This window comes from Pseudomonas sp. B35(2017) (genome assembly GCF_002113645.1).
Lineage (GTDB): Bacteria > Pseudomonadota > Gammaproteobacteria > Pseudomonadales > Pseudomonadaceae > Aquipseudomonas > Aquipseudomonas ekonensis.
In genome coordinates, this window is record NZ_NEIZ01000019.1 from 1 (window position 1) to 112,478 (window position 112,478).

A 112,478-nucleotide genomic window follows, 5' to 3' on the forward strand; every position below is an offset into this window, starting at 1 on the left:
CCTGATCCCATCCCGAACTCAGAAGTGAAACGATGCATCGCCGATGGTAGTGTGGGGTTTCCCCATGTGAGAGTAGGTCATCGTCAAGATTAAATTCCGAAACCCCAACTGCGAAAGCGGTTGGGGTTTTGTTTTGCCCGCAGGAAAGTTTTGTTAGCGTACGCAGAACAAATTTGCACAGTTATTTTCGAATAAGAACACTAAAATAGACCCCTCTTTTTCGGAGCCAGTGCCCTTATGTCTGATTCGGTTGACGCCCCCGGGCTGTCAGATTTACCGCTGGATGACTTGGTGGCCTGCCATGAGTGCGACTTGCTGATGCGCAAGCCGAAACTTGCCCATGGCGAGAAAGCCCTTTGCCCTCGCTGCGGCTACGAACTGTACGCCCATCGCCACAACGTGGTGCAGCGCAGCCTCGCCCTGGTTGTGGCGGCGCTATTGCTTTATGTGCCGGCGAACTTTCTGCCCATCATGCAGCTCAATGTACTCGGGCAATCATCGCAGGACACGGTCTGGAGCGGCGTCGTCGGTCTTTTCGACACCGACATGCGCGGCGTCTCGATCGTCGTGTTCCTGTGCAGCATGGCGATTCCGCTGCTCAAGCTGTTGTGCCAATTGATGGTGCTGCTGACGATCCGCTTCAATGTCGGACGCAGTTATGGCCTGCTGCTCTATCGGATCTATCACCACATGCGGGACTGGGGAATGCTGGAGGTGTACCTCATGGGCGTGCTGGTGGCGATCGTCAAGTTGGCGGACATGGCGGCGATCACCGTCGGTCTCGGCCTGATGTGCTTCATCGGTTTGCTGTTGGTTCAGGTCTGGCTGGAGGTGGTGATGTCACCGCATCAAATCTGGCAGGCGTTATCAGGAGAGGATGCCCATGCGGGCGATTGATGCAGGCATTCTGATCTGTGCCGAATGCCATGAACTGAACAGGCAGGAGGCCGGCACCGATGAGCAGACGTGCACGCGTTGCGGAGCGCAGGTTCACGCCCGGCGTCCGAACAGCCTCGTGCGTACTTGGGCGTTGTTGATCACGGCCGCCATCATCTACATCCCGGCCAACGTGTTGCCGATCATGACCGTCAGCGCGTTGGGCCAGGGCGAGCCCGCCACGATCATGTCCGGCGTGATCCAACTGGTGCAGCACGGGATGATCCCGATCGCGGCGGTGGTGTTCATCGCCAGCATCCTGGTGCCGACGTTCAAGCTGGTGGGCATCGCCCTGCTGCTGTTTTCCGTGCAGCGGCACCAGCCGTTGTCCGCACGTCAGCGGATCTGGATGTACCGCTTCATCGAGTTCATCGGCCGCTGGTCGATGCTCGACATTTTCGTGATCGCCATCCTGGTGGCGGTCGTCAACTTCGGCCGGCTCGCCAGCGTCGAAGCCAATCTCGGCGCCGTCGCCTTCGCCAGTGTGGTGATTCTGACGATGCTCGCCGCTGTCACTTTCGATCCCCGACTGATTTGGGACAACACGGAGTCGGATGCCGACCATGACTGATTTGCCTGTAGCGAAAACCCGACCGGCCTCGAACTGGTCCGCCATTTGGGTGCTGCCCCTGATCGCCCTGATCATCGGCGGTTGGCTCGGCTGGCGTGCCTACAACGAGACCGGCATCGAGATTCAGGTGCGCTTCGAAAGCGGCGAGGGCATTCAGGCCAACAAGACCGAAGTGTTTTACAAAGGCATGACGGTCGGCAAGGTGAAGGCCCTAAAGCTCGACGACGAAGGCAACTCCAAAGGCGTGATCGCCACGATCGAGATGAACAAGGATGTCGGGCAGTACCTCAAGACCAGCACCCGTTTCTGGCTGGTCAAGCCGAGCGTGAGCCTGGCCGGCATCACCGGTCTGGAAACCCTGGTGTCCGGCAACTACGTGGCCATCAGCCCGGGAGAAGGCGAGCCGACCCGCAAGTTCACGGCCCTGGCCGAAGAGCCGCCGCTGTCCGATTCCCAGCCGGGCCTGCACTTGACCATCAAGGCGGATCGCCTTGGCTCGCTGGACCGTGGCAGCCCGGTGTTCTACAAGCAGATCAAGGTCGGCCAGATCAAAAGCTACCTGCTGTCCGAAGACCAGAACACCGTCGAGCTCAAAGTGTTCATCGAACCGGCCTACGCCAAACTGGTGCGCAAGCACACGCGGTTCTGGAACGCCAGCGGCATCAGCATCGACGCCAACCTGTCAGGCGTGAAAGTGCGCAGCGAATCCCTGGCCAGCATCGTCGCCGGCGGCATCGCGTTCGCCACCCCGGAGAACCGCAAGGACAGCCCGCCCACCGACCCGAGCCTGCCGTTCCGCCTCTACGAGGACTTCGACGCCGCGGCCGCCGGGATCCGGGTGAAGGTCAAGCTCAGCGACTACGAAGGTTTGCAGGCCGGCCGTACGCCGGTGATGTACAAAGGCATCCAGGTCGGCAATCTCAAGGCGCTGAAGATCGATCCGGACCTGTCCACCGCCACCGCCGAGCTGACCCTCGACCCGCTGGCCGAAGACTATCTGGTGGCCGGCACCCAGTTCTGGGTGGTCAAACCGTCGATTTCCCTGGCCGGCATCACCGGCCTGGAAGCGTTGGTTAAAGGCAACTACATCGCTGTGCGACCGGGCGACAAGGGTGCGGCGCCGCAGCGCGAGTTCGAGGCCCGGCCGAAGGCGCCGCCGCTCGACCTGCGGGCGCCGGGCCTGCACCTGGTGCTGTTCACCGACAACCTGGGCTCGCTGGAGGTCGGCAGCCCGGTGCTCTACAAGCAAGTCAAGGTCGGTTCGGTGCAGAGCTATCAGTTCTCCAAGACCAAGAAGCAATTGGTCATCGGCGTGCACATCGAGAAGGAATACGAAAACCTGGTCAACGCCTCCACCCGTTTCTGGAACGCCAGCGGCGTCACGCTGACGGGCGGCTTGACCAGCGGCATCCAGGTCAAGAGCGAATCCCTGCAGAGCCTGATGGCCGGCGGCATCGCATTCGAGACGCCGCAGGCCAAGGCACCGCTGCAGAAGCGCATTCCGCGTTTCCGTCTGTTCGCCAACCATGACGAGGCGAACCAGAAAGGCGAGGTGGTGACGATCAAGGTCGACCGCGCCGACGGGTTACGCAGCGGCACGCCGATCCGCTTCAAGGGGCTGGATGTCGGCAAGGTCGAGAGCGTCGACCTGACGGACGACCTGCAGTCGGTGATCCTGACTGCCCGCATCACCGAAGTGCCGGAGCGCATCGCCCGGGTCGGCAGTCAGTTCTGGGTGGTCAAGCCGGAGCTGGGGCTGATCAAGACCTCCAACCTGGAGACCCTGGTCACCGGCCAATACCTGGAAGTGCAGCCGGCGGCGAAGAGCCTCGGGCCGCAGAAGAACTTCGTGGCGCTGGCCAGCCCGCCGGAAGCGGCGAAACAGGAGCCGGGGCTGAGCCTGGTGCTGAGCGCCGCCCGCCGGGGCTCGCTCAAGCCTGGCGTGCCGGTGACCTACCGCGAAATCACGGTGGGCAAAGTCACCGGTTACGAGCTGGGGCAGACGGCGGACCGGGTGCTGGTGCACATCCTGATCGAGCCGAAGTACGCGCCGTTGGTGCGCAGCGGCACGCGGTTCTGGAACACCAGCGGCCTGGGCTTCGATTACGGTCTGTTCAAGGGCGTGACGGTGCGCACCGAGTCGCTGGAGACCCTGATCCAGGGCGGCATCGCCTTCGCCACGCCGGACGGCGAGCGGATGGGCAGCCCGGCCCGTGCGGAGCAGACGTTCCCGCTGTTCGACAAGTTCGAGGACGAGTGGCTGACCTGGGCGCCGAAGATTCCGCTCGGCAAGTGACCTATGCGTAGGCGCCGGCACTGAAAATCCCAGGCCAAGAAAAAGGGCCGCGATCCATTGGATCGCGGCCCTTTGTTTTGCCTTCAGCCCACGCGGATCAGACCGCGTCCAGCTCCGGCTCGTCGGCTTGCGCGTTGAGGGTGGCCTTCACCACGTCGTGACGGCGGATGTACTTCCAGTCCGCCTCGTCGATGTAGATCCCCGCCGGGCCGCTGCCGCCTTCCAGGTCGATGGCGACACTGGCGCAGACCTGCGGCTTCACGCTCGCCAGGATCGGCACGAAGCCCAGCTGCAGGCTGGTCTCCAGCAGCGCGGCCTGGTTCTTCTCGTCGATGTCCGCCGCCTCGTCGAGGTAGTACGGCAGACGCACGCGGCCGGCCAGGTCGCGGTCCATCAAGTGCAGCAACAGGTACATGTTGGTCAGCGCCTTGATGGTCATGGTGGTGCCGTTGGACGCCGCACCGTCGATGTCGGTGTGGATCACCGGCTGGCCGTTGACCTTGGTGATCTCGAACGCCAGTTCGAACAAGTCCTTGAGGCCGAGCTGGTTGTGGTTGGCCGCCACCAGCCGCGCCAGGTATTCCTTGGCCTCTTCGTTCTTGTTGTCCTGCTCGGCGCTCTGGCTCAGGTCGAACACCGACAGGGTCTCGCCTTCCTCGTACTGGCCGGCGCTGTGGATGATCTGGTCGATGTGCTTGAGCGCTTCCTTGTTCGGTGCCAGCACGATGCGGAAGCTTTGCAGGTTGGACACCTGACGCTTGTTGATCTCGCGGTTGAACAGCGCCAACTGGTGTTCGAGGCTGTCGTAGTCGCTGCGGATGTTGCGCAGGGTACGGGCGATGTCGGTGACCGCCGCGCGCCGCGCCTTGCCCAGGGTGAGGGCTTCGTCGGTGCGGTGCGCGTAGGCGTTGATCAGCAGCTGCAGGCGGCGCTCCATGTCGTCTTCGCTGTCGAACTTGGCCACGCCCTTGAGGCGCACCTGGGCGTACAGCGCTTCGATCTGGCCGTCGCAGCGCAGCAGGCCCTGCCAGCTGTCCTGGTAGTCGTTGAGCAGCGGCAGCAGGTTGTCCATCGAATCGTCGACCGGATCCATGAACGGCGTGCCGAACGGCAGATCCGCCGGCAGCAACTGACGGCGGCGCAGGGCGTCGTCGAGGGTGCGTTGCTTGGCTTCCATGTCGGCGATCTGCCGGCCGACCAGCTGCAGCTTGGCCGACAGCTGCTGGACGCGTTCGGTGAACGCGTCGCTGGAGCGCTTGAGCTCGTCCTGGGCGGCTTCCATCTGCGCGAGCTGTTCGAGCTTGTCGCCTTCCTCGGCGCTCAGAGTCTGGGTGCGGCGGAAGTCTTCCAGCGCCTTCTGCGCGTCCAGCACCTGCTGGTACAGCGTTTCGGTCTGGGTCTTGCTCGCGGCGCGGTCGGCGGCCACGGCCTGCTGGGTCTTGAGTTGCTTGAGCTCTTTTTCCAGACGCTCCTTCTGGTCGCGCAGCGCGGCGCGGTCGGCCAGGGCCTGGAGGGCCGGCGGTTCGATGTGCGAGATGTCGATGGACAGGCCCGGCACCTCGAAGCGCTCGCCCTTGAAGCCGTCGAGGATCAGTTCCACGGACTTGACCCATTCTCCGGCGTCGTCCAGCGCGATGCCGTGTTCGCCCAGCGGCAGGCTGAACAGCGCGCTGTTGAACAGGCGCATCAGGCGTTCGACGTCCTGCTGGGAGAACTCTTCGCGCAGGCGGGCGTAGCTGTTGTTGTCGGCGTGGTCGAGTTGCTGCTTCACCGACTTCAGGCGCTTCTCCAGATCGCGCAGGCGCTCTTCCAGATCTTCGGCGCTGAACTGACGGGACTGCGCCAGGGCGCCGGCCAGTTCGTCGTGGGCGTCCTTGGCGGCCAGCAACTGCTGCTCCAGCACCTTGACGTCGTCGACCAACGCAAAGCGGTGCTTGAGCACCGACAGCTCACCGAGCCAGCGCTGGATGCCGGTGATTTCCCGCTCCAGGCGCATCAGTTCCTGGGTGCCGCCGCGCTGGTCGTTCTGCAGGTCGTCCTGCTCGCGGCGGTAGTGTTCGGCCTGGATCGTCAGCTCTTCCTTGCGCGCGTTGGCGTAGTCCGACCAGGTGCCGAGCAGCGAGTCGAGCAGCGGCGACAGGCGATGCAGCTTGCCGCGCAACACGTCGCGCTGCTTGACGCCGTTGGCCAGGGCCTCGACCAGCGGGCCGGCGGCCACCAGCGAGTTGTAGTCCTGTTCCATGCGGCGCACATCGCGGAAGGCTTCTTCGCAGGCGGCGATGTAGTCGACGCTGCCGGAGCGCAGGCTGTGCTCGAACGCGTCGAGGAACAGTTGCTTGAGCTTGGCTGCGGTGATTTCGCGCATGTGCAGCAGGTTGATGAACAGGGCGCGGAAGGTCTTCAGGCTTTGCTCGTTGGTGGAGCGCAGCGGGATCAGGGTCAGGTCGAGCGGGATCGACGTATGGCCGCCGACCAGCAGGCGACGCAGTTCGTCGGGCTTGAGCTCGTAGGCTTTGAGGCCTTCGCGCTCAAGGTTGCTGAACAGCTCCTTCTGGCGCAGGCAGGTGTCGTCTTTCTGGTAGTGGGCCAGGTCGAGCTTGCCGGCGTAGGCGAAGAACTGGTGGCCGAAGCCGCCGCCCGGGCCGCGACCGGCCACGCCGATCACGTGGGGGCCGTGGGGCAGGTTGACTTCGACGAGGATGTAGCTGGTGTCCGAGGCGAAGTAGAAGCGCCGCGACTGCTCCAGGCTGTACTTGCCGAAGCTCATGTCCGACATGCGCGCCAGGATCGGGAACTGCAAGGCGTTGATCGAGGCGGACTTGCCGAGGTTGTTCGCGCCGTAGACCGACAGCGGCTCTTCCAGCGGGAACAGGCCCAGGCTGTAGCCGGCGGTGTTCAAAAGGGCAAAGCGGCGGATGCCGTAGCGTTCCTGGCTCATTCGCCATACTCCTGTTCTTCGGCAATGGCCCGGGCCAGTGCGTCTTCTTCGCTTTCGTCCTCGAATTCGGACAGGTCAAGCGGGTCGTCGGTGGCCAGAAACTTCGCTTCGGCCGCGGCGTCGATCAGCACCGGCGCCGGCAGCGGCAGGACGCTGTGGACGCTGGCCGCCAGGTCGCGGTCCTGCTGCACCGACAGGCACACGTCGAGGAAACGGTGCATCGGCGGCAGGAAGCGGTACACGCCGTTCTCTTCGCTGGCGAAGCCGAGCTGGGTCATGCGGCGCATGATCTTCTCTTCGAGTTCGTCCTGGGTCTGCACTTCGGCCTGGATGAACAGGTCGCGGTACTTTTCCAGCAGCGACGGCAGTTCCTCGCGGCCGAGGCTGCCGCCGTCGAGCACGGCGATCGGGTCGCGGCCCTGGTCGGCCAGGTGCTCGACGAGGATGAAGGTGAACAGCGCCAGGCGCTGGGCGGTCTTGTTCACCGCGGCGGCGGCCATGTCCGGCACGAAGTAGTAGAAGCCGCGGGTGTCGCAGACCAGTTCGAAGCCCAGGGCCTTGAACAGCGTGCGGTACTGGTCCTGGAAGTTGGACAGTTGCGCGTACAGTTCCGGATCGCGGCGGCTGACGTGGTAGCCCTTGAACAGTTCGCGGAAGATCGGCGCGAGTTGGGACAGTTCGGATAGATCAAGATGCATGAGAAGTACCTGCAGAGAGGGGGCTCGCAGCATCCTCGGCGGCGGTGTCGCGGGCCGAGAGCAGGGCGAAGGAGCGCAGGCTGACCCGGTGCTCGTGAGTGTGGTATTCGCGGCGCTCCAGACGCTCGCGCTTGAAGCGTTTCTCCCGCGACAGGCGCGAGAACCAGTAGAGCAGTTCGTCGGTGGCGCCGTCCGGTTCCTGCTCCAGCAGCCAGTTCATCAGATCCGGCATCGGCAGGGCTTCTTCGCAGCGGTCGACCATTTCGCGCACGGTGCGCGGCGCCCGCGGGGCGTCGCCGCCCTTGGCGGTCTTGTGGGCCTTGGGGAAGCGCGCCGGTTTCGGCTCGAAGCGGGCGAGGGCGTACACGTAGGCCTCGACCTGGCTGGCGCTGCCCAGGAACGTGCTCTGCGGACGGGTGAACAGCGGCATCGCCGCCTGCGGTACGGCGTCGAGGCCCTTGCGCCGGATCGCCGCCAGGGCGAGGGCGGCGCCGCGGGTCACGGCGTTGTGCCGGCGGGCCTCTTCGCGCAGAGGCAGCAGCAGCTCCCGGGCGTGGCGCAGGGTGAGCTGGGCGCTGGTCTGCATTTCGAGGATGCGCGCGTGGGTGCGCAGCAGCATGTCGTCGTCGACCAGGTGGCCCAGGCGCTGCTGTTCGCTGAGCATCTTGAGCAGCACGGTCTCGACCTTGCGCACGCCCTGTTCGAAGGCGCCGTCGGCGTTGACCAGGTCGATCATCGGCTCGACGTACTCGTCCCAGGTCGCCAGCACTTCGGCGTAGCGCTGGCGCAGCGGGATCTGCCGGTCGCTGGTCTTGGCCCGTTCGGCCACGGCCACCAGGGCCTGCTCGTCGTTGTCGAGCTTCTTCAGGACGTCGCGCACGCGCATGTCGAGCAGGCGCAGCTGACGGGCGAGGTCGTTGCCGTCGCGGATCTCGAAGGCGTCCTGGATGTAGCCGGCCAGGCGTTCGAGGTGGCGCAGGTAGGCTTCGATCTCCAGGCACAGGCCCAGGCGGTGTTCACGGCGCAGGTAGGCGAGGAAGTCGTGGATCTGCGCGTTGAGCTCGAAACGGTTCGGGCTTTTGGCCACGGGCACCAGAATGTCGAGGCGGATCCACACGTCGAGCAGGTGGGTGATGTCCTGCGGCGTGCTTTCCAGTTGCTGGGCGGCCAGTTGCGTGCGCAGTTCGTTGAGGCTCAGGGTGCCTTGGTCGAAGTGCTCGCACAGTGGCTCCAGAAGTGCCCAGTGTTCAGCGAGGGCGCGCAAGACGCGCTTGGGTTCGATCATCGGAATGGCCGGCTGGTTGGCGGATAAAAGCCGCGATTGTACTGCATCGCGTGCGGTGCGATTCATTCTCGGGACGGGCTGTCGCATTCTTTGGTGAACGGACACCGGTCAAGGCTATCGATCAACAGCAAGCGATCTTGAGCGAAGGGCGGTAGAATCAGCGCACTTTAAGTTATCCACAAGTGGCCGACCCTTGCTTATCGAGTCCCGCCGCCGCGCCTATCTGAACGCCATGCAGGTGGTCAATTGGCTGCCGCGCACCGAATTGCCCTTTGCCGCGCCGTCGCGGCCCGAGTTGCTGGAGGCGCCTGAACCCGAGGCCGTCGTGCCGGATCTGCCGGCCGCTGCGGCCTCGGCCCCGGCGCAATCGGCCCCGCGTGCGGCCGAGCGGGTGAAGATCGAAGTGCCGCGCCCGACGCCGGCCGCCGGCCGTCCTGCCGCCAAACCGGTGGAGGACGCCGAGGAGGCGGCGCCGGTCGTGCGTCCCGCACCGGTGCCGCCGCCGCGTTTCGCCCTGCAGCTGCTGCGGGCCGGGCGGTGCTTCCTGCTGGTCGAGCTGCCCACCGGCGAGCCGTTCCAGTCCCGGGATCCGGCCTACCTGCTGCTCAAGGACATGCTGCGCGCCGCCGGCCTGCCGGACGCCCCGCAGATCGTCGGCGAGCCGGTGCGCTGGCCGCTGCTGGTGCGCAGTTCGATGGATCAGGGGCCGGAGGCTGCCCGGGATTTCGTCCAGGGGTTCCTGTCGGTGCGCATGGAAGAAGCGCCGTGTGCGTTTGTGTGGCTGATCGGTCTGCCGGCGGTGCGGTTTGCCGGCGAGGCGGACGCCGAGGCGTTCAACCGCGAACTGCAGATCGAAGGGCTCGGCCCGGCCTGGGCGTTGCCGGGCCTGGAACTGTTGATGGAAGAGCCGCAGCGCAAGGGCGCCGTGTGGCAAGCCATGCGCCGGCTGATGGCGCGCTGGAAAGAATCGAATGAGTGACGCTGTATCGTTCCGCCCGATGACCGAGGCGGACCTGGACGCTGTGCTGAAGATCGAATACGCGGCGTACAGCCACCCGTGGACCCGCGGGATCTTTCTCGACGGTCTGGGCAAGTACCAGATCTGGCTGATGTTCGAAGGCCAGCAGCAGGTCGGTCACGGCGTCGTCCAGATCATCCTGGACGAGGCGCACCTGCTGAACATCACGGTCAAGCCCGAGAACCAGGGCCGCGGCCTGGGGCTCAAACTGCTGGAGCACCTGATGTCCCGAGCCTACGCGGCCGAGGCGCGGGAGTGTTTCCTGGAGGTGCGCGACAGCAACACCGCGGCGTTTCGCCTGTACGAGCGCTACGGCTTCAACGAGGTCGGCCGGCGCCGGGACTACTACCCGGCGGTGGGCGGACGCGAGGACGCCGTGGTGATGGTCTGCACGCTGGTCGACTGATCCCCTCTGGCCGCACAAGGCCTGCACGGTCTCAGCGCTTGCGGTCCAGCGGGTCGCGCCTGGCCAGTTCCGCCTCGTCCGGCCCGTCGCCGGCGCCGATGTCCCGGCTGTCGACGATGCTCAAGTCCCAGTCCGCCGGATCGTCCCGACCGGCCTCATGGGCATCCCTGGCGCCGTCTTCGCGGATCAGGGTCTCCGGGCTCAGGTCATCGTCGGTGGGCTGATGGTCGCCGACGGAAGCACCGGTCATGCCCGCTTCACGCACCCGCTGGCGGGGCATCAGCTGTTCGCGCTCCCGGGGCGGCAGTTCGTCGCCGATCTTGGCGTCCGGCTGTTCGTCGTCGAAATCCAGCTCGTGCACCGACCCCATGCGGTCTTGGGTATCATCGATCGGCGCCGGCTGCGCTGCGTCGAAGGGGCGTCGTGAGTCGTTCATGGCAATTCCTCGTACTATGCTGTGGGCCTTATCTGGGTGGACTCACCGGGCACCCGAGAAATTCCGATGAAAACACTTGCCGCGCATCCGTGACCCCGACCGGCGGTCGACTGTCACACCCACGCATCTTTCTTGAGGCCTTACAGCATGCATGACTTACAAGACCTGATTGATAACAACGAGCGTTGGGCTGACGCGATCACCAAGGAAGACCCGGATTTCTTCGCCAAGCTGGCCCGCCAGCAGACGCCGGAGTATCTGTGGATCGGCTGCTCCGACGCACGGGTGCCGGCCAACGAGATCGTCGGCATGCTGCCGGGCGATCTGTTCGTGCACCGCAACGTCGCCAACGTGGTGCTGCACACCGACCTCAACTGCCTGTCGGTGATCCAGTACGCGGTGGACGTGCTCAAGGTCAAGCACATCCTGGTGACCGGCCACTACGGCTGCGGCGGTGTGCGGGCCTCGATGCAGGATCGCCAGTTCGGCCTGATCGACGGCTGGCTGCGTTCGATCCGCGACCTGTACTACGAGAAGCGCGAAGAGATCGCCAAGCTGGCGACCGAGGAAGAGCAGGTCGACCGCCTGTGCGAACTCAACGTGATCCAGCAGGTGGCCAACGTCGCCCACACCAGCATCGTGCAGAACGCCTGGCACCGCGGCCAGAGCCTGTCGGTGCACGGCTGCATCTACGGCATCAAGGACGGTCGTTGGAAAAGCCTGAACACCACCATCAGCGGTTTCGAGCAACTGCCGCCGCAATACCGCCTGCGTCCGGTCGGGGCGCCGTGACGGCGTGATCAGCGCCGGCGCCTCCAGTCCTGCAGGAAGCGCTGGCCTTGCGGGTTCGGCGGTTCGTCGAACCCGGTGATCCAGCCGCGGCAGCGCGGGGCGCCGCAGCCGCAGGCGAACTGGTGCAGCACCTTGCTTTCTGTGGCGGCCAGATCGACCGTGAGCCGCTCGCCCGGCGCGATGTCCCTGAGCGCCCACAGCCACAGTTCGCTCATGTCCAGGAACACGTTCGGGTCGCAGGCATGTCCGATCAACCCGCAGAATCTCGGGTCATACAGATGCACGTCCGGCAGCAACTGCCGGGTCTGCCGGCAGCGGTAGGGCAGCAGTTGCCCCGAGATCCGGCACATGCGGCTGATGCGCAGGAATCCCTTGCGCGCCACGACGGCCGAGGGCAGGCCTTGGGGATCGTGGACGATCTCGAAGTCGTGCCGGGAGGGAAAGCCTAGGCGGACCGGCAGCCCCGCGAACGGATAGATGCCTTCCGTGTCGCGCGGCACGGGTCGTTGGACGACGCAACGGTTCATAACTGTCCCTGTCGATGGTCGTGTTGATTCCTCAAAACCGACGTCCTGTCGGTACTGTTTCGCTGATTGGCTCAATGTTCTCGCGAGCGGCCCGGCAGGTCTACTGTCAGATCTGACAGGCGAAATGGACGCATCCTTGCGTCAGCCCTGGCTGACACAAGGGGCGTCGAGCGTGCCTTACAGGTGCGGGGCGGGTTGGGCGGTGGCCGGCAACGGTTCCTTCAGGGCCTTGAGCTGCGTCTTGACCGGCGCGGTGGTGCACTTGGCCGCCGCATGCTCCGGGGTGAGGTTGCGGATCGAGGTGTAGAACAGCTCGCAGGTCTTGACCTTCTGCGTGACTTGCCAGGTCTGGGTGCAGCTGTTGAGCAGGGTCTTCGGATCGCTGCCCGGCTTGCTGCCCATGCCCGCCTGCCAGCAGGCGGCGCTCAGGTCCTGGCCCATCACCTTCAGGCCGGCCGCGTCGGCCTTGGCCTGGGCGTCGTCGCCGGTGTAGGTTTCCGGATCCGCCGCGTACCAGATGTAGCTCGGGTGGTTGGAGCCCAGCACCGGCACCTTCACGCCGTCGCTCGGGCTGATGGTCGCCAGGCCCAGCACGTTCACGGTCTGGCCGTACTGCTGCTTGATCCAGTTACGCACCGGCGCGCCGAAGGCCACCATCGGCAACGCGGCGCCGTTGGCGCTGACGCTGACCTGCTTGACCATGGTGGTCTGGTAGTCCTTGAAGTAGTCGTAGACGCCTTCCAGGTCCTTGCCGGCGCTGGCCGGCGCGGCGATCGGGGCGATGTCGACGATGGTCTGGTAGGCCGGGGTCTGGTCGGCGGGGATGCCGTTGTCGGTCAGAAGCGCCGCCCAGCGGTCGGTGGTGTTGGAGCGCAGGTAGTCCTGGGCCTGGGTCAGCGAATAGTCCGGCGGGAAGTGCAGCAGCTCGACGCTCTTGCGGTTCTCCAGGGCCATGCCCAGCGGCAGGAACAGATACCAGCTGTACGCCCACTTGCCGTCGGCGTTGAGCTTGCTGGCGCCGGTGTAGGCCAGGTCGCCGGCGTCCAGCAGGGCGGACAGCGGCTTGTCGTAGCCCTGCGGCACGCCGCTGATCTCGGCGTAGAGCTGATCGTTGTCGGTCTTCACCAGCACCTTGGCGTTGGCGTACCCGTCGCGCTGCACGCTCTGGGTCAGGTAGTGCGACACGGTCTGTTCCAGCGTCCAGTTGCGGAAGCAGATCACGCTGCAGTTGTTGGGGTAGGCGAAGAGGCGGGTGACGCGTTCGGTGCTGCCCAGCTTCAGGTCGACATCGGCGTGGGCCGCCGCGCTGAGGGTCAGCGCGGCGAGAGTGAGTCCTGCGAGTTTGAACATGCTCAGATCCTTTTCAGCGTGGGTCCCGGAGATGGGATGCGTGCCATATTGGATCAGCCGTACGGCGCAGAGAAGCGCCCGCACGGAGTTTTTTTGCACGCCCGCAGGCGCTGTCCTCAGACCGGAAAACGCAGGGCGGCGGTCAGGTCGCCCAGCGGTTTCTGGCCCCGGGCGGCCATGGCCTCGTCGCGTTGCCTGAGCCCGTCGAGCTTCTCCAGCCGGAACACCCGGGTGATCAGGCGCAGGATCGAGGCGGTGTCGTACACCGTATGGTCCACCGTGCCCTTGCGGGCGAACGGCGACACCACCAGCGCCGGCACCCGGGAACCGGGGCCCCAGCGGTCGCCCTTGGGCGGCGCGACGTGGTCCCACCAGCCGCCGTTCTCGTCGACCGTGACGATCACCACCATGTTTTTCCATTGCGGACTTTCCTGCAGCACCTTCAAGGCCCTGGCGATGTGGCGGTCGCCGGAGGCCACGTCGGCGTAGCCGGCATGCATGTTCAGGTTGCCCTGGGGCTTGTAGAAGCTGACGGCTGGCAGCTTGCCGGCCTCGGCGTCGGCGAAGAAGCGGTTGCTGCCCGACTCGTCGCCCAGGCCCGCGTCACGCAGGCGCCGGGCGCGCTCTTCGGGGTTCTCGGGCCCCTGCTGGCGGAAGTAGTTGAACGGCTGGTGGTGGTACTGGAAGTTCGGGATCTTGGGGATGCCGCCCGAGTCCTTGAACTGATCCAGCGTCGCTTGCCAGGCGCCGGCGTACCAGGCCCAGTCGATGTTGCGCTTGGAGAGCTTGTCGCCGATGTGTTCGTGGGTCTGGGGCACCAGGACGTTGGGCAGATCCGGCTTGGAATAGGCCGGCCGCTCCGGGTCGCGGATCCAGGTGGGCCAGTACGGTGGCGCCAGGGTGTTCACCGCATAGCCGTCCGGCGTCAGCGCGCTCGGGCCGAACTGCGGCGGGCCGGTCATGGCGCTGGCCGGGGATTGCTCCAGCGGCTTGAGGCGCGGGTCGGCGGGGTCGTCGCTCTGCAGGGACGCGATCTGACCTTTGGCCACCGACTCGGCCGCGTGCGGATAGAAAGGCACGGTGGCGCTGATCAGGTACTGGTGATTGAGGAAGGAGCCGCCGAAAGCGCCCTGGAAGAAGTTGTCGCACAGCACGAATTCCCGGGCGACGTCCCACAGGCGCAGGGAATAGCGGCTCTGTGCGTAGTGGCCCATGGTCAGGCCGCCGGAGTCGGCCCAGGCCACGAAGCCGTCGTTCTTGCCGCCGTTGATCTGCATCTGGTTCTGGTAGAACACGTGCCACAGGTCGCGGGTCACCAGGCCCAGCGGCAAGTCTTCGGCGTTCGGCCCTTTGAGGGCGAACGGTGCGTTGGGCAGGTTTTCCTGAAACTGCACGGCGGTGGGGTACGTCACGCCGTCCAGGGTCTGCGGGCCGGTCTGCAGGATGCCGCCCCAGGCGGGAGGCAGGGCCGGCAGCAGGCTGCCGTCGCGGTCGCGCTGCTGGTAGTCGGCGGGCTTGAGGGCCGACAGCGGTCGCTCGACGCCCGGGAAGTCGCCGAACAGGTTGTTGAAGCTGCGGTTCTCGGCGTAGATCACCACCACGGTCTTCACGTGGGTTTGCAGGGCCTTGTCCAGTTCGGCCGCCGACAGCGGACGTTCGTCCGGCTTGCCCGGTCCGTCGCCGCGGTTGCCGCAGGCCGCCAGCGTCGCGCCGGCGCCGAGCACCGCCACACCGCCGAGGAAACGGCGTCGACTGGTGTCGGCAGGAAGGTCATGGTCGGGGGAGGGCGGGGCGCTGTCGTTTGTGTCGTCGTTCATCTAGAAGCCTGTGCCTGCTTAATTGTTTCAGTATGTTTCTGGCGGACGCTAGCAAGGGAATGTGACGGTTGGGTGACCGTCCGCAAGGCCAGGCCCGTCCCAGCGGGAGCGCGGCGTGTCCGCGCGCCCGTCAGGCCCGTATCCGCCAGCCGAGGCGGTTACGGCATCACCGGCGGCAGGTAGGCCAGCGTCGTCCCCAGTGCCCACAGCAACGCCAGCACCAACGGCGTGTGCACCAGCAACTGCACGAACGAGAAGCCGATCAAGTCCCGCGCCTTCAGCCCCAGCACGCCCAGCAACGGCAGCATGTAGAACGGGTTGATCAGGTTCGGCAGGGCCTCGGCGGCGTTGTAGATCTGCACCGCCCAGCCCAAGTGGTACTTGAGGTCGTTGGCCACCTGCATCACGTACGGCGCCTCGATGATCCACTTGCCGCCGCCGGACGGGATGAAGAAGCCGAGAATCGCCGAGTACACGCCCATCAGCAGCGCATAGGTGTCGTGGGAGGCGATGCTGACGAAGAACGTCGAGATGTGGTGGGCCAGGGTCTGGGCGTCGGCGCCCTTGACCGTGGTCATCAGCGCGGCGATGGAGCCGTACAGCGGGAACTGGATCAGCACTCCGGTGGTGGTCGGCACGGCGCGGGCGACCGCGTCGAGGAAACTGCGCGGACGCCAGTGCAGCAGCGCGCCGAGCATGATGAACAGGAAGTTGTAGGTGTTCAGCCCGGAGATCGCGGTGATCGCAGGCTTGGTCGAGAACTCGTGGAACAGCCACCCGGCCGCCAGCAGCACCAGCACGATGATCAGCAGCGGGCTGTGTTCCAGCCACTCGCCGGGGCGGGTGCGCGGTTGCAGCGGCGGCAGGTTGAAGCTCGGGTCGATGCCGCAGGCCTGGGCGTCGCGGGCGGAGTTCGGGCCGGGGGCGGTGGCGTAGGCGATGATGATCGACACCACGATCAGCGCCAGCAGCATCACGCCGGACTGCCAGAGGAAGATGGTCTGGGTGAACGGGATCACCCCGGTGATCGACAGGATCGACGGCGGCAGGCTGCCGGGGTTGGCCTGCAGTTGCGCGGCCGACGAGGACAGGCCCAGCGCCCATACCGCGCCGAGGCCCAGGTAGGCCGCGGCGCCGGCGGCGCGGTAGTCCATCTTCAGGTCGCTGCGCCGGGCGAGGGCGCGCACCAGCAAGCCGCCGAACACCAACGACAGGCCCCAGTTGAGCAGCGAGGCGACCATCGAGATCAGCGCGACCCAGGCCACGGCCGAACGGCCGTTCTTGGGCAGCCGCGCCAGGCGGTCGATCAGTTTCACGGCGGGCGGCGAGCTGGCGACCACATAGCCGCCGATCACCACGAAGGCCATCTGCATGGTGAACGGGATCAGGCTCCAGAACCCGTCGCCGAACGCCATGGCGGCGTCGGTGGGCTTGGCGCCCATGGCCAGGGTGGCCAGGGCCACGATGATCACGGCGAGCGCGGCGAACACCCAGGAATCGGGAAACCAGCGTTCGGCAAAGTTGGAGCAGCGCAGGGCAAAACGGGCGGAGCGGCTATCTTCGATGTCAACGGCCACGGGAATACCTCGGATTCTTATGTTTATTGTGATCCGTCAGAAGCGCCGCGCCCCCTGTGGCAGCGGGCTTGTCCGCGAAGGCGTCAGGCCGGTCGGCATCGGTGCCGGACGCAACGGCCTCTTCGGGGGCAAGCCCGCTGCCACGGTGTGTCTGGCGTGGTGTCTGCGGACAGGCCCCAACAGTAAATCAGGCGCCGGCCTTTCCGTGAGCAGGTTTTGCAAAACCGGGACTATGGTCTAACGGGTTGTCCCCCGGCCCGTTTGCGTAGACCATGGGCGCCCCGGTTTTTGCCGCTGCCCGAGCCCCTGTCATGACTGCCGACCCGCTTGCCCGACCGGCCCCTTTCAGCCGTTCCGACTACAAGACCTTAGGTCTTGCGGCGTTGGGCGGGGCGCTGGAGATCTACGACTTCATCATTTTCGTGTTCTTCGCCCTGACCCTCAGCCAGCTGTTCTTCCCGCCGGAAATGCCCGAATGGCTGCGCCTGCTGCAAAGCTTCGGGATCTTCGTCACCGGGTATCTGGCGCGGCCGCTGGGCGGGATCCTGATGGCGCATTTCGCCGACCGCCTGGGGCGCAAGAAGGTCTTCAGCCTGAGCATCCTGATGATGGCGCTGCCGTGCCTGCTGATCGGGCTGATGCCGACGTACGCGCAGATCGGCTACTTCGCGCCGCTGCTCCTGCTGGCGCTGCGCATCCTGCAAGGGGCGGCGGTGGGCGGCGAGGTGCCGAGCGCCTGGGTGTTCGTCGCCGAGCACGCGCCGCCGGGCCACCGTGGCTATGCCCTGGGCTTTCTGCAGGCCGGCCTGACCTTCGGTTACCTGATCGGCGCGCTGACCGCGACCTTCCTGGCGCAGATGTTCACCCCGGCGGAGGTGCTGGACTACGCCTGGCGCTACCCGTTCCTGCTCGGCGGCGTGTTCGGCGTGATCGGTGTGTGGCTGCGCCGCTGGCTCAGCGAGACGCCGGTGTTCATGGCGATGGAGGCGCAGCGCGACGCGCGGGTCGAACTGCCGCTGCGCACGGTGCTGCGCGAGCACCGCCTGGCGATGCTGCCGGCCATGCTGCTGACCTGCGTGCTGACGTCGGCGGTGGTGGTGTTCGTGGTCATCACCCCGACCATGATGCAGAAGACCTTCGGCATGACCGCCAGCCGCACCTTCGCCTTGAGCGCGCTGGGCATCGTGTTCCTGAACATCGGCTGCGTGATCGCCGGCAAACTGGTCGACCGCATCGGCGCCTGGCGCACGGTCATGCTCTACAGCCTGCTGCTGCCGCTGGGCATCGGCGTGCTGTACGCCTGCCTGATCGGCGGGGGCGGCTGGATCGGCCTCGCCTATGCCGTGGCCGGGCTCGCCTGCGGCGTGGTGGGGGCGGTGCCGTCGGTGATGGTCGGCCTGTTTCCGGCGCGGATCCGGGTGTCGGGGATCTCCTTCACCTACAACATCGCCTACGCGGCCTGGGCCAGCGTGACGCCGCTGCTGCTGGTCGGGCTGATGCCGTGGAGCCCGTGGGTCTGCGTGATCTTCTGCGCCGTGATGGGCCTGGCGGGCCTGGCCGGCGCGGCGTATTTCGGCTCGCGGATGCCGCATCCGGGACAGTGCCGGGTGGCGGGAACCGCCTGAGTGGCGGGGGCCGAACTATTTTTGTAGGACAGCCCTCAAGCGCACTTCAGAAAAGAATCCCGAGGCCGATGGTTAGGTGGCATACCCGCTTTCTACCCATCGGTGCTTTCCCATGTTCAATACACGCCTGAAGCAAGAGCTCGCGGCTCTTCGCGAAGAACTCTCCAGCCTTCTGCAAGTGAAGGAGAGTCTGGAAAGCGAGATGCTGGTGCTGACCCTTGAGCCCGACGGACGCATCCAGTCCGCCAACCAGAATTTCCTCAACGAGATGGGCTACCGGAGCCACGACCTGATCGGTCGTGCCCTGGAAGACATCGTGCCGGCCCATGTGAAGTCCGATGAGTTCCACCACCGTTTCCGCGCCGCGCTGACCCGCGGCGAACACTTCGCCGGGGCCGTGCGCCTGCTGCGCGGCAATGGCGAAGAGGCCTGGTTGCGTTCCATTTCGCAGCCGATCCGCTCCTCGGACGGGCGGATCAAGTATTTCGCGATCTACTCCAGCGACCTGACCCGCACCATCGAGGCCTCGCGCGAGCACGAGAACCTGATCGGGGCGCTGGTGCGTTCGACCGCCGTGATCGAGTTCGACCTCAACGGCAACGTGCTGAGCGCCAACGACCGCTTCCTCAATGGCATGGGCTACAGCCTGGCGCAGATCCAGGGCAAGCATCACCGCATGTTCTGCGACCCGATGGAAGCCGGCAGCGCCGACTACCAGAACTTCTGGCGCCGCCTGAACAACGGCGAGTTCGTGGCCGGCCGCTTCAAGCGGGTGGACAGCCATGGCCGCACCGTGTGGCTGGAGGCTTCCTACAACCCGGTGGTCGACGCCAACGACAAGCTCTACAAAGTGGTGAAGTTCGCCACGGTGATCACCGATCAGGTCAACCAGGAGCAGGCGGTCGCCGAAGCCGCCAACATCGCTTACAGCACCTCGCTGCAGACCGACAGCACCGCCCAGCGCGGCACCGCGGTGGTGACCGAAGCGGTCAATGTGATGCGCGACCTGTCACGGCACATGCAGACCGCCGGCGAAGGCATCGAGGCGCTGAACGAGCAGTCGCTGGTGATCGGCACCATCGTCAAGACTATCAGCGGCATCGCCGAACAGACCAACCTGCTGGCGCTCAACGCCGCCATCGAAGCGGCCCGCGCCGGCGAGCAGGGGCGGGGCTTTGCGGTGGTGGCCGACGAAGTGCGGCAACTGGCCTCGCGCACCAGCCAGGCCACCGAAGAGATCGTCGGCGTGGTGCGCCAGAACCAAGACATGGCGCGCAACGCCGTGGCCTTGATGACCGACGGCAAGCTCCAGGCCGAACAGGGCCTGGCGCTGGCGGCGGAGGCGGGCACCGTGATCGTCGAGATCCAGGACGGTGCGCAGAAGGTGGTGAACGCGGTCGGCCAGTTCGCCAACCAGCTGTCCAACTGATTCAAGGCTTCTCCCTGTGGGAGCGAGCTTGCTCGCGATGGCGTCCGATCACTCACGTTCCAGGTGACTGACGGGGCGCCCTCGCACGCAGGCTCGCTCCCACAGTCATTGGGGCTGAGGCTACAATCGGTTCCTTTTCCCGGAGCAGATGCCCATGAGCGTTTCCCACCGCCGCCCGGTTCCCCTGAACAAAGCCTACCGCCTGCTCAACCACGGCCCGACCGTGCTGGTCAGCGCCGCCCACGACGGCCAGCGCAACATCATGGCCGCCGCCTGGGCCATGCCGCTGGACTTCGAACCGCCGAAGGTGGCGGTGGTGCTCGACAAGTCCACCTGGACGCGGCAACTGCTGGAAGCCAGCGGCACCTTCGTGCTCAACGTCCCTTGTGCGCTTCAGGCCGACGTCGTGCAGACCGTCGGTTCGACCTCCGGGCTTGAGATCAGCCAGGCCCAGGGCCGGGACAAGTTCCAGGCCTTTGGCTTGCAGACGTTCGAAGGCGAACAGGTGCAGGCGCCGATGCTCGACGGCTGCGTGGCCTGGCTGGAATGCCGGCTGCTGCCGGAGCCGCACAACCATGACCGGTACGACCTGTTTCTCGCCGAGGTGATCGCCGCCCAGGCGGACGAACGTGTGTTCAGCGACGGCCGCTGGCACTTCGACGGTCAGGACGGTTTGCGCACGCTGCACCATGTGGCCGGCGGGCACTTCCTGAAGATCGGCGACCCGGTGGACGGCAAGGCGCTCAAGGCCTAAAGGCGGATATGGTTCTTCACGTGGGCACGGCTCGGCTGCGGCAGCAGAAAGTCGTGCAGCAGTGACACCCAGGCCGACAGCACCAGGGTCATGATGCCCAGCACGGCGTTGGCTAGCCACTGCTTGAGGGCCACGGGCTCCACTTCGATGAACGGTGCGATGATCAGGAAGCCGACGATGGCCCCCAGTCCGGTGCGCAGCAGCGTGAGGAAGCTGGTGCCGACCTCGGCGGTCACCTGGTAGATCGACTCGAAGCGCTCCCGCATGCGGTCTGTCTTGAGCCGGTACAGTTTCTTGTGCAGGCACACCAAGCTGTAGATCAGCAGCAGGCACACGGCGTGGTCGATCACCGGGGTGCTGGCCAGCAGGGCCTGGAGCATGGCATGCAGCTCCGAGGGACGGGTCGAGTGCATCAGCAGCGGCACCGTCCCCAGCAGGAAACCGACGATCAGCTCGGTTCTGAAACGCCGCAGAAACCTTCCGAAATCCGCGTATGAATTGCTCTGCCAGCGGTTGCTCATGGAATGCCGTGCCTTGTGCAGTTGAAGATGTAACACCTTAAATCAACGGCTTCAGGGCGGATGTCTGACGCTTCTTCGGATGTTGCAGGGCATTTCTCCACGTGGTGTGAGCAGAGCGCCGGGAACGGCCCCTGACCGGTTCTTTTCCCGGACCCGTTGCCGTCATGTCCGGGGCTGGCGGGAGCGAACCGCTCCCGCTCGACGGCGCAGCAGTCGCCGTGAGGGAACCTCAGTCCTTGAGCGGAATGTACAGCTCGACCACGCTGCGCGGATCCATCGGGCCGAAGAAGCGCTCGCCGCAGTATTCGAACTCGATGCCTTCGGCCGGGGCCATGCCGGCGGCGGGCAGCCATTCGCTGTAGGCCGCACGGAAGGTCTCCGGCAGCGTGGTCACCGGACCGTGGTGCTCGACGCGGGCGTACGGGCGGGCGGGAATGTGCAGTTCCACCATCCCGTCGGGCAGGTGGGCGCCGCTGCCCACCGGGAGCCCGGCGACGTACCGCCACTGACCGTCCGCCAAAGGCTCGCACACGCCGAAGGTGCCGACCGGCTCGCGCAGGCGGTCGATCTCGGGCTCCCTGGGTTCAAAGCGATCCCACATTTGCGCGATCGAACCGTCCTCTCCTTGCTGCCAGCTCATGCCCATGATCCGCAGCGCGGGGTAGGCGACCCGTTCGGGCGCCTGCAGGGCCGGCAGTCCGCGATCCGGCTGTGCGAGGTAGCGAGTCAGCTGGCCCAGCACGTTTTCGCTGCGCTGCAGTTCCGCGCGCAAGTGCCGGGCATGGGCTTCGAGGGTCTCGCGCATCGCGCCGACGCTGTCGAGCCCGCCGCCTGCGGCCAGCGAGCGGATGTCCTCCAGCGCCAGGCCAAGGCCCTTGAGCCAGAGGATCCGGCCGAGGATGACGATCTGCTCCGGGCGATAGTAGCGGTAGCCGTTGTCGCGCCCGGTGAGCGCCGGGCTGAACAGCCCGATGCTGTCGTAGTGGCGCAGGGTCTTGGTGGTGAGCCCGTGGCAGCGGGCCATTTGTCCGATGGTCAGCATGAATCTCTCCTGTTTGGCTGCTCGGGACTCACGCTAAAGCCTGCCCCAAGGGCAAGCTCAATCCCCCAACGCCTCGCCTTCACGGCGCGGATCCGCCCCGCCCTCGAAAGACACCTTTCCTTGCGCATCTTTGACCCGCACGATGGCCTGGGTGCCGCTGGTCATGTCGATCTCGTTCACCGCGTGCCCCTGGGCCTTGAGCGCCTGGATCAGGGCCGGGCTGAACTGGCCTTGCTCCAGTTCGGTGGGCCCGTTGCGGCTGCCGAAGTTGGGCAGGCTGATGGCGTCTTGGGCGTCGAGGTTCCAGTCGAGCAGGCCGACGGTGGTCTTGGCCACGTACTCGATGATCTGCGAGCCGCCCGGGGAGCCGACCGTGGCGACGAGCCCGCCGCTGGCGCGGTCGAAGATCAGGGTCGGCGCCATCGACGAGCGCGGGCGCTTGCCGGGCTCGACGCGGTTGGCGACTTTCTGCCCGTTCTCCTCGGGGATGAACGAGAAGTCGGTCATCTGGTTGTTCAGCAAGAAGCCTTGGACCATCAGGTGCGAGCCGAAGGCGGCCTCGATGGTGGTGGTCATGGAGATCGCACCGCCGAAGTCATCCACCGCCACCACTTGCGAGGTGGAGATGCGCAGCGGCGAACGGTCCGGCGCATAGGCCACCTGTACCCCTGGCGGGTTGCCCGGCCGGGCGCTGCCCATGCTGCGCTCACCGATCAGGCCGGCACGTGTGGCCAGGTAGCCCGGATCCACCAGGCCCTTGACCGGCACCGGCACAAAGTCGGTGTCGGCCACGTATTGCGCACGGTCGGCGTAGGCCAGGCGTTCGGCCTCGGCGATCAGGTGCACGGCTTCAGGCGCAGGCTCAATGCCTGCGGGCAGGTCGGTCTTGCGGGGCTTGAGCGGCGTCAGCGCCAGGCGCGGGTCGTGGGTCTCGAGGGCCTGCAAGGTGCCGAGGATCTGCGCCACGGCAATCCCGCCCGAGGACGGCGGCGGCATGCCGCAGACCTGCCAACGCTTGTAGTCGGTGCACAGCGGCGCGCGCTCCTTGGCCTGATAGCGGGCGAGGTCGTTCAGCGACAGGCTGCCGGGGTTGGCGTGGCCCTGGACCTTGGCGACGATCTCTTCGGCGATCGGGCCCTTGTACAGGGCGTCGGCGCCTTCGTGGGCGATGCGCTTGAGCACGGCGGCCAGTTCGGGATTGCGCAGGCGTGTGCCGACGGCCTTGACGCTGCCGTCGGCGTTGAGGAAGTACCTGGCCATGTCCGGCGACTGGCCGATCGCCGGGTCAGACGCCAGCAGCGAATGCAGTCGGGGGGACAGGGCGAAGCCGTCCTCGGCCAGCTTGATCGCCGGTTCGAAGAGCGTCGCCCACGGCAGGCGACCGTGCTGCCGGTGCGCCAGCTCCAGCGCCCGCATCACCCCGGGCGTGCCGACCGAGCGCCCGCCGATCTGCGCCTGGGGGAACGGCATCGGTTTGCCGTCCGCTTGCAGGAACAGCTTCTCGGTGGCGCCGGCCGGCGCGGTTTCACGCCCGTCGTAGGTGCGCACCTGCTTGCCGTCCCACAGCACGATCATCGCACCGCCGCCGATGCCCGAGGATTGCGGCTCGACCAACGTCAGCACCGCCTGCATCGCGATTGCCGCGTCGACGGCCGAACCGCCCTTGCGCAGCATCTCCCGGCCGGCTTCGGCGGCCAGCGGGTTGGCGGCGGCCGCCATATGCCGGCTGGCGTGGCTGGCCTGCAGGCCGGTGCGGTAGCCGGAGGCGGCTTCCGGTGCCTGGGGCAAGGTCGAGGCGGGCGGGGCGTTGCAGGCGGCGAGGGTGAGGGCGCTGACGATCAGGCTCAGGGCAGGCAGGCGAAAACGGCTCAGGGGCAGGGCTGGAAACACGCGGGCTTCTCCGTCCGTGGGGTGAAAAGACTGACGGACTGTATCGGCCGACCGTACGGGACGCAAACCGCCGGGTACTTTCTCCTTCAAGCCCCGGTGGATTTTCTGTAGGGTCGAAGGCACACGAGACGCCAGAAAACCTACAAGAGGCCTCCATGGACAACGCATTTGCCACCCACACCGGCTACCGCCTTCAGCGCGAACGCTTTCTCGCCGCCGCGAACATCGCCGGGGCGACCCTCTTCTCTTACGCGCATCCGCTCAACGGGCCGTTCGGCGAGCCGTTGAGCACCGATGTCGCGGTGCTGGGCGATCCCCAGTCCAAGCGGCGTCTGGTGGCCATCAGCGGCACGCACGGGGTGGAGGGCTACTACGGCTCCGACTGCCAGATCGACTGGCTGAAGCGGTTCACGCCCGACCAGTTGCCCAGGGACGTCGCCGTGGTGATGGTGCACCTGATCAACCCGTGGGGCACGGCGTGGCTGCGCAGGGTCAACGAGGACAACATTGACCTCAACCGCAACCACCTGGACTTCTCCCGGCCGTTGCCGGACAACCGGGCCTATGCGGTGCTGCACGGGATCTATGCCTGCACGCAGCTCGACGGCCCTGAGCGGCAGCGGGCCGATGCCCTGCTTGACGCGCAGATCGCCGAACACGGCTGGCCGGCGGTGATGTCGATCGTCGAGGGCGGCCAGCACAGCCACCCCGACGGATTGTTCTATGGCGGGCGGGAACCGGCCTGGTCGAACCGTACGTTGCACCGCATCGTCCAGCAGCACCTGGCGGGTGCCGAAACCGTGATGTGTTTCGACCTGCACACCGGCGCGGGCGAGTACGGCCACCCGATGCTGCTGACCATCACCCAAGGCCCTTACCCTGCGCTGGCCCAGGCTCAATCGGTTTACGGTCCGTGGCTGTACACCCTGCACACCGGCGCCGATACCCTGAGCGAAACCGGCGTCGCGGCGACGGCCACCGGCTACACCTCCCAGGCGCTGTTCGATGCGCTGACGGGCGTGCGGATGATGCCGTTCGTGATCGAGTGCGGCACCTACCCGGGGGCGCAGGTGCACCGGCATCTGCGCGACGACCACTGGCTGCACCTGCACGGCGATCCGCTCAGTGCGCAGGGGCGCAAGATCAAGCTCAACCTGCTGGAGCAGTTCTACCCGGCGGATCCGGACTGGCGGGCGATGGTGGGATTGCGCACCCGGCAGATCTGGGCGAAGGGGTTGGCGGCGCTGGGCGAGTGATGCCCGGCACTTTTCTCGGGGCATGAAAAACGGCCTGCCTTTCGATAGGCCGTTCGGAGAGGGAGAACGGTGCAGGATGTAGGTGAGTCGGGTCGGCCAGGTGTTTATTGCTTGAAGCCCGGCAAACTGTTCGCCTGACGCCAGTGCTTCACTGTCTGCGCAATACCTTCGGCAGAACTGTCCTCTCCAGGTTCCGGGTAAAAAATGAGGTCGGTGCCTTCCGGGTGTTCGGTAAGCGTTCTGAATTGCGCCAGCAACTCGCCCAGTTCCGCATCTGAGCCGCGTTTGTTTGTGGCTCGTATCCTTTCGATGAAACCAATGAATTCAGCTTCGGTGTAGTCAGATATGTTTGTCATGACATGCTCATTGGATTCTGTGTTGATTGATGTGATTCCTGGGGGTGTTGACTCGAAGGTTGTCTACGTCATAGACAGCGCCGCCATCTGCGACCCGTTCGAGATGATGTAACTCAAACACTCCTCGTATACCTACAGCCTCTCTGTTTCGAACTGCGGGGGCATTGCCTGACATCAAGCGATCCTGGGCATCTTTGTTGAACTGATTGAAGAGATCCGGATCATCCCTAACGGCTTGCCAAAATGCCTTGCGAAATGCATCGAAACTCGAAAACTCCCGTCCCCTGAGTTTATCCGCAATCCGTGTCGGAACCGGCGCGCCGATCCCCGTCCCCGCGCCCGCAAGCCACATTCCCGGCACATCCTCACCAATCCCCGTCACGGTGCCCGGCATCAGCCTGGCCGGCTTCGAATACACCACGTACAGCGATTTGAGTCCGGTCTCCGCCGGAAACACCAGGATGCAATCCTCAGCGGTGATGTCTTCACCGGGCAGGCCTTCTATCTGGCTGTCGGTGTTCTCGGGAATCGGGTGAACGAGGATTGTACCCAGTTGCTCCGCGTGTTCCGGATAGATCAGCGGCGGCAATGACCCCAGGGGCCCGCGCTGCGGCGTCCACAATACCGTGATGCCGTTGAGACTGGCCTCCATCGCTGTCTTGTCGCTGTTCCACCCGACCTTGACGGTGCGCACCGAGTCATCGCCCGAGGCGCCGGTATGGATGCCGTAGACCTGCATGACGCCTTCGGCATCGCGCCGGAACTGGAAACGCACGCGGGTAGTGGCGCGGGTCATGCGGCGCAACTGTTCATCGGTATGAAGAGTGCCGTCGCCCATCCTGGCCGGGAGCATTCCGAGGATGAACACACTCGCCGGGCCGCCTGCACCGCGTACCGCCCAGTTGAGGCGCTGCTGCAAGATGCCGCCGCCTGCCATGCGCCCCAATGCCAGATCAGCGCCGAGTGCCGTTGCTACCGCGCTGCTGGCGGACGGAAAGAGCATGGCGCCCGCCACCATGACCTTGCCGAAGTTGGAGGAGGGTTCCGCTGCCGTGCCGACATCCGTACGGCACCAGTTGTTCGCCGTGCAGGATTTGGCGAACACCTGATCTTCAGGGGACTTGGGCGTCGGCCATTCATCCTTTTCGATGTACACCGGCTCAGGCGGCGGTGGCGGGCTCCATGTGGCCCATGAGTAAACATCATTGCGACGTTTGCGAAGCCATTCATCATCGAAGAGAGGTTTGAATCGAGCCACGGCAACTCCCTGTATGGCCTGAATCGAGCCAAGGGAGCTTGTCGGTCAATGGGGGAGGCGGGCAAACCGACGGGGAGCGTTTCAGGCGCCTGATTTCACGAAAAATCCAGTTCGTACCAGGAGGGTGCTGGTTTCCCTACAGCGCTTTCCTGGACTGCGACTTTTCTCGAGGCATAAAAAAACGGCCTACCTTTCGGTAAGCCGTTTTTAGTACTTGGTGGCTACACAGGGACTTGAACCCCGGACCCCAGCATTATGAATGCTATGCTCTAACCAACTGAGCTATGTAGCCAAGTGGCGCGCATTATTCACCCGTAATGCAGATGCGTCAAGCGCGAATTCAAAATATTTCTTCTTATTTTCAACCGCTTAACCCGCCAGGCCCGAAAAACGGGGGGAGGAGGGGTCAGCGCAGCTGAAATCTCGCGGTGTTGGCGCTCAGCGCACGGCTGCCTTCGCTCAGGGTGTCGGCCGCCAGATTCACCGCCCGCGCCCCTTCGAGCAGGCGCAGCGCCGCCTGATCGACCTGCTGGATGTTGCCGCTGACCTCATCGGCGGTGCTCGCTTGCTCATCGACCGCCGTGGCGATCTGCGCCAGGGTGTCGGTGACGCTCTGCACGGCGCTGGCGATCTCACCCAGGCGTTCGCCCAGGCCGGTGACCGCCTGGGCGTCCGATTGCGCCTGGCCGCAGGCGGCTTCCATCAGGCTCACCGCTTCGTCGACAGTGGTGCGCAGGCTGTCGACCGTCCCCGCGATCTGCGCCGTGGACGACTGCGTGCGCTGCGACAGACTGCGCACCTCGTCGGCCACCACGGCGAAGCCGCGGCCCTGCTCGCCGGCGCGGGCCGCCTCGATGGCGGCGTTGAGCGCCAGCAGGTTGGTCTGTTCGGCCACGCCGCGGATGGTGTCGACCACCAACTGAATCTGCTGCCCCTGTTCGCTGACCCGGCCCAGCGCCGCCGCCGTTTCGTTCAGCCGCTGATTGAGCTGCTGGATGCTCGCGGTGGTGCGCTGGCTGTCGCGGCTGCTGTCGGCGGCGATGCGCCGGGTGTGCTGGGCGCTGCCGGACGCCTGCTCGCAGCTCTGCGCCACGCCCTGGGAGGTGGCGGCCAGTTGGGTGGCCGCTGCGGCGATCTGGCTGATCTGCGATTGCTGCGCCTCGACTTCGCTCAAGGCGCCGCTGGAGTGGTCGTTGAGGCTGCGCACGGCCTGGCTCAACTGCGCAGTCTCGTGATCGACGCCCAGCAGGCTGCCGCGCAGCTGCACCACCGCGACGTTGAGCGCGGTGCTGATCGACGCCAGTTCGTCGCGGCCCTGCACCGCCACTTGCAGGCTCAGGTTGCCGTCGCGCAGGGCTTCGGCGAGCAGGGTGATGCCGCTGGCGCTGCGGCGGATCGAGGCCTGCAGGCAGAGGAACAGGTACAGCGCCAGCAGCAACAGGCAGCCGAACACCGCCGCCACGACGATGAACTGGCGGATGGCCGAGCCGTGGTAGTCGTCCAGCCGCCCGTCCAGCGAGACCAGCGATTGCTGGCGCAGCGTCGCCAGGTTGCCGAGCAGGGCGTCGAGGCTGCGTTCGAAGTCGTCCGGCTTGAGGTTGATGCTGCCGCCGAACACGCCGTCGTCCAGCACCTTGAGGCCGGTGTCGAGCTGCTTGAGGCTGTCGTGGTACTGCGCGGCCCATCCTTGCAGGTCGCTCGGCAGACGCGCCTCCAGCAGGCTGGCGGTCTTCACCAGTTGCTCGCGGGCGTCGCCGATGCGGCTGCGCAGGTCACGCAACTGCAAGCGGCTCTGCAGGGTGAACTGACCGGACACCACCGAGGCCTGCCCGACCGCCGCCAGGCGCCCGACCCGTTCGATCAGGTCCGGCGCATGCTGGGTGGAAATCTGCGTCAGCAGGTAAGTCTCCAGCCACGGCGCCAGGGTCAGGCGGTTGTCCATGGCGATCTGTTCCCGCAATGCCTGAAGGGCGCTGAGGGCGTTGGTGAAGCGGTCGTAGCCGTCCGGCCACCAGCCGACGCTGCCCAGGCTTTTCGAGTCCAGGCCGCCCAGCGCGGTCTGCAGGGCCTGATAGCGGGCCAGGGTTTCGCCGCCGGCGCCTTCAGCCTGCAAGGCATTGCCCAGCTCGGTGGTGGCCTGTGCGACGGCAGGCTGCACGCCATCGAACGCGGCCATCGCAGCGAGGGTGGCGGGCGTCGGCTGGCGGTTGGTTTCCGTGGCGCGCCAGCGGGCGGCGCGGTCGCGTTGGGCGGTGAGCAGGTTGTCCAGCGCGTCGAGGGCCAGCAACTGGCGGACGCCGGCCCGTTCGCCGGCGATGAGGTTGAGCCTGTCGCGGTAGTCCTGGCCGATCATCAACAGGCTGCCGGCCAGCGGCAGGATGAACAGCAGAAACAACAGCTGGAATTTGCGGGCGAAACCAAAGCGCCCCAGCAAACCGATCCCCGGCGATAAAAAAGCCTGCATGCCCCATGACTCCTCTGGACACCGCGCACCATCGGCGTGCGTCGCGGTCGTCGCGACCTCGACCGGTGCCCTGCTAAAAGGCCTCGAAAGTTCACTCTCGCCCGCTCTGTGGGCCGGCTCTGTAGCGAAACTTCCCATTCTCGGTCCCCTTTGTAAGGGGCCGCGTTCAAGGGGACAGACAAGGCAAGATTCAGACCATGGCGTTGAGCTATCACCGTTGCGGCGATGAACGATTAGTTCGTTAGCTGGCTAAGGGGATGGCGCTTGCGCACCGAAAAATGGCACATTGGCGCACCTGCCTGCGTGCACCCATCCGCTGTCCGGAAATTCCCATGGCCATCAGCAACGTCCAGCCCGCCGCTTCGGCGCCGGCGTCTCCCCAAAGCAGCCCACTGGTGATGCGCATCATCGGCGCCGTGGCGCTGGCGCATTTGATCAATGACCTGATCCAGTCGGTGTTGCCGTCGATCTACCCGATGCTCAAGGCCAACTACGGCTTGAGCTTCACTCAGGTCGGCCTGATCACCCTGACCTTCCAGTTGACCGCCTCGCTGCTGCAGCCGTGGGTCGGTTACCACACCGACCGCCATCCGAAACCGTGGCTGCTGCCGGCCGGTTCCGTGTGCACGCTGGTCGGCATCGTGATGATGTCGATGGTCGGCAGTTTCCCGTTGATCCTGCTGGCGGCGGCGCTGATCGGCATCGGCTCTTCGACCTTTCACCCTGAAGCCTCTCGTATCGCACGGCTGGCCTCGGGCGGGCGCTTCGGATTGGCGCAGTCCACTTTTCAGGTCGGCGGCAACGCAGGTTCGGCATTCGGTCCGTTGCTGGCGGCTGCGATCATCATTCCCTTTGGCCAAGGCAACGTGGCGTGGTTCGGGCTGTTCGCCGTGTTTGCGCTGTTCGTGCTGTACCGCATCAGCCGCTGGTACGCCGATCACCTGAACCTGTTCAAGCTCAAGGCCGGCCAGGCGGCGACGCACGGATTGTCGAAGGGCAGGGTGACCGGTGCGCTGGTGGTGCTCGGGCTTTTGGTGTTCTCCAAGTATTTCTACATGGCGAGCCTGACCAGTTACTTCACCTTCTACCTGATCGAGAAGTTTGACCTGTCGGTGGCCAGCTCACAGCTGCATCTGTTCCTGTTTCTCGGCGCGGTGGCGGCGGGGACGTTCTTCGGCGGCCCCATCGGCGACAAGATCGGGCGCAAGGCCGTGATCTGGTTCTCGATCCTCGGCGTGGCGCCGTTCACCTTGCTGATGCCCCATGTCGACCTGTTTTGGACCAGCGTCTTGAGCGTGGTGATCGGCTTCATCCTCGCCTCGGCGTTCTCGGCGATCGTGGTGTACGCCCAGGAGCTGGTGCCGGGCAACGTCGGGATGATCGCTGGGGTGTTCTTCGGGCTGATGTTCGGTTTCGGCGGGATCGGCGCGGCGCTGCTGGGGCACCTGGCGGACCTCTACGGCATCGAGCAGGTGTACCTGCTGTGCTCGTTCCTGCCGTTGCTCGGGGTGCTGGCGATCTTCCTGCCGCGCACGAAGAAGGCCTGATTCCGGGCCAGCAGGAATCGCGGGTGTCGGCAGAGTGGGCGGCCGCCACCCATCCTGTGGGAGCTGGCTTGCCAGCGATAGGGCCGGCACTGCTGGCATCTCTGTCGCCTGACCTGCCGCCATCGCTGGCAAGCCAGTTCCCACAGGGTTCCTTGGCGAGTGACAGGCACAAAAAAGCCGCGTATCGAACGCGGCTTTTTCATGGGCGCTGTGTGTTACACGTTGAAGCGGAAGTGCATCACGTCGCCGTCTTTGACGATGTAGTCCTTGCCTTCCAGGCGCCATTTGCCGGCTTCCTTGGTGCCGGCTTCGCCCTTGTACTGGATGAAGTCGTTGTAGGCGATGACTTCGGCGCGGATGAAGCCTTTCTCGAAGTCGGTGTGGATCACGCCGGCGGCCTGCGGCGCGGTGGCGCCCACGCGTACGGTCCAGGCGCGGACTTCTTCGACACCGGCGGTGAAGTAGGTCTGCAGGTGCAGCATTTCGTAGCCGGCGCGGATCACGCGGTTCAGGCCAGGCTCTTCCAGGCCCAGGGCCTCGAGGAACATGTCCTTCTCTTCGCCGTCGTCCAGCTCGGCGATTTCCGCCTCGATCTTGTTGCACACCGGAACCACCACGGCGCCTTCTTCTTCGGCGATGGCCTTGACCACGTCCAGGTGCGGGTTGTTCTCGAAGCCGTCTTCAGCGACGTTGGCGATGTACATGACCGGTTTGGTGGTCAGCAGGTGGAAGCCCTTGATGATCGCCTTTTCCTCGGCGCTCATGTTCTTCATCAGGCTGCGCGCAGGCTTGCCTTCGGTGAAGTGCGGGATCAGCTGTTCCAGCAGGGCTTTCTGCGCCACGGCGTCCTTGTCACCGCCCTTGGCGTTGCGGGCGACCTTCTGCAGTTGCTTCTCGCAGCTGTCGAGGTCGGCGAAGATCAGTTCCAGGTCGATGATCTCGATGTCGCGTTTCGGATCGACGCTGTTGGAGACGTGGATCACGTTCTCGTCTTCGAAGCAGCGCACCACGTGGGCGATGGCGTCGGTCTCGCGGATGTTGGCCAGGAACTTGTTGCCCAGGCCTTCACCTTTCGATGCGCCGGCCACCAGGCCTGCGATGTCGACGAATTCCATGGTGGTCGGCAGGATGCGCTTCGGATTGACGATTTCCGCCAGCGCGTTCAGGCGCGGATCCGGCATCGGCACGATGCCGCTGTTCGGCTCGATGGTGCAGAAGGGGAAGTTCTCGGCCGCGATCCCGGACTTGGTCAGGGCGTTGAACAGGGTGGACTTGCCGACGTTAGGCAGGCCGACGATGCCGCAATTGAATCCCATGGTGTTTCCCCTCGGATAAGAGTCAGGCCTTCTGGCTGTGCAGGTTTTTCATCGCGCGGTTCCATTCTCCGGCGAGGATATCCGGCAGCACGCCGAGGGCGAAGTCGATGCTGGCGTCGAGCTTTTCCTGTTCGGCGCGCGGCGCACGACCCAGGACGAAATTCGACACCATGCTGGCCACGCCCGGGTGGCCGATGCCGAGCCGCAGGCGATGGAACGTGTTCTGATTGCCCAGTTGCGCAATGATGTCGCGCAACCCGTTGTGACCGCCATGGCCGCCGCCCTGCTTGAGCTTGGCGACGCCCGGAGGCAGGTCGAGTTCGTCGTGTGCCACCAGGATCTCTTCTGGCTTGATGCGGAAGAAACCGGCGAGTGCCGCCACGGCCTGGCCGCTGCGGTTCATGTAGGTGGTGGGAATCAGCAGACGAACGTCCTGACCTTGATGCGAATAGCGTGCGGTCAGGCCGAAATACTTGCGGTCGGCCACGAGGCTGACGCCTTGTGCGTGGGCGATGCGCTCAACAAAAAGGGCCCCTGCGTTATGCCGGGTCTGTTCGTATTCGGCGCCTGGATTACCCAGGCCGACGATCAGTTTGATGGCAGTCACGATAGGGGCCCTTCTATGGAGTGGTGGATGTCATCGCCGCAGCTCGTGCATGCGGCGAAAACGGACGAAAGATGCGCATTTACCTGGGATGTAAACTCCGCGTTCTCGCCCGCTTTCTCGCTACGCTTAAGTCCGCGATGTTCCGCCCGCTCCGGCAAGCAGAGTGAAATTACTCTGCTGCGCCTTCTGCAGCTTCTGGAGCAACACGTGGAGCGTGAACGTTGGCGACAGCCAGGTCGTTGCCATGAGCCAGTGCCACGAACTCAACGCCTTTGATGGCCTTGATGTCGGACAGGTGGATGATGGTGCCGACTTCGGCCTTGGCCAGGTCAACTTCGATGAACTCAGGCAGGTCTTTGGCTTCGCACGAAACTTCGATTTCAGCCACGACGTGGGAGATCTCGCCGCCTTTCTTGACTGCGGCTTCTTCGTTGATGAAGTGAACCGGTACTTTGGCGGTCAGTTTCTGGCCGGCAACAACGCGCACGAAGTCAGCGTGCATGATGAACTGCTTGGCTGGGTGACGCTGCAGGGCCTTGACGATGACGTTCTGCTTGGTGCCGTCGACGTTCAGCTCGATCACGTGGCTGAAGGCAGCTTCGTTTTCGAACAGCTTGGTGATTTCCTTGGCCAGGATGGTCAGGGACTGAGCGTCCTTGTTGCCACCGTAGACAACGGCCGGGATGTTGGCGGCGTGACGCAGGCGGCGGCTCGCACCTTTCCCCAGGTCAGTACGCGCTTGTGCGTTCAGGGTGAAATCAGTCATTTCATATCTCCAAAATAGCCATCACCGAGTGGCGTTTGCGACCAGCGCCAAACACGGTATGGGCAAAAAAGCCCCGCCCCGGACAGGAATGCCGGGGCGGGGCGCTTTTCGTCAACAGGACATTTCGAGAAGGGCAGGGCCCTTAACGGAACATCGCGCTGATCGATTCTTCATTGCTGATGCGGCGAACCGCTTCGGCAACCACCGGTGCGATATCCAGTTGACGGATACGCGCACAGGCTTGTGCTGCAGCGGACAGCGGGATGGTGTTGGTCACCACCAGCTCGTCCAGCACGGAATTCTCGATGTTCTCGATGGCCCGGCCCGACAGCACAGGGTGTGTGCAGTAGGCGAAGACCTTGGCTGCGCCGTGCTCTTTCAGGGCCTTGGCCGCATGGCACAGGGTGCCGGCGGTATCGACCATGTCATCGACCAGGATGCAGGTGCGACCTTCGACATCGCCGATGATGTGCATCACTTCGGAGTGATTGGCTTTTTCACGGCGTTTGTCGATGATCCCGAGATCCACGCCCAGGGATTTGGCAACGGCCCGTGCACGCACGACGCCGCCAATGTCCGGGGACACGATCATCAGGTTCTCGAAGCGCTGGTCTTCGATGTCATCCACCAGAACCGGGGAGCCGTAGATGTTATCTACCGGAATATCGAAGAAACCCTGAATCTGGTCAGCGTGCAGGTCAACCGTGAGCACACGGTCGATGCCGACGACGGTGAGCATGTCAGCGACGACTTTCGCGCTGATGGCCACACGTGCGGAACGCGGACGGCGATCCTGACGGGCATAACCAAAGTAAGGGATAACAGCAGTGATACGAGTAGCCGAGGAGCGGCGGAAGGCATCAGCCATCACTACCAGTTCCATCAGGTTATCGTTGGTCGGAGCGCAAGTCGGCTGAATAATGAAGACGTCTTTACCGCGAACGTTTTCATTGATCTCGGCAGTGATTTCGCCGTCGGAAAACTTACCGACAGAAATGTCACCGAGAGGGATATGCAGCTGACGTACGACACGCCGAGCCAGATCGGGGTTAGCGTTCCCCGTAAAGACCATCATCTTGGACACGCGCAGTACCTGAAGGCTGAGGGTATACCTGGATGAGTATAGGAAAATGGCAGGGGCGGCTGGATTCGAACCAACGCATGGCAGGATCAAAACCTGCTGCCTTACCGCTTGGCGACGCCCCTGTATCTGTTGCTGCAAGTGCCGTGCACTTGGTTCCGTTAGAGCAGGCTCTGTAGCTTGCGATGCAACATCGAAACGTTGCTGCCTTTGGCTACAAACCCTGTAAGGGTCTCTGTCAGAAGGGCCGAGACTTTATCAGCTTCAGCTTTGCTTGGGAAGCCCCCAAACACACAACTTCCAGTTCCGGTGAGTTTTGCTTCGGTGAAATTACCTAGCAAATTCAATGCGTTACGTACTTCTGGATAACGCCTTGCAACCACCGGCAAGCAGTCATTTCGACTGTTTCCCTCGGGAACGGGGCGCACTTTAATGGGCGGTGTGTTACGTGTCAACAACGGATCGGAAAAAATTTCTGCCGTACTTACAGAGACTTGCGGAACCAGCACGACGTACCAGGGTTCTGCGGGTTCGACCGGGGTCAGTTTTTCGCCCACGCCTTCGGCGAAGGCGGCATGGCCGCGCACGAACACCGGGACGTCGGCGCCCAGCGACAGGCCGAGGCCGGCCAGGCGGTCTTCGTCCCAGCCCAACTGCCAGAGATGGTTGAGGCCCAGCAGGGTGGTGGCCGCGTTCGAGCTGCCGCCGCCGATGCCGCCGCCCATCGGCAGGATCTTGTCGATCCAGATGTCGATGCCCAGCGTGCAGCCGGACTGCTCCTGGAGTTTCTTCGCCGCGCGCACGATCAGGTTGCTGTCGTGGGGCACGCCGTCGAATTCGGTGTGCAGGCGGATCACGCCGTCGTCGCGCACGGCGAAGGTGATCTCGTCGCCGTAGTCGAGGAACTGAAAGATTGTCTGCAGTTCGTGGTAGCCGTCGTCGCGGCGGCCGAGAATGTGCAGCATCAGATTGAGCTTGGCCGGGGACGGCAGGGTCAGGCGGGGTGCGCTCATGTTCACAGCCCCAGCTTGCGCGGTTGCCAGGTCTTGATGACCAGGGTCACGTCCAGGTCGGTGCCGTGCAGCTTGATCCGCTCCGGCAGCCAGAAACCGTTCTGTTCGGCATAGCTCAGGTACTCGACCTGCCAGCCGTCCTGATCCAGGCTGGCCAGGCGGCTGTCGGCGTCGAGGGTCAGGCGGCTCTTGCTGTCCGGCGCCGGCAGGCCGCGCACCCACCAAGCCAGGTTCGACACCGGCAGTTTCCAGCCCAGTTGCTCTTCGAGCAGGGCTTCCGGCGACTGTGCGTCGTAGCGGCCCTGGTTGGCGACCTCCAGCGAAACCTTGCCCGGCCGCCCGGTCAGGCGCGCCGCGCCGCGGCCCAGCGGGCCGGACAGGCGGATGTCATAGTAGTCCTGGCGCTGCAGCCAGAACAGCGTGCCGCTGCCGGAGTCCTTCGGCGCGCGGATGCCGATCTTGCCGTCGATCTGCCAGCCGTCGAGCCCGGTCAGTTGCTGCTTGTGCTCGCGCCATTGGGCCGGGTTGCCGTGGCCTTCGACCGATTCACGGGCGCCGAAGCCTGCGCAACCGGCGAGCAGGGCGATGAAGCTGAAAACGATGAGGTGGCGCAAAAACATGGGTTATAGGGTCTCGGATCCGGTCAGGCGCTTGATGGTGCTGCGCAGGATGGTGCTGTCGGGCTGATCCTTGAGGAACTTGCCCCAGATCTGCTTGGCTTCGCGCTGGTTGCCCTTGGTCCACAGCACCTCGCCCAGGTGCGCGGCCACTTCGTGGTCGGGGAAACGCTCCAGCGCCTGGCGCAGGTAGCGCTCGGCTTCGTCGAGGTTGCCCAGGCGGAAGTTGACCCAGCCGAGGCTGTCGAGCACCGCCGGGTCTTCCGGGTTGAGCTGGTGCGCCTGTTCGATCAGGGTCTTGGCTTCGGCGTAGCGGGTGGTGCGGTCGGACAGGGTGTAGCCCAGGGCGTTGAGCGCCATGGCGTTGTCCGGGTCGCGCTTGATGATCAGGCGCAGGTCCTTTTCCATCTGCGCCAGGTCATTGCGCTTTTCCGCCTGCATGGCGCGGGTGTAAAGCAGATTGAGGTCGTCCGGATACTGCTGCAGGGCTTGCTGCAGGGTTTTCCAGGCCTTGTCGCCCTGGTTGTTGGCGGACAGGGTCTCGGCCTCGATCAGGTACAGCTGGATCGCGTAGTCCGGCTGTTCGTCGCGCTGGACGGCCAGTTTGCTCAGGGCTTCGGCGGTCTTGCCGTTGTTCATCAGGATGTCGGCCTGGCGCAGCTGCGCCGGCAGGTAGTCGTTGCCCGGGCCGACCTGGGCGTACTCGATCAGGGCGCCTTGCGGGTCGTTGCGTTCCTCGGCGATGCGGCCCAGGTTCAGGTGCGCCGAATCGACATGGCTTTCCCGGGCGATCAGGTCTTCCAGGTAGCCCTTGGCCTCTTCCCAGGCCTTGGCCTCCAGGCACACCAGCGCCAGTGAATAGCGCAGTTCGTCGTCTTCGGGGTATTGCTGCACGAGGGAGGAGAACTCGGCCTTGGCGTCGTCCATCCGGTCCTGCTCGACCAGCATCCGCGCGTAGGTCAGGCGCAGGCGCTTGTCGTCCGGGTATTTGCGAATGCTCTTCTGCAGCAGCGGCAGGGCCTCGTCGCCGCGGTTCATGCCTTGCAGCAGACGCGCGCGCAGCAGGATCGGGGCGATTTCGCCGTCCTCCGGCGGATTGTCCTCCAGCAGGGTCAGCGCGCCTTTGTTGTCGCCGTCCTGCTGCAGCAGCAAGGCCTTGCCGAAGATCAGCTGGTTGTTGTGCGGGTGACGCTGCAGCAGCCGGTCGAAGCTTTTCATCAGGCCGTTGCGGGTTTCCTGGTCGGTGTCGGCGGCCGACAGCGCCAGGAAGTCGAAATGGGTGTCGCCCTTGCCCTGCAGGACTTTCTCCATGTAGACCATCGAGTCGTCATAGCGCCCGGCCCGCGCCAGCTGCACGGCGGCGGCACGCTGCGCCTCAAGGTCGTCCGGGGCGTTCTTCGCCCAGATCAGGGCGGTGTCGAGGGCCGGCTGGTCCGCGCCCAGGTACTCGGCGATGCGGAACGCCCGCTCGGAGACGCCCGGATCCTGGGTGTTGATGGCCTGGGTCACGTAGTTGTCCAGGGCGATGTCGAACCGGTTGCGCTGGCCGGCGAGTTCGGCGCTCAACAGGCTGAAGACGGTTTCCTCGCTGAACGAGCTGTAGACCTTGGCCTTTTCGGGCGCCGGGGCCGTGTCTTCGACCGGCGGGGTGCCGTCCGTCGAAACGGGGGCCAGGGACTGGCAGCCGCTGAGGAAGGCAATAGCGAGGAACAACGCGGAAGATCTATTCATATGGGGGAAGTGGCGACTAACCTGCGGTCGGATCATCATGACACAAGCCTTCGGCCAAACATAACCGAGTCTCGATTGTGGCCATTATAGGGGCCGGCAATGGAGACAATAGTCGGCGGTAGTTGTTCTGGATCTTTCGAAGTAGGACAATTGCCGGCTTCACGTCACCATCAGCGACCTTGAATGGCCTTCCTCGCACTCGGTATCAACCACAAGACTGCTTCAGTAGACGTCCGCGAGCGCGTGGCCTTTACCCCTGAGCAGCTGGTCGAGGCCCTGCAGCAGCTCTGCCGGCTCACCGACAGCCGCGAAGCGGCGATCCTCTCCACCTGCAACCGCAGCGAACTCTATATAGAACAGGATCACCTGTCGGCGGAGATCGTGCTGCGCTGGTTGGCCGAATACCACCAATTGAGCTTCGACGAGCTGCGCGCCAGCGCCTACGTGCATGAAGACGATGCGGCCGTTCGTCACATGATGCGCGTCGCCTCCGGGCTCGACTCGCTGGTGCTGGGCGAGCCGCAGATCCTGGGCCAGATGAAGTCGGCCTACGCCGTGGCCCGCGAGGCCGGCACCATCGGCCCGTTGCTGGGGCGCCTGTTCCAGGCGACGTTCAATGCCGCCAAGCAGGTGCGCACCGACACCGCCATCGGTGAGAACCCGGTCTCCGTGGCCTTTGCCGCCGTCAGCCTGGCCAAGCAGATCTTCAGCGACCTGCAGCGCAGCCAGGCCTTGCTGATCGGCGCCGGCGAGACCATCACCCTGGTCGCCCGCCACCTGCACGAGCTGGGGGTCAAGCGCATCGTCGTGGCCAACCGCACCCTGGAGCGCGCCAGCCTGCTGGCCGAGCAGTTCGGCGCCCACGCGGTGCTGCTGTCGGACATCCCGGCGGAGCTGGTGCGCAGCGACATCGTCATCAGTTCCACCGCCAGCCAGTTGCCGATCCTGGGCAAGGGCGCGGTGGAAAGCGCGCTGAAGCAGCGCAAGCACAAGCCGATCTTCATGGTCGACATCGCCGTGCCCCGGGACATCGAGCCGGAAGTGGGCGAGCTGGACGACGTCTATCTCTACAGCGTCGACGACCTGCACGAAGTGGTCGCCGAGAACCTCAAGAGCCGCCAGGGCGCTGCCCAGGCCGCCGAGGAGATGGTCTCGGTCGGCGCCGACGATTTCATGGCGCGCCTGCGCGAACTGGCGGCGGTCGACGTGCTCAAGGCCTATCGTCAACAGAGCGAGCGCCTGCGCGACGAAGAGCTGCAGAAGGCCTTGCGCTCGCTGGCCAACGGCGGCAATGCCGAAGACGTGCTGGGCCAGCTGGCCCGGGGCCTGACCAACAAACTCCTGCACGCGCCGAGCGTGCAGTTGAAAAAGCTTTCTGCCGAAGGCCGCGTCGATGCGCTGGCCATGGCCCAGGAACTCTTTGCCCTTGAGGGCTCACCGGATAGCTTTTCGGATAAAAAACCGCAATGAAAGCGTCACTGCTCAATAAGTTGGAGACTCTCCAGGAACGTTTCGAGGAACTGACGGCGCTGCTGGGCGACGCCGAAGTCATTTCCGATCAGGCCAAGTTCCGCACCTATTCGAAGGAATACGCGGAAGTCGAGCCGGTCGTCGAGGCCTACAAGAAGCTGCTCAGCGTGCAAGGCGACCTCGAAGGCGCCCAGGCGCTGCTCAAGGACAGCGACCCGGACCTGCGCGAAATGGCCGTGGAAGAAGTCCGCGAAGCCAAGGAGCGACTGGTGGTTCTTGAGGCCGACCTGCAGCGCATGCTGCTGCCCAAGGATCCGAACGACGGACGCAACGTGTTCCTGGAGATCCGTGCCGGCACCGGCGGCGACGAAGCGGCGATCTTCTCCGGCGACCTGTTCCGCATGTACTCGCGCTATGCCGAGAAGCGCGGCTGGCGCGTGGAGATCCTCTCGGAGAACGAGGGCGAGCACGGCGGCTACAAAGAAGTCATTGCCCGGGTCGAAGGCGACAACGTCTACGGCAAGCTGAAGTTCGAGTCCGGCGCCCACCGCGTGCAGCGCGTGCCGGCCACCGAATCCCAGGGCCGCATCCACACCTCGGCCTGCACCGTGGCGGTGCTGCCGGAGCCGGACGAGCAGGAAGCGATCGAGATCAACCCGGCGGATCTGCGCGTGGACACCTACCGTTCCTCCGGGGCCGGCGGTCAGCACGTGAACAAGACCGACTCGGCGATCCGCATCACCCACTTGCCGACCGGCATTGTGGTCGAATGCCAGGAAGAACGCTCCCAGCACAAGAACCGCGCGCGGGCGATGGCCTGGCTGTCGGCCAAGCTCAACGACCAGCAGACCGCCGCCGCCGCCAGCGCCATCGCCAGCGAGCGCAAGCTGCTGGTGGGCTCCGGCGACCGTTCCGAGCGCATCCGCACCTACAACTTCGCCCAGGGCCGGGTCACCGACCACCGCGTCAACCTGACCCTGTATTCCCTCGACGAGATCCTCGCCGGCGGCGTCGAAGCGGTGATCGAACCGCTGTTGGCCGAATACCAGGCTGACCAGCTCGCAGCGATAGGTGAATAAATGACCATCATCGCCAGCCTGCTGCGCGCCGCCGAACTGCCCGACTCGCCCACCGCCCGCCTGGACGCCGAGCTGCTGCTGGCCGCCGCCCTGGGCAAGCCGCGCAGTTTCCTGCACACCTGGCCCGAGCGCATCGTGCCGAGCGAGGTGGTGCTGGTGTTCACCGAATACCTGCAACGCCGCCGCAGCGGCGAGCCGGTGGCCTACATCCTCGGTCAGCAAGGGTTCTGGAAACTCGACCTGGAAGTGGCGCCGCACACCCTGATCCCGCGCCCGGACACCGAGCTGCTGGTGGAGGCCGCCCTCGAATTGCTGCCGGCGACCCCGGCCAGCGTCCTCGACCTCGGCACCGGCACCGGCGCCATCGCCCTGGCCCTGGCCAGCGAGCGCCCGGCCTGGCAGGTCACCGCCGTGGACCGCGTGCCGGAGGCCGTGGCCCTGGCCGAGCGCAACCGCCAGCGCCTGAACCTGAGCAACGCCAAGGTGCTGAGCAGCCATTGGTTCAGTTCGCTGCAAGGCCAGCGCTTCGGGCTGATCATCAGCAACCCGCCGTACATCCGCGCCGCCGACCCGCACCTGGCCGAAGGCGATGTGCGCTTCGAGCCGGCCAGCGCGCTGGTGGCCGGCGCCGACGGGCTCGACGACCTGCGCCTGATCGTCGCCCAGGCGCCGCAGCATCTGGAGGCCGGTGGCTGGCTGATGCTCGAGCACGGCTATGATCAGGCCGAGGCCGTGCGCGACCTGCTGCTGACCCGCGGTTTCGAAGACGTCCACAGCCGCACCGACCTGGGCGGCCACCAACGGATCAGCCTGGGGCGCCTGCCGTGCTGAATGATCAGGAATTGTTGCGCTACAGCCGGCAGATCCTGCTGCAGCACGTCGACATCGACGGCCAGCTGCGGCTCAAGGACAGCCGGGCATTGATCGTCGGCCTCGGCGGGCTCGGCGCGCCGGTGGCCCTGTATCTGGCGGCGGCGGGTGTCGGCGAGCTGCACCTGGCGGACTTCGACACGGTCGACCTGACCAACCTGCAACGCCAGATCATCCACGACACCGACAGCGTCGGCATGACCAAGGTCGACTCGGCGCTCAAGCGGCTGGGGGCGATCAACCCCGAGATCCGCCTCGTGCCGCACCGCCAGGCCCTGGACGAGGATTCCCTCGCCGCAGCGGTGGCGGCGGTGGATCTGGTGCTCGACTGCTCCGACAACTTCTCCACCCGAGAGGCGGTCAACGCCGCTTGCGTGGCGGCCCGCAAGCCGCTGGTCAGCGGCGCGGCGATCCGCCTCGAAGGGCAGCTGTCGGTGTTCGACCCGCGCCGGGCCGAAAGCCCCTGCTACCACTGCCTCTACGGGCACGGCAGCGAAGCCGAACTGACCTGCAGCGAGGCCGGCGTGGTCGGGCCGCTGGTGGGCCTGGTCGGCAGCCTTCAGGCGCTGGAGGCCATGAAGCTGCTGGCGGGGTTCGGCGAACCGCTGGTGGGGCGGCTGCTGTTGATCGATGCGCTGGGTTCGCGGTTCCGTGAGCTGCGGGTCAAGCGCGATCCGGGCTGCAGCGTGTGCGGTGCGCCGCATGCGTGAGGCCCCGGTCGCGGTGTTCGACTCCGGCGTCGGCGGCTTGTCGGTGCTGGCGGAGATCCAGCGTCTGCTGCCCGGCGAATCGATCCTGTACTTCGCCGATTGCGGCCACATTCCCTACGGCGAGAAAACCCCGGAATTCATCCGTCAGCGTTGCGCCCTGATGGCCGCCTTCTTCCGCGAGCAGGGCGCCAAGGCGTTGGTGCTCGCCTGCAACACCGCCACCGTGGCCGCCGTGGCCGACCTGCGCCGGGACTTCCCCGACTGGCCGATCGTCGGCATGGAGCCCGCCGTCAAGCCGGCCGCCGCCGCCACCCGCAGCGGCGTGGTCGGTGTGCTGGCCACCACCGGCACCCTGGCCAGCGCCAAGTTCGCCGCACTGCTCGACCGCTTCGCCACGGACGTGAAGGTCATCACCCAGCCCTGCCCGGGCCTTGTGGAGCTGATCGAAGGCGGCGACCTGCACAGCGACGCGCTGCGCCGGATGCTGCACGGCTACGTCGAGCCACTGCTGGCCGCCGGCTGCGATACGATCATCCTCGGCTGCACCCATTATCCGTTCCTCAAGCCGATGCTCGCGACCTTGCTCCCCGCGGACATCAGCCTCATCGACACCGGCGCCGCCGTGGCCCGGCAACTCCAGCGGCTGTTGGCCGAACGCGGCGCGCTCGCCGAGGGGCCGAGCCGGCCGGCGCGGTTCTGGACCAGCGGCGATCCGCAGGCCTTCAGAACAGTCCTGCCATTGCTGGGGCAAACGTCTGACGATGTGCAAAGCTTGGGTTTGTAAGAAATTTGTGTAATAACCGAAAAATAAGCTGAACTTCAGTTTAAGCGCGGACTTCTATAGCGTTGAGTCACATAACAACCATACGACCGTTCGGAAAAGGATGTTTCAAGTGAAGCGACTATTCTGCTTGGCCGCGATTGCGGCTGCACTGATGGGGCACAGTTTTACCGCACAAGCCGCCGGCGTCGAGTTCGGGGTCGGGGCGACCAGCGATTCGACCATGACCTATCGCCTGGGCATGAACTTCGACTGGGACAAGAGTTGGCTGCAGAGCGATGTCGGTCGCCTGACCGGCTACTGGAGCGGCGCCTACACCTATTGGGAAGGCGACAAGACCTCCAGCAACAACAGCCTGTCGTTCTCGCCGGTGTTCGTCTATGAGTTCGCCGGCCAGTCGGTCAAGCCGTATGTCGAGGCGGGGATCGGCGTCGCGGTGTTCTCCAACACCAAGTACGAGGACAACAACATCGGCGGCGCCTTCCAGTTCGAGGATCGCTTCGGTTTCGGCCTGCGCTTCAACGGCGGGCATGAGGTCGGGATCCGCGCGACGCACTACTCCAACGCCGGCCTTGCCAGCAGCAACGACGGGGTAGAGAGCTACTCGCTGCATTACACGATGCCGCTGTAGGTTCCCGAGCACAGCAGCCGATCAGGGGGCGCCGGCGCCGTCAAGGCGCCGGGCCATTCCGTGCAGCAGCGGGAACAGCAGCGCCCACAGCAGGCCGATGCCGATCAGGGTCGGCCATTGCCCATAGGCGAACCCTACGCCGGACAGTTGCCCGCCGGCGCCATACGACAACGCACCGCCCGCCGCGCCGAGCAGGCTCGCCCGCCACCACGGCCGGGCGCTCCATCGCAGGCAATGGCGCAGCGTGGTGCCCAGCAGCGCCCACAGCAGCATCAGCCACAGCGGGATCAGCGGCGACGGATCCGGGAACTCGAACACCCCCGATCCCCGCAGCACGCTGTCCACGGCGGTGCCGACGATCACCACGCAGAGGATCAGCCGGCCTTCCGCCGCCCAGCTGCTGATCCAGCGCAGGTGGATCACCAGCACCGCCAGCGCCAGCAGCAGCCACAGGCTGTTGCCCCCGAGCACGCAGGCCAGCCAGCCGATCTGGAACAGGACGGCGTTGGCCAGGCGTTCAGGCATCGAAGCGTCCCAACAGCGGCGCCGGCATGGCCGCCGGTTTGGCCAGCAGCAACTGGGCGGTGCCGATGGTGCGCTCCAGGAAGCCGCCCTCGCAGTAGCACAGGTAGAACTCCCACATCCGCAGAAAGCCGTCGTCGTAGCCCAGTTCGGCCAGAGGCCCCCGGGCGCGGCGGAAGTTCTCGTGCCACAGGCGCAGCGTGCGGGCGTAGTGCAGGCCGAAGTCTTCCATGTGCAGCAGGTTCATGTCGGTGTCGCGGCTGACGATCTCGAGCATCTTCTGCACGCAGGGCAGGGCGCCGCCGGGAAAGATGTAGCGCTGGATGAAATCCACCCCGCGCCTGGCCTGCTCGTAGCGCTGTTCGCGGATGGTGATCGCCTGCAGCAGCATCAGGCCGTTGCTTTTGAGCAGGTGCGCGCACTGCTTGAAGTAAGTCGGCAGAAACCGGTGGCCGACCGCCTCGATCATCTCGATCGACACCAGCTTGTCGTACTGCCCTGTGAGGTCGCGGTAGTCCTTGAGCAGCAAGGTCACCCGATCCTGCAGGCCAAGGCGTTCGATGCGCGCGGCGGTGAACGCGTACTGCGCCTTGGACAGCGTCGTGGTGGTCACCCGGCAGCCGTAGCGCTGCGCGGCATACAGCGCCATGCTGCCCCAGCCGGTGCCGATCTCCAGCAGATGGTCGCCGGGCGTGAGCGCGAGCTTCTGGCAGATCCGCTCCAGCTTGTTCAGTTGCGCCTGCTCCAGGCTGTCGTCGGGGTGCAGGAACTGCGCCGCCGAATACATCATGGTCGGATCAAGGAATTGCTCGAACAGGTCGTTGCCCAGGTCGTAGTGGGCGGCGATGTTCCTTTGCGATCCCTTGTGCGTGTTGCGGTTGAGCCAGTGCAGGGTGCGGATGAACGGGCGTCCGAGCAGCGCCATTCCGCGCTCCATGCCGTCGAGCACGTCGAGGTTGCTGACGAACACCCTCACCACGGCCGTCAGGTCGGGCGAGCTCCAGTAACCTTGAATGTAGGCCTCGCCGGAACCGATCGAGCCGTTGGCCGCGACCATGCCCCAGACCGCTGCATCGTGCACGTGGATCTCGCCGGTCGGCCCGCTGCCGGCGACGCCGAAGGTCTGGTGACGACCGTCCTCGACCAGCACCAGTTGCCCGTGCCTGATCCGCGCCAGCTGGCGCAGCACGCCTCGGCGCAGCAGGGAACCGCTCAGCCCATGGACGCAGAGCAGGCCGGCCCTGGCCGAAACGCTAGGGGACTTCATGGCGGTGTTCCTCGGCAGGGAGGGTGGCCGTGCGCATATGACCGTCGGCGGCGTGATGGGTGAACAGCGGCGCACGCTTGAGCAGCAGGCGCAGGGCCTGCCAGTAGATCGTCACGGCGGTCTTGCCGGTCATCCACGGGAACCGCCGCAGGTGGCGGTGCAGGCTGTGGCGGTCGAGCGTTTCGCGGTGCAGGTCGAGGGTGGCGTCGAACAGCTTGCGGCCGTCCTGCCAGTCGGCCATGTGCACACCGAGGGCCTCGCCGACGGGGCTGAAGCTCATGCGGTACTCAAGGTCCGGCGGCAGGAACGGCGACACATGGAACGCCTTGGCCACCGTGAAATGCCGGTGACTGTCCGGCGGGTCGTCCGACCGGGCCGGCAGCACGTAGTGGTAGCGCTCGCGCCACGGCGTATTGCTGACCTCACAGAGAATCGCCGCCAACCGGCCGCAGGGTTCGTGGCAATAGAAGAAACTCACCGGGTTGAACGCCAGGCCGAAGCTTCGGGGCTGGGTCAGCAAGTGGATCGCGCCTTGAGGCTCATGGCCGATGGCGAGGCCGACCTGGCGGCGCACGGCGTCGCTCAGGCGTTCGCCGGGCTGGGAAAACGCCTTGAGGTAATCGCGCTCGCGGAACGAGAACGGGGCGAAACGGCTGCGCCCCGCCAGCGGCGAGAGCCCGAGCACGGTCTCTTGCTCGGTCAGATCCAAGTACAGCAAGCCGATCCGGTAGCGGAACGCATGGCGGCAGGGGGCGAACCGCCGGTGCGTGATCCAGCCGCTGTACAGGGCGCTGTTCACAGCCGTTCCCCGAACGCGGCCGCCACCCGCAAGGCACTGGCCACGCCGTCTTCATGAAAGCCGTTGGCCCAGTAGGCGCCGCAGTAGTGGGTGTGTTGCCGGCCATCGAGTTCGGTCCAGCGTGCCTGGGCCGCCACCGCCGCCAGGCTGAACTGCGGATGCGCATAGAGGTAGCGGCCGAGGATGCTGGCGGGCGTGATGCCGGCACTCTGGTTGAGGCTGACGCAAAACGTGGTGTCGCTCTGGATGCCCTGCAGGATGTTCATGTCGTAGGTGACCGCCGGCAAGGCATCGCCGGCGCCGCCCAGGCGCACGTTCCAGCTGGCCCGGGCCCGTTTGCGGGTGGGCAGCAGTCGGATGTCGGTGTGCAGCACCACTTCGTTGTCGGCGTAGGGCAGGGCGCCGAGCACTGCCTGTTCGGCGGAACTGGGGCGGTCGAGCAGGCTCAGCGCCTGGTCGCTGTGGCAGGCCAGCACCACTTTGTCGAAGCGTTCGCGGCCGGCGGGGCTGTGGATATCGACGCCGCGCCCGTCGCGGACCACCCGCTCGACCGGGCAGCCCAGGCGGATCCTGTCCCGGAATGCAGCGCTCAGCGGTGCAAGGTAGGCGCTTGAGCCGCCTTCGATCACCTGCCATTGCGGGCGGTCGCTGACGGACAACAAGCCGTGGTTCTCGAAGAACCGCACGAAGAACCGCAACGGAAACCTGAGCATCCCGGCCATGGGCATCGACCAGATCGCCGCCCCCATCGGCACGATGTAATGCAGGATGAAGCGTTCGCCGTAGCCGCCGGCCTTCAGGTAGTCGTCCAGGGTGGTGTCGGCGGCGATCCGTCGTTCGGCCAGGTCGCGCCGGGCGCTCCGGTTGAAGCGCAGGATGTCGCGCAGCATGCCCCAGAACCCCGGCGACAATAGGTTGCGGCGCTGGGCGAACAGGCTGTCGAGGTTGTTGCCGTTGTATTCGAGGCCGGTGTCCGGGTCGGTCACCGAAAAGCTCATTTCGGTGGGCCGGAAGCGCACCCCCAGTTGCCCGAGGATGTGCATGAAGTTCGGGTACGTCCTGTCGTTGAACACGATGAAGCCGGTGTCCACCGCGTACTCGCGCCCTCCGACCGTCACCTGGGCCGTGTGCGTGTGGCCGCCGATGCGGTCGGCGGCCTCGAACAGGGTGACGTCGTGCCGTCGCGCAAGCAGGTAAGCGCAGGTCAGGCCCGCGATGCCGCTGCCGACGACGGCGATGTTCACGTGGCGTCCTTGAGCGGCGGCGTGCTGCGCACCATGCGCTTGCCGATCGCCAGTTGCGCCCGCGCCGGCAGCTTCGACAGCGGCCACAGCGCCGCCATGAACAGCGCCGGGAACGCGATCTCCAGCGGGCGGTTCCGCAGGCTGGCGAAGATGTGCCGGGCGGCCTTGTCCGCCGGCCAGCTCAACGGCATCGGAAAGTCGTTTTGTGCAGTCAGGGGCGTATCGACGAAGCCCGGGCTGACGACAGTGACTTCGATGCCTTCGTCCGCCAGGTCGATGCGCAGCGATTCGAACAGGTAGCGCAGGCCGGCCTTCGAGGCGCCATAGGCCTCCGCCCTGGGCAGCGGCAGGTAGGTGACCGAGCTGGCCATGCCGACCAGGTGCGGCGCCCTGCCCTTGCGCAGCAGGGGCAGGGCGGCTTCGATGCAGTAACTGGTGGCGAGCAGGTTGGTGCGCACCACGTGTTCGACGATCGAGGCGTCGAACTGATGGGCATCGACGTATTCGCAGGTGCCGGCGTTGAGGATCACCGTGTCCAGCGAGCCCCATTCTCCGGCGATCCGCTCGCCGATTTCCCGCACGGTCTGGCTGTTCGTCAGATCGCCCGGCACCACCAGCACCTGGCCCGGATAGCGTTGCGCCAACACCTTGAGCGGTGCGGTCTGGCGGGCGCTGACCGCCACATGCGCCCCGGTCTTAAGAATCTCCTCGGCCAATGCCGCACCGATGCCGCTGCTGGCACCGGTCAGCCAATACCGCCGCTGAAGCGTGCGACGATTCATCCCATTCTCCTTTTCAGCCAGGCGATCGCCCGGCCCAATACGGGTAGATGTTCATAAAGTAGCGCCCCGGCATCGAAATAGTCGCGGTGGCGGTAAACCTTGTCGCGCCAGAGCAAGTGCGAGCAGCCGCCGACCCGGATCGGCCGCCCGCGGGCCAGGCGCGGATGGCGGTAGGTCATGACCCAGCGCAGATAGCCCTCGCAGTCGCCGATCTGGTCGAAGCCGTGAAAGTCGAAGCGCAGTTCGCTGACATTGGCATACATTTCGCCGAACAATTCACGCAATTGCGCCAGTCCCTGCACTTCGTGCAGCGGATCGGTGAAATGGATGTCGTCACTGTACAGCTCGCCGAGGCGGTGCAGGTTGTCCTTGTCCAGTTCGGCGAACCGATGGGCGAAGCGGCGCAGGAACTCACTCATGGCCCTCTCCTGTAGACGAACGGGACGGCAGGTTCTTGAAGGCCGCCAACGCCCGTTCCCGTGAGGTGCCCAGGTTGACGATCGGCGCCGGGTAGTCCGCCACGCCGAACAGGCCGCCGAGGGCCGCCGGGTTGTGCACGTCCTTTTTGTTCAGCCCGGCCAATTGCGGCAGCCAGTGTTTGATGAACACGCCTTCGCCGTCGAATTTCTCCGACTGGCTCAGCGGATTGAAAATGCGGAAGTAGGGCGCCGCATCGGTGCCGGTCGAGGCGCTCCACTGCCAGCCGCCGTTGTTCGCCGCCAGGTCGCCGTCGATGAGGTGGCGCATGAAAAAGCGCTCGCCCTCGCGCCAGTCGATCAGCAGGTTCTTGGTCAGGAACATCGCCACCACCATGCGCAGGCGGTTGTGCATCCAGCCGGTCTCCAGCAATTGGCGCATGGCCGCGTCGATGATCGGCAGGCCCGTGCGCGCCTCTTGCCAGGCCGCCAGGTCCTCTGGCGCATCGCGCCACGGCAGGGCTTCGGTTTCCGGGCGGAAGGCGCGATGGCGGGAGACCCGTGGGTAGCCCACCAGGATGTGCTTGTAGAACTCGCGCCAAAGCAGCTCGTTGATCCAGGTGACGGCGCCGGCCTTGCCGCTTTCGAACTCGCCCTGGTTGCTTTGCAGCGCGGCGTGCAGGCATTGGCGCGGCGACAGGACGCCGGCGGCGAGGTAAGCGGACAGCTGGCTGGTGCCCGGCTTGGCGGGGAAGTCGCGTTCGCTCTGGTAATAGTCGATCTGCGCGTCGGCAAAGGTGTCGAGGCGCCGCTGGGCTTCGGCCTCGCCGGCCGGCCAGAGGGCGCGCAGGGATGGGCTGGGGGGCGCAAACCCTGCGACGGCTTCGGGCACCGGATCGCTTTCGATCTCCAGCGGCGCCTGCTTGCCCGGCGCTCTCACCAACGACGGCATCGAACGGTGCAAGCGCTCGTGGCAGACCTTGCGGAACTGGCTGAACACCTGAAAGTAGCCGCCGGTTTTGGTCAGCACGCTGCCGGGCTTGAACAGCAGTTGGTCGAGATGGCTGGTGAACGTAATGCCTTCGTCGTGCAGGGCACGGGCGACGGCGGCGTCCCGGCGGCTTTCGTGGAGGCCGTACTCTTCGTTCACGTGCACGGCCTCGATCCGCAACTGCCGGCACAGGTCGAGCAGCACCTCGGGCACCTGATCCCAGCGAGGTGCGGTGCGGATCAGCAGGGGAATGTTCAGCTCGCCCAGGGCCGCGCTCAATTCATGCAGGTTGCGCAGCCAGAAATCGACCTTGCAGGCGGCATCGTCATGGATCTGCCATTGCTCGGGGCTCAACAGGTACACGGCCACGGTCGGGCCCCGGCCGGCGGCTGCGGCGAGGGCGGTGTTGTCGTGTCGGCGCAGGTCGCTGCGCAGCCAGATCAATTGCATGGTGCCTTGTTCCAACCTCATCAGATCAATCCGCACTGAAGGAGCCCCTGGTGGGCCGACAAGGGATCTTCGGCCAGGGACAACTCAGTGTGTTCGCAAGCTTGGCCGGACAGCTCGGCGTGGTGGATGCGCACCGTCGCTCCGGCGATCATTGTCGGGCAGCCGACGCCGCTCAACAGTTTCGGCAACTGGGCCAGGTTCAGGGCCTTGCTGGAATACAGCAGGACGCCCCGCGCATGCAGCTGTTCGGCCGCCATCGCCAGCTCTGCCGGCGGCAACGGCCAGTCGAACACCTGAACCGGGCAGTCGCTGCCGCTGATCAGCCAGGCGCAGAGCCACAGGCGCGGCTCCAGCGCCAGGTCCGACTGATTGACCAGCAGCAGCGGCGCCGTGCGCAACTGGCGATTGTTATGGTAGATGCGCGCGCCGAATTTGCTGCGCAGCCAGGAATAAAAGAACACCCGCTCCATCTCGCTGCCGAACTGGCCCTGCCAGCGTTGTTCGAGCGCCGCCAGCAGCGGCATCAGCAGTTGGTCGCACAGGGTGCGCGGCGGGTACAGGGCCATGGCCTGGTTGAAACCGTCATCGAGGCTGCGTTCGTTCAATTGCGTGACGGCGGTCAACAGGTTCTGCAACTGCGGCTGCCAATCGCTGGTCGCCGTTTCGTTGAACGCCTGCGGGGTGTCGAGCAGCGGTTTGACCTGGCTGACCGCGACCCCGCGGTCGAGCCAGGTGAGGATCGCCCGGATGCGCTGCACGTGCTCGGCCGAGTACAGACGGTGCCCCTTGGGAGTGCGCTGGGGCACCACCAGGCCGTAGCGGCGCTCCCAGGCGCGCAGGGTGACGGCGTTGACCCCGGTCTGGCGCGCCACCTCGCGGATCGGCAGCCAGCCGTCGTCCAGGGCTTTCTTGAAATCCGCGCCCAGGTCTTCCCGGGCGCTGGTGTCGGGTGTGGCGTTCATCAAATGGCGTTTCGCAGGCTCAGGTCTTCGGGGTGCGGCTGCAGGTACACCTGCTGCGCGATGTAGGGATCCGGATGGCGCCGGAAGTGGTGCTTGAGCAGCGTCAGCGGCACCACCAGCGGCACGATGCCGTGGCGGTACTGGCCGATGACCTGCTGCATTTCCTGTTTGTCCGCCGCGCTGATCGCCTGCTTCAGGTAGCCGCTGATGTGCTGCAGCACATTGCTGTGGGTGCCGCGCGTGGCGCATTTCTTCAGGGCGGCCATCAGTTCGCTGAAATAGTGCGGGGCGACCGTGGCCGGATCGCTGTGGCCCATGCTGCCCAGCAGATGGCCGAGCGCCTTGTAGTGGACAGGGCTGTGGGCCATCAGCAGGTATTTGTAGCGCGAGTGGAATTCGGTGAGGGCCCGGCGGCTCAGGCCTTGTGCGGTCACGGTCTGCCAGTCGCGGTAGGCGAACACCCGGGTGATGAAGTTTTCCCGCAGCACCGGGTCGTTCAGGCGTCCGGCTTCCTCCACCGGCAAGTCCGGGCGCCCGGCGCAGAAGGCCTGGGCGTAGATCCCGCGTCCGCCGCCGACCGGCGCGCCGTTGGCGTGGTAGACCTTGACCCGCTCCAGCCCGCAGGACGGCGACTGCTGCATGAAGATGTAGCCGCAGATGTCATCCAGCCCGTCGGCCATGGCCCGTCCGTAATCGGCCAGGTCCCGGGTGACGTCGAGCCGGCGGTCGACGGTGCCGAGGGCTTGCGGGTGATCCGGATCGCCCACCAGGCGGATCGGCTGCCTGGGCGTGCCCAGGCCGATCGCCACTTCCGGGCACAGCGGCACGAACTCGAAGTAATCGCTGAGGGTGTCGGTGCACAGCCGCGAGGCCTTGTGCCCACCGTTGTAGCGCACTTCGGCGCCCATCAGGCAGGCGCTGACGGCGATTTTCGGGGGGGAGGGGCAATGGTCGGGCATGGCGACACCTTGAATCGAAGTCCTGTACAGATTTCAAATTCTGTACAACATTGCCTTCAGCATAGATTCAAAGGTGTACAAGTCAAACAGTTTGTATAGATTTTTGGGCGAGAAGGGCAGCCCGACGGGAGCGAGCCTGCCCGCGGTTGCGGGCAGATCGGCTTACTGCAAATGCGCGTGCAGCCTGCGTGCCGCTTCCTGGCCGCTGAGCCAGGCGCCTTCGACGCGTCCGGACAGGCACCAGTCGCCGCAGGCGTACAGGCCCAGGTCGGCATCGGCCAGGGTGCCCCATTCATGGCTGCTCGCCGGGCGGGCATACAGCCAGCGGTGGGCGAGGCTGAAGGCCGGGGCGGGCATGGCGCTGTGCAGCAGTTCGGCGAACGCGCCGTGCAGGTGTTCGATCACCGCTTCCTTCGGCAGGTCGATGTGCTGGCGGCTCCAGGCGCTGCTGGCGTGCAGCACCCAGGTGTCGAGGGTGGTGTCGCGTCCCGGCTTGCTGCGGTTGCGCGCCAGCCAGTCGAGGGCGCTGTCCTGGACGAAGCAGCCTTCGATGGGGGTGTCCAGCGGTGTCTCGAAGGCCAGGGCCACGGCCCAGGTCGGTTCCATCTTCACCCCGGCGGCGGCCCCGGCGAGTTTCGGCGCGGCGGCCAGCAGCGCCGTGGCCTGCGGGGCTGGCGTGGCGATCACCACATGGCTGAACGGCCCGTGGGTGAAGCCTTCGGCATCCTGCAGGTGCCAGTGTTCTTCGCCGCGGTAGACCTCGGTGATGCGGCAGGCGAAATGCACCTCCAGGCCTTCGAGCAGGCCGCGGGTGATGGCGCTCATGCGCGGCGTGCCGACCCAGCGGGTCTGCTCGTCCGGCGACAGGTTCAGTTGCCCGCCGTGGAAGGTGTAGAGCTGCGGCGCCCATTCGGCGACCCAGCCGTTGCTCTGCCAGCGCTGCACTTCGGTGACGAAGCGCCGGTCGCGGGCGGTGAAGTATTGGGCCCCCATGTCCAGCGCGCCGGCATCGCTGCGCTTGCTCGACATGCGCCCGCCGCTGCCGCGGCTCTTGTCGAACAGCTGAACGCTGTGCCCGGCGTCGGTCAGGGCCTGGGCGGCGGAGAGTCCGGCGATGCCGGTGCCGATGATTGCGATAGGTACAGTCATAGGGGCCTCGTTTACCTTTCTGTACAGACTACGCCGTGATTGAAAGCTGTACAATTTTGTTTTCTGGTATAACTTCCAGCGATTTCGTTCTGACAGCTTGGCCTATTGTTAAACAATAGAGCCCGCCCGATAGAAAAGATCCCTGCCTATAAAAATAGACTAGTGATCCGGGATAAACGCCACGCGAGGAAGATGTCATGCACATATTGCTGACCGGCGGTACTGGTTTGATCGGGCGGCAGCTCTGTCGGCACTGGCTGCAGCAGGGACATCGGTTGACCGTATGGAGCCGCCGCCCGGAACAGGTCGCCAAGCTCTGCGGTGCACAGGTGCGCGGCATTGCGCGGTTGCAGGACCTGGATGACGGCCCGCTGGACGCCATCGTCAACCTCGCTGGCGCGCCCATTGCCGACCGGCCCTGGACGCACCGGCGCAAGGCCTTGCTGTGGAGCAGCCGCATCACGCTGACCGAATCCTTGCTGGCTTGGCTTGAGACCCGTGCGCAGAAACCGTCGCTGCTGATTTCGGGCTCGGCGGTGGGCTGGTACGGCGACGGCGGCGAGCGGGAACTGAACGAAACCGCTTCGCCGGTGATCGATGATTTCGCCAGTCAGTTGTGCGTCGCCTGGGAAGAGACCGCGCAACGGGCCGAGGGCCTGGGCATCCGGGTGGTGCTGGTGCGCACGGGGCTGGTGCTGTCGGCCGAGGGCGGCTTTTTGTCGCGCCTGCTGCTGCCGTTCAGGCTCGGGCTGGGCGGGCCGCTGGGCAACGGCCGGCAGTGGATGCCGTGGATTCATGTCGACGATCAAATCGCCCTGATTGATTTTCTTCTGCACCTCAACGGGGCCAACGGTCCTTATAATGCCTGCGCGCCGAAACCGGTGCGCAACCGCGAGTTCGCCAAGACCTTGGGCCAAGCGCTGCACCGCCCGGCGTTCATGCCGATGCCGGCCCTGGCGCTGAAGGTCGGCCTCGGCGAGCTGTCGCAACTGCTGCTCGGCGGCCAGAAAGCCATGCCGGCACGCTTGCTGGAAGCAGGATTCACTTTCCGGTTCACGGATTTACGCGCGGCCCTGGACGATATCGCCCGCCGCCTCTGAAATAGGATGTTGCATGACCGATCACGCCTTGCTTCTGGTCAACCTGGGTTCGCCGGCCTCCACCTCGGTGGCCGACGTGCGCCGCTACCTCAATCAGTTTCTGATGGATCCCTACGTGATCGACCTGCCTTGGCCGGTGCGGCGTCTGCTGGTGTCGCTGATCCTGGTCAAGCGCCCCGAGCAGTCGGCCCACGCCTATGCCTCGATCTGGTGGGACGAAGGCTCGCCGCTGGTGGTGCTCAGCCGCCGCCTGCAGCAGCAGATGACCCAGCAGTGGACCCATGGTCCGGTGGAGCTGGCGATGCGTTACGGCGAGCCGTCCATCGAGTCGGCGCTGGTCAGGCTGGTGGCCGCGGGGCACAAGCGCATCACATTGGCGCCGCTGTATCCGCAGTTCGCCGACAGCACCACCACCACGGTGATCGAAGAGGCCCGACGCGTGCTGCGCGAGAAGCGCCTCGACGTGCAGTTGTCGGTGCTGCAGCCGTTCTACGATCAGCCGGAATACCTCGACGCGCTGGTGGCCAGCGCCCGGCCGCACCTGCAGCAGGATTACGACCACTTGCTGCTGAGTTTCCATGGCTTGCCGGAACGGCACCTGAAGAAGCTCAACCCGGGCCACCGTTTCGAAGGCGGCGGCGACTGCTGCGCCGGGGCGCCGCCGGAGGTGGTCGCCACCTGTTACCGCGGCCAGTGCCTGCGCACCGCGGCCGAGTTCGCCAAGCGCATGGGCATCCCGGACGGCAAGTGGTCGGTCTCGTTCCAGTCGCGGCTGGGGCGCGCGAAGTGGATCGAACCCTACACCGAAGCGCGGCTGGACGAGCTGGCCAAGAACGGCGTGAAGAAGGTGCTGGTGATGTGCCCGGCGTTCGTGGCCGATTGCATCGAAACGCTGGAGGAGATCGGCGACCGCGGCAAGGAGCAGTTCCTTGAGGCGGGCGGGGAAGAGTTAGTGCTGGTGCCGTGCCTCAATGACGAGGAACAGTGGGCGAAGGCGCTGGCGACCCTCTGCGAACGGGCGCCGCTGGCGCTTTAAACGACATCGCCAGCAGGCTGGCTTCCACAGAGGTTCACTGAACACCTGCTGTGGGAGCCCGCCTGCTGGCGATGGTTTACTTTCAGGCCGAAGCCTTAGAGCAGCGGCTCATCCGCCTTCTTGTGCTTCCAGCTGTCGTTGCCCGGCAGGATCAGGTTCAGCGCAATCGCCACCACCGCGCACAGCGCGATGCCTTTGAGGCCGAAGTCGTCCGGGCCGTTGCCGGTGCCGATCAGTACGCCGCCGATGCCGAACACCAGGGTCACGGACACGATCACCAGGTTGCGCGCCTCGCCCAGGTCGATCTTGTGGCGGATCAGGGTGTTCATCCCCACCGCCGCGATCGAGCCGAACAGCAGGCACAGGATCCCGCCCATCACCGGCACCGGAATGCTCTGCAGCAACGCGCCGAACTTGCCGATGAACGCCAGGCTGATGGCGAAGATCGCCGCCCAGGTCATGATTTTCGGGTTGTAGTTCTTGGTCAGCATCACCGCGCCAGTGACTTCGGCGTAGGTGGTGTTGGGCGGGCCGCCGAACAGGCCGGCCGCCGTGGTGGCGATGCCGTCACCGAACAGGGTGCGGTGCAGGCCCGGCTTCTTCAGGTAGTCGCGGCCGGTCACGCTGCCCACCGCGATCACGCCGCCGATGTGCTCGATGGCCGGGGCCAGGGCCACCGGGACGATGAACAGGATCGCCTGCCAGTTGAACTCCGGTGCGGTGAAGTTCGGCAGGGCGAACCACGGGGCCGCGGCGATCTTCGCGGTGTCGACCACGCCGAACCAGAACGACAGCGCAAAGCCCACCAGCACGCCGGAGATGATCGGCACCAGGCGGAAAATGCCTTTGCCGAACACCGCCACGATCAGCGTGGTCAGCAGTGCCGGCATCGAGATCATCATTGCGGTCTGGTAGTGGATCAGTTCGGAGCCGTCGCCGGCCTTGCCCATCGCCATGTTCGCGGCGATAGGCGCCATGGCCAGGCCGATGGAGATGATCACGGGGCCGATCACCACCGGCGGCAGCAGACGGTCGATGAACCCGGTGCCCTTGATCTTCACGGCCAGGCCGAGGAAGGTGTAGACGAAACCGGCCGCCATCACGCCGCCCATGGTCGCGGCCAGGCCGAACTGGCCCTTGGCGAGAATGATCGGGGTGATGAAGGCGAAGCTCGAGGCCAGGAACACCGGCACCTGACGCCCGGTGACGATTTGGAAGAGGATGGTGCCGAGGCCTGCGGTGAACAGCGCCACGTTCGGGTCAAGCCCGGTGATCAGCGGCATCAGCACCAGGGCGCCGAAGGCCACGAACAGCATCTGCGCGCCGGACAGCACCTGGCGCCAGAGCGGATCGTTGAACTCGTCCTGCATGGTCACGCGTCCTTCTGCTTGGTGCCGAAGATCTTGTCACCGGCATCGCCAAGCCCTGGGATGATGTAACCGTGTTCGTTCAGTTTCTGGTCGATGGAAGCGGTATAGATGGTCACGTCCGGGTGAGCCTGCTCGACTGCGGCGATGCCTTCGGGCGCAGCCACCAGCACCATGGCGCGGATGTCCTTGCAGCCTGCTTTCTTCAGCAGGTCGATGGTGGCGACCATGGAGCTGCCGGTGGCGAGCATCGGGTCGATGATCATCGCCAGGCGCTCGTCGATCTCCGGGACGAGTTTCTCAAGGTAAGTGTGAGCCTGCAGCGTCTCTTCGTTGCGGGCCACGCCCACGGCGCTGACCTTGGCGCCCGGGATCAGGCTCAGTACGCCTTCGAGCATGCCGATGCCGGCGCGCAGGATCGGCACGACGGTGATCTTCTTGCCGGCGATCTTCTCGACCGACACGGTGCCGCACCAGCCTGGGATGTCATAGGTCTCCAGGGGCAGGTCTTTGGTGGCTTCATAGGTCAACAGGGCGCCGACTTCCTGAGCGAGCTCGCGGAAATTCTTGGTGCTGATGTCGGCGCGGCGCATGAGGCCGAGCTTGTGGCGGATCAGCGGATGGCGGATCTCGAGGATGGGCATGGGAAAGGCTCCGGCGGCGGGCAAAAAAACCGGCCTAGATTAATCTATCCGAGAGTGATGTCCTATAGGACATACAGTACGTTAGTCCACAAAAGCTTGATTCGGCCGTTCGGGATGCGTACCTTTGCCCGCTTTTCCAAACTAGCCCCCCCTATAAAGTCCCCCTGGAGAGCGCCATGTCCGCTGATCTCGAGCATATCCGTCAAATCATGCGAGAGGCTGACTGCCTGTACACCGAAGCTGAAGTCGAGGCGGCCATCGCCCGCGTCGGTGCGCAAATCAACGAGCAATTGGCAGACCGCAATCCGGTGGTGTTCTGTGTGATGAACGGCGGCCTGATCTTCTCCGGCAAGCTGCTGACCCACCTGCAGTTCCCGCTGGAGTCGTCCTACCTTCACGCGACCCGCTACCGCAACGAAACCACCGGCGGCGACCTGTTCTGGAAGGCCAAGCCGGAAGTCTCGTTCATCGACCGCGACGTGCTGATCATCGACGACATCCTCGACGAGGGCCACACCCTGGGCGCGATCATCGACTTCTGCAAGCACGCCGGCGCCCGTCAGGTGCACACTGCCGTGCTGATCGACAAGGATCACGACCGCAAGGCGCGGCCTGACCTGAAGGCCGACTTCGTGGGCCTGCCCTGCGTCGACCGCTACATCTTCGGCTACGGCATGGACTACAAGGGCTACTGGCGCAACGCCAACGGGATCTTCGCCGTCAAAGGCATGTAATCCCGCCGCAGCCTTACCCTGTGGGAGCGGGCAAGCCCGTTCCCACATCCCTGTGGGAGCCAGCCTGCTGGCGATGGCGTCAGTGAAGGCACCTGCTGATCCCCCCGCAAGCCCATGCTAGAGTGCTCGGCCCCGCCCCCGGAGCCTGTCATGAGCCTCTTGATCCGCAGCTGCGCCGCCTTGTTCCTGACCCTCAGCCTGCCCCTGGCCGCCGCGCCCCTGCACAGCCAGTTCTTGCCGCCGGACGACCTGACCCTGCGCGACGCCGAACCCGAGCAGCAGCAATTGCTGCAGGTCACCGACTATTCGGTGGTGGTGGGGGCCCAGCGTCAGTCCAACCAGCAGCCGATCCCGGTCACCTCGTCGCTGATGATCCGCCTCAAGGGCAAGTCCTTGAACAAGGGCGCGACGGTCACGCAGGTTCTGGTCAATTTCGACGGCGAAAGCAAAAGCCTGAAGAAACCGGCGTATGACGACAAGGCCAAGATCCTCACGCTGTTCTACCCGCTGGCCCAGTACCGGGTGGTGATCGATCTGCTGCGCAACGACACGGTGTATGTCCAGTTCCTCAGCTACGCCAACGGCCACATCTGGGCCGATTTGCACACCGGGGCCGTGCGCTCGCGTTGAGCGCCGAGCCTGCGCGGGGGTAAACTGCCCGCCCCGTGAAATGTCCGCGAGCTGGAGTCGGCAATGCGTAAAGATAAGAAGCAAGTGATTGGTGACGAGATCGGCGATGAGCAGATCAAACTGTTCCTGGACTTCGAGCCGGCCGATGCCACCTCGCCGTCGCTGCACAAACTGATCAAGGCCTATCGCGGTCTGCGCATCGACGACTTCGAGCGCTTCCTGACGTTTTTCGTGGCCGCCGGCCTGGATCTGGACGGCAAGGACGAGCAGGGCAAGACCTTCGTCGAGCTGGTCCGCGATCAGCGCAACGCGCCGGAGTACATCGAGCTGATCGAGAAGGCCCGCGGCTGACCGCCCTCGCCACAGGCATAAAAAAACGCCCCGCACTCACTGAGTGCGGGGCGTTTTTCATGGGGCGCGATCAAGCGAAGCTTGGGGTCTCGCTGCTTTCCTCGACCAGCTCCAGGGCGATGTTGTTCTGCGTGTTGATCTTGCGGTACAGCGCAGCATCGGTTTCCAGCGCCTTTTCACGGGCCGGGAAGATTTCCGCCAGTTTGGCGGCCCACTCGCCCTTGGCCTTGGCCGGGAAGCATTTCTCGATCAACTCGAGCATGATCGACACGGTCACGGAGGCGCCTGGCGAAGCGCCGAGCAGGGCGGCCAGAGAACCGTCCTTCGCCGCCACCAGTTCGGTGCCGAACTGCAGGATGCCGCCCTTTTTCGGGTCTTTCTTGATGATCTGCACCCGCTGGCCGGCCACTTCCAGGCGCCAGTCCTCGGCTTTCGCCTGCGGGTAGAAGCGGCGCAGGGACTCCAGGCGCTGCTCCATCGACTGCATCACTTCGCTGACCAGGTACTTGGTCAGGTCCATGTTGTTCTTCGCCACGGCCAGCATCGGGCCGATGTTGCCGGCGCGCACCGACATCGGCAGGTCCATGAACGAACCGTGCTTGAGGAACTTGGTGGTGAAGCCGGCGTACGGCCCGAACAGCAGGGATTTCTTGCCGTCGACCACGCGGGTGTCCAGGTGCGGCACGGACATCGGCGGCGAACCCACGGCGGCCTGGCTGTAGACCTTGGCCTGGTGGTGCTTGACCACTTCCGGGTTGTCGCAGCGCAGCCACTGGCCGCTGATCGGGAAGCCGCCGAAGCCTTTGCTCTCTTCGATGCCCGAAGCCTGCAGCAGCGGCAGGGCTGCGCCGCCGGCGCCGAGGAACACGAACTTGGCGTCGACTTCACGGCTGTTGCCGCTGTTGACGTCCTTGATGCTGACGGTCCAGCCGTTGCCGTTGCGCTTGAGGCCGGTCACGCGCTTGCAGTACTTGACCTGGGCATCGGGTGCGCTGGTCAGGTGCTTGAGCAACTGATTGGTGAGGGCGCCGAAGTTGACGTCGGTGCCATTGAGCACGCGGGTGGCGGCCAGCACCTGATCGGCCGGGCGGCCCGGCATCATCAGCGGCATCCACTCGGCCATCTTGGCCTTGTCTTCGGTGTATTCCATATCGGCGAACGCGTGGTGCTTGCTCAGCACCTTGAAGCGTTCCTTGAGGAACGACACGCCTTTGTCGCCTTCGACATAGCTCAGGTGCGGCACCGGGCTGATGAACGATTTGCACGAGCCGAACGTGCCCTTGCGGGTCAGGTAGGACCAGAACTGCTTCGACACCTCGAACTGGGTGTTGATGTGCACGGCCTTCTTGATGTCGACGGTGCCGTCGGCAGCCTGCGGCGTGTAGTTCAGCTCGCACAGGCCGGCGTGGCCGGTGCCCGCGTTGTTCCACGGGTTGGAACTCTCCGCGGCTCCGGAATCCATCAGCTCGACGACTTCCAGCTTGATCGCCGGGTCGAGCTCCTTGAGCAGCACCGCAAGGGTGGCGCTCATGATGCCGGCCCCTACCAGAACTACGTCGACTGCTTCGTTATGCGCCATTTAACGCGTCTCCAAAATCTGCAGCACCAAATTGTCGGCATGGCTGCCAGGTGTTCCGGGGCAGGTCAGTGGCGCCCCAGGTAACCCATGGCCAGGATCGCCATGTCCGAATCTTCGCAATTTTTCGCAACTTCGACGGATGCAGACGGCCCGGCCTCATGAGTTCCATGAACTCATTTCGGCGCGCGGCTGGCAATTCGACTTATGGTCGAGTCATCCGTTCGTGCAACCAAATCCGTAGCGGACAGGCATCAGGCTCCGGTGTTCGAGGCGTACGCGGTCCTGTGTCGTTGGGCTGTTGTAGACGCTAATGGTGCATGTTCAGACGCAAAACTATTCATTTGCTCGCCACACTCTTGTGAAGTTGTGAAAACCCGTTTTTTTCACGCTCTTTTGAAGACGTGAACCTCAAAAAGGGCTGCCCCGGCCGGGCACCGTGCCCGGATGGATGGCCGCCGGTGAACACGGGGCGGGCAACACGGGCAAACAACTCAGTGACCGAGCGTCATGACAGCTCTGCAGATTCGCGAAAAGCGGGTTTTTGCCTGGGAAACAGCAAGCGCGCCGGCTTCACTCGATCTGTGTGGGCGGCTCTCTGTGGGCGGTTTCGGATGCCAATGCCTGGGCATTGACGCTGTTGCGGGGCCCGATCAGGAGACGACCTTATAATCGGGGGGAGATTGTATCGAAGAAATGCGGGGATTTGCTCGTGTTTGATGACTTTTATTAGGCATCCGGTCAGATGCCGAAAACCGCTTGCGCCCGTGCGCGCGGCCGCGACGCTTCGACGCGGGCGCTGGCCGGCAGCGGCTTGTGCAGCCAGTTGAGGCGAATTTCCTCGATTTCCACCCAGCCTTCGCCCATCGGTTGCAGGCTGCATTGCTTGAACGCCTGGCAATGGCCGTTGCGGTCGAGCAGGGCGAAGCTGCGGTGCAGGGGGCGCGGCGCGAAGAGCGAGATCAGATGGCGCATGGCGAAATACCTTTTGGAGTACGTGCTGCGAAGGTTGCCGCCAGGCCATGACGTCATCGTGTAGGGGCGGTGAACAATCTGTGACAGGAACCGCCCAGGGCCGGGCCTGTCTGAGATTCCGTGCTGGTGAGCCGCAGTGGCCCACCGCTATACTGCCGGCCTGTCTGTGCCTGATTCTGGAGAGAAGAGCATGTTGCAACGCCTGTTGTTCGGTTTGATCACAGTGACCGGTTTGACCCTGGCCGGCTGCGCCCACAGCCCGCAACAGCTGAGCCCGGAACCGAAGCTGACCAGCCAACTGGCACCAGTCGGCCGCGGCCAGCCGGTGGTGGTGCGCGTGGTGGACGGCCGTCCGTCGCCGACCCTGGGCACCCGCGGGGGCCTGTACCCTGAGACCAGCGCCATCACCGTGCAGCGCGAACAGATCCTGCCCAAGCTGCAGGCCCAGGCCGAGGCGGCCGTGCGTCTGCTGGGCTTCACCCCGTCCAACGGCGCCATGAACGCGCCGCAGTTGACCGTGACCCTGACCGAGCTCAAGTACCAGTCGCCGAAGGAAGGCATGTACGTGACCGAGGCCACCATCGGCGCGACCTTCCGCTCCGACGTGCAGAGCGGCAACCGCCGCTACAGCGGCCGCTACGGCGCCTCGCTGGATCAGCGCTTCGGCATGGCGCCGAACCAGGAAACCAACACCAAACTGGTCAGCGACGTGCTGAGCGACGCCTTGACCCGTCTGTTCAAGGATCCGAGCATCGGCCAGATCCTCGCCGAGTAAGCGGTTCGCCTGATGCGCAAAAGCCCGGCGCCAGCGATGGCCCCGGGCTTTTTCATGTCCGCCGCCGGACGCTGCCCCCTCCAGGGAGCCTGTTCGTGATGAGGGTGTGTCAGGCGGCATGCGTATTGAATGTCAGTCCGCCATCGCCAGCAGGCTGGCTCCCACAGGTTAGGAGCCGGTCGACGGTCGTATACGCGACGCGGTCGTTATGGGAGCCAGCCTGCTGGCGATGGCTTCGACGGCGGCCGGGCGTCAGGCGGCCTGGGAGTAGAAGTCCAGCACGCTGACGCCCGTCAGCAGGTCGGTTTCCGGCAGATCGGCGTGCTGATGGCCGCCGAGGGCGCAATACACCAGCCAGCGGCGGTCCTGCACGTTGAACGCCAGGCTGCCGACGAGGGCCTGCTGTTCGTCGGTCGGGGTGATGAGGTAGAGGCGGTCCTGGTTTTCGGCGTGAAGCATGCTGCGTTCCGTGTCGGTTTCGAGGCGCGCATGGTGGCCGATGCAAATGACGAAGTCGTGACACAGGGCAACCATCGGTCGATTGCGCCGTTGTTTGTCGCAAAGGGTGGGGACGCAGGGGAGGGTTGCGCTAGAATCCGCGCCGCGGTCGTCGGTCTGGCGTTCGCCATACCGGTTCAGTTCGAGGCTCAAAGATGTCGCTGCACTTGATGACGTTGTTCACCGCCCATCCCGCCAAGTTGATCAACCTGCTGGCGCTGGCGTTCGCCTTCCCGGGCAGTTGGCTGCTGCACGCGACCCGCCGCCGTGAGCAGCGCGCGCTGGCGAACATCGCCGCCCAGCGCCGGATCCAGCCGGACCAGGAGCCGGTGCTCGACTGGGCGACCCTGCGCATGAACCGGTTCTTCTACCGTTTCGGCTTCGCTTGCCTGGGCCTGGCGCTGCTGGTGTCCTGGATCAGCACCCGCGTCTGAAGGCCGTGCAGGCCCCGTGGGGTGAACCCGCCCCATCACGAAGAACGGCGCCCGAGGGCGCCGTTGCTGTGTCTGCCTACAGCGGCAACCCCGCCTTGACCCGGTACTGATTGCGCACCGGCGTCGCATATTGCAGCACCAGGTACGGACGGTGCTCCTCGGGGCAGGCGTCCAGCCGGCGCTGCCACTCTTCCCGCGCCTTGGCCAGCTCATCGACGCCGAACACATCGGCGGCCTTGGGCACCTGCAGCTGCGGATCGGCGTCCGCCCACTGCGCGTACGCCAGGTAATGCACCGGGAACAGGCGGTAGCCGCCGAGGATCTGCCGGTCCATCTCCACCGCCAGTTGCTTGGTGTCTTCGTAGAACGCCGTGATCGGCGCGGCGAAGTTCACGTGCACCCGGCCCTTGTAGCCGGTGATGCCCTTGGCGATGCTCACGTCGTCTTCGCCCGGCGCCTTGCTGTAGGTGCCGGTGGTGGCGCGGATGTACAGCTCGCGGGCCTTGGCCTGGTCGCACGGGTCGTATTCGTAGCTGATCGACACCGGGGTCAGGTTCAGCGACTGGATGACCTCGCCGAACGGCTCGTCCTTGCGGCTCATGTGGAACATCTTGAGGATCGCCGACTCGGTGCGGTCGTCGCCGTCCTTGGCCCGGCCCTCGGCCTGGGCGATCCAGATCGAGGCGCAATCGTTGCGGATCGAATGGTTGATGTACGCCGACAACAGCTGGTACGCCGCCATCTTTTCCCGGCGCCCGGTGATCGAACGGTGCACGATGAAGCTCTTGTTCAGGCGCATCAGGTCGCTGACGAAGGGCTTTTGCAGCAGGTTGTCGCCGATCGCGATGCGCGGGGTCGGCAGGCCGGCGTGGTACACGGCGTAGTTGACGAAGGCCGGGTCCATCACGATGTCGCGGTGGTTGGCGATGAACAGGTAGGCGCTGCCGGACTTGAACTGCTCGACGCCGGTGTAGGTCACGCCGTCGGTGGCCCGCTCGATGGTGTGGTCGACGTAGAACTCGACCTTGTCCTGCAGGGTGGCCACCGAGGTCACGCCGGCGAACTCACGGCGCAGCCGATGGGCGATGAGGGGCTTGAGCATCCAGCCCAAGGCACCGGCGAAACGCGGGAAGCGGAAGTGGGTGAGGATATCTAGAAACGCCTTGTCGCCGAGCAGCCGCGCCAGTACCGCAGGTACTTCGCTGTCGTCGTAAGGTCGGATGGCATCGAATTCGCCCATCATGCTCTCTTGTTGGAAACGGCTAGGGTAAGTAAAGGTGTTGATCGAAAACCAACGGGGCACGGTCTGAAAAGGTAGCCAGACAAAAAAGGCCCTGCAAACAGACCGGCGATTATACGCACAAGTCACTCGGGAGACCGCGATGCTGGAAGCCGCAAGTTATGATTGCCCGTACTGCGGGGAAGAGGTCGAGACCACCGTGGACCTGTCCGGCGGCGACCAGGAATACATCGAAGACTGCCAAGTGTGCTGCAAGCCGATCCGGTTCGTGTTGCAGGTGCACGGCGAGGAGTGGTTGCTCGACGTGTACGGCGAAAACGACTGAGGGGCGCGCATGCAGCGGATCTACGAGCCGGAAAACCTGATGGAAGGCGAGATGCTCAAGGGCATGCTCGAAAGCGAGGGCATCGAGGCGCACCTGGTGGGCCGCGACCTGCTCGGCGGGGCGGGCGAGCTGCCGGTCTTCGGCCTGCTCGGGCTGTCGGTCGACAATGATCAGGCCGAGTACGCCAGCGAACTGATCCGGGCGTACAATGCCGCGCTGCCGCTGCCCGGCGATGAACCGGACAGCTACCCCGGTACGCTGGTCTGTTAGGCTGGCGTTCGATTTATTTGCGAGCCGTGTTGCCCCATGTGTGGACGTTATGCCCTGTTCCGCTGGAACCGTGATTTTGCGGCCCTGCCCGGTTTCCCGGCCGATCAGCAGGCGCAGTGGAACATTTCCCCCAACGATTCGGTGCTGATGCTGCGCGCCGAAGCCGACGGTCAGCGCACGCTGGCCCGTGCCCGCTGGGGCCTGACGCCGCCGTGGCTGACCGACCTGTCCCGCACCCCGGCCCATGCCCGGGCCGAGACCGTCGCCGAGCAACCGATGTTCCGCGAGGCCTTGCGCCAGCGCCGTTGCCTGCTGCCGGCCAACGGTTTCTACGAATGGCGCGGCAGCGCGCGCAAGCGGCCGTACTGGCTGACGCCGGGGGAGGGCGCTTCGCTGTTCTTCGCGGCGATCTGGGAAGCCTACCCGGTGCAGGAGCAGGTGTGGCTGAGCACGGCGGTCATCACCCAGCCGGCCATGAGCCAGCGCCGGCCGCTGATCCTGGATGAAGCGGGGCAGGCGGCATGGCTGGATCCGCAAACGCCGCTGCATGCCTTGCACGCGCTGCTGGCCGGCGAGCCCGTGGCGCTGCGCGAGCGGGTGCTGGCCAACCTGGTCAACGATCCCAAGCTCAACGGCCCGGAGTGCCTGACCCCGGCCTGACGCGGAACCCGAACCTCCACCATCGCCAGCAGGCTGGCTCCCACAGGGGATCGCGGGTGCCTGCGGAATCTGTGGTTCTCACCGAACCCTGCGGGAGCGAGCCTGCAAGCGATGAGGCCGGCTCATCCGACATCACCTGTGCCTGATCCACCGCCATCGCCAGCAGGGATCTGGTGGGCATGCGCAACTGTGTTCACTGCAAAAACCTGTGGGAGCGGGCTTGCCCGCGATGAGGCCGGCCCATTCGGCATCTATGCGTCAGGCTGCCTCCCACAGTTTTTCACCACCGTCCCCCTGTGGGAGCGAGCCTGCTCGCGATAAGGCCCGCAGGGCCTTCCCGCCGGTCAGACCTTGAACTGATTGATCAGCCGGCGCTGCTGCTCCGCAAGTTTGGTCAGGTCGGCGCTGGCCGAACTCGATTCGTCGGCGCCGCCCGCGACTTCGTTGGCCACCTGGCCGATGTTGATCACGTTGCGGTTGATGTCGTCGGCCACCGCGCTCTGTTCCTCGGCGGCGCTGGCGATCTGGGTGTTCATGTCGTTGATCACCGACACCGCCTGGGTGATGGTCTCCAGCGCTTCGGCGGCCTTGGCCGCGTGCTGCACGCTTTCGTCGGTGCGGCTCTGGCTGTCCTCCATGACCCGCACCACTTCGCGGGTGCCCTGCTGCAACTGCTGGATCATGCTCTGGATTTCTTCGGTGGCCTGCTGGGTCTTCTGCGCCAGGTTGCGCACCTCGTCGGCCACCACCGCGAAACCGCGGCCCTGCTCGCCGGCGCGGGCCGCTTCGATGGCCGCGTTCAGGGCCAGCAGGTTGGTCTGCTCGGCGATGGCGCGGATGGCGATGAGGATCGCGTTGATGTTCTCGCTGTCCTTGGCCAGTGCCTGCACCACTTCCACGGCCTTGCCGATCTCCACGGCCAGCACGCCGATCGACTTCGACGTGTCGCTGACGATCTGCATGCCTTGGCTCGCGGCCTGGTCGGCATGGCTGGCCGCCTGCGCGGCCTGGGTCGCGTTGCGCGCCACGTCCTGGGCGGTGGCGGTCATCTCCTGCACGGCGGTGGCCACCTGGTCGATCTCGGCCATCTGCTTCTGCACGCCGATGTTGGTGCGGATGGCGATGTCGGCGGTGTGCTCGGACGAATCGCTGACGCTCTGCACCGACGTCACCACTTGGGTGATCATCGCCTGCAACTTGGCCAGGAACGTGTTGAAGCCTTTGGCGATCGAGCCGAGCTCATCGCTGCGGTCGCTGCTCAGGCGGCGGGTCAGGTCGCCTTCGCCCTGGGCGATGTCGTCGAGCATGGTCACCATCTGCTTGAGCGGACGGGCGATGCCGTGGCCCACCAGCCAGATCACCAGCAGGCCGAGGCCGGCGATGATCAGGCCGACCATGGCCATGCCGAAAGTGTCGGATTTGCGCTGGGCGTCGAGGTCGCCCTGGAGTTTCTGCAGGTCGGCCATCACCGCGTTCAGCGGCAATTGCAGCATCAAGGTCCAGCGCGCGTCGGTCTGGCCGATGCCGAACGGCAGGTACAGCTCGATCCGCCCTTGTTCCTTGCTGACGGTGTAGGTGACTTCGCCGCGCTTGAGATTGGCCATGTTGGCGATCTGCTGGCTGTCGAGGATGTCGCTGACCTTCTCGCCGAACTTGCTCGGATCCTTGGTGTAGGCCACGATCCGGCCGTTGCCGCCGATCAGGGCCATCTGCCCGGCGCCGGCGTACAGTTTCTGGTTGGCGGCCAGGAGCATCTCCTGGATGAAGTTCACCGACAGGTCGGCGCCGACGATGCCCTGGAACGCGCCGTTGAGCATGATCGGCTCGATGAACGAGGCGAGCATCACGACCTTGTCGCCGACCTTGTACGGCGCCGGGTCGATCACGCAGGACTTCTTGGTTTCCTTCGAGCACAGGTAGTACTCGCTGGCGCGCACGCCGGTGGACAGGACTTTCTGGTCGTCCACATCCACCAGTTTGTCCAGGCCCAGGGTGCCGTCGTCATTGCGGAACCACCACGGCAGGAAGCGCCCGTTGGTGGCGTCGATGCCCACCACCTGGGTGCCGACGTAGGCGGCGTCGTTGTGGTCCAGGGCGTTCTTTTCCCAGCCGATGTAGGTGCCGAGGATTTTCGGGTTCTTCTCGACGTTTTCCTTGATCAGGCTGATCAGCTGCTCGCGGCTGACGGTCAGCCGGGGCTGGCCGTCGGCGCCCGGCGTGCCGAGCAGGGCGTTGACCCGCACCAGCCCGCCGGCGATCAGCAGCGGCGCTTCGAGCTCGCGCTGGATCTGGCTGACCTGGGTCTGCGCCAGGGACGTCAGACGCTGTTCAATGACCTGCTCGAACTGGGCCTGGGTGCGTTCCTGCACCATGTCTTGCGTCCGGGCGCCGGAGAACAGCGCATACAGCACCAGCGCGGCCACCACGCTGAGAACGATGGCGCCGGCCAGGGCCGCCACGGAAAACTGGATCGACTTGAATTTCATGGGAGCTCCGCACGCAGGAAGACGTCTGCGCTGATGTATCGGCAGCGGGCACGGAGCCATGAGCGGATTGCGCCGGAATAAAGGAAGGATGTCGCAAATGGATCGGTGCGCGACGCAGTGGCGGAAGGCATTGCGGCGGGTATGAATTTTTTCCTACAGGGGCGCGGAGGCTTTCTGAAAGTACGTGCAACACGTCTGTTGGATCTGGCGCGGCTACCGTTACCCGCCTAGGATACGCGCAGGTTTCCAGGGAGCTTTTGAATGAACAAGATTTGGGTTGCAGGTGCGCTGGGCGCAGCGCTGTCGCTGGCCGGTTGCCAGTCGGTCAACACCACCAGCGGCGGCGCCGTGGGTGTGGAACGCAAGCAGTACATGTTCAGCATGCTGTCCTCGCAGGAAGTCGACCAGATGTATGCCCAGTCCTATCAGAAGACGGTGGGCGAGGCGTCCGGCAAGGGCGTGCTGGACAAGACCAGCAACGACGCGAAACGCGTTCAGGCCATCGCGAACCGGCTGATTGCGCAGGCGCCGAACTTCCGTCCGGACGCTGCGCAGTGGAAGTGGGAGGTCAACCTGATCAAGAGCGATGAGCTCAACGCCAACTGCGGCCCCGGCGGCAAGATCATTTTCTACACCGGGCTGATCGACAGCCTGAAGCTGACCGACGACGAGATCGCCGCGGTCATGGGTCATGAGATCGCCCACGCCTTGCGCGAGCACGGTCGTGAGGCGATGTCCAAGGCCTACGGCATCGAAATGGCCAAGCAGGGGGCCGGTGCGCTGCTCGGCCTGGGTCAGGACAGCCTGGCCCTCGCCGACACGGTGGCCAACTACGGCATGACCCTGCCCAACAGCCGCGCCAACGAAAACGAAGCCGACCTGATCGGCCTCGAACTCGCCGCCCGGGCCAGCTACAACCCGAACGCCGCGATCACCCTGTGGAACAAGATGAGCAAGGCCTCGGAAGGCGCACCGCCGGAGTTCATGAGCACGCACCCGGCCTCGTCCAGCCGGATCGCCTCGTTGCAGGCGGCGATTCCGAAGGTGATGCCGTTGTACGAGAAAGCGCCGAAGTCCTGATGGACACCCTGCGCGGCTGGTGGCCCCTTCGCGGGCAAGCCCGCTCCCACAAGGACGGTTCAGCGCAGATTCCCGTGGGGGGCACCTGTCTTGTCTTGGTCCTGTGGTGCCCGGACTGACGCCATCGCCAGCAGGCTGGCTCCCACAAGGGATCTCGGGTGAATGCTGGGGCTGTGGTCACCGCAGAATCCTGTGGGAGCGGGCTTGCCCGCGATGAACGATAACGCGACATCGCAGGCTTGCCGCGTCAGACCCAGCCGCTGCTCTGCATCGCCTTGTACACCGCGACGATCGCCAGAATCATGAAGGCCGAAGCCGCCAGGCGACGGATCAGCGTCAGCGGCAGTTTCTCCGCCGCGAAATTCCCCGCCAGCACCACCGGCACGTTGGCGATCAGCATGCCTGCGGTGGTGCCGATGATCACCAGCCACAGCTCCGGGTACTGCGCCGCCAGCATCACCGTGGCGATCTGGGTCTTGTCACCGATTTCAGCCAGGAAGAACGCGATCAGCGTGGTCAGGAACGGCCCGAACTTGCGGGCCGTGCTGGCCTCGTCGTCGTCCATCTTGTCCGGCACCAAGGTCCACAGGGCCGTGGCGGCGAAGCTGGCCGCGAGGATCCAGTGCAGGACGGAGTCGGAGAAGAAACTGCCGAACCAGGCGCCGACCGCACCGGCGGCCGCATGGTTGGCCAGGGTCGCGGCGACGATGCCGGCGATGATCGGCCAGGGTTTGCGAAAGCGTGCGGCGAGAATGAGCGCGAGCAGTTGCGTCTTGTCGCCGATTTCGGCGAGGGCAACGATGGCGGTGGGAACGAGCAGCGAGTCCAGCATCAGGATTTCCTAAGGGGCGGGTCGACACGGCTATGACACGTACAGCCTTCCCGCCCCGGGTAAGGTGTGCGTGTCATAGGTCTTGTCAAACCCTGCGGTCCGTCTGGTGCGGACGCTGGGGTCGCATACGCCATGATCTGCGGATCAAGTGTGTTGACGTATGCCGGACGAGCTAGGCGCTCGTGGGAGACTACTCCCCTAGGACGGAGCGGATTCTGCCTAGGCAAATCCGATTGGGCAAGTACAAATTTTCAGCCGCGCTTGGCGCTGTAGATCCGGAACCCCTGGCCTTCGGCCCTCACCGAACAGGCGCCCAGATGCTCCTCGATCAACGGTTGGTACTTGAGGAAACTATTGGCCACCAACCGCAGTTCGCCACCATTTTTCAGATGTTGGGCTGCTTTTCGCAGCAGGTTTTCCGTTGCCTGGTAGTCGGTGTGCACCCCGGTGTGGAACGGCGGATTGGTCAGGATCGCGTTCAGGCCCAGCGGGGCGGCATCGATGCCGTCGCCGGTCAGCACGTCGCCTTCCAGACCGTTGGCCGCCAGGGTCAGACGGCTGCTGGCGGCGGCGAAGGCGTCGACGTCCAGCAAGGTCACCTGGGTGTCCGGGTAGCGACGCTTGACCGCAGCCCCCAGCACGCCGGCACCGCAGCCGAAGTCCAGCAGATGGCCGCTGGGCAGTTTGTCCAGGTGCTCCAGCAGCAGGGCGCTGCCGCGGTCCAGCCGGCCGTGGCTGAACACGCCCGGCAGGCTGATCACCTTGAGCGGCCCTTCGGCCAGCGGCAGTTCATAGGTCTGGGCCAGGCTTTCCAGCGGTTTGGCCGCCGGCGCGTCGGCCACCGTCACCTGCCAGAGCTGGCAATGGCGGGCGCTGTCGAGCTTGCGCGGCTTGCCGAACGGATTGAGCTGCTTGGCTGCGCCTTCGATGCCGCCGCGTTTCTCCCCCACCAGGTACACCTCGCGCCCGGCCAGGCGCGCGGCCACGGCGTTGAGCAGGTAGTCGGTCAGGTCCTTGGCCTTGGGCAGGAACACCACCGCGCTGTCGAACCCGCGCTCGGGGACGTTCACGCCGAAGTGGCTGCGCCCGGCGAAGCGCGCCTCCAGCATGGCCTGATCGCCGGCATGCCAGCACCAGCCGAACGCGTCGGGCAGGCGCCCGAGCAGATCGTCGGCGGGCAACCCGGCCAGCAGCACCGACCCTTGGAATAACTCGGCCTGACGAAGCAGTACTTCACTGCGCGGATCCATAACTGCTCCTTGGTAAAAAAGTGCCGCAGTCTATCAATTGACGACCCGCAGCGCCTCACCGCTGAAGAACGCGTGGGCGTTTTCGGTCAGTTGCCCGACGATGCGCTGCCGCGCCTCGCGGCTGCCCCAGGCGTTGTGCGGGGTGACGATCAGGCGCGGAATGTCGGCGGCCAGCAGCGGGTTGCCGTTGACCGGCGGCTCGGTGCTCAGCACGTCGGTGGCGGCGCCGCCGAGGTGGCCGCTGCGCAGGGCGTCGGCCAGCGCCTGCTCGTCGATCAGGCCGCCGCGGGCGGTGTTGACCACGAACGCGCCGGGTTTCATCGACGCCAGTTCCCGGGCACCGATGAAGTGGCGGGTGTGTTCGTTGAGCGGGCAGTGCAGGGTGAGGGCGTCGACCTGGGGCAGCAGTTCAGCCAGCGGCACGCGGTCCGGCCGCGGCGGCCGTCCCGGAATCTGCCCCGACAGCACGCGCATGCCGAACGCTTCGGCCAGGCGGGCCACCGCGCCGCCCAGTTCGCCGTGCCCGAGCAGGCCCAGGGTCTTGCCTTCCAGCTCGACGATCGGGTAGTCCAGCAGGCAGAACTGTTTGGCCTGTTGCCAGCGGCCTTCGCCGACGGCTTTTCGGTAGTCACCCAAACGGGTGGCGAGGTTGAGCAGCAGCATGATCGTGTGCTGCGCCACCGACGGCGTGCCGTAGGCCTGGCAGTTGCACACGGTGATGCCGCGGGCCTTTGCGGCGGCCAGGTCGACGTTGTTGGTGCCGGTGGCGGTGATCAGGATCAGCTTCAGGTCGGGGTTGGCCGCCATGGCGGCCGCGTCGATGACGATCTTGTTGGTGATCGCCACGGTGGCGCCGTGCAGGCGTTCGGCGACCTGCTCCGGCAGGGTCTGGGCGAACAGTTGCAGGTCGCTGAAGCACTCGCGCAAAGGGTTCAGGTCGAGATCGCCCAGGTCCAGGGAAGGGTGATCGAGGAATACGGCGCGGCGGGCGTTCGTCATCAACTGTACCTTTTGTGCGGTGAACGGAAGGCGTAATCTGCCGAGCCTACCAGATGAAACAAATTGATACGCAACGGCTGAAGCCCGCCCCGCTGGGGGCTCTGCTCTGCGGATCCGCCCGATTCGACCCAAAGGAGTCCCCATGTACTGGACCGAGTTCTTGACCGTTGCACTGATCCACCTGCTGGCCGTGGCCAGCCCCGGCCCGGATTTCGCCGTGGTGGTGCGCGAGAGCGTGACCCACGGCCGGCGCGCCGGCACCTGGACGGCGCTGGGCGTGGGCACGGCGATTTTCCTGCACGTGGGCTACTCGCTGCTGGGCATCGGCCTGATCGTGTCGCAGTCGATCGTGCTGTTCAACGCCCTGAAGTGGGCCGCCGCCGCGTACCTGCTGTACATCGGCTACAAGGCCTTGCGCGCGCAACCGGCGCCGGCCGTCACCGATGATCTGCACAAGGAGGCCGGCGAGCGCACCGCCCGCGGCGCGTTCACCTCAGGCTTCGTGACCAACGGGCTGAACCCCAAGGCCACGCTGTTTTTCCTGTCGCTGTTCACCGTGGTGATCAACCCGCACACGCCGCTGGCGGTGCAGGCCGGCTACGGCCTCTACCTGGCGGCGGCCACCGCGACCTGGTTCTGCCTGGTGGCGCTGCTGTTCAGCCAGCAGCGCGTGCGCGCCGGTTTCGCCCGCATGGGCCACTGGTTCGACCGCACCATGGGCGCGGTGCTGATCGCCATCGGCGTGAAGCTGGCCTTCACCGAGATGCACTGATCGACCCGAGCTGGTTGAGGGCGTTGAGGTACTCCCGGGGATTGTCCCCGAGCAAACGGCGGAACATCGCGCTGAACGCCCGCGCGCTGCCGTAACCCAGGTCCTGCGCCACGCGCTGCACGCTGTCCCCGGCGAGCAGGCGGGGCAGGGCTTCCATCAGGCGCAGTTGCTGGCGCCAGGCGTTGAAACTCATCTTCAGTTGCTGCTGGAACAGGCGCGCCAGCGTCCGTGAACTGGCCCCGGCCTGCTGCGCCCAGTCCTCCAGGGTGTTGGGGTGGTCGGGGGTCTGCAGCAGCGCCAGGCAGATGCCTTGCAGGCGCCGGTCGGCGGGCATCGGAATGTGCAGCGGCAGGTTCTCCAGGCCGGCGAGCTCCTGCAGCATCAGTTGCTGGATCAGCGGATTGTCCGCGTGGGGCGGGCCCTGCACGGCGCGCAGGATCAATTCGCGCAGCAACGGCGTGACCGCCAGCACACAGCACTGCTGGAGGCTGGCCGGCGACAGCTCCGGGGCGATGAACAGCGAACGCATCTGCACGTCGCCGGACATGAAGATCTCGTGCGCGACCTCGGGCGGGATCCACACCGCACGGGTCGGCGGCAGCACCCAGGCGCCTTGGGCCGTGACCACCCGCATCACCCCGCGCACCGCATACAGCAGCTGCGCCTCGCGATGCAGGTGCAAGGGCTGGTGGGCGCCGTCCAGGTAGTCCCGGGGGTAGGCGCTCACCGGGCCGTGTTCGAAATGGCTGATCAACATGTCTGGTTCGATGACTTGATTGGCAGGTCTGCGCTTTTTCGCCAACTTAGCATAGCCGCTCACAACAACATCAAGCGTGCCGCCATGAACCGATCCGCCACCGTCATCCGCTACATCAACGCAGCTCATGTGATCGATCACATGTTCATGCTGATCTTCCCCGCCGCCGTGCTCGGCATGACCCAAGCCTTCGGGCTCGACTACGCCGCGCTGATCGGCCTGTCGCTGGGCGGCTTCATCGCCTTCGGCGCCTGCTCGCTGCCGGCCGGGTGGCTCGGCGACCGTTGGAGCCGGCGCCACATGATGCTGGTGTTCTTTTTCGGCATCGGCGCCTCGGCGATGTTCACCGGCCTGAGCGCAAGCCCCGCGATGCTGGTGGCAGGCCTGACCCTGACCGGTGTCTTCGCCGCGATCTACCACCCGGTGGGCACGGCGATGCTGGTGGCCTATGCGCAGAACCGCGGGCGCGAGATCGGCATCAACGGCATGTGGGGCAACCTGGGGGTGGCGTTCTCGGCGCTGGTCACCGGGTTGCTGGTGGCGCAGTTCGGCTGGCGTGCGGCGTTCCTGGTGCCAGGTGCGGTGGCCATCGCCCTGGGCATCGGGTTTGCCCTCCATGTGCGTGACGAACCGATTCCGGTGCGTGCCCACGCTGCGCTCAAGGGCGCCGGGGGCCAGCGCATCTCCATGGCGATGGTGTTCGGCGTGCTGGCGCTGGCCACGGCCACCGGCGGAGTGGTGTTCAACGCCACCACCATGACCTACCCGAAGCTGTTCCAGGAGCGCTTGCATGAATGGGCCGCCTCGCCGCAGACCCTCGGGGTGGTGGTCAGCCTGGCCTACGCCTTCGGCGCGGTGGCGCAGTTGAGCATCGGCCGGGTGCTGCACCGGATCAGCCTGAAATGGCCGTTCGTGGTGTTGACCCTGTGCCAGGCACCGTTGTTGCTGGCCTTGGCCTGGGTCGATGGCTGGGCGGTGATCGCCGTCGGTGCGGCGTTCATGTTCGTGGTGTTCGGTCAGGTCACGGTGAACGATTCGATGGTGGCCAACTTCGTCGCGCCGCACTGGCAGGCCCGGGTGTTCGCTTTGCGCTACTGCCTGTCGTTCGGCGCCAGCGCGACGGCGATCCCGCTGATCGCCTATGTCGAACCGCGCCATGGCTTCGCGGGCCTTTACTTGATTCTCGCCGGTTTTGGCGCCTTGACCTTCCTTGCCGCAGCGGTTTTCCCACGCACGCCTTCGGAAGAGGCTGTCGGACAAATGGCTTGAGCCGGTTCGAACCATCGCAAATGCTGGCGCAAAGCTAGCATTTGCGCCGCTCTGCAAATCATTCCTTTGGCTGATTTGACTGTCACGCAACGGTTCTAGAGTAGAGCTCTAATGCCAACACCGTGCCGTCAGAAAAGGGATTCCTATGTTGCAGACCCGCGTCATCCCGCCCGCCGAAGGGGCGTACCAGTACCCGCTGCTGATCAAACGGCTGCTGATGTCCGGCGCCCGTTACGAGAAGACCCGCGAGATTGTCTACCGCGACCAGCTGCGCTACAGCTACCCGACCCTGATCGAACGGGTCGCGCGGCTGGCCAACGTGCTGACGGCGGCGGGCGTGAAGGCCGGCGACACCGTGGCGGTGATGGACTGGGACAGCCATCGCTACCTGGAATGCATGTTCGCCATCCCGATGATCGGCGCGGTGATCCACACCATCAACGTGCGCCTGTCGCCGGAGCAGATCCTCTACACGATGAACCACGCCGAGGACCGCTTCGTGCTGGTCAACAGCGAGTTCACCGGCCTGTACCGGGCCATCGCGCCGCACCTGACCACGGTGGAGAAGACCCTGCTGCTGACGGATCTGCCGGAGAAGACCGCCGACCTGCCCAACCTTGTCGGCGAGTACGAGCAACTCCTGGCTGCCGCCAGCCCGCGCTACGACTTCCAGGATTTCGACGAGAACTCGGTGGCCACCACCTTCTACACCACCGGCACCACCGGCAACCCGAAGGGCGTGTACTTCACCCACCGGCAACTGGTGCTGCACACCATGGGCGTGTCGACCATCATGGGCGCCATCGACAGCGTGCGGCTGCTGGGCACCAACGACGTGTACATGCCGATCACGCCGATGTTTCACGTGCATGCCTGGGGCCTGCCGTACGTGGCGACCATGCTCGGGCTCAAGCAGGTCTATCCGGGGCGCTACGATCCGGAGTTCCTGGTCGAGCTGTGGCGCAAGGAAAAGGTCACCTTCTCCCACTGCGTGCCGACCATCCTGCAGATGGTGCTCAACGCCAAGGGCGCCCAGGGCACCGATTTCGGCGGCTGGAAAATCGTCATCGGCGGCAGCGCGCTCAACCGTTCCCTGTATGAGACCGCCAAGGCCCGCGGCATTCAGCTGACCGCCGCCTACGGCATGTCGGAGACCGGGCCGCTGGTGTCCTGCGCGCACCTGAACGACGAACTGATGGCCGGCAGCGAAGACGAGCGCACCACCTACCGGATCAAGGCAGGGGTGCCGGGACCCCTGGTGGAGGCGGCCATCGTCGACGCCGAGGGCAATTTCCTCCCGGCGGACGGCGAGACCCAGGGCGAGCTGGTGCTGCGTGCGCCGTGGCTGACCGAGGGCTACTTCAACGAGCCGCAGAAGGGCGCCGAGCTGTGGGCCGGCGGCTGGCTGCACACCGGTGACGTCGCCACGCTGGACGGCATGGGCGTGATCGACATCCGCGACCGCATCAAGGACGTGATCAAGACCGGCGGCGAATGGATCTCCTCGCTGGACCTCGAAGACCTGATCAGCCGTCACGTCGCGGTACGCGAAGTAGCGGTGGTGGGCATTCCCGATCCGCAGTGGGGCGAGCGGCCGTTTGCCCTGCTGGTGGTCCGCGAGGGGCATGAGATCGGGGCGCGGGAGCTCAAGGAGCACCTCAAGCCGTTCGTCGAGCTGGGGCACCTGAGCAAATGGGCGATCCCGAGCCAGATCGCCCTTGTTACCGAAATTCCCAAGACCAGCGTCGGCAAGCTCGACAAGAAGCGCATCCGCCTCGACATCACCGAGTGGCAGACCAACAACAGCGCCTTCCTCTCCACGCTCTGAGCGTCCCCTGGCGCGCCGCAAACGGCGCGCCAGACACCCCCAAGCAAGCGCTTGGCTTGTGAAATCCGAATTTTCAGCCATCCTTGCCGTGCCGACATGGGTCGGCCTGGCGAAAGGACTGTTCCAGAGTGGCCGGCAGCTGCAAATCACACTTTAGAGGGATCAAGCGATACCCCCTGCTGGCTATAGTCCGCTCAAGGATTTTTAAGAACGGGGCACACGCGCACACATTTGGGGCGATGCAATTTGAAGCGAATTCGGGCAGCCCTGGCGTCCGGTCCTTCAGGCGTTTTTAAAAGTACTCACTGCCATAACAATAATGCACATGGAGTAGCGTCGATGAATTCAGCTAACCAGTTCTGGCGCCGGGCTAAACTGCCTCTGGCCGTCAGTCTCGCCTCCACGCTCGCCGGGCCTGCATTCGGCGTCAGCTTCAACGTCGGTGAAATCGAAGGCCAGTTCGACTCCTCCCTGTCGATCGGGGCCAGCTGGTCGACCCAGCAGCCGAACAAGAACCTCATCGGCGTCAACAACGGCGGCCACGGCCTCTCCCAGACCTCCGACGACGGCCACGCCAACTTCAAGAGCGGCGAGACCTTCTCCAAGATCTTCAAGGGCATCCATGACCTGGAGCTGAAATACGGCGACACCGGCGTGTTCGTCCGGGGCAAGTACTGGTACGACTTCGAGCTCAAGGACGAAAGCCGCGAGTTCAAGGACATCAGCGACAACAACCGCAAGGAAGGCGCCAAGTCCGCCGGCGGCCAGATCCTCGACGCCTTCGTCTACCACAACTACTCGATCGCCGATCAGCCGGGCTCCGTGCGCCTGGGCAAGCAGGTGGTGAGCTGGGGCGAAAGCACCTTCATCGGCGGCGGCATCAACTCGATCAACCCGATCGACGTCTCCGCGTTCCGCCGTCCGGGCGCCGAGATCAAGGAAGGCCTGATCCCGGTCAACATGTTCTACGTGTCCCAGAGTCTGACCGACAACCTGTCGGCCGATGCCTTCTACCAGATCGAATGGGACCAGACCGTCGTCGACAACTGCGGCACCTTCTTCTCCCAGCCGGACATCATCGCCGACGGCTGCGACAACAACCTGCGCGTGCTGAACAAGCGTTCGCAGATCCCGGCCATCGCCCTGGGGCCATTGGCGGCCAACGGCGTCGACGTCAACGAGGAAGGCGTGCTGGTGCGCCGCGGCGGCGACCGGGACGCCCGTGACGGCGGCCAGTGGGGCGCGTCCCTGAAGTACATGTTCGAGCCGCTGGACACCGAATTCGGCGCCTACTTCATGAACTACCACAGCCGTGCGCCGATCTTCAGCGCCACCGGCGCGCCGCAGTCGGTGTACAACACCGCGCGCGGGCTGCCGGGGCCGTTCGCCGCGCTCGGGCCGCTGCTGGTGGCGGGCAACTCGCAGTACTTCGTCGAATACCCTGAGGACATCCGCCTCTACGGGCTGAGCTTCTCCACCACCCTGCCCACCGGCACGGCGTGGAGCGGCGAGATCAGCTACCGGCCGAACGCGCCGGTGCAGCTGAACTCCACCGACATCCTGTTCGCCGGCGTGCGGCCGCTGGGCGGCGCCCTGACCAACGCTTCGCTGCTCAACGGCGTTCCGGGCCAGGACCTGCACGGCTACCGCCGCAAGGAAATCACCCAGTTCCAGACCACCCTGACGCACTTCTTCGATCAGGTGATGGGCGCCAGCCGCCTGACCCTGGTGGGCGAAGTGGGCGTGACCCACGTCGGCGGCCTGGAAAGCACCTCGGACGTGCGCTACGGCCGCGATCCGGTCTACGGCCCGGGCGAACTGCCGTTCACAGGTCCGGTGGACACCTGCGTGGCGCTCAACACCAGCACCATCAACGGCGCAGGCCCCGGCACCCCGACCAACAACCGTAGCCGCAACTGCACCAACGAGGGCTTCACCACCTCGACCTCGTGGGGCTACCGCGGCCGGGCGATCTGGGAATACAACGACGTGTTCGCCGGCGTGAACCTCAAGCCGAACGTGGCCTGGTCCCACGACGTGAGCGGCTACTCGCCAGGCCCTGGCGGCAACTTCGAGGAAGGCCGCAAGGCCATCAGCCTGGGCCTCGACGCCGAGTACCAGAACACCTACACCGCGAGCCTGGCCTACACCAACTTCTTCGACGGCAAGTACACCACCGTGGATGACCGCGACTTCGTGGCCCTCAGCTTCGGCGTGAACTTCTAAGCACTGCATCTTCAGGACGAACGAATTTATGAAAATAACAAAGAGTCTGTTCCACGCCGGTGTTCTGGGCCTGTCGCTGCTGGCGACCGGCGTCATGGCGGCGGTGCCCGCCGCCGAAGCGGACAAGCTGGGCAAGAGCCTGACCCCGATGGGCGCCGAAATGGCCGGCAACGCCGACGGTTCGATCCCGGCCTGGAAACCGATGCCGAAGAACGCCGGCACCGTCGACAGCAAGGGGTTCCTGTCCGACCCGTACGCCAGCGAGAAGCCGCTGTTCACCATCACCGCGCAGAACGTCGAGCAGTACAAGGACAAGCTCGCGCCGGGCCAGTACGCGATGTTCAAGCGCTACCCGGACACCTTCAAGATGCCGGTCTACCCGTCCCACCGCGGCGCCACCGTGCCGGACGCCGTGTTCGCCGCGATCAAGAAGAACGCCACCAGCACCAACCTGGTGTCCGGCGGCAACGGCCTGGAGAACTTCGACACCGCCGTGCCGTTCCCGATTCCGAAGAGCGGCGTGGAAGTCATCTGGAACCACATCACCCGCTACCGCGGCGGCAGCGTGACCCGTCTGGTGACCCAGGCCACGCCGCAGGCCAACGGCTCGTTCAGCCTGGTGTACTTCCAGGACCAGTTCGTGTTCCGCGACAAGATGAAGGACTACGATCCGGCCAACCCGGGCAACATCCTGTTCTACTTCAAGCAGAAAGTGACCGCGCCGGCGCGTCTGGCCGGTGGCGTGCTGCTGGTGCACGAGACCCTCGACCAGGTGAAGGAACCACGTTCGGCGTGGGTCTACAACGCCGGCCAGCGCCGCGTGCGCCGGGCGCCGCAGGTGTCCTATGACGGCCCGGGCACCGCGGCGGACGGTCTGCGCACCTCCGACAACCTGGACATGTACAACGGTGCGCCGGACCGCTACGACTGGAAGCTCGAAGGCAAGAAAGAGATGTACATCGCCTCCGACAGCTACAAGCTCGACGATCCGAAGCTCAAGTACGCCGACATCATCAAGGCCGGCCACATCAACCAGGACCTGGCCCGCTACGAGCTGCGCCGCGTCTGGCATGTGGTCGCGACCCTGAAGGAAGGCCAGCGCCACATCTACGCCAAACGTGACTTCTTCATCGACGAAGACACCTGGCAGGCGGCGGTGATCGACCACTACGACGGCCGCAACCAGCTGTGGCGCGTGGCCGAGGCCCATTCGCAGAACTACTACAACGTCCAGGTGCCGTGGTACACCCTGGAGACCCTCTACGACCTGCAGTCCGGCCGCTACCTGGCGCTGGGCATGAAGAACGAAGAGAAGTCGGCGTATGACTTCGGCTTCACCGCCACCACCGCCGACTTCACGCCGAACGCGCTGCGTCAGGACGGCATCCGCTAAACCGCTGCAAACGAGGCCGCATCCTCGTGGAAACGCCCCGACCGGTTCGGGGCGTTTTTTTTTGCCTGTGGCTTTTTCCGTAGCCTTTTTGTAGCCATTTGTAGCAACCGCCTTCAATCCCTCTTCGTTTACGGCTAGTCTGCGGACATCTGCCACGCCGCCAACAGCCATTCGAACAAGAGCCGGCCATGACTGATCTGTCCCCGCTACCGGGTCCTGCAAGCGTTGCCGTCGCGGCACTGGACGGCCGTTTCTTCCGTCCGCCGCTGCCTGACGGCCATGTGTTGCGCCCGCGCCTGTGCGAGCGCCTGCGCGCCGGCCTCGGCGGGCGGCTGTTGCTGGTCAGCGCCCCGGCCGGTTTCGGCAAGAGTTCGCTGGCGGTGGAGTTCTGCCAGAGCCTGCCGGCGCACTGGCAGAGCCTGTGGCTGGGCCTGAGCCCGCGGGACAGCGATCCGGGGCGTTTCCTCGAACGCCTGCTTGAAGGCCTGCAGGACTTTTTCCCGCAGTTGGGCAGCCGGGCGCTGGGGCTGCTGAAAATGCGTCAGCGTCATCAGCCGTTCGCCTTCGAAGAGTGGCTGGACGGCCTGCTCGACGAACTGGCGCTGCAGCTCGATCCTTCGGCGCCGCTGCTGCTGGTGCTCGACGATTACCACCTTGCCCAGGGGCCGGTGCTCGACCGTTGCCTGCAATTTTTCCTCAACCATTTGCCAGACGGCCTGCTGGTCATGGTCACCAGCCGCCAGCGGCCGGACTGGCACCTGGCGCGCCTGCGCCTGTCGCGGCAACTGCTGGAACTCAACGAGCAGGACCTGCGCCTGACCCGCGACGAGGCGCTGGCCTTGCTCGACCGCCACAGCAGCGCCTTGCGCGGCGAGGCGGTGGAGAACCTGATCCAGCGCAGCGAAGGGTGGGTCGCCGGCTTGCGTTTCTGGCTGCTGGCGGCGGCCGGGGCCGGCAACGAAGCGGCGCTGCCGCAGGCCTTGAACGGCGGGGAAGGGCTGATCCGCGACTACCTGCTGGAGGAGGTGATCGACTGCCTGCCGGCGGACGTGCAGGCTTTCCTCTTCGACACCGCGCCGCAGGAGCGCTTCTGCAGCGAGCTGTGCGATGCCGTGCGCGAAGCCCACGACAGCGCCGAGATCCTGCGCTACCTGCTGGCGCATCAGGTGTTCCTGGTGCCGCTGGATGAGCACGGCCACTGGTACCGTTACCATCACCTGTTTTCCGACCTGTTGCGCAGCCGGCCTGCCGCCCATGCCATGGTGCCGCCGGCCACCTTGCACCTGCGCGCCTGCCGCTGGTTCAACGCCCAGGGCCTCTTGGACGAGGCGGTGGAGCAGGCCCTGCGCGCCGGGCACCTGGACGTGGCGGCGAACCTGGTGCAGAACCTGTCCGAGGAGCAACTGCTGGCCGAGCAGAACGTCGGCATGCTGCTGCGCTGGAAGATGGACCTGCCCGACAGCCTGCTGATCAGCACGCCGCGGTTGATCGTGCTGTACAGCTGGGCCTTGGGCCTGGCTTGCCAGCTCGATGCCGCCGAGGAACTGGCCAGCCACCTCAGCCGCTTCCTGCCGGCACCGTCGGCCACCGCCCAGAAATCCATGCTGGCGCAATGGCTGGCGTTGAGCGGGATCATCGCCCGGGGCCGCGGCCGGCGCGAGCTGACCCGCCAATACTGCAGCGAAGCGTTGGAGAGCCTTCCTGAAAAGCGCTACGGGCAACGGCTGATGTGCCTCTCGACCCTGTCCAACCTGGCGATCGCCGACGGCGACCTCTGGCAGGCCCGGCGCCTGAACCGCGAGTCCCTGGAGCTGGCGCAGCGGGTCGGCAATCCGTTGTTCGAGGCCCTGACCCACTATGACCGGGCGCGGGTGCTGCAGGCCCGGGGGGAAATCCTGCGGGCGCTCGATGAAGTGCACCAGGGGCTTGAGCGCCTGCGCGGGCTGTCGACGCAGCGCCTGTACGCCGTGCGGGCCCGGCTGACGCTGTACGAAGGTTTTCTGTTGGCCATGCGCCTGCAACCCCGGGCGGCGCGGGTACGGCTGCAGGCCGGCCTGAGCGAGGCGCGGGCCTGCCGCGACATCAGCGTGCTGATCGGCCACTGTGTGATCGCCCGGCTGGAGGGCAGCGGCGGCGAATTCGCCAAGGCCTTCGCCGAGTTGGCCGAAGCCGAGCGGCTGATGCACATCTGGGACGTTCCGCCGATCTATTACCTGGCGATGATCACCCTGGTCAAATGCGAACTGTGGCTGGCGCAGGGGCGCACCGACCTGGCCGAGGCCTGGCTGGCGCGCCTGGGGCAGACCTACACAGGCGAACGCGCCGCGGCGCCGCCGGAGTTCCATCCGCAGTTGCCGTTGCATGTCGAATTGCAGCAGGCCTTGCTGGATGTGATTCAAGGGCAGCCGATGCTCGCCGAAGGCCGGCTGAACGTGTTGCTGGAAAACGGCCAGCAAACCGGGCGGCAGCTGCTCAGCGTGATGGCGTTGACGCAGAAGGTCGCCGTGCTGCTGGGCGGCGGGCGGGAGCCTGAAGCGCGCAAGGCCTTGAGCCAGGCCCTCGAAGCGGCCGCCGGCGGTGTGCTGCAGCCGTTCGGACAACTGTTCGACGAGCACCCGGACTGGTTGCGCAGCCAACTGACCGGAAGCCCGCTGGGCCGGCAATTGCTGGAGCTGTTCCCGCCGGCCCCTGCGCGTGCGGCGTTGGAGGCTCCGGCGGCCGAGCTGTTGAGTTCCCGCGAGTTGGCGGTGCTGCGGCTGATCGCCCAAGGTTGCTCGAACCAGGAAATCAGCGAACAGCTGTTCATTTCGCTGCACACGGTCAAGACCCATGCCAGCCACATCAACAGCAAGCTGGGCGTGGAGCGGCGCACCCAGGCCGTGGCGCGGGCCAAGGCGTTGGGTGTGCTGGCCTGAGCGGTCCAGCGCAGTCCCCCCAATGAAAAACGCCCCGAACCGGTCGGGGCGTTTTTCGTTCAGTCACCGCCGTCAGGCGATCAGGACACCAGATCGTTGGCGCTGAAGCTGTTGACGCCGACCAGCATGATCTCGAAATCGGCGCCGGCGTTGCCGCTGACGTTGCCCGACAGCACGTGATCGACGAAGCGCAGCTGACCGGCGCCGGTGAAGGCGTTGGCGCCGATGAACGTGAAGCCGTTCATGCCGCTCTGCAGCAGGTTGGCATCGAACTGGGTCAGGTCGATCTTGTCGCCTTGCAGGCTGCTGAAGTCGCTGATCACGTCGCGGTTGGCGCCGATCCCCATTTCATTGACGGCACGGAACACGAACGTGTCGGCCCCGGCATCGCCGAACAGGGTGTCTGCGCCTGCACCACCGTCCAGCACGTTGTTGCCGGCGTTGCCCCGCAGAACGTTGTTCAGCGAGTTGCCGGTGGCCTTGACGGCGGCGCCGACCAGGTTGAGGTTCTCCAGGTTGGCGCCCAGGGTGTAGTCGATGTAGGAGTACACCGAATCGACGTCGGTGGTCGAGGGGCCCTGCTCGATGATCACGTCGCCGACATTGTCGATGACGTAGCTGTCGCTGCCGGCGCCGCCGATCAGGGTGTCCGCGCCGGCGCCGCCGTTGAGGGTGTTGTTGCCGCTGTTGCCGATCAGGGTGTTGTTCAGGGCGTTGCCGTAGACGCTGAAGTCGCCGGCGCCGACGAGGGCGACGTCTTCGACGTTCTGCAGGTTGGCCAGGCCCAGGTCGATGGTGCTCTGGGCGCTCGCGTTGAACGAGATCTCCAGGCGGTCGGTGCCTTCGTTGGCCAGTTCCTGGACCAGGGCGAGCTCGCCGACCTGGTCGATACCGTAGGCGTCGTTGCCCTTGCCGCCGATCAGGGTGTCCACGCCCGCGCCGCCGACCAGCTGGTTGTCGCCGTCGTTGCCGATGATGACGTTGTTCAGCTCGTTGCCGATGCCGTAGATGTTGCCGGTGCCGGTCAGGGTGAGGTTCTCGACGTTGGCGCTGAGGGTGTAGTTCACGGAGGCGCGGACGGTGTCGATCTCGCTGGCCAGGGTGCTGGTCTCGCTGACCACGTCGCCGACGTTGTCGACGATGTAGGTGTCGTTGCCCAGTCCGCCGATCATGATGTCGGCGCCGGCGCCGCCGTCCAGCACGTTGTTGCCGTCGGTGCCCCTGAGGGTGTTGTTCAGCGAGTTGCCGGTGGCGTTGAGGGCGCTGCCGACCAGGTTGAGATTCTCGAGGTTGGCGCCCAGGGTGTAGTCGATGTAGGAGTACACCGAGTCGACGTCGGTGGCCGACGGGCCCTGCTCGATGATCACGTCGCCGACGTTGTCGATGACGTAGCTGTCGCTGCCGGCGCCGCCGATCAGGGTGTCCGCGCCGGCGCCGCCGTTGAGGGTGTTGTTGCCGGCATTGCCGATCAGGGTGTTGCTCAGGGCGTTGCCGTAGAGGGAGAAGTCGCCGGCGCCGATGATGGCGACGTCTTCGAAATTCTGCAGGTTGCTCTGGTTCAGGTCGATGGTGCTCTGGGCGGTCGCGTTGAACGAGATCTCCAGGCGGTCGATGCCTTCGTTGGCCAGTTCCTGGACAAGGGCGAGCTCGCCGACCTGGTCGATGCCGTAGGCGTCGTTGCCCTTGCCGCCGATCAGGGTGTCCAGGCCCGCGCCGCCGACCAGTTGGTTGTCGCCGTCGTTGCCGATGATGACGTTGTTCAGCGCGTTGCCGATGCCGTAGATGTTGCCGGCGCCGGTCATGGTGAGGTTTTCCACGTTGGCGCTGAGGGCGTAGCTTACGGATGCGCGGACGGTGTCGATCTCGCTGGCCAGGGTGCTGGTCTCGCTGACCACGTCGCCGACGTTGTCGACGATGTAGGTGTCGTTGCCCAGGCCGCCGATCATCAGGTCGGCGCCGGCGCCGCCGTCCAGCACGTTGTTGCCGTCGGTGCCCCGGAGGATGTTGTTCAGCGAGTTGCCGGTGGCGTTGAGGGCGCCGCCGACCAGGTTGAGGTTCTCCAGGTTGGCGCCCAGGGTGTAGTCGATGTAGGAGTACACCGAATCGACGTCGCTGGCCGAAGGGCCCTGCTCGATGACCACATCGCCGACGTTGTCGACGACATAGCTGTCGTTGCCGGCGCCGCCTTCCATGATGTCCGCGCCGGCGCCGCCGTTGAGGGTGTTGTCCAGGGCATTGCCGGTCAGGGTGTCGTTGAATGCCGAGCCGGTGGCGTTTTCGATCTTCGCGCCGAAGGCAATGGCCAGCCCTTGGTTGAAGGTGTTGCCCGCCTGATCGGTGAAGGCCTTGCCGATCTTGCTGTACTGGCCTTCGTTGAGGTTGATGCTGACGGCCGCCAATTGGTTGCTGGCATCGATCGTGTCGATGCCGCCGGCGTCCCAGATGGTTTCGAACACGGACTGCGTCGGTGCCCAGGAGTAGACGTTGTTGCCGGTCGCCCATTGGGTATTGGCGCCGTACAGGCTCTGGATCGCCAGAATGTCGAGCACCATGGGGGTGGTCGGCAGATAGGAATAGTTGTTGTTGTAGCTCATGATCGTGAAGCCCGCGTCATCGAGCTGCGGATCAAGCGTGATGCTGTTGTAAACCGACGGGGCGAACGAATGCTTGAGGCCGATCGCATGGCCGATCTCATGGACGAACGTCATGAAATCGTAGGTGCCTTTGTCGGGCGATGGCTCATTGGTGTTCGGGCCGATCCAGACGTCGCCGGCGTTGGGGGTTTCGTACGGCGTGTAGGCCCAAGCTGCGGAGCCGCTGTCCAGCAGCGTGTAGCCGCCGAAGCGCAGGTCGCCCACGCTTGTCGACGATTCGCCCGTCAATTGGAACGTGATGTTGGCCACGGCGGACCAGGCGCCCAGCGCCGCGGTCACCGCCGTCTTTTGCGCGTCGGTCAGCGCATAGGCGGCCTTGGGCTCGTTGTCGGGGCTGTAGTTGGGGGCGAAGACGGAAGTGCCCGGCACAATGAAACTGTACGTCAGACTGGTTACGGCTGTTGGCGACCACCACTTGGTGCTTTCCCATTTGTAGCCGGAAATGAGACTGTCGACGGGTTTGACGCCAGTCAGCGAGGCGAACGTAGCATCGGTGTAACCAGTAGGGCGGGGCATGCGGATTTCCTGAGTAGGCTGCGGCCCTTCCTGAAAATGTGGCCGCTACAAAGTGCAATTTTGCATTAGAAACCGGGCGACTGGCATCAATTGGCCACTATTTTTTTATTCATGGCGCCAAAAATCTGACCGGAGGTTCTCTATCGGCCGGTGGCGTAGAATCCTGAGCGCCATTGCCGACCGTGCGTCGCGCCCGGCAGGCCCACGAACACACAGGACTTCCCATGACCGCCATCAAGCCCCAACTCATCCGCGAAACCTTTCCTGTCGGCCCGCTGCAATGCAACTGCACGATCATCGGCGATCCGATCACGAAAAAGGCCATCGTCGTCGACCCCGGCGGCAATCCGGACCGGATCATGGCGCGCCTCGACGCCTTGGGGCTGAAGGTGGTCAGCATCATCCACACCCATGCCCATCTCGATCACTTCCTGGCGTCCGGCCAGATGAAGGAAAAGACCGGCGCCACCCTGCACCTGCACAAGGACGACCAGTTCCTGTGGGACAACCTGGAGATGCAATGCCAGATGTTCGGCGTGCCGTACACCCCGGTGCCGTCGCCGGACCGCTGGCTCGAGGACGACGAAGAGCTGGCCTGCGGCTGCGGCGTCGCGCTGCACACGCCGGGGCATACGCCAGGTTCCATGAGCTTCTGGTTTTCCGAGGCTAAGCTGTTGATTGCCGGCGACACGCTGTTCCGTCGCGGAGTGGGACGCACGGACTTGTGGGGCGGCGATCAGGCGACCATCGTGCGATCGATCAAGCAGCGGCTGTACACCCTGGACGAAGACGCCACCGTGGTGGCGGGACATGGCCCGGACACCCGGCTGGGCGACGAGATGCGTGAAAACCCCTTCGTGCGCGCCTAAACATTTTGTCATGAGTGCACGGCGGAATTTTTGCCCATTGCCATGATCCAACGCCCGCACGGGTCTTTTGCCAATGGCCGCTGCACAACAGAATGCAAATGTAGGAGCACTCCATGTTCACCACCCGTCGTTTGATCATTGTCGCCACCGCCGTGGCCGTTTTGTCCGGCTGCGCCTCGCCCAACCCGTACGACAACCAGGGCCAGGCCGACGGCGGCTCCCAGGGCATGAGCAAGACCGCCAAGTACGGCGGCCTCGGTGCCCTGGCCGGCGCCCTGGCCGGTGCGGCGATCGACCACAACAACCGCGGCAAGGGTGCCCTGATCGGCGCCGCCGTGGTCGGCGCCTCGGCGGCCGGTTACGGCTACTACGCCGACCAGCAAGAGAAGAAACTGCGCGCCAGCATGGCCAACACCGGCGTCGAGGTGCAGCGCCAGGGCGATCAGATCAAGCTGATCATGCCGGGCAACATCACCTTCGCCACCGATTCGGCGAACATCGCCTCCAGCTTCTATCAGCCGCTCAACAACCTGGCCAGCTCCCTGAAGGAGTTCAACCAGAACCAGATCGAGATCGTCGGCTACACCGACAGCACCGGCAGCCGCCAGCACAACATGGACCTGTCCCAGCGCCGTGCGCAGAGCGTGGCGACCTACCTGACGTCGCAAGGCGTCAGCGGCGCCAACCTGTCGGCCCGGGGCGCCGGCCCGGACAACCCGATCGCCAGCAACGGCGACGTCAACGGCCGGGCGCAGAACCGCCGGGTCGAGGTCAACCTGAAGGCGATTCCGGGTCAGCAGTACGGTGGTCAGCAGCAGCCGGGCACGGTTCAGCAGTATCCGTAACCCGACGGCCGAATGAAAAATGCCCGATCCTGGTGATCGGGCATTTTTTTGTGTGGCCGGCGATGGGGTCGTGACCGACACCGAAGACGCCGGACACAAAAAAGCCCCCGGACACTCGCATGTCCGGGGGCTTTTCGCTTGGAGCGGAGGCCGCTTACTTCTTCAGGCCGTAATGCTCGTCGAGCATGCCCGGCGAGTTCGGCGCCTTCGGCGCGTAGTCCCGCGGCGGCTCCTGGTCCCGTGGCGGGGTCAGGCGTTCCCGTGGCGCCTGGCTCGCTTCGGCGTGCAGCGAAGCCAGCAGGCGTTGGCGGGTCTGTTCGTCCAGGGCCAGGCGGTTGGCGCCTTCGGCCAGGTGATCCTGCACTTCCTGGTAGCTTTGGGTCAGCTTCTTGACCAGGTTCGCGGTGCTGTTGAAGTGGGTCACCACTTCGTTCTGATAACTGTCGAAACGTTCCTGGATGTCATCCAGCTGACGCTGCGTGCGGCTCGGCGCGGCGTTCGGCGCAACGCGAGCGATCAGGAAACCGATGGCTACACCCACAACCAGGGCAAGAGTCGGCAACAACCAAACTAAGAGCGAGTGTTCCACGAGTCCTTCCTCTATAAACGGCTTTGCTTTACGTTAACGGCTCGAACCTGCGCTGTATACCGCGATTCACTCGCAATAGATCGGCACAGACAATTTGCTAGACGAGTCGACCCGATCCGAGGTCACGGAGTTCCTTCCTTGCTGATGCGTGAAACCCCTGTAGCGATTGCCGGCCCTGTCGGTCAACTTGAAGCCCTGTACCTGGACAACGAACAGCCGCGCGGCATCGCGCTGATCTGCCACCCGAACCCGGTGCAGGGCGGCACGATGCTCAACAAGGTCGTCTCGACCCTGCAGCGCACCGCGCGCGACGCCGGCCTGATCACCCTGCGCTTCAACTACCGTGGCGTCGGCGCCAGCGAAGGCAGCCACGACATGGGCAGCGGCGAGGTCGACGACGCCTGGGCCGCTGCCGCCTGGCTGCGGGCCAAGCACCCGCAGCTGCCGCTGACCCTGTTCGGCTTTTCCTTCGGCGGGTTCGTGGCGGCCAGCCTCGGCGGGCGCCTTGAGGCCCAGGGCGTGACGCTCAAGCACCTGTTCATGGTCGCGCCGGCGGTGATGCGCCTGGGCGAGCAGGATCAGCTGCCGCATCAAGGCGAACTGACGGTGATTCAGCCGGAAACCGACGAAGTGATCGATCCGCAGCTGGTCTACGAATGGTCCGGCAAACTCCAGCGCCCCCATGAGCTGCTGAAAGTGGCAGAATGCGGACACTTTTTTCATGGCAAGCTGACCGATCTCAAGGATCTGATCCTGCCGCGTCTCTCGAATTGATTGCAGTCTGACAAGCGATTACCCATGACGAACCGTACCCGCATCCTCACCGGCATCACCACCACCGGCACGCCGCACCTGGGCAACTATGCCGGCGCCATCCGCCCGGCGATCGTCGCCAGCCGTGACACGAACGCCGATTCGTTCTACTTCCTGGCCGACTATCACGCCCTGATCAAGTGCGACGACCCGCTGCGCATCCAGCGTTCGCGCCTGGAGATCGCCGCGACCTGGCTGGCCGGCGGCCTGGATGTGGACCGCGTGACGTTCTATCGCCAGTCCGACATCCCGGAAATCCCCGAGCTGACCTGGCTGCTGACCTGCGTCGCCGCCAAGGGCCTGCTCAACCGCGCCCATGCCTACAAGGCGTCGGTGGACAAGAACGTCGAGGCCGGCGAAGACCCGGACGCCGGCGTCACCATGGGGCTGTACAGCTATCCGGTGCTGATGGCCGCCGACATCCTGATGTTCAACGCGCACAAGGTGCCGGTCGGACGCGACCAGATCCAGCACGTCGAAATGGCCCGTGACATCGGCCAGCGCTTCAACCACCTGTTCGGCCAGGGCAAGGAGTTCTTCACCCTGCCCGAGGCGCAGATCGAGGAAAGCGTCGCCACGCTGCCGGGCCTCGACGGCCGCAAGATGTCCAAGAGCTACGACAACACCATCCCGCTGTTCTCCAGCGCCAAGGACATGAAGGATGCGATCTCGCGGATCGTCACCGACTCCCGGGCGCCGGGCGAGGCGAAGGATCCGGACAACTCGCACCTGTTCACCCTGTTCCAGGCGTTCGCCACCCCGGCGCAGGCCGACGAGTTCCGCAGCGACCTGCTGCAGGGGTTGGGCTGGGGTGAGGCGAAGAGCCGCCTGTTCCAGTTGCTCGACGGCCAGTTGGGCGAGTCCCGCGAGCGCTATCACCAGTTGATCGAGCGTCCGGCGGACCTGGAAGACATCCTGCAGCACGGCGCGAAAAAGGCCCGTGCGGTGGCCACGCCGTTCCTCAACGAACTGCGCGAGGCCGTCGGCCTGCGTTCGTTCGTCAATCAGGCGCAAGCGGCCGCGACCACCAAGAAGAAAGCCGCCAAAGCCGCACGGTTCGTCAGTTTTCGCGAGGACGACGGCAGCTTCCGCTTCCGTCTGCTGGCAGCGGACGGCGAGCAACTGCTGCTGTCGCGCAATTTCGCCGACGGCAAGGCGGCGGGCCAGGTGACCAAGCAACTGCAATCGGGTCAGGCGCTGGATGTGCGCAGCGAAGGCCTGGCGTTCAGCGTGTGGCTGGAAGGTGAGTGCGTCGGCGACAGCCCGGCGTTCGCCGACGCCGCTGCGCGGGATGCGGCGGTCGAGGCGCTGCGGATCGCGCTGACGCCGGTTCAGGAATAAACAACGGTTCGGCCCGACCAAGGGCCGATTGCCATTCCCCGGGGCCGTCGCTACAGTGTCGGCCCGTTTTTGTTGCCTTGCTAACGAATTATGACGCCCCTAGAACGATATCAAGCTGATCTGAAACGTCCGGACTTTTTCCATGACGCCGCCCAGGAAACCGCCGTGCGTCATCTGCAGCGGCTGTACGACGATCTGATCGCCGCCGAGCAGAACAAGCCGGGCCTGCTGGGCAAACTGTTCGGCAAGAAGGATCAGGCACCGGTCAAGGGGCTGTACTTCTGGGGCGGCGTGGGCCGCGGCAAGACGTACCTGGTGGACACCTTCTTCGAGGCGCTGCCGTTCAAGGAAAAGACCCGCACCCACTTCCACCGCTTCATGAAGCGCGTGCACGAAGAGATGAAGACCCTGGGCGGCGAGAAGAACCCGCTGACCATCATCGCCAAGCGCTTCGCCGCCGAATCGCGGGTGATCTGCTTCGATGAGTTCTTCGTCTCCGACATCACCGACGCCATGATCCTCGGCACCCTGATGGAAGAGCTGTTCAAGAACGGCGTGTCCCTGGTCGCCACCTCGAACATCGTGCCGGACGGCCTGTACAAGGACGGCCTGCAGCGCGCGCGCTTCCTGCCGGCCATCGCGCTGATCAAGCAGAACACCGAGATCGTCAACGTCGACAGCGGCGTCGACTACCGCCTGCGCCACCTCGAACAGGCGGAACTGTTCCACTACCCGCTGGACGAGGCCGCCCACGAAAGCCTGCGCAAGAGCTTCCGTGCGCTGACCCCGGAATGCACCGCCGCGGTGGAAAACGATGTGCTGATCATCGAAAACCGCGAAATCCGTGCGCTGCGCACCTGCGACGACGTGGCCTGGTTCGACTTCCGCGAACTGTGCGACGGCCCGCGCAGCCAGAACGACTACATCGAACTGGGCAAGATCTTCCATGCCGTGCTGCTCAGCGGCGTGGAGCAGATGAGCGTCACCACCGACGACATCGCCCGCCGCTTCATCAACATGGTCGACGAGTTCTACGACCGCAACGTCAAGCTGATCATCTCCGCCGAGGTGGAGCTGAAGGACCTGTACACCGGCGGGCGCCTGACGTTCGAGTTCCAGCGCACGCTGAGCCGTCTGCTGGAGATGCAGTCGCACGAATTCCTCGCGCGGGCGCACAAGCCGTAACGCGATCCGGAACATGAAAAGGGCCTGCAATCGCAGGCCCTTTTTTTACGCGAAATTTGCCTGCCGCCTTTGTGGGAGCGAGCCTGCCCGCGATTGCGGCCGAGCATTCAATGAAGAAGTCGACTGACAGATCGCTATCGCCAGCAGGCTGGCTCCCACAAGGGGAGTGGGTCGCCTGTCAGGTTACGCCGCCTGCTGGAACTGCTGCCGGTATTGGTTCGGCGACAGCTCGGTGTGCTGGCGGAACAACCTTGCGAAGAAACTCGCGTCGTCGTAGCCGACTTCGTAGCTGATGGTCTTGATGCTCTTGCGGCTGCCGGACAGCAGCCCCTTGGCGGTCTCGATTCGCAGCCGCTGCAGGTAATGCAGGGGCTTGTCGCCGGTGGCGGTCTGAAAGCGGCGCATGAAGTTGCGGATGCTCATGCCATGCTCGCGGGCCACGTCCTCGAAGCGGAATTTGTCGGCGAAATGCTCTTCGAGCCAGTGCTGGATCTGCAGGATGATCACGTCCTGGTGCAGCTTCTGGCCGCCGAAGCCGATGCGGCCCGGCGAGTAGCTGCGCTGCACTTCATAGAGGATGTCCCGGGCCACGGCCTGCGCCACGTTGGCGCCGCAGAAGCGCTCGATCAGGTAGATGTAGAGGTCGCAGGCCGAGGTGGTGCCGCCGGCGCAGTACAGGTTGTCGGCGTCGGTCAGGTGCTTGTCCTGGTTGAGGTAGACCTGCGGGAACCGCTCGGCGAACGCGTTGAAGAAACGCCAGTAGGTGGTCGCTTCCTTGCCGTTGAGCAAACCGGCCTCCGCCAGCCAGAACACCCCGGTCGCCTCGCCGCAGAGCACCGCGCCGCGGGCGTGCTGTTCGCGCAGCCACGGCAGCACCTGCGGGTAGCGTTTGCACAGGGTCTCGAAGTCGTCCCAGAACGCCGGGAGGATGATGACGTCGGTGTTCTCCAGGCCGCCGTCCACCGGCATGATCACGTCGCTGAAGCTGTTCACCGGTTTGCCGTCGGGGCTGACCAGGCGGGTTTCGAACGCCGGCGTCAGGCCGTGGCCCAGTTGTTTGCCGTAGCGCAGGCTGGCCAGGTGGAAGAAGTCCTTGGCTTGCATGAGGGTGGAGGCGAAAACCCGGTCGATCGCCAGGATGCTGACGCGCCGCAAGGGCGTGGAGACTTGCTTAGACATAATTCAACTTTTGTTTTTATAAGGGAAAGTGGTCATCAGACGGCTGGATCGTCTTATTTTTTGTCGGATGTGTCCAGTGTCCTGTATCGGGAGCGGGGCTTAGTCTCTGAAGGCTCGATCCTTTCAACAATAAAGAAAAAGGTGCCGCATGATCCCCAGAACCCTGTTCAGTCCCGAGCACGAACTGTTCCGCGACAGCGTGCGTACGTTCCTCCAGAAAGAGGCCGTGCCGTTCCATGGACAGTGGGAGAAGCAAGGCTACATCGACCGCAATCTGTGGAACAAGGCGGGGGAGGCGGGGATGCTGTGCTCGCACCTGCCGGAGGCGTACGGCGGGCTGGGGGCGGACTTCCTCTACAGTGCGGTGGTGATCGAAGAGGTCGGTCGGCTGGGGCTGACCGGCATCGGGTTCTCGTTGCATTCGGACATCGTCGCGCCCTACATCCTGCATTACGGCAGCGAGGCGCTGAAGCAGAAATACCTGCCGAAGCTGGTCTCCGGCGAAATGGTCAGCGCCATCGCCATGACCGAGCCGGGGGCGGGTTCCGACCTGCAAGGGGTCAAGACCACCGCGGTGCTGGACGGCGACGAGTACGTGATCAACGGCTCGAAGACCTTCATCACCAACGGCTATCTCGCGGATCTGGTGATCGTCGTCGCCAAGACCGACCCGAAGGCCGGGGCCAAGGGCACCAGCCTGTTTCTGGTGGAGGCCGGCACGCCGGGCTTCGACAAGGGCAAGCGCCTGGAGAAGGTCGGCATGAAGGCCCAGGACACCTCCGAACTGTTCTTCCAGGACGTGCGCGTGCCGAAGGAAAACCTGCTGGGGCAGGCGGGCGCCGGGTTCGCCTACCTGATGCAGGAGTTGCCGCAGGAACGCCTGACGGTGGCCATCGGCGGGCTGGCGTCGGCCGAGGCGGCGCTGCAATGGACGCTGGACTACACCCGTGACCGCAAGGCGTTCGGCAAGTCGATCGCCGACTTTCAGAACACCCGCTTCAAGCTGGCCGAGATGGCCACCGAGATCCAGATCGGCCGGGTGTTCGTCGACCGCTGCCTGGAACTGCACCTGCAGGGCAAGCTCGACGTGCCGACGGCGGCGATGGCCAAGTACTGGGGCACGGATCTGCAATGCAAGGTGCTCGACGAGTGCGTGCAGCTGCATGGCGGTTACGGCTTCATGTGGGAATACCCGGTGGCCCGGGCATGGGCGGACGCGCGGGTGCAGCGGATCTATGCCGGCACCAACGAAATCATGAAGGAGATCATTGCGCGTTCGCTTTGAATGTAAGGCGACTGCCGGATCGTCATCGCGGGCAAGCCCGCTCCCACAGTGGTCGGTGTTGCCCGCAACACTGTGGGAGCCAGCCTGCTGGCGATGGCGCCAGTTCAGGACAAGGCAGTTGCTCCCGCATTGGAATGCAGTTCCCTGTGGGAGCGGGCTTGCCCGCGATGGCGGTTCATCTGCCGGTCAAGGCGCCGGGTTCGGATGGTCCTTGTGGATTGCCTCGATCCCTTCCAGCACTTCGTCGGACAGCTTCAGGTCGAAGCTGGCGATGTTGCTGTCCAGTTGCTCCAGCGTCGTGGCGCCGATGATGTTGCTGGTGACGAACGGCTGCTGATTGACGAAGGCAAGGGCCATCTGCGCCGGATCCAGCCCGTGCTCGCGGGCCAGGGCCACGTAGCGGCTGCAGGCCGCTTCCGATTGCGGGTTGAAATAGCGGCTGAAGCGGCTGTAGAGGCTCAGGCGGCCCTTCGGCGGGCGTGCGCCGCCTTCGTACTTGCCCGACAGGAAGCCGAACGCCAGCGGCGAATAGGCCAGCAGGCCGCACTGTTCGCGGATGGCGATTTCCGCCAGGCCCACCTCGAAGCTGCGGTTGAGCAGGTTGTAGGGGTTCTGGATCGACACGGCGCGCGGCCAGCCCCGGGCTTCGGCCAGGGCCAGGAAACGCATGGTGCCCCACGGGGTTTCGTTGGACAGGCCGATGTGGCGGATCTTGCCGGCGCGCACCTGTTCGTCGAGCGCCTCCAGGGTGTCTTCCAGCGGCGTGAGGTTGGCTTCGGTCTTGTGCTTGTAGCCGAGCTGGCCGAAGAAGTTGGTGCTGCGCTCCGGCCAGTGCAGCTGGTAGAGGTCGATGTAGTCGGTCTGCAGGCGTTCGAGGCTGGCGTTCACCGCCTCGGTGATGTGCCGGCGGTTGTGGCGCAGGTTCTTGTCGCGGATGTAGTCGATGGTGTTGCCGGGGCCGGCGATCTTGCTCGCCAGGATCCAATCGGCGCGGTCGCCGCGCGTCTTGAAGTAATTGCCGATGTAGCGCTCGGTGGTGGCGTAGGTGTCGGCCTTGGGCGGCACCGGGTACATCTCGGCGGTGTCGATGAAATTGATCCCGGCGCACTTGGCCCGTTCGATCTGGGCGAAGGCTTCGGCTTCGGTGTTCTGCTCGCCCCAGGTCATGGTGCCGAGGCAGATTGCGCTCACGTTCAGGTCGGTGCGGCCTAGCTGGCGATAGTCCATCGGGTGCTCCTTGGGCAAAGGAGCCATAAAAGCAGGTTGAATTTTTTTTCGCAATCTGGATAATTGCCGACCTCTTTCTGCAGTGGAAGTGATGCGCCGCCGCCGAAGAATCTTGCCGTTGAACGGACGCGCCGACCCGAGCCCCCGAAAGCGTCTGTATCCGGCTGCCTTTGACTTGTCAAAGTACGCACTATTCAGTAAGATCCGCCGTCTTATTTACGGGCGGCCCCTGAGGCTATAAAGAATGAAAACTTTTACTGCTAAACCGGAAACAGTAAAGCGCGACTGGTTTGTCGTCGACGCTGCTGGTCAGACCCTGGGTCGTCTGGCCACCGAAATCGCGAGCCGCCTGCGTGGCAAGCACAAGCCTGAGTACACCCCTCACGTTGACACCGGCGACTACATCGTCGTGATCAACGCCGAGCAGGTTCGTGTGACTGGCGCCAAAACCAGCGACAAAATGTACTACTCCCACTCCGGTTTCCCGGGCGGCATCAAGTCGATCAACTTTGAAAAGCTGATCGCCAAGGCCCCTGAGCGCGTGATCGAGACCGCGGTAAAAGGCATGCTGCCTAAGAACCCGCTGGGTCGCGACATGTACCGTAAGCTGAAAGTCTATGCGGGCGCTGCTCACCCTCATACTGCTCAGCAGCCCCAAGAACTGAAGATTTAACGGAATAGTTCATTATGTCGGCGACTCAAAACTACGGCACTGGCCGTCGCAAGACCGCAACCGCACGCGTTTTCCTGCGTCCGGGCACTGGTAACATCTCCATCAACAACCGTTCGCTGGACACCTTCTTCGGCCGCGAAACTGCCCGCATGGTAGTTCGTCAGCCGCTGGAGCTGACCGAAACCGTCGAGAAATTCGACGTGTACGTCACCGTGATCGGCGGTGGTGTGAGTGGTCAAGCTGGCGCAATCCGCCACGGCATCACCCGCGCCCTGATGGACTACGACGAGTCTCTGCGCAGCGCCCTGCGCAAAGCCGGTTACGTCACTCGTGACGCCCGTGAAGTTGAACGTAAGAAAGTCGGTCTGCGTAAAGCGCGTAAGCGTCCGCAGTACTCGAAGCGTTAATTCCGCTTCCACGTTCAAAAAGAACGCCCGCTTCCTCATGGAACCGGGCGTTTTTTTATGCCTGCGATTTGTTGAAGAATTGCGCTGTGACAACTTGCCACATCCGTAGACCCCCTATACTACAAGGCTTGAGGGCCAGCCCTCCGGGTAATTACCTTGTCAGAATTGGGGGTTTTCATTACCATTCGGCAAAATTTTTATAAGTACATAGTTTTATTTAGTAGATGCCTGATTTAACAGGCCACAAAGCTGATGGGAGAGGACTGAATGAGCAATGACGGCGTGAATGCAGGCCGGCGTCGCTTCCTGGTTGCAGCCACATCCGTGGTGGGTGCTGCAGGGGCGGTGGGGGCTGCGGTCCCGTTCGTGGGGTCATGGTTTCCCAGTGCCAAGGCGAAAGCTGCCGGTGCACCGGTGAAAGTGAATGTCAGCAAGATCGAGCCAGGCCAGCAGATGATTGCTGAGTGGCGCGGCCAGCCGGTGTTCATTGTCCGCCGTACCGAGGAAATCCTGGGGAATCTGAAGAAGATCGAGGGCCAGCTCTCCGATCCGACCTCCAAAAACTCCACGCAACCCACTTATGTCGACCCGGAAGTGCGGTCGATCAAGCCGGAAATCCTGCTGCTGATCGGTATCTGCACGCACTTGGGTTGCTCCCCGACCTTCCGTCCCGAAGTGGCGCCCGCGGATCTGGGCAAGGACTGGGTAGGCGGCTATTTCTGCCCTTGCCACGGTTCCCACTACGATCTGGCTGGCCGCGTCTACAAGTCGCAACCTGCGCCTTTGAACCTGCCAGTGCCCCCGCATTCCTATGAGTCTGACGACGTCATCGTCATCGGCGTCGACAAGGAGAACGCGTGATGAGCAAGTTCATGGATTGGGTGGATGCGCGCTTCCCCGCCACCAAGATGTGGGAAGACCATCTCAGCAAGTATTACGCTCCGAAAAACTTCAACTTCTTCTACTTCTTCGGCTCCCTGGCGCTGCTCGTGCTGGTCAACCAGATCGTCACCGGCGTCTGGCTGACCATGAGCTACACCCCGTCGGCGGAAGAGGCGTTCGCCTCCGTCGAATACATCATGCGCGACGTCGAGTACGGCTCGATCCTGCGTCTGCTCCACTCCACCGGCGCTTCGGCGTTCTTCATCGTGGTCTATCTGCACATGTTCCGTGGCCTGCTCTACGGTTCGTACCAGAAGCCGCGCGAACTGGTGTGGGTGTTCGGCATGCTGATCTACCTGGCGCTGATGGCCGAGGCCTTCATGGGCTACCTGCTGCCGTGGGGCCAGATGTCCTACTGGGGCGCCCAGGTGATCATCTCGCTGTTCGGTGCGATTCCGGTCATCGGCAACGACCTGACCCAATGGATCCGCGGTGACTACCTGATCTCCGGCATCACCCTGAACCGCTTCTTCGCGCTGCACGTGGTGGCCCTGCCGATCGTCATCCTCGGTCTGGTGGTGCTGCACATCCTGGCGCTGCACGAAGTCGGCTCGAACAACCCGGACGGCGTGGACATCAAGAAGCACAAGGACGAGAACGGCGTACCGCTGGACGGCATCGCCTTCCACCCGTACTACACCGTGAAGGACATCGTCGGTGTGGTCGTGTTCCTGTTCATCTTCTGCTTCATCGTGTTCTTCTTCCCGGAAATGGGCGGCTACTTCCTCGAAAAACCGAACTTCGAGCAGGCCAACCCGTTCAAGACGCCTGAGCACATCGCCCCGGTCTGGTACTTCACGCCGTTCTACGCGATCCTGCGGGCGGTTCCCGACAAGCTCTTCGGCGTCATCGCCATGGGCGCGGCCATCGCGGTGCTGTTCGTCCTGCCGTGGCTCGACCGCAGCCCGGTCAAGTCGATGCGCTATAAAGGCTGGCTGAGCAAGATCTGGCTGGTGGTGTTCTGCATCGCCTTCGTGATCCTCGGCATCCTGGGGGTTCTGGCGCCGACGCCGGGCCGCACGTTGCTGTCGCAGGTCTGCACCTTCCTGTATTTCGCCTACTTCATTCTGATGCCGTTCTACACCAGGCTCGAGAAGACCAAACCGGTTCCGGAAAGGGTGACTGGCTGATGAAAAAGTTATTTGTTGCTCTGATTCTTGCTGCATTGCCTGTGCTGTCCTTCGCGGCCGAACACGGTGGCCCCGAGCTGGAAAAGGTCGACATCGACGTCTCCGACAAAGCGGCCCTTCAGGACGGCGCGCGCACCTTCGCCAACTATTGCATGGGCTGCCACAGCGCCAAGTTCCAGCGTTACGAGCGTGTGGCGGATGACTTGGGCATCCCTCACGAACTGATGCTGGAGAAGCTGGTGTTCACCGGCGCCAAGATCGGCGACCACATGAGCATCGGCATGCAGCCGGCCGACGCCAAGACCTGGTTCGGCGCAGCGCCGCCGGACCTGACCCTGGTGGCCCGTGTCCGCGGCACCGACTGGCTCTACGGTTACCTGAAGTCGTTCTACGAAGACCCGGCGCGTCCATGGGGCGTGAACAACAAGGTCTTCCCGAACGTCGGCATGCCTAACGTGCTGGTCGGCCTGCAAGGTCGCCAGGTCGTGGGCTGCAAACAGGTGCAGATCGTCGACGACGGCAAGAAGCAATACGACCCGTTGACCGGCACGCCGCTGACCCACGAAGCCTGCGACCAGCTGACCATCGTGCCGAAGACCGGCACGCTGAACGAAGAGCAGTTCGATGAGAAGGTGAAGAATCTGGTAACCTTCCTGGCTTACTCGGCTAACCCGGTCAAGCTGCAGCATCAGCGCATCGGTACCTACGTCTTGCTGTACCTGGCGTTCTTCTTTGTGTTCGCCTACCTGCTCAAGCGTGAATACTGGAAAGACGTGCACTGATAACGCTTCAAACCATTGCTGTCGATCGCGCGCGCCCAGGGGCGCCTCCGGTGACGCAAGGTCTGGTTGGCCAGGCTTTGCGGGAGGCGCCCTCTGGGCGCGCGTGCTTTTCCGGTTCCGATCAATTCAACAAGCGAGGAGGATCGCCATGGGCGTGACCAATCGGTTGGCCTGTTACTCCGACCCCGCCGACCACTATTCCCACCGAGTGCGCATCGTGCTTGCCGAGAAGGGTGTCAGCGCCGAAATCATTTACGTGGAGGCTGGCCGCCAGCCGCCTAAACTGATTGAGGTAAACCCTTACGGCAGCTTGCCCACCCTGGTCGACCGCGACCTGGCGTTGTGGGAGTCGACTGTGGTGATGGAGTACCTGGATGAGCGTTACCCGCACCCGCCGTTGATGCCGGTCTATCCGGTGGCGCGTGCCAACAGCCGTCTGCTGATGCACCGCATCCAGCGCGACTGGTGCGGTCAGGTGGATCTGATCCTGGATCCGCGCTCCAAGGAGGCGGCCCGCGTGGTGGCGCGCAAGGAGCTGCGCGAAAGCCTGACAGGCGTGTCGCCGCTGTTCGCCGACAAGCCGTTCTTCCTCAGTGAGGAACAAAGTCTGGTGGACTGCTGCCTATTGCCCATACTCTGGCGTTTGCCGGTCATGGGCATCGAACTGCCGCGGCCGGCCAAGCCGTTGCTTGATTACATGGAGCGCCAGTTTGCGCGTGAGGCTTTCCAGGCGAGTCTGTCTGGCGTCGAACGCGACATGCGCTAAGGCTTAAGGAGCCGCTATGAATTCCAGTCGACCTTATCTGGTCCGCGCGCTCTACGAGTGGATTGTGGACAACGACTGCACCCCGCACATGCTGGTCAATGCCGAATACCCGGCGGTGCAGGTGCCGCAGGGCTTCGCCAGCGACGGGCAGATCGTGCTGAACATTTCGCCCAATGCCGTTCGCCATCTGCACATGGACAACGACGTCGTGACCTTCGAAGGCCGCTTCGGTGGCGTCCCGCACAGCCTGTACGTGCCGATCGGCGCGATCCTCGGCATCTATGCCCGGGAAAACGGCCAGGGCATGGTGTTCGACCTCGAGTCGCCGATGGATGACGAAGAGGACATCGAGCCGGATGACGATGTGCCGCCGCCGGACAGCGAACCGCCGCGCCCGACCGGCCGGCCAAGCCTGAAAGTGGTGAAGTGACAAAAAAGGCGATCCAACCGGATCGCCTTTTTTTGTGCCCCGCAGAAGCGGGGGCTTTGAGCTTTGGTGCCTGACGGTCGTCAGTCGATGTACTCGAACAGCTTCACGATCTTCTGCACGCCGGAAACACCCTGGACCAGGTTGGTGGCCTGGGCGGCTTCCTGCTTGGTCAGCAGCCCCAGCAGGTAGACGATGCCGTTCTCGGTCACGACCTTGATGCGCGAGCCCGGAATGTTGGCGTCGGTGAGCATCTGGGTCTTGATCTTGGTGGTCAGCCAGGCGTCGTTCTGGCGGGCGAGCAGGGAAGAGGGCTGGATCACCTGCAGCTCGTTGTGCACGGTCTTCACGCGCTGCACGTTGGCGGCTGCCTGTTCTGCCTTGGCCTTGAGGTCTGCGCGCGGCGTCTGGCCGGCCAACAGCACCACGCCGTTGAAGCTGGTGACGACGATGTGCGAATCCTTGTCCAGGCCGACGTCGGCCTTGGCCACGTTGACGCCGACCTTGGTCTCGATCAGCGAATCGTCGATCTTGCTGCCGAAGGTGCGGGTGCCGCGGTCATCGTCGATGGGGGCTTCACGGCTGGCGTTCACCACCGAGGTGCAGCCGCTGATGCCGAGGCACAGGGTCAGGGCCAGGAGGCCGAGGCGATTAGGGGTCATTCTTCACTCCCGAACAGTTGGCTGTCGATCAGATCGCAAAGGCAATGGATCGCCAGCAAGTGGACTTCTTGAATACGTGCGGTGACGTTGGCCGGAACGCGGATCTCGACGTCTTCGGGCAGCAGCAGGGAAGCCATGCCGCCGCCGTCGCGTCCGGTCAATGCTACGACAATCATTTCGCGGTCATGTGCGGCCTGGATCGCCTGAATGATGTTCGCCGAGTTGCCGCTGGTCGAAATCGCCAGCAGCACGTCGCCCGGCTGGCCGAGGGCGCGGATCTGCTTGGAGAACACCTCGTTGTAGCTGTAGTCGTTGGCGATCGAGGTGATCGTCGAGCTGTCGGTGGTCAGGGCGATGGCCGGCAGGCTCGGGCGCTCGCGTTCGAAGCGGTTGAGCAGTTCCGAAGAGAAGTGCTGGGCGTCGCCGGCCGAGCCGCCGTTGCCGCAAGACAGCATTTTGCCTTCGTTGAGCAGGGCGTTGACCATCACCTGGCTGGCTTGCTCGATGTGCGGTGCAAGTACGTCCATCGCCTGTTGCTTGGTGTCGATGCTGGCTTGAAAGAGCTGGCGAATTCGGGATTGCATGTCCATCTGTGTGACCTTAATTGGCGCGGCTGTCCGGCACGTGAATGTGCTGCCCGCAAAGCAAAGAGCAAAAAAGAGTTGGGTGAAGATGTCCGGGGCGCCGTCGGCGGTCAACTGTCGAACGCATTCTGCAGCCAGTTCAGTTGATCGGGACGGTTGTCGATGGCCACCACGTCGAAGCGGCAGGGAGAATTGGCCCAGCGCGGTTCGCGCTGAAGAAAATACTGCGCGGCGAAAATCAGTTTTTGCCGTTTGCGCTCATCGACGCTGTCGAGTGCGCCGCCCCATTGGGTGTTCTTCCGGTAGCGGACTTCGACGAATACTACTGTATCGCCATCGAGCATGACCAGATCAAGCTCGCCGCGTTTGCACATCCAGTTCTGCGCCAGCAGGCGCAGACCCTGGTGCTGCAGATGCTCGAGCGCTTGGCGCTCGGCATCCTTGCCGCTTTGCTGGCGTGACCTGTCGGGCATCAGCGCGGGGTGTCCGGCAGGCGCTGGACCTGGCCGCTGACGAACTCGGCCCATGGCAGCTGACGAACGACGCGCTGGCTCTGGGTCATGCCCAGGCTGCCCGACTGGCCTTCGATGCGGCTGTCCGGCATGGCCTTGAGCTGGCCCAGGCGCGGCGCCAGGCGGTAGGCGTCGACGCCCATCGCATACAGGCGGCCGAGGCTGCCGGCGGCCTGCGGCCACTGCGCGGTCACCTGCTTGCGCAGCGGATCGTTGGCGTCCAGCAGCCATGGGGTTTCGCAGAAGCGAATGCCGTTCATGTCGTTGTACTGGTTCACGTCGCCGCTGGCGCTGAACACGTGGGAGGTGGCGTAGACCGGCACGTCGCCGGCGTACTGGAAGTTCAGGGTCGGCTTGATCTGCTGGGCCTGCTGCGGGGTGGCGGCCAGGAAGATGAACTCGATGTCCTGGCGGCGCGACGGCTGCGCGGCGACGTTGGTGCCGGCGGCGTTCTGCAGGCTCTTGGCGCGGGCCTCGCTCTGGCGCAGCTGGAACATGTCGGCGATCTGCTGGGCCAGTTGCACCGGCTGGTCGACGCGCTCGGTGGCGACGATGCTGCCGCCGTTGGCTTGCCAGTCCTGGCTGAACGCGCGCAGGACGCGGTCGCCCCATTCGCCGCGCGGCACCATGATCGCTGCGCGGTGCAGGCCGTCGGCGCGGGCGCGGCGGGACACTTCGCGGGCTTCGTCTTCAGCGGCCAGGCCGAACTGGAACAGTTGCGCCGGGCCTTGGTCGCCTTCGCTGTAGTTCAGGGCCAGGGTGGTGATCGGCAGTTGCGGACGGGTGCTCAGTTGTTTGACCAGCGGCTTCTCCAGCGGGCCGACGACCAGTTGCACGCCGTCGGCCTGGGCCTTGCGATAGAACTCATCGAGATTGGTCAGGCGCGAGCTGTCGTAGAACTCGATGGCCGGCGGCTTCTGGCCGGCCTGCTGGGCCTGGTAGTGGGCGGCCATGAAGCCGTCGCGCAGCGCTTTGCCGACCGAGGCCAGCGGGCCGTCCTGGGGCAGCAGCAGGGCGATCTTGCTCAGGGGCTGGCTGGCCAGTTCCTTGAGCTTGGTCAGCGGCAGCGGCAGGGTGATGGCAGCCGGGTGCTTGGGATGCTGCGAGCGCCAGGCGTCGATGGCGGCCTGTTGCTGTTCCAGGGTGCCGGCGGTCTTGACGGCCAGGGCCAGGCTCATCCAGCCGCCGAGGTCGTCGGTGGCGTTGGCCTGCAGTTGGTCGGTCGGCAGCGAGGCGACCAGTGTCCAGATCGCTTCGTGGTTCTTGGCGGCGGCTTCGCCTTCGAGCATCGGCGCGATGAAGATGCGCTCGCGTGCGGCGGCCAGGGTCTGGCCGTCGGCCTCCAGGGCGCGGGCGTGAACGGTGCCGGTGCGCACTTGCTGCGCCTCGGAAAGTTCACCCAGGCGTTGCAGGCTCGGATGGCTCAGGGCGGTCAGCGCGGCCTTCGGCTGGTTGCGGGTCATGGCCAGCTCCGCCGACAGGGTGGCGGCGAAGACCTGCTGGCCGGGCTTGAGCTGCTCCATCGGCACTTGCTGCAGGATCTGCGCGGACTGCCCGGCATTGCCTTGGCGATAGGCCAGGTCCGCGGCGCTCAGGCGCAGCAGGGCGGCCTTGTCCGGGGATTTGCTCTGGGCGGCCTGTTCGAGCAGTTGCTCGATGCTGGCGTCCGGAGTCCGTGGAAGTTCGCCAAGGCTGGAGGAAGGGGAGCTGGCGCAGGCCGCCAGCAAGGCAGCGAGGCAGAGGGCAGTGAGCAGCCGCAGACAAGCGATCATGTAAGTGTTCCTGAATACTCGATCAAATTAGCGTGGAATTGTACCCAAGCGCTGGCCGGGGCGCGATGTCGCCGGTACGAAACCGTTAATTTATCCGCAGCAAATGTTGCGGCGTCACGCCGGCCGGCGACGGGCCCTGTCGATCCAAAGCACGTCGCCCGTCGCCTGACGCGCTACAATGCCGGCTTTTACCGATCTTGAGGTGCGCGCTTTGACTGCTCCAGGTGCTTTGAATTCCGCTGCCGGCTCGCTTTATGTGGTGGCGACGCCCATCGGCAACCTGGACGACATCAGTGCCCGTGCGCTGAAGATCCTGCGCGAAGTGGCGCTGATCGCCGCCGAGGACACCCGGCACTCCCAGCGTCTGATGCAGCACTTCGGCATCAACACGCCGCTGGCGGCCTGCCACGAGCACAACGAGCGCGACGAAGGCAGCCGCTTCATCACCCGCCTGCTGGCGGGCGACAACGTGGCGCTGATCTCGGATGCCGGGACGCCGCTGATCTCCGACCCGGGCTATCACCTGGTGCGCCAGGCCCGGGCCGCCGGGATCAATGTGGTGCCGGTGCCGGGCGCCTGTGCACTGATCGCCGCGCTGTCGGCGGCGGGCCTGCCGTCCGACCGCTTCATCTTCGAAGGTTTCCTGCCGGCCAAGGCGGTGGGGCGCAAGGCGCGCCTGGAGGCCATCAAGGAAGAACCCCGCACGCTGATCTTCTATGAGGCGCCGCACCGCATCCTCGAATGCCTGCAGGACATGGAAGCGGTGTTCGGCGCCGAGCGTCCGGCGCTGCTGGCCCGTGAACTGACCAAGACCTTCGAGACGCTCAAGGGCTTGCCGCTGGCCGAGCTGCGCGCGTTCGTCGAGGCGGACAGCAACCAGCAGCGCGGCGAGTGCGTGGTGGTGGTCGCCGGCTGGACGGCGCCGGAGTCGGACGAGGCGGTCAGCGCCGAAGCCCTGCGCATCCTCGATCTGCTGCTTGAGGAAATGCCGCTCAAGCGTGCGGCGGCCCTGGCGGCGCAAATCACCGGCGAGCGCAAGAACGTGCTGTACCAGGTGGCGCTGGATCGGCAAAAAGGCGCGTAACCCGTCGCCCGGACGGCTCTGATGGCCATTAGCGCTTGTTCTTCGGGCGCTCTGCCGTTAACCTGCGCGGCGGAGAGTCGATCGGACAGTCGCTGCCCCCTATGAGAATTAGGGGGGGGAGGAAAGTCCGGGCTCCATAGGGCGAAGTGCCAGGTAACGCCTGGGAGGCGCGAGCCTACGGAAAGTGCCACAGAAAACAACCGCCTAAGCGCTTCGGCGCCGGTAAGGGTGAAAAGGTGCGGTAAGAGCGCACCGCACGACTGGCAACAGTTCGTGGCTAGGTAAACCCCACTTGGAGCAAGACCAAATAGGGTCCCAAGGCGTGGCCCGCGCTGGGACCGGGTAGGTTGCTAAAGGTGTCCAGTGATGGCCATCGTAGACGAATGACTGTTCAAGACAGAACCCGGCTTACAGATCGACTCTCCACCTTTTTTCTTTCCCTGCTTGAATTAAAGGCGACGGGGCTGTTTATTAGCAGCAGGCCTGCGCCGGAGATCCGGCAGCGGCCGATGCCGTAGTAGCCATTTCCCACCTTGCTTCATTCAACAGCAGAAGCGCTTTTGTAATACCGAAAAGATCTTACTCTTAACAAATCACTTTAACTTTCGAGCGCAGCTTTCAGTGCTGCTTCAGGTTATTGGTCGCAGGTGTCCGCCGGATTCTCGTTGTGCCTCCTTTTATGCTCCTAAATCTCCGTTCTGTAAGGGTTTTCCTTTAATCCGCGCCTTGACGGTGTGGTGGGCGCATTCCTATAGTGTGCGCAAGTGGCGGAAAGTGGCATGAAGTGGGTTTTCTGAGCTCAAAACGCTAAAAATTGGAGAAACGCAGCCGTGTTTCGCGGAGCCAACGCTATCAGTCTCGATGCAAAGGGCCGTCTCGCCATGCCGAGCCGGTACCGTGACGAGCTCGTTTCGCGTAGTTCCGGGCAGTTGATCGTCACGATCGACGCCATTGATCCGTGTCTGTGTGTCTACCCGCTCGATGAGTGGGAAATTATTGAAACCAAGTTGCGCGCGCTTCCTTCGCTCCGCGAAGAGAACCGTCGCCTGCAACGTTTGCTGATCGGCAACGCCGTCGACCTCGAACTCGACGGCAGCGGCCGTTTCCTGGTTCCGCCGCGCCTGCGCGAATACGCGAAGCTCGACAAGCGCGCCATGCTGGTGGGCCAACTGAACAAGTTCCAACTGTGGGACGAAGATGCCTGGAACGCGGTTTCCGCCGCCGACCTCGCTGCCATACAACAACCGGGCGCCATGCCCGACGAACTGCGTGATCTGATCCTGTGACTATTGATAGCGGCTTCAACCACATCACCGTACTGCTTGACGAAGCCGTCGAGGCTCTCGCCGTACGTCCTGATGGCTGCTATCTGGACGGCACGTTCGGGCGCGGCGGGCACAGCCGGCTGATCCTCAGCAAGCTGGGGCCTGACGGGCGGCTCCTCGGATTCGACAAGGATCCTCAGGCGATTGCCACCGGGCAAACGCTAGCGGCCGAAGACGGCCGCTTTGTCGTTGTGCAGCGCAGCTTTGCCGAGCTCGGCGCGGAAGTGGCCGAGCGCGGCCTGTCCGGCAAGGTCAGCGGCATCCTGCTCGACCTGGGCGTGTCTTCGCCGCAGCTAGACGACCCGGAGCGCGGGTTCAGTTTCCTCAACGACGGTCCGCTGGACATGCGCATGGATCCGTCCCGCGGCATCAGTGCGGCGGAGTTCGTCAACACCGCACCGGTCGAAGAGATCGCCCGGGTGTTCAAGGAATACGGCGAGGAGCGTTTCTCCGGTCGCATGGCCCGTGCCGTGGTCGAGCGCCGCGATGTCACGCCGTTCGAGCGCACCGGCGACCTGGCCGAAGTCCTCAAGGTCGCCAACCCGGCCTGGGAAAAGGGCAAGAACCCGGCGACCCGCGCGTTCCAGGGCCTGCGCATCCACGTCAACAATGAACTGGGCGACCTGGAGGCCGGCCTTGAAGCCGCGCTCGAGTGCCTGGAAGTCGGCGGCCGTCTGGTGGTCATCAGTTTCCATTCGCTGGAAGACCGCATCGTCAAGCTGTTCATGCGCAAGCTGGTGAAGGGCGAGGCCGACAACCTGCCGCGCAACCTGCCGGTCCGGCACGTGGCGTTCGAACCCAAGATCAAGGTCCACGGCAAGGCGCAGACAGCCTCCGACGCCGAGCTCAAGGCCAACCCGCGCTCGCGCAGCGCGGTCATGCGTGTGGCGGAGAAGCTGCGGTGAGCAAGCTATTCGCCAAGCCCCTGCCGGGCGGCAGCTTCTTCATGCTGCTGCTGTTCATCGGCGTGCTCGTGTCGGCCATCGGCGTGTCCTACAGCGCCCACTGGAACCGGCAGCTGCTCAACACCCTGTACAACGAGCTGAGCGTGCGCGACAAGGCGCAGGCCGAGTGGGGCCGGCTGATCCTGGAGCAGAGCACCTGGACCGCCCACAGCCGCATCGAAGTGCTGGCCACCGAACAACTGAAGATGCACATCCCCGGCGCGGCTGACGTGAAGATGGTGGCGCCATGATGAAGCTCGAAGGCGCACTCTTCCCATGGCGGTTCCGCCTGGTGGTGGGGCTGCTCGGCATCATGGTCGCGGCGATCTGCTGGCGCATCATCGACCTGCAGGTGGTGGACCGTGACTTCCTCAAAGGTCAGGGCGATGCGCGCAGCGTGCGTCACATTCCGATTCCGGCGCACCGTGGCCTGATCACCGACCGCAACGGCGAACCGCTCGCCGTGAGCACGCCGGTGACCACCCTGTGGGCCAACGCCAAGGAAATGCAACTGGCCAAAGAGAAGTGGCCGGCATTGGCGGCTGCGCTGGGGCAGGATCCCAAAGCCCTGGCCGAACGCCTCGAGGCGCAGGCGAACAAAGAATTCATCTACCTGGTGCGCGGGCTGACCCCCGAGCAGGGCCAGGCCGTGCTCGACCTGAAAGTGCCGGGCGTCTACGGCATCGAAGAGTTCCGCCGGTTCTACCCGGCCGGCGAAGTCACCGCGCACATGGTCGGCTTCACCGACATCGACGACCACGGTCGCGAAGGCGTCGAGCTCGCCTACGACGAATGGCTCGCCGGGGTGCCGGGCAAACGACAGGTCATCAAGGATCGGCGCGGTCGGCTGATCAAGGATGTCCAGGTCACCAAGAACGCCAAGGCCGGCAAGCCCTTGGCGTTGTCGATTGACCTGCGCCTGCAGTACCTGGCCAACCGCGAACTGCGCAACGCGATCATCGAGAACGGCGCCAAGGCCGGCAGCCTGGTGATCATGGACGTGAAGACCGGCGAGATCCTCGCCATGGTCAACCAGCCGACCTACAACCCGAACAACCGCCGCTACCTGCAGCCGGCCATGATGCGCAACCGGGCGATGATCGACGTGTTCGAGCCGGGTTCGACCATGAAGGCCATCTCCATGAGCGCCGCCATCGAGAGCGGGCGCTGGAAACCGAGCGACACCGTCGAGGTGTATCCGGGCAGCCTGCAGATCGGCAAGTACACCATCAAGGACGTGTCCAAGACCGAAGGCCCGGTGCTGGACATGACCGGCATCCTGATCAACTCCAGTAACGTCGGCATGAGCAAGGTCGCGTTCGACATCGGCGGCGAGACCATTTTCCGCCTGGCGCAGAAGCTGGGCCTCGGCCAGGACACCGGCCTGGGCTTCCCCGGCGAGCGCGTCGGCAACCTGCCGAACTACCGGGACTGGCGCAAGGCCGAAACGGCGACGCTGTCCTACGGCTACGGCGTGTCCGTCACCGCGATCCAGTTGGTGCACGCGTTCTCGGCGCTGGCCAACAACGGCCGCCTCGCGCCGCTGACCCTGATCAAGACCGACAAGGCCCCGCAGACCACCCAGGTGCTGCCGGAGGCCGTGGCGAAAACCATGCAAGGCATGCTGCAGCAGGTGATCGAGGCCCCGCGCGGCGTGTTCCGTGCTCAGGTGCCGGCGTACCACGTGGGCGGCAAGTCCGGTACGGCGCGCAAGACGTCGGTGGGCACCAAGGGCTACGCCGAAAACTCCTACCGTTCGTTGTTCGCCGGCTTCGGCCCGATGAGCGATCCGCGTTACGCCATCGTCGTGGTGATCGATGAACCGACCAAGGCCGGCTACTTCGGCGGTCTGGTGTCGGCGCCGGTGTTCAGCCGCGTGATGTCCGGCACCCTGCGCCTGATGAACGTCACCCCGGACAACCTGCCGACCACACAACAGGCCAACGCCACCCCGGCCGTTCCGCTGAAAGCCAATGGAGGGCGCGGCTGATGTCTCTGAGTCTGAACAAGATATTCCCCCACGCCGGCCACGATCTGCTGATCCGTGAACTGGCGCTGGACAGCCGCAACGTGCGCGCCGGCGACCTGTTCCTCGCGGTGCCGGGCGGCAAGTTCGACGGCCGTGCCCACATCGCCGACGCGCTGGAGCGCGGCGCGGCCGCCGTGGCCTATGAAGTGCAGGGCGCCACCGTGCTGCCGATCACCGATGTGCCGCTGATTCCGGTCAAGGGCCTGGCGGCGCAGCTGTCGGACATCGCCGGGCGCTTCTACGGCGAGCCCAGCCATCACCTGAACCTGATCGGCGTGACCGGCACCAACGGCAAGACCAGCGTGACCCAACTGGTGGCCCAGGCCCTGGACCTGCTCGGCCAGCACTGCGGCATCGTCGGCACCCTCGGTTCCGGTTTCTACGGCGCGCTGCAGAGCGGCCTGCACACCACGCCGAACCCGATCGCCATGCAGGCGACCCTGGGCGACCTGAAAAAGGCCGGCGCCAAGGCCGTGGCCATGGAAGTGTCGTCCCACGGCCTGGATCAGGGCCGGGTCACGGCGCTGGCCTTCGATGTGGCGGTGATGACCAACCTGTCCCGCGACCATCTCGACTATCACGGAACCATGGAAGCCTACGCGGCGGCCAAGGCCAGGCTGTTCGCCTGGAACGACCTGAAATGCCGGGTGGTCAACCTCGACGACGACTTCGGCCGGCAACTGGCCGCCGAACAGCGCGAGTCGCGGCTGATCACCTACAGCCTGCTCGACAGCGGCGCCTACCTCTATTGCCGCGAAGCGCAGTTCGACGACCACGGCGTGCGCGCCACGCTGGTCACGCCCCAGGGCGAACATCACCTGCGCAGCACGCTGCTGGGCCGCTTCAACCTGAGCAACGTGCTGGCGGCGGTCGGCGCGTTGCTCGGCCTCGACTACCCGCTGGACGAAATCCTCAAGGTGCTGCCGAAGCTTGAAGGCCCGGCCGGACGCATGCAGCGCCTGGGCGGCGGCAACCAGCCCCTGGTGGTGGTCGACTACGCCCACACGCCGGATGCGCTGGAAAAGGTTCTGACCGCGTTGCGCCCGCACGTCAAAGGCCAACTGCTGTGCCTGTTCGGCTGCGGCGGCGACCGTGACCGCGGCAAGCGTCCGCTGATGGCCGAAGTGGTGGAGCGTCTGGCCGACCGCGTGCTGGTCACCGACGACAACCCGCGCACGGAAGACCCGGCGCAGATCTTCGACGACATCCGCGCCGGTTTCGCGGCTGTGGATAACGTCACCTTCGTGGCCGGCCGCGGCCAGGCCATCGCTCAATTGATCGCCGGCGCTTCGGCCGACGACGTGATCGTCCTGGCCGGCAAGGGCCATGAGGACTATCAGGAAATCAACGGCCAGCGGCATGCCTTTTCCGATCTGGTGGAAGCCGATCATGCCCTGACCGCGTGGGAGGTGGCCCATGCTTAAGGCTCTGAAACTCAGCGAACTGACCAACGCCCTCGACGCACGGCTGATCGCCGGCGACGCGAGCTTCGACGGCGTCAGCATCGACAGCCGCGCGATCAAGCCCGGCCAACTGTTCATCGCCCTGACCGGCCCGCGTTTCGACGGTCACGACTACCTCAACGACGTCGCCGCCAAAGGCGCGGTCGCGGCGCTGGTCGAGCGCGAGATCGCCGACAGCACGCTGCCGCAACTGCTGGTCAAGGACACCCGTCAGGCCCTGGGCCAGTTGGGTGCGCTCAACCGTGCCGCGTTCACCCATCCGGTGGCGGCCGTGACCGGCTCCAGCGGCAAGACCACGGTCAAGGAGATGCTTGCGGGCATCCTGCGCACCCGTGGCTCGGTGCACGCGACCCGCGGCAACCTGAACAACGACCTCGGCGTCCCGCTGACCCTGCTCGAACTCGCGCCGGAACACAGCGCGGCGGTGATCGAGCTGGGGGCTTCGCGCCTGGGTGAGATCGCCTACACCGTCGGCCTGACCAAACCCCATGTGGCGATCCTCAACAACGCAGGCACCGCCCATGTCGGCGAGTTCGGCGGGCCGGAGAAGATCGTCGAGGCCAAGGGCGAGATCATCGAAGGGCTGGCCGCCGACGGCACCGCGGTGCTGAACCTCGACGACAAGGCTTTCGGCATCTGGAAGGCCCGGGCGGGCGGGCGCAAGGTGCTGACCTTCGCCCTGAACAACCCGCAGGCGAATTTCCGTGCCAGCGACCTGGCCATCGACGCGCGCGGCTGCCCGGCGTTCACCCTGCACGGGCCGGCAGGCTCCGAGCGGGTGCAGCTGAACCTGCTCGGCACCCACAACGTCGCCAACGCCCTGGCCGCCGCCGCTGCCGCCCATGCCCTGGGCGTGTCGCCGTTCGGCATCGCCACCGGGCTCGGCGCGGTGCAGCCGGTCAAGGGCCGCACCGTCGCGCAACTGGCCAAGAACGGCCAACGCGTGATCGACGACACCTACAACGCAAACCCCACCTCCATGTGCGCGGCCGTTGATATACTCGCCGGCTTTTCCGGCCGCACCGTTCTGGTGCTCGGGGACATCGGCG

At 64.9% G+C, this 112,478-nt stretch carries 102 protein-coding genes, 2 tRNA genes, 1 rRNA gene, 1 other RNA gene, 4 pseudogenes and 1 riboswitch (1 of these 111 running past the window's edge); of the genes and pseudogenes, 57 read left to right on the top strand and 53 right to left on the bottom strand.

Translation table 11 applies throughout. The features are described 5' to 3' along the window. The 4 genes from rrf to CAG41_RS23815 form a co-directional block, all read left to right on the top strand. Positions 1-89 (top strand): 5S ribosomal RNA (gene rrf, locus CAG41_RS23800); the annotation flags it as partial. A gap of 148 nt (positions 90-237) precedes the next feature. Continuing rightward, positions 238-897, top strand: coding sequence for a paraquat-inducible protein A (locus tag CAG41_RS23805; protein ID WP_085584651.1), 660 nt, complete (start codon positions 238-240; stop codon positions 895-897). Continuing rightward, positions 884-1,507: a paraquat-inducible protein A gene (locus tag CAG41_RS23810; protein ID WP_085584653.1), complete on the top strand. Its 624-nt coding sequence runs from the start codon at positions 884-886 to the stop codon at positions 1,505-1,507. Before CAG41_RS23805 ends, CAG41_RS23810 begins: the two co-directional genes overlap by 14 nt. After that, positions 1,500-3,803, top strand: a complete 2,304-nt coding sequence (locus CAG41_RS23815) for an intermembrane transport protein PqiB (RefSeq protein ID WP_085584655.1) — start codon at positions 1,500-1,502, stop codon at positions 3,801-3,803. Before CAG41_RS23810 ends, CAG41_RS23815 begins: the two co-directional genes overlap by 8 nt. Before the next feature lie 97 nt (positions 3,804-3,900). On the opposite strand, the gene mksF is transcribed toward CAG41_RS23815, so the two are convergent. The 3 genes from mksF to mksB are packed head-to-tail and all read right to left on the bottom strand — an operon-like array spanning position 3,901 to position 8,724. Next, positions 3,901-6,741, bottom strand: a complete 2,841-nt coding sequence (mksF, locus tag CAG41_RS23820; protein WP_085695339.1) for an Mks condensin complex protein MksF — start codon at positions 6,739-6,741, stop codon at positions 3,901-3,903. Then, complete coding sequence (mksE, locus tag CAG41_RS23825) at positions 6,738-7,439, bottom strand: Mks condensin complex protein MksE (RefSeq protein WP_085584659.1); 702 nt, start codon at positions 7,437-7,439, stop codon at positions 6,738-6,740. Before mksE ends, mksF begins: the two co-directional genes overlap by 4 nt. Next, positions 7,429-8,724 carry an Mks condensin complex protein MksB gene (mksB, locus tag CAG41_RS23830; RefSeq protein ID WP_170930077.1) on the bottom strand — a complete coding sequence of 432 codons (1,296 nt, stop codon included), beginning with the start codon at positions 8,722-8,724 and terminating at the stop codon, positions 7,429-7,431. Before mksB ends, mksE begins: the two co-directional genes overlap by 11 nt. A gap of 232 nt (positions 8,725-8,956) precedes the next feature. On the opposite strand from mksB, the gene CAG41_RS23835 reads away from it, so the two are divergent. Both CAG41_RS23835 and rimI read left to right on the top strand, forming a co-directional pair. Then, complete coding sequence (locus CAG41_RS23835) at positions 8,957-9,703, top strand: energy transducer TonB (protein WP_085707539.1); 747 nt, start codon at positions 8,957-8,959, stop codon at positions 9,701-9,703. Beyond that, on the top strand, positions 9,696-10,148 hold the full coding sequence (rimI, locus tag CAG41_RS23840; RefSeq protein WP_085584665.1) for a ribosomal protein S18-alanine N-acetyltransferase: 453 nt from the start codon (positions 9,696-9,698) through the stop codon (positions 10,146-10,148). Before CAG41_RS23835 ends, rimI begins: the two co-directional genes overlap by 8 nt. A gap of 31 nt (positions 10,149-10,179) precedes the next feature. Here rimI and CAG41_RS23845 read toward each other — a convergent pair whose 3' ends face one another. Continuing rightward, positions 10,180-10,584: a serine kinase/phosphatase gene (locus tag CAG41_RS23845; protein WP_085584667.1), complete on the bottom strand. Its 405-nt coding sequence runs from the start codon at positions 10,582-10,584 to the stop codon at positions 10,180-10,182. A gap of 147 nt (positions 10,585-10,731) precedes the next feature. On the opposite strand from CAG41_RS23845, the gene can reads away from it, so the two are divergent. Then, the gene (can, locus tag CAG41_RS23850) at positions 10,732-11,376 is read left to right on the top strand and encodes a carbonate dehydratase (protein ID WP_085584669.1); all 645 of its coding nucleotides are present in this window, start codon (positions 10,732-10,734) and stop codon (positions 11,374-11,376) included. Positions 11,377-11,384: 8 nt separating this feature from the next. On the opposite strand, the gene CAG41_RS23855 is transcribed toward can, so the two are convergent. From CAG41_RS23855 to CAG41_RS23870, 4 genes are all read right to left on the bottom strand, one after another. Then, positions 11,385-11,903 (bottom strand): SET domain-containing protein, encoded by a 519-nt coding sequence (locus CAG41_RS23855; RefSeq protein WP_085584671.1) that lies wholly within the window; start codon positions 11,901-11,903, stop codon positions 11,385-11,387. Positions 11,904-12,080: 177 nt separating this feature from the next. Continuing rightward, positions 12,081-13,253, bottom strand: coding sequence for a hypothetical protein (locus CAG41_RS23860; RefSeq protein WP_085707540.1), 1,173 nt, complete (start codon positions 13,251-13,253; stop codon positions 12,081-12,083). Between the two features lie 116 nt (positions 13,254-13,369). Beyond that, a complete protein-coding gene (acpA, locus tag CAG41_RS23865) occupies positions 13,370-15,070 on the bottom strand; it encodes an acid phosphatase (protein WP_085707541.1) in 1,701 nt (566 codons plus the stop codon). 158 nt (positions 15,071-15,228) lie between these two features. Beyond that, positions 15,229-16,647, bottom strand: coding sequence for a short-chain fatty acid transporter (locus CAG41_RS23870; protein WP_085584677.1), 1,419 nt, complete (start codon positions 16,645-16,647; stop codon positions 15,229-15,231). Positions 16,648-16,958: 311 nt separating this feature from the next. On the opposite strand from CAG41_RS23870, the gene CAG41_RS23875 reads away from it, so the two are divergent. The 4 genes and pseudogenes from CAG41_RS23875 to CAG41_RS23885 all read left to right on the top strand — a co-directional run bounded on the left by CAG41_RS23875 (position 16,959) and on the right by CAG41_RS23885 (position 20,455). Next, the gene (locus tag CAG41_RS23875; protein WP_085707542.1) at positions 16,959-18,272 is read left to right on the top strand and encodes an MFS transporter; all 1,314 of its coding nucleotides are present in this window, start codon (positions 16,959-16,961) and stop codon (positions 18,270-18,272) included. 202 nt (positions 18,273-18,474) lie between these two features. Continuing rightward, positions 18,475-19,113: pseudogene (locus tag CAG41_RS29285) on the top strand (PAS domain-containing protein); the annotation flags it as partial. A 156-nt stretch (positions 19,114-19,269) separates the two neighbouring features. Continuing rightward, positions 19,270-19,701, top strand: a pseudogene (locus CAG41_RS29290) (methyl-accepting chemotaxis protein); the annotation flags it as partial. A 154-nt stretch (positions 19,702-19,855) separates the two neighbouring features. Next, positions 19,856-20,455, top strand: coding sequence for a flavin reductase family protein (locus CAG41_RS23885; protein WP_085584683.1), 600 nt, complete (start codon positions 19,856-19,858; stop codon positions 20,453-20,455). Here the strand turns inward: CAG41_RS23885 and CAG41_RS23890 are convergent. The 3 genes from CAG41_RS23890 to ggt all read right to left on the bottom strand — a co-directional run bounded on the left by CAG41_RS23890 (position 20,452) and on the right by ggt (position 23,908). Beyond that, a complete protein-coding gene (locus tag CAG41_RS23890; RefSeq protein WP_085584685.1) occupies positions 20,452-20,976 on the bottom strand; it encodes a hypothetical protein in 525 nt (174 codons plus the stop codon). The two genes, CAG41_RS23885 and CAG41_RS23890, sit on opposite strands and share 4 nt — an antisense overlap. Before the next feature lie 229 nt (positions 20,977-21,205). Further along, positions 21,206-22,018 (bottom strand): MerR family transcriptional regulator, encoded by an 813-nt coding sequence (locus tag CAG41_RS23895; RefSeq protein ID WP_085629360.1) that lies wholly within the window; start codon positions 22,016-22,018, stop codon positions 21,206-21,208. 57 nt (positions 22,019-22,075) lie between these two features. After that, positions 22,076-23,908 carry a gamma-glutamyltransferase gene (gene ggt / locus CAG41_RS23900; protein WP_085707543.1) on the bottom strand — a complete coding sequence of 611 codons (1,833 nt, stop codon included), beginning with the start codon at positions 23,906-23,908 and terminating at the stop codon, positions 22,076-22,078. 155 nt (positions 23,909-24,063) lie between these two features. Between ggt and CAG41_RS23905 the strand changes: the two genes are divergently transcribed. Next, positions 24,064-25,164, top strand: a complete 1,101-nt coding sequence (locus CAG41_RS23905) for a DUF2817 domain-containing protein (protein ID WP_085707544.1) — start codon at positions 24,064-24,066, stop codon at positions 25,162-25,164. A 104-nt stretch (positions 25,165-25,268) separates the two neighbouring features. On the opposite strand, the gene CAG41_RS23910 is transcribed toward CAG41_RS23905, so the two are convergent. From CAG41_RS23910 to CAG41_RS23925, 4 genes are all read right to left on the bottom strand, one after another. After that, complete coding sequence (locus CAG41_RS23910; RefSeq protein WP_085584693.1) at positions 25,269-25,520, bottom strand: bacteriocin immunity protein; 252 nt, start codon at positions 25,518-25,520, stop codon at positions 25,269-25,271. Between the two features lie 7 nt (positions 25,521-25,527). Continuing rightward, positions 25,528-26,778, bottom strand: coding sequence for an S-type pyocin domain-containing protein (locus CAG41_RS23915; protein ID WP_085707545.1), 1,251 nt, complete (start codon positions 26,776-26,778; stop codon positions 25,528-25,530). A gap of 215 nt (positions 26,779-26,993) precedes the next feature. Continuing rightward, a tRNA-Met gene (locus CAG41_RS23920) sits at positions 26,994-27,070 on the bottom strand. Between the two features lie 114 nt (positions 27,071-27,184). Beyond that, on the bottom strand, positions 27,185-29,242 hold the full coding sequence (locus CAG41_RS23925; RefSeq protein ID WP_085584697.1) for a methyl-accepting chemotaxis protein: 2,058 nt from the start codon (positions 29,240-29,242) through the stop codon (positions 27,185-27,187). Positions 29,243-29,574: 332 nt separating this feature from the next. Here CAG41_RS23925 and CAG41_RS23930 point away from each other — a divergent pair, with 332 nt between their 5' ends. Further along, the gene (locus CAG41_RS23930) at positions 29,575-30,789 is read left to right on the top strand and encodes an MFS transporter (protein ID WP_085629366.1); all 1,215 of its coding nucleotides are present in this window, start codon (positions 29,575-29,577) and stop codon (positions 30,787-30,789) included. Between the two features lie 215 nt (positions 30,790-31,004). On the opposite strand, the gene ychF is transcribed toward CAG41_RS23930, so the two are convergent. The 8 genes from ychF to CAG41_RS23970 form a co-directional block, all read right to left on the bottom strand. Beyond that, the gene (gene ychF / locus CAG41_RS23935; RefSeq protein WP_085584701.1) at positions 31,005-32,105 is read right to left on the bottom strand and encodes a redox-regulated ATPase YchF; all 1,101 of its coding nucleotides are present in this window, start codon (positions 32,103-32,105) and stop codon (positions 31,005-31,007) included. A 22-nt stretch (positions 32,106-32,127) separates the two neighbouring features. Next, entirely contained in the window at positions 32,128-32,712 is a 585-nt protein-coding gene (gene pth, locus CAG41_RS23940; RefSeq protein WP_085584703.1) for an aminoacyl-tRNA hydrolase, read from the bottom strand. Between the two features lie 169 nt (positions 32,713-32,881). Further along, entirely contained in the window at positions 32,882-33,478 is a 597-nt protein-coding gene (locus tag CAG41_RS23945) for a 50S ribosomal protein L25/general stress protein Ctc (protein ID WP_085584705.1), read from the bottom strand. A 142-nt stretch (positions 33,479-33,620) separates the two neighbouring features. Next, the gene (locus tag CAG41_RS23950; RefSeq protein ID WP_003171603.1) at positions 33,621-34,562 is read right to left on the bottom strand and encodes a ribose-phosphate pyrophosphokinase; all 942 of its coding nucleotides are present in this window, start codon (positions 34,560-34,562) and stop codon (positions 33,621-33,623) included. Positions 34,563-34,609: 47 nt separating this feature from the next. Next, positions 34,610-34,684 (bottom strand) — tRNA-Gln (locus CAG41_RS23955). Between the two features lie 36 nt (positions 34,685-34,720). Next, positions 34,721-35,572: a 4-(cytidine 5'-diphospho)-2-C-methyl-D-erythritol kinase gene (gene ispE, locus CAG41_RS23960; protein WP_085584707.1), complete on the bottom strand. Its 852-nt coding sequence runs from the start codon at positions 35,570-35,572 to the stop codon at positions 34,721-34,723. 2 nt (positions 35,573-35,574) lie between these two features. Continuing rightward, complete coding sequence (gene lolB / locus CAG41_RS23965; RefSeq protein ID WP_085584709.1) at positions 35,575-36,192, bottom strand: lipoprotein insertase outer membrane protein LolB; 618 nt, start codon at positions 36,190-36,192, stop codon at positions 35,575-35,577. 3 nt (positions 36,193-36,195) lie between these two features. Further along, the gene (locus CAG41_RS23970; RefSeq protein WP_085584711.1) at positions 36,196-37,920 is read right to left on the bottom strand and encodes a tetratricopeptide repeat protein; all 1,725 of its coding nucleotides are present in this window, start codon (positions 37,918-37,920) and stop codon (positions 36,196-36,198) included. A gap of 183 nt (positions 37,921-38,103) precedes the next feature. Here CAG41_RS23970 and hemA point away from each other — a divergent pair, with 183 nt between their 5' ends. From hemA to CAG41_RS24000, 6 genes are all read left to right on the top strand, one after another. Continuing rightward, the gene (gene hemA / locus CAG41_RS23975) at positions 38,104-39,390 is read left to right on the top strand and encodes a glutamyl-tRNA reductase (protein WP_085584713.1); all 1,287 of its coding nucleotides are present in this window, start codon (positions 38,104-38,106) and stop codon (positions 39,388-39,390) included. Beyond that, positions 39,387-40,469: a peptide chain release factor 1 gene (prfA, locus tag CAG41_RS23980; RefSeq protein ID WP_085641033.1), complete on the top strand. Its 1,083-nt coding sequence runs from the start codon at positions 39,387-39,389 to the stop codon at positions 40,467-40,469. Before hemA ends, prfA begins: the two co-directional genes overlap by 4 nt. Next, positions 40,470-41,300 (top strand): peptide chain release factor N(5)-glutamine methyltransferase, encoded by an 831-nt coding sequence (prmC, locus tag CAG41_RS23985; protein WP_085584717.1) that lies wholly within the window; start codon positions 40,470-40,472, stop codon positions 41,298-41,300. Further along, positions 41,294-42,049, top strand: coding sequence for a molybdopterin-synthase adenylyltransferase MoeB (locus CAG41_RS23990; protein WP_085584719.1), 756 nt, complete (start codon positions 41,294-41,296; stop codon positions 42,047-42,049). Before prmC ends, CAG41_RS23990 begins: the two co-directional genes overlap by 7 nt. Further along, positions 42,042-42,833 carry a glutamate racemase gene (murI, locus tag CAG41_RS23995; RefSeq protein WP_085584721.1) on the top strand — a complete coding sequence of 264 codons (792 nt, stop codon included), beginning with the start codon at positions 42,042-42,044 and terminating at the stop codon, positions 42,831-42,833. Before CAG41_RS23990 ends, murI begins: the two co-directional genes overlap by 8 nt. Before the next feature lie 109 nt (positions 42,834-42,942). Further along, positions 42,943-43,461 carry an acyloxyacyl hydrolase gene (locus CAG41_RS24000; protein WP_085584723.1) on the top strand — a complete coding sequence of 173 codons (519 nt, stop codon included), beginning with the start codon at positions 42,943-42,945 and terminating at the stop codon, positions 43,459-43,461. Positions 43,462-43,482: 21 nt separating this feature from the next. On the opposite strand, the gene CAG41_RS24005 is transcribed toward CAG41_RS24000, so the two are convergent. From CAG41_RS24005 to CAG41_RS24050, 10 genes are all read right to left on the bottom strand, one after another. After that, the gene (locus tag CAG41_RS24005) at positions 43,483-43,986 is read right to left on the bottom strand and encodes a DUF2878 domain-containing protein (RefSeq protein WP_085584725.1); all 504 of its coding nucleotides are present in this window, start codon (positions 43,984-43,986) and stop codon (positions 43,483-43,485) included. Further along, entirely contained in the window at positions 43,979-45,250 is a 1,272-nt protein-coding gene (locus CAG41_RS24010) for a cyclopropane-fatty-acyl-phospholipid synthase family protein (RefSeq protein ID WP_085629370.1), read from the bottom strand. The genes CAG41_RS24005 and CAG41_RS24010 overlap by 8 nt, the downstream gene beginning before the upstream one ends. Further along, a complete protein-coding gene (locus CAG41_RS24015) occupies positions 45,237-46,049 on the bottom strand; it encodes a DUF1365 domain-containing protein (RefSeq protein ID WP_085584729.1) in 813 nt (270 codons plus the stop codon). Before CAG41_RS24015 ends, CAG41_RS24010 begins: the two co-directional genes overlap by 14 nt. Then, on the bottom strand, positions 46,046-47,293 hold the full coding sequence (locus CAG41_RS24020) for an NAD(P)/FAD-dependent oxidoreductase (RefSeq protein ID WP_085629372.1): 1,248 nt from the start codon (positions 47,291-47,293) through the stop codon (positions 46,046-46,048). The genes CAG41_RS24015 and CAG41_RS24020 overlap by 4 nt, the downstream gene beginning before the upstream one ends. Beyond that, positions 47,290-48,075 carry an SDR family oxidoreductase gene (locus tag CAG41_RS24025; RefSeq protein ID WP_085584733.1) on the bottom strand — a complete coding sequence of 262 codons (786 nt, stop codon included), beginning with the start codon at positions 48,073-48,075 and terminating at the stop codon, positions 47,290-47,292. Before CAG41_RS24025 ends, CAG41_RS24020 begins: the two co-directional genes overlap by 4 nt. Continuing rightward, positions 48,072-48,494, bottom strand: coding sequence for a nuclear transport factor 2 family protein (locus tag CAG41_RS24030; protein WP_085584735.1), 423 nt, complete (start codon positions 48,492-48,494; stop codon positions 48,072-48,074). The genes CAG41_RS24025 and CAG41_RS24030 overlap by 4 nt, the downstream gene beginning before the upstream one ends. Continuing rightward, positions 48,487-49,932 (bottom strand): deoxyribodipyrimidine photo-lyase, encoded by a 1,446-nt coding sequence (gene phrB, locus CAG41_RS24035; protein ID WP_085707560.1) that lies wholly within the window; start codon positions 49,930-49,932, stop codon positions 48,487-48,489. The genes CAG41_RS24030 and phrB overlap by 8 nt, the downstream gene beginning before the upstream one ends. A 20-nt stretch (positions 49,933-49,952) precedes the next feature. Further along, positions 49,953-50,894, bottom strand: a complete 942-nt coding sequence (locus tag CAG41_RS24040; RefSeq protein ID WP_085584737.1) for a MerR family transcriptional regulator — start codon at positions 50,892-50,894, stop codon at positions 49,953-49,955. Then, complete coding sequence (locus CAG41_RS24045) at positions 50,894-51,853, bottom strand: DUF523 and DUF1722 domain-containing protein (protein WP_085707546.1); 960 nt, start codon at positions 51,851-51,853, stop codon at positions 50,894-50,896. Before CAG41_RS24045 ends, CAG41_RS24040 begins: the two co-directional genes overlap by 1 nt. A gap of 162 nt (positions 51,854-52,015) precedes the next feature. After that, positions 52,016-53,002, bottom strand: a complete 987-nt coding sequence (locus CAG41_RS24050) for an NAD(P)/FAD-dependent oxidoreductase (RefSeq protein ID WP_085584741.1) — start codon at positions 53,000-53,002, stop codon at positions 52,016-52,018. 197 nt (positions 53,003-53,199) lie between these two features. On the opposite strand from CAG41_RS24050, the gene CAG41_RS24055 reads away from it, so the two are divergent. After that, positions 53,200-54,102: a TIGR01777 family oxidoreductase gene (locus CAG41_RS24055; protein ID WP_085584743.1), complete on the top strand. Its 903-nt coding sequence runs from the start codon at positions 53,200-53,202 to the stop codon at positions 54,100-54,102. A 13-nt stretch (positions 54,103-54,115) separates the two neighbouring features. Then, on the top strand, positions 54,116-55,138 hold the full coding sequence (gene hemH / locus CAG41_RS24060; RefSeq protein WP_085584745.1) for a ferrochelatase: 1,023 nt from the start codon (positions 54,116-54,118) through the stop codon (positions 55,136-55,138). Between the two features lie 95 nt (positions 55,139-55,233). On the opposite strand, the gene CAG41_RS24065 is transcribed toward hemH, so the two are convergent. Both CAG41_RS24065 and upp read right to left on the bottom strand, forming a co-directional pair. Further along, positions 55,234-56,508 (bottom strand): uracil-xanthine permease family protein, encoded by a 1,275-nt coding sequence (locus CAG41_RS24065; protein ID WP_085584747.1) that lies wholly within the window; start codon positions 56,506-56,508, stop codon positions 55,234-55,236. 2 nt (positions 56,509-56,510) lie between these two features. After that, positions 56,511-57,149 (bottom strand): uracil phosphoribosyltransferase, encoded by a 639-nt coding sequence (gene upp, locus CAG41_RS24070; RefSeq protein ID WP_085584749.1) that lies wholly within the window; start codon positions 57,147-57,149, stop codon positions 56,511-56,513. A 176-nt stretch (positions 57,150-57,325) separates the two neighbouring features. On the opposite strand from upp, the gene CAG41_RS24075 reads away from it, so the two are divergent. The 3 genes from CAG41_RS24075 (at position 57,326) to CAG41_RS24085 (ending at position 58,864) form a co-directional block, all read left to right on the top strand. Then, positions 57,326-57,883 carry a hypoxanthine-guanine phosphoribosyltransferase gene (locus tag CAG41_RS24075; RefSeq protein ID WP_085629378.1) on the top strand — a complete coding sequence of 186 codons (558 nt, stop codon included), beginning with the start codon at positions 57,326-57,328 and terminating at the stop codon, positions 57,881-57,883. A 150-nt stretch (positions 57,884-58,033) separates the two neighbouring features. After that, positions 58,034-58,513 carry a hypothetical protein gene (locus CAG41_RS24080; RefSeq protein ID WP_085707547.1) on the top strand — a complete coding sequence of 160 codons (480 nt, stop codon included), beginning with the start codon at positions 58,034-58,036 and terminating at the stop codon, positions 58,511-58,513. Positions 58,514-58,576: 63 nt separating this feature from the next. After that, complete coding sequence (locus tag CAG41_RS24085; RefSeq protein WP_085707548.1) at positions 58,577-58,864, top strand: PA4642 family protein; 288 nt, start codon at positions 58,577-58,579, stop codon at positions 58,862-58,864. A 70-nt stretch (positions 58,865-58,934) separates the two neighbouring features. Here CAG41_RS24085 and mqo read toward each other — a convergent pair whose 3' ends face one another. Both mqo and CAG41_RS24095 read right to left on the bottom strand, forming a co-directional pair. After that, complete coding sequence (gene mqo / locus CAG41_RS24090; RefSeq protein WP_085707549.1) at positions 58,935-60,443, bottom strand: malate dehydrogenase (quinone); 1,509 nt, start codon at positions 60,441-60,443, stop codon at positions 58,935-58,937. A 738-nt stretch (positions 60,444-61,181) separates the two neighbouring features. Then, on the bottom strand, positions 61,182-61,415 hold the full coding sequence (locus CAG41_RS24095; protein ID WP_085584759.1) for a hypothetical protein: 234 nt from the start codon (positions 61,413-61,415) through the stop codon (positions 61,182-61,184). Between the two features lie 190 nt (positions 61,416-61,605). On the opposite strand from CAG41_RS24095, the gene CAG41_RS24100 reads away from it, so the two are divergent. After that, positions 61,606-62,190: a YajG family lipoprotein gene (locus tag CAG41_RS24100; RefSeq protein WP_085584761.1), complete on the top strand. Its 585-nt coding sequence runs from the start codon at positions 61,606-61,608 to the stop codon at positions 62,188-62,190. Between the two features lie 252 nt (positions 62,191-62,442). On the opposite strand, the gene CAG41_RS24105 is transcribed toward CAG41_RS24100, so the two are convergent. Further along, positions 62,443-62,649, bottom strand: coding sequence for a hypothetical protein (locus CAG41_RS24105; RefSeq protein ID WP_085584935.1), 207 nt, complete (start codon positions 62,647-62,649; stop codon positions 62,443-62,445). A gap of 194 nt (positions 62,650-62,843) precedes the next feature. Here CAG41_RS24105 and CAG41_RS24110 point away from each other — a divergent pair, with 194 nt between their 5' ends. Next, positions 62,844-63,122 carry a hypothetical protein gene (locus tag CAG41_RS24110; RefSeq protein ID WP_085584763.1) on the top strand — a complete coding sequence of 93 codons (279 nt, stop codon included), beginning with the start codon at positions 62,844-62,846 and terminating at the stop codon, positions 63,120-63,122. A gap of 76 nt (positions 63,123-63,198) precedes the next feature. Here CAG41_RS24110 and CAG41_RS24115 read toward each other — a convergent pair whose 3' ends face one another. Then, positions 63,199-64,365 (bottom strand): 1-acyl-sn-glycerol-3-phosphate acyltransferase, encoded by a 1,167-nt coding sequence (locus CAG41_RS24115; RefSeq protein ID WP_085584765.1) that lies wholly within the window; start codon positions 64,363-64,365, stop codon positions 63,199-63,201. Between the two features lie 139 nt (positions 64,366-64,504). On the opposite strand from CAG41_RS24115, the gene CAG41_RS24120 reads away from it, so the two are divergent. Genes CAG41_RS24120 through CAG41_RS24130 form a run of 3 tightly spaced genes read left to right on the top strand, consistent with a single transcriptional unit; the run spans position 64,505 to position 65,617 of the window. Beyond that, complete coding sequence (locus CAG41_RS24120) at positions 64,505-64,687, top strand: CPXCG motif-containing cysteine-rich protein (protein ID WP_085584767.1); 183 nt, start codon at positions 64,505-64,507, stop codon at positions 64,685-64,687. Between the two features lie 9 nt (positions 64,688-64,696). After that, positions 64,697-64,957 carry a putative signal transducing protein gene (locus tag CAG41_RS24125; RefSeq protein WP_085584769.1) on the top strand — a complete coding sequence of 87 codons (261 nt, stop codon included), beginning with the start codon at positions 64,697-64,699 and terminating at the stop codon, positions 64,955-64,957. A gap of 36 nt (positions 64,958-64,993) precedes the next feature. Continuing rightward, positions 64,994-65,617, top strand: coding sequence for an SOS response-associated peptidase (locus CAG41_RS24130; RefSeq protein WP_085584771.1), 624 nt, complete (start codon positions 64,994-64,996; stop codon positions 65,615-65,617). Between the two features lie 344 nt (positions 65,618-65,961). Here the strand turns inward: CAG41_RS24130 and CAG41_RS29295 are convergent, their stop codons facing one another. After that, entirely contained in the window at positions 65,962-66,804 is an 843-nt protein-coding gene (locus CAG41_RS29295; RefSeq protein WP_371856116.1) for a methyl-accepting chemotaxis protein, read from the bottom strand. Positions 66,805-66,816: 12 nt separating this feature from the next. Continuing rightward, positions 66,817-68,163: pseudogene (locus CAG41_RS29300) on the bottom strand (HAMP domain-containing protein); the annotation flags it as partial. Between the two features lie 201 nt (positions 68,164-68,364). On the opposite strand from CAG41_RS29300, the gene CAG41_RS24140 reads away from it, so the two are divergent. Then, entirely contained in the window at positions 68,365-69,183 is an 819-nt protein-coding gene (locus CAG41_RS24140) for a M48 family metallopeptidase (protein WP_085707550.1), read from the top strand. Between the two features lie 247 nt (positions 69,184-69,430). Here CAG41_RS24140 and CAG41_RS24145 read toward each other — a convergent pair whose 3' ends face one another. The 3 genes from CAG41_RS24145 to CAG41_RS24155 form a co-directional block, all read right to left on the bottom strand. Beyond that, positions 69,431-70,015 (bottom strand): TMEM165/GDT1 family protein, encoded by a 585-nt coding sequence (locus CAG41_RS24145; RefSeq protein ID WP_085584777.1) that lies wholly within the window; start codon positions 70,013-70,015, stop codon positions 69,431-69,433. 88 nt (positions 70,016-70,103) lie between these two features. Further along, positions 70,104-70,226: riboswitch (yybP-ykoY riboswitch) on the bottom strand. Positions 70,227-70,266: 40 nt separating this feature from the next. Further along, the gene (locus CAG41_RS24150) at positions 70,267-71,265 is read right to left on the bottom strand and encodes a class I SAM-dependent methyltransferase (protein WP_085629386.1); all 999 of its coding nucleotides are present in this window, start codon (positions 71,263-71,265) and stop codon (positions 70,267-70,269) included. A gap of 33 nt (positions 71,266-71,298) precedes the next feature. Beyond that, positions 71,299-72,264, bottom strand: a complete 966-nt coding sequence (locus tag CAG41_RS24155; RefSeq protein WP_085629388.1) for a 2-hydroxyacid dehydrogenase — start codon at positions 72,262-72,264, stop codon at positions 71,299-71,301. A gap of 142 nt (positions 72,265-72,406) precedes the next feature. On the opposite strand from CAG41_RS24155, the gene CAG41_RS24160 reads away from it, so the two are divergent. Beyond that, on the top strand, positions 72,407-73,036 hold the full coding sequence (locus CAG41_RS24160) for a LysE family translocator (RefSeq protein ID WP_085629390.1): 630 nt from the start codon (positions 72,407-72,409) through the stop codon (positions 73,034-73,036). Here the strand turns inward: CAG41_RS24160 and CAG41_RS24165 are convergent. After that, complete coding sequence (locus CAG41_RS24165; RefSeq protein ID WP_085640799.1) at positions 73,020-73,793, bottom strand: helix-turn-helix domain-containing protein; 774 nt, start codon at positions 73,791-73,793, stop codon at positions 73,020-73,022. The genes CAG41_RS24160 and CAG41_RS24165 overlap by 17 nt on opposite strands. An 84-nt stretch (positions 73,794-73,877) precedes the next feature. On the opposite strand from CAG41_RS24165, the gene CAG41_RS24170 reads away from it, so the two are divergent. From CAG41_RS24170 to CAG41_RS24190, 5 genes are all read left to right on the top strand, one after another. Then, positions 73,878-75,062: an MFS transporter gene (locus tag CAG41_RS24170; RefSeq protein ID WP_085707551.1), complete on the top strand. Its 1,185-nt coding sequence runs from the start codon at positions 73,878-73,880 to the stop codon at positions 75,060-75,062. A 145-nt stretch (positions 75,063-75,207) separates the two neighbouring features. Further along, entirely contained in the window at positions 75,208-76,890 is a 1,683-nt protein-coding gene (locus tag CAG41_RS24175; RefSeq protein WP_085584789.1) for a fatty acid--CoA ligase, read from the top strand. A gap of 339 nt (positions 76,891-77,229) precedes the next feature. Continuing rightward, the gene (locus tag CAG41_RS24180) at positions 77,230-79,116 is read left to right on the top strand and encodes a DUF1302 domain-containing protein (RefSeq protein ID WP_085584791.1); all 1,887 of its coding nucleotides are present in this window, start codon (positions 77,230-77,232) and stop codon (positions 79,114-79,116) included. Between the two features lie 28 nt (positions 79,117-79,144). Then, a complete protein-coding gene (locus CAG41_RS24185; protein ID WP_085584793.1) occupies positions 79,145-80,509 on the top strand; it encodes a DUF1329 domain-containing protein in 1,365 nt (454 codons plus the stop codon). Positions 80,510-80,697: 188 nt separating this feature from the next. Continuing rightward, a complete protein-coding gene (locus CAG41_RS24190) occupies positions 80,698-83,424 on the top strand; it encodes a LuxR C-terminal-related transcriptional regulator (protein WP_085629396.1) in 2,727 nt (908 codons plus the stop codon). A 98-nt stretch (positions 83,425-83,522) separates the two neighbouring features. Here the strand turns inward: CAG41_RS24190 and CAG41_RS29050 are convergent. After that, positions 83,523-86,594, bottom strand: a pseudogene (locus tag CAG41_RS29050) (M10 family metallopeptidase C-terminal domain-containing protein); the annotation flags it as partial. A gap of 224 nt (positions 86,595-86,818) precedes the next feature. Between CAG41_RS29050 and CAG41_RS24200 the strand changes: the two are divergent. Beyond that, on the top strand, positions 86,819-87,463 hold the full coding sequence (locus CAG41_RS24200) for an MBL fold metallo-hydrolase (protein WP_085584799.1): 645 nt from the start codon (positions 86,819-86,821) through the stop codon (positions 87,461-87,463). A gap of 113 nt (positions 87,464-87,576) precedes the next feature. Then, positions 87,577-88,308, top strand: coding sequence for an OmpA family protein (locus CAG41_RS24205; protein ID WP_085584801.1), 732 nt, complete (start codon positions 87,577-87,579; stop codon positions 88,306-88,308). A gap of 154 nt (positions 88,309-88,462) precedes the next feature. On the opposite strand, the gene CAG41_RS24210 is transcribed toward CAG41_RS24205, so the two are convergent. Further along, on the bottom strand, positions 88,463-88,897 hold the full coding sequence (locus tag CAG41_RS24210; RefSeq protein ID WP_085584803.1) for a YhcB family protein: 435 nt from the start codon (positions 88,895-88,897) through the stop codon (positions 88,463-88,465). Between the two features lie 144 nt (positions 88,898-89,041). On the opposite strand from CAG41_RS24210, the gene CAG41_RS24215 reads away from it, so the two are divergent. The 3 genes from CAG41_RS24215 (at position 89,042) to zapE (ending at position 92,236) form a co-directional block, all read left to right on the top strand. After that, the gene (locus tag CAG41_RS24215) at positions 89,042-89,671 is read left to right on the top strand and encodes an alpha/beta hydrolase (RefSeq protein ID WP_085629895.1); all 630 of its coding nucleotides are present in this window, start codon (positions 89,042-89,044) and stop codon (positions 89,669-89,671) included. A 24-nt stretch (positions 89,672-89,695) separates the two neighbouring features. Continuing rightward, positions 89,696-91,051, top strand: a complete 1,356-nt coding sequence (locus CAG41_RS24220) for a tryptophan--tRNA ligase (protein ID WP_085584806.1) — start codon at positions 89,696-89,698, stop codon at positions 91,049-91,051. Positions 91,052-91,141: 90 nt separating this feature from the next. Then, complete coding sequence (gene zapE / locus CAG41_RS24225) at positions 91,142-92,236, top strand: cell division protein ZapE (RefSeq protein WP_085584808.1); 1,095 nt, start codon at positions 91,142-91,144, stop codon at positions 92,234-92,236. 183 nt (positions 92,237-92,419) lie between these two features. Here the strand turns inward: zapE and CAG41_RS24230 are convergent, their stop codons facing one another. Further along, complete coding sequence (locus tag CAG41_RS24230; protein ID WP_170929945.1) at positions 92,420-93,316, bottom strand: GlxA family transcriptional regulator; 897 nt, start codon at positions 93,314-93,316, stop codon at positions 92,420-92,422. 247 nt (positions 93,317-93,563) lie between these two features. On the opposite strand from CAG41_RS24230, the gene CAG41_RS24235 reads away from it, so the two are divergent. Beyond that, positions 93,564-94,700, top strand: a complete 1,137-nt coding sequence (locus tag CAG41_RS24235; protein ID WP_085584812.1) for an acyl-CoA dehydrogenase family protein — start codon at positions 93,564-93,566, stop codon at positions 94,698-94,700. Between the two features lie 186 nt (positions 94,701-94,886). Here the strand turns inward: CAG41_RS24235 and CAG41_RS24240 are convergent, their stop codons facing one another. After that, positions 94,887-95,927: an NADP(H)-dependent aldo-keto reductase gene (locus tag CAG41_RS24240; RefSeq protein WP_085707553.1), complete on the bottom strand. Its 1,041-nt coding sequence runs from the start codon at positions 95,925-95,927 to the stop codon at positions 94,887-94,889. 244 nt (positions 95,928-96,171) lie between these two features. Between CAG41_RS24240 and rplM the strand changes: the two genes are divergently transcribed. The 7 genes from rplM (at position 96,172) to CAG41_RS24275 (ending at position 101,057) form a co-directional block, all read left to right on the top strand. Next, positions 96,172-96,600, top strand: a complete 429-nt coding sequence (gene rplM, locus CAG41_RS24245) for a 50S ribosomal protein L13 (protein ID WP_013789889.1) — start codon at positions 96,172-96,174, stop codon at positions 96,598-96,600. A gap of 14 nt (positions 96,601-96,614) precedes the next feature. Further along, the gene (gene rpsI / locus CAG41_RS24250; RefSeq protein WP_085584816.1) at positions 96,615-97,007 is read left to right on the top strand and encodes a 30S ribosomal protein S9; all 393 of its coding nucleotides are present in this window, start codon (positions 96,615-96,617) and stop codon (positions 97,005-97,007) included. A gap of 267 nt (positions 97,008-97,274) precedes the next feature. After that, positions 97,275-97,868 carry a ubiquinol-cytochrome c reductase iron-sulfur subunit gene (gene petA / locus CAG41_RS24255; protein WP_085584818.1) on the top strand — a complete coding sequence of 198 codons (594 nt, stop codon included), beginning with the start codon at positions 97,275-97,277 and terminating at the stop codon, positions 97,866-97,868. Beyond that, a complete protein-coding gene (locus CAG41_RS24260; protein WP_085584820.1) occupies positions 97,868-99,079 on the top strand; it encodes a cytochrome bc complex cytochrome b subunit in 1,212 nt (403 codons plus the stop codon). The genes petA and CAG41_RS24260 overlap by 1 nt, the downstream gene beginning before the upstream one ends. Further along, positions 99,079-99,861 carry a cytochrome c1 gene (locus tag CAG41_RS24265; protein ID WP_085584822.1) on the top strand — a complete coding sequence of 261 codons (783 nt, stop codon included), beginning with the start codon at positions 99,079-99,081 and terminating at the stop codon, positions 99,859-99,861. The genes CAG41_RS24260 and CAG41_RS24265 overlap by 1 nt, the downstream gene beginning before the upstream one ends. A gap of 148 nt (positions 99,862-100,009) precedes the next feature. After that, positions 100,010-100,627 (top strand): glutathione S-transferase N-terminal domain-containing protein, encoded by a 618-nt coding sequence (locus tag CAG41_RS24270; protein WP_085584824.1) that lies wholly within the window; start codon positions 100,010-100,012, stop codon positions 100,625-100,627. A gap of 16 nt (positions 100,628-100,643) precedes the next feature. After that, positions 100,644-101,057, top strand: coding sequence for a ClpXP protease specificity-enhancing factor (locus CAG41_RS24275; RefSeq protein ID WP_085707554.1), 414 nt, complete (start codon positions 100,644-100,646; stop codon positions 101,055-101,057). Between the two features lie 80 nt (positions 101,058-101,137). Here the strand turns inward: CAG41_RS24275 and CAG41_RS24280 are convergent, their stop codons facing one another. From CAG41_RS24280 to CAG41_RS24295, 4 genes are all read right to left on the bottom strand, one after another. Continuing rightward, positions 101,138-101,716, bottom strand: a complete 579-nt coding sequence (locus CAG41_RS24280) for a BON domain-containing protein (protein ID WP_085584828.1) — start codon at positions 101,714-101,716, stop codon at positions 101,138-101,140. Beyond that, positions 101,713-102,306: a phosphoheptose isomerase gene (locus CAG41_RS24285; protein WP_007928463.1), complete on the bottom strand. Its 594-nt coding sequence runs from the start codon at positions 102,304-102,306 to the stop codon at positions 101,713-101,715. Before CAG41_RS24285 ends, CAG41_RS24280 begins: the two co-directional genes overlap by 4 nt. 104 nt (positions 102,307-102,410) lie before the next feature. Beyond that, on the bottom strand, positions 102,411-102,773 hold the full coding sequence (locus CAG41_RS24290; RefSeq protein ID WP_085629404.1) for a YraN family protein: 363 nt from the start codon (positions 102,771-102,773) through the stop codon (positions 102,411-102,413). Then, positions 102,773-104,584, bottom strand: coding sequence for a penicillin-binding protein activator (locus tag CAG41_RS24295; RefSeq protein WP_085629406.1), 1,812 nt, complete (start codon positions 104,582-104,584; stop codon positions 102,773-102,775). Before CAG41_RS24295 ends, CAG41_RS24290 begins: the two co-directional genes overlap by 1 nt. Before the next feature lie 178 nt (positions 104,585-104,762). Here CAG41_RS24295 and rsmI point away from each other — a divergent pair, with 178 nt between their 5' ends. The 8 genes from rsmI to murF all read left to right on the top strand — a co-directional run. After that, positions 104,763-105,668 carry a 16S rRNA (cytidine(1402)-2'-O)-methyltransferase gene (gene rsmI / locus CAG41_RS24300; RefSeq protein ID WP_085707555.1) on the top strand — a complete coding sequence of 302 codons (906 nt, stop codon included), beginning with the start codon at positions 104,763-104,765 and terminating at the stop codon, positions 105,666-105,668. Between the two features lie 73 nt (positions 105,669-105,741). Then, positions 105,742-106,095: RNase P RNA component class A (gene rnpB / locus CAG41_RS24305), an RNA gene on the top strand. A 403-nt stretch (positions 106,096-106,498) separates the two neighbouring features. Next, positions 106,499-106,954, top strand: coding sequence for a division/cell wall cluster transcriptional repressor MraZ (gene mraZ, locus CAG41_RS24310; protein WP_085707556.1), 456 nt, complete (start codon positions 106,499-106,501; stop codon positions 106,952-106,954). Further along, complete coding sequence (gene rsmH / locus CAG41_RS24315; RefSeq protein WP_085584837.1) at positions 106,951-107,898, top strand: 16S rRNA (cytosine(1402)-N(4))-methyltransferase RsmH; 948 nt, start codon at positions 106,951-106,953, stop codon at positions 107,896-107,898. Before mraZ ends, rsmH begins: the two co-directional genes overlap by 4 nt. Further along, positions 107,895-108,188: a cell division protein FtsL gene (gene ftsL, locus CAG41_RS24320; protein WP_007956777.1), complete on the top strand. Its 294-nt coding sequence runs from the start codon at positions 107,895-107,897 to the stop codon at positions 108,186-108,188. The genes rsmH and ftsL overlap by 4 nt, the downstream gene beginning before the upstream one ends. Next, on the top strand, positions 108,188-109,927 hold the full coding sequence (locus CAG41_RS24325; RefSeq protein ID WP_170929944.1) for a penicillin-binding protein 2: 1,740 nt from the start codon (positions 108,188-108,190) through the stop codon (positions 109,925-109,927). Before ftsL ends, CAG41_RS24325 begins: the two co-directional genes overlap by 1 nt. Then, the gene (locus tag CAG41_RS24330; protein ID WP_085584841.1) at positions 109,927-111,390 is read left to right on the top strand and encodes a UDP-N-acetylmuramoyl-L-alanyl-D-glutamate--2,6-diaminopimelate ligase; all 1,464 of its coding nucleotides are present in this window, start codon (positions 109,927-109,929) and stop codon (positions 111,388-111,390) included. The genes CAG41_RS24325 and CAG41_RS24330 overlap by 1 nt, the downstream gene beginning before the upstream one ends. Further along, positions 111,383-112,478, top strand: the 5' portion of a protein-coding gene (murF, locus tag CAG41_RS24335) for a UDP-N-acetylmuramoyl-tripeptide--D-alanyl-D-alanine ligase (RefSeq protein ID WP_085707557.1). The gene runs 272 nt beyond the window's last position; only the first 1,096 of its 1,368 coding nucleotides appear in the window; the start codon lies at positions 111,383-111,385; its stop codon lies off the right edge, out of view. The genes CAG41_RS24330 and murF overlap by 8 nt, the downstream gene beginning before the upstream one ends.

Bases quoted from the DNA above. Each gene is read 5' to 3' on its own strand.
- CAG41_RS23805 (WP_085584651.1), top strand. From the start codon at position 238: ATGTCTGATTCGGTTGACGCCCCCGGGCTGTCAGATTTACCGCTGGAT.
- CAG41_RS23810 (WP_085584653.1), top strand. From the start codon at position 884: ATGCGGGCGATTGATGCAGGCATTCTGATCTGTGCCGAATGCCATGAA.
- CAG41_RS23815 (WP_085584655.1), top strand. From the start codon at position 1,500: ATGACTGATTTGCCTGTAGCGAAAACCCGACCGGCCTCGAACTGGTCC.
- mksF (WP_085695339.1), bottom strand. From the start codon at position 6,741: ATGAGCCAGGAACGCTACGGCATCCGCCGCTTTGCCCTTTTGAACACC.
- mksE (WP_085584659.1), bottom strand. From the start codon at position 7,439: ATGCATCTTGATCTATCCGAACTGTCCCAACTCGCGCCGATCTTCCGC.
- mksB (WP_170930077.1), bottom strand. From the start codon at position 8,724: ATGATCGAACCCAAGCGCGTCTTGCGCGCCCTCGCTGAACACTGGGCA.
- CAG41_RS23835 (WP_085707539.1), top strand. From the start codon at position 8,957: ATGCAGGTGGTCAATTGGCTGCCGCGCACCGAATTGCCCTTTGCCGCG.
- rimI (WP_085584665.1), top strand. From the start codon at position 9,696: ATGAGTGACGCTGTATCGTTCCGCCCGATGACCGAGGCGGACCTGGAC.
- CAG41_RS23845 (WP_085584667.1), bottom strand. From the start codon at position 10,584: ATGAACGACTCACGACGCCCCTTCGACGCAGCGCAGCCGGCGCCGATC.
- can (WP_085584669.1), top strand. From the start codon at position 10,732: ATGCATGACTTACAAGACCTGATTGATAACAACGAGCGTTGGGCTGAC.
- CAG41_RS23855 (WP_085584671.1), bottom strand. From the start codon at position 11,903: ATGAACCGTTGCGTCGTCCAACGACCCGTGCCGCGCGACACGGAAGGC.
- CAG41_RS23860 (WP_085707540.1), bottom strand. From the start codon at position 13,253: ATGTTCAAACTCGCAGGACTCACTCTCGCCGCGCTGACCCTCAGCGCG.
- acpA (WP_085707541.1), bottom strand. From the start codon at position 15,070: ATGAACGACGACACAAACGACAGCGCCCCGCCCTCCCCCGACCATGAC.
- CAG41_RS23875 (WP_085707542.1), top strand. From the start codon at position 16,959: ATGACTGCCGACCCGCTTGCCCGACCGGCCCCTTTCAGCCGTTCCGAC.
- CAG41_RS23885 (WP_085584683.1), top strand. From the start codon at position 19,856: ATGAGCGTTTCCCACCGCCGCCCGGTTCCCCTGAACAAAGCCTACCGC.
- CAG41_RS23890 (WP_085584685.1), bottom strand. From the start codon at position 20,976: ATGAGCAACCGCTGGCAGAGCAATTCATACGCGGATTTCGGAAGGTTT.
- CAG41_RS23895 (WP_085629360.1), bottom strand. From the start codon at position 22,018: ATGCTGACCATCGGACAAATGGCCCGCTGCCACGGGCTCACCACCAAG.
- CAG41_RS23905 (WP_085707544.1), top strand. From the start codon at position 24,064: ATGGACAACGCATTTGCCACCCACACCGGCTACCGCCTTCAGCGCGAA.
- CAG41_RS23910 (WP_085584693.1), bottom strand. From the start codon at position 25,520: ATGACAAACATATCTGACTACACCGAAGCTGAATTCATTGGTTTCATC.
- CAG41_RS23925 (WP_085584697.1), bottom strand. From the start codon at position 29,242: ATGCAGGCTTTTTTATCGCCGGGGATCGGTTTGCTGGGGCGCTTTGGT.
- CAG41_RS23930 (WP_085629366.1), top strand. From the start codon at position 29,575: ATGGCCATCAGCAACGTCCAGCCCGCCGCTTCGGCGCCGGCGTCTCCC.
- ychF (WP_085584701.1), bottom strand. From the start codon at position 32,105: ATGGGATTCAATTGCGGCATCGTCGGCCTGCCTAACGTCGGCAAGTCC.
- CAG41_RS23945 (WP_085584705.1), bottom strand. From the start codon at position 33,478: ATGACTGATTTCACCCTGAACGCACAAGCGCGTACTGACCTGGGGAAA.
- ispE (WP_085584707.1), bottom strand. From the start codon at position 35,572: ATGAGCGCACCCCGCCTGACCCTGCCGTCCCCGGCCAAGCTCAATCTG.
- lolB (WP_085584709.1), bottom strand. From the start codon at position 36,192: ATGTTTTTGCGCCACCTCATCGTTTTCAGCTTCATCGCCCTGCTCGCC.
- CAG41_RS23970 (WP_085584711.1), bottom strand. From the start codon at position 37,920: ATGAATAGATCTTCCGCGTTGTTCCTCGCTATTGCCTTCCTCAGCGGC.
- hemA (WP_085584713.1), top strand. From the start codon at position 38,104: ATGGCCTTCCTCGCACTCGGTATCAACCACAAGACTGCTTCAGTAGAC.
- prfA (WP_085641033.1), top strand. From the start codon at position 39,387: ATGAAAGCGTCACTGCTCAATAAGTTGGAGACTCTCCAGGAACGTTTC.
- prmC (WP_085584717.1), top strand. From the start codon at position 40,470: ATGACCATCATCGCCAGCCTGCTGCGCGCCGCCGAACTGCCCGACTCG.
- murI (WP_085584721.1), top strand. From the start codon at position 42,042: ATGCGTGAGGCCCCGGTCGCGGTGTTCGACTCCGGCGTCGGCGGCTTG.
- CAG41_RS24005 (WP_085584725.1), bottom strand. From the start codon at position 43,986: ATGCCTGAACGCCTGGCCAACGCCGTCCTGTTCCAGATCGGCTGGCTG.
- CAG41_RS24010 (WP_085629370.1), bottom strand. From the start codon at position 45,250: ATGAAGTCCCCTAGCGTTTCGGCCAGGGCCGGCCTGCTCTGCGTCCAT.
- CAG41_RS24025 (WP_085584733.1), bottom strand. From the start codon at position 48,075: ATGAATCGTCGCACGCTTCAGCGGCGGTATTGGCTGACCGGTGCCAGC.
- CAG41_RS24030 (WP_085584735.1), bottom strand. From the start codon at position 48,494: ATGAGTGAGTTCCTGCGCCGCTTCGCCCATCGGTTCGCCGAACTGGAC.
- phrB (WP_085707560.1), bottom strand. From the start codon at position 49,932: ATGCAATTGATCTGGCTGCGCAGCGACCTGCGCCGACACGACAACACC.
- CAG41_RS24040 (WP_085584737.1), bottom strand. From the start codon at position 50,894: ATGAACGCCACACCCGACACCAGCGCCCGGGAAGACCTGGGCGCGGAT.
- CAG41_RS24045 (WP_085707546.1), bottom strand. From the start codon at position 51,853: ATGCCCGACCATTGCCCCTCCCCCCCGAAAATCGCCGTCAGCGCCTGC.
- CAG41_RS24050 (WP_085584741.1), bottom strand. From the start codon at position 53,002: ATGACTGTACCTATCGCAATCATCGGCACCGGCATCGCCGGACTCTCC.
- CAG41_RS24055 (WP_085584743.1), top strand. From the start codon at position 53,200: ATGCACATATTGCTGACCGGCGGTACTGGTTTGATCGGGCGGCAGCTC.
- hemH (WP_085584745.1), top strand. From the start codon at position 54,116: ATGACCGATCACGCCTTGCTTCTGGTCAACCTGGGTTCGCCGGCCTCC.
- CAG41_RS24065 (WP_085584747.1), bottom strand. From the start codon at position 56,508: ATGCAGGACGAGTTCAACGATCCGCTCTGGCGCCAGGTGCTGTCCGGC.
- upp (WP_085584749.1), bottom strand. From the start codon at position 57,149: ATGCCCATCCTCGAGATCCGCCATCCGCTGATCCGCCACAAGCTCGGC.
- CAG41_RS24075 (WP_085629378.1), top strand. From the start codon at position 57,326: ATGTCCGCTGATCTCGAGCATATCCGTCAAATCATGCGAGAGGCTGAC.
- CAG41_RS24080 (WP_085707547.1), top strand. From the start codon at position 58,034: ATGAGCCTCTTGATCCGCAGCTGCGCCGCCTTGTTCCTGACCCTCAGC.
- CAG41_RS24085 (WP_085707548.1), top strand. From the start codon at position 58,577: ATGCGTAAAGATAAGAAGCAAGTGATTGGTGACGAGATCGGCGATGAG.
- mqo (WP_085707549.1), bottom strand. From the start codon at position 60,443: ATGGCGCATAACGAAGCAGTCGACGTAGTTCTGGTAGGGGCCGGCATC.
- CAG41_RS24095 (WP_085584759.1), bottom strand. From the start codon at position 61,415: ATGCGCCATCTGATCTCGCTCTTCGCGCCGCGCCCCCTGCACCGCAGC.
- CAG41_RS24100 (WP_085584761.1), top strand. From the start codon at position 61,606: ATGTTGCAACGCCTGTTGTTCGGTTTGATCACAGTGACCGGTTTGACC.
- CAG41_RS24105 (WP_085584935.1), bottom strand. From the start codon at position 62,649: ATGCTTCACGCCGAAAACCAGGACCGCCTCTACCTCATCACCCCGACC.
- CAG41_RS24110 (WP_085584763.1), top strand. From the start codon at position 62,844: ATGTCGCTGCACTTGATGACGTTGTTCACCGCCCATCCCGCCAAGTTG.
- CAG41_RS24115 (WP_085584765.1), bottom strand. From the start codon at position 64,365: ATGATGGGCGAATTCGATGCCATCCGACCTTACGACGACAGCGAAGTA.
- CAG41_RS24120 (WP_085584767.1), top strand. From the start codon at position 64,505: ATGCTGGAAGCCGCAAGTTATGATTGCCCGTACTGCGGGGAAGAGGTC.
- CAG41_RS24125 (WP_085584769.1), top strand. From the start codon at position 64,697: ATGCAGCGGATCTACGAGCCGGAAAACCTGATGGAAGGCGAGATGCTC.
- CAG41_RS24130 (WP_085584771.1), top strand. From the start codon at position 64,994: ATGTGTGGACGTTATGCCCTGTTCCGCTGGAACCGTGATTTTGCGGCC.
- CAG41_RS29295 (WP_371856116.1), bottom strand. From the start codon at position 66,804: ATGATCACCCAAGTGGTGACGTCGGTGCAGAGCGTCAGCGATTCGTCC.
- CAG41_RS24140 (WP_085707550.1), top strand. From the start codon at position 68,365: ATGAACAAGATTTGGGTTGCAGGTGCGCTGGGCGCAGCGCTGTCGCTG.
- CAG41_RS24145 (WP_085584777.1), bottom strand. From the start codon at position 70,015: ATGCTGGACTCGCTGCTCGTTCCCACCGCCATCGTTGCCCTCGCCGAA.
- CAG41_RS24150 (WP_085629386.1), bottom strand. From the start codon at position 71,265: ATGGATCCGCGCAGTGAAGTACTGCTTCGTCAGGCCGAGTTATTCCAA.
- CAG41_RS24155 (WP_085629388.1), bottom strand. From the start codon at position 72,264: ATGACGAACGCCCGCCGCGCCGTATTCCTCGATCACCCTTCCCTGGAC.
- CAG41_RS24160 (WP_085629390.1), top strand. From the start codon at position 72,407: ATGTACTGGACCGAGTTCTTGACCGTTGCACTGATCCACCTGCTGGCC.
- CAG41_RS24165 (WP_085640799.1), bottom strand. From the start codon at position 73,793: ATGTTGATCAGCCATTTCGAACACGGCCCGGTGAGCGCCTACCCCCGG.
- CAG41_RS24170 (WP_085707551.1), top strand. From the start codon at position 73,878: ATGAACCGATCCGCCACCGTCATCCGCTACATCAACGCAGCTCATGTG.
- CAG41_RS24175 (WP_085584789.1), top strand. From the start codon at position 75,208: ATGTTGCAGACCCGCGTCATCCCGCCCGCCGAAGGGGCGTACCAGTAC.
- CAG41_RS24180 (WP_085584791.1), top strand. From the start codon at position 77,230: ATGAATTCAGCTAACCAGTTCTGGCGCCGGGCTAAACTGCCTCTGGCC.
- CAG41_RS24185 (WP_085584793.1), top strand. From the start codon at position 79,145: ATGAAAATAACAAAGAGTCTGTTCCACGCCGGTGTTCTGGGCCTGTCG.
- CAG41_RS24190 (WP_085629396.1), top strand. From the start codon at position 80,698: ATGACTGATCTGTCCCCGCTACCGGGTCCTGCAAGCGTTGCCGTCGCG.
- CAG41_RS24200 (WP_085584799.1), top strand. From the start codon at position 86,819: ATGACCGCCATCAAGCCCCAACTCATCCGCGAAACCTTTCCTGTCGGC.
- CAG41_RS24205 (WP_085584801.1), top strand. From the start codon at position 87,577: ATGTTCACCACCCGTCGTTTGATCATTGTCGCCACCGCCGTGGCCGTT.
- CAG41_RS24215 (WP_085629895.1), top strand. From the start codon at position 89,042: ATGCGTGAAACCCCTGTAGCGATTGCCGGCCCTGTCGGTCAACTTGAA.
- CAG41_RS24220 (WP_085584806.1), top strand. From the start codon at position 89,696: ATGACGAACCGTACCCGCATCCTCACCGGCATCACCACCACCGGCACG.
- zapE (WP_085584808.1), top strand. From the start codon at position 91,142: ATGACGCCCCTAGAACGATATCAAGCTGATCTGAAACGTCCGGACTTT.
- CAG41_RS24235 (WP_085584812.1), top strand. From the start codon at position 93,564: ATGATCCCCAGAACCCTGTTCAGTCCCGAGCACGAACTGTTCCGCGAC.
- CAG41_RS24240 (WP_085707553.1), bottom strand. From the start codon at position 95,927: ATGGACTATCGCCAGCTAGGCCGCACCGACCTGAACGTGAGCGCAATC.
- rplM (WP_013789889.1), top strand. From the start codon at position 96,172: ATGAAAACTTTTACTGCTAAACCGGAAACAGTAAAGCGCGACTGGTTT.
- rpsI (WP_085584816.1), top strand. From the start codon at position 96,615: ATGTCGGCGACTCAAAACTACGGCACTGGCCGTCGCAAGACCGCAACC.
- petA (WP_085584818.1), top strand. From the start codon at position 97,275: ATGAGCAATGACGGCGTGAATGCAGGCCGGCGTCGCTTCCTGGTTGCA.
- CAG41_RS24260 (WP_085584820.1), top strand. From the start codon at position 97,868: ATGAGCAAGTTCATGGATTGGGTGGATGCGCGCTTCCCCGCCACCAAG.
- CAG41_RS24265 (WP_085584822.1), top strand. From the start codon at position 99,079: ATGAAAAAGTTATTTGTTGCTCTGATTCTTGCTGCATTGCCTGTGCTG.
- CAG41_RS24270 (WP_085584824.1), top strand. From the start codon at position 100,010: ATGGGCGTGACCAATCGGTTGGCCTGTTACTCCGACCCCGCCGACCAC.
- CAG41_RS24275 (WP_085707554.1), top strand. From the start codon at position 100,644: ATGAATTCCAGTCGACCTTATCTGGTCCGCGCGCTCTACGAGTGGATT.
- CAG41_RS24280 (WP_085584828.1), bottom strand. From the start codon at position 101,716: ATGACCCCTAATCGCCTCGGCCTCCTGGCCCTGACCCTGTGCCTCGGC.
- CAG41_RS24285 (WP_007928463.1), bottom strand. From the start codon at position 102,306: ATGGACATGCAATCCCGAATTCGCCAGCTCTTTCAAGCCAGCATCGAC.
- CAG41_RS24290 (WP_085629404.1), bottom strand. From the start codon at position 102,773: ATGCCCGACAGGTCACGCCAGCAAAGCGGCAAGGATGCCGAGCGCCAA.
- CAG41_RS24295 (WP_085629406.1), bottom strand. From the start codon at position 104,584: ATGATCGCTTGTCTGCGGCTGCTCACTGCCCTCTGCCTCGCTGCCTTG.
- rsmI (WP_085707555.1), top strand. From the start codon at position 104,763: ATGCCGGCTTTTACCGATCTTGAGGTGCGCGCTTTGACTGCTCCAGGT.
- CAG41_RS24325 (WP_170929944.1), top strand. From the start codon at position 108,188: ATGAAGCTCGAAGGCGCACTCTTCCCATGGCGGTTCCGCCTGGTGGTG.
- CAG41_RS24330 (WP_085584841.1), top strand. From the start codon at position 109,927: ATGTCTCTGAGTCTGAACAAGATATTCCCCCACGCCGGCCACGATCTG.